This window comes from Mesorhizobium sp. YR577 (genome assembly GCF_900116595.1).
Taxonomy (GTDB): domain Bacteria; phylum Pseudomonadota; class Alphaproteobacteria; order Rhizobiales; family Rhizobiaceae; genus Mesorhizobium_M.
This window is the reverse complement of record NZ_FPBI01000011.1, coordinates 169,642-263,550: the sequence shown is the minus strand read 5'-3', so window position 1 is coordinate 263,550 and position 93,909 is coordinate 169,642. Positions and strand designations below refer to the sequence as shown.

Sequence of the window (93,909 nt, the reverse complement as noted above, 5' to 3'; positions counted from 1 at the left end):
TCGTTCTGCCACCCTCCAACAGCTCCACACCCCAATCCACAGCCCCATCCGCCCCCAACGCAACAGCCACACGATGAATGCGCCACCCTGTCGCCATTCCGGTTGCACAAATAAGCGGCATATTAAATCTTGGTAATCCGCGGGTTTCGCCTCGCTTGGACCGGTTTTCTCCCCTACATCTCGGCTGTCTGGACGCATGCCGCCTTGTTCGGCATGCAGTCCTTCGTCAAATTGTCGGGTCGTGATGCAACGTTTTGCGCCTCGTCGGGACATAAAGCGATGTTAGAGGTCGAGGCCGGTTATAGGAATGCGGTTTCATGCAGCGCCCGAAACCCGCATTTCGCGTCCTTAAGTCCCGAAGCAAAGCGTCATTGCTTTGGGCGGCTTCCAATCCATAGAATATCGTCAGGTTTCTGAAGGTCGAAGTTATGAAGGCTTCCCACTTCGTTGTCCTTGCCATTGCGGCGCTCGGCATAGCCGGCGTCTTGTTCTTCTTTCCGAGTCTGACCAGCACCGGCCAGCGCTATGTCACGGAGCTTATCTCGGGCAATCCGCCTGTTGATGCCGCGAAAAAGCCGGATGCGGCAACGTCGAATGCCAATACAGCCACGGCGCAATCGGCGGGTTCCTCCGGGAAGGGTAGATCGGGCGGGGGTGGGCCGATCGCCGTGATCGTCGCCACAGCGCAAAAGCAATCCTTTCCGGTCGTCACCCGCAGCTTCGCCACCGTTCAATCGCCGGCTGTGGTTACGGTCGGCGCGCGGATTTCCAGCCAGGTGACGGAAATTCACGTAAAAGACGGGCAGATGGTCAAGGCGGGCGATCTGCTGATCTCGCTGGACGACCGGGCGCTGCGGGCGCAATTGGCGCGGGACAAGGCCATTCTGGCCAAGGACAGTGCGCTTCTGGTCAGCACGACAGCCGATATGAACCGTGCCAAGGATCTCGCCACCAAGCAGGCGGGCACGCAACAGGCCTATGACGACGCGCTTGCCGCGCAGCAGTCGGCACAGGCGACGGTGGACAGCGATCAGGCAACCGTCGAAGCCGACCAGATACAGTTCGATTTCACCAGCATTACCGCCCCGATCGACGGACGGCTGGGTGCGGTGCAGGTTTCGGTCGGCGATCTGGTCGGCGGCTCCAGCACGTCGTCGAGCACGACTTCCGGCCTTGTCACGATCACGCAGGTCGATCCGATCCAGGTCAGTTTTCATCTCCCCGAGAACAATCTGCAGGTTTTCAAACCACTGCTGGATGCCGGCAAGGCGCCCGAGGTCAGGGTTCTCAAGAGCGGCAGCGCCGATCTGATCGCATCCGGAAGGATGGATTTCATCGATTCAGCGGTCGATACGGCGTCCGGGACGATCACCATGCGCGCGACCGTTGAGAACAGCAGCTTCGTGCTGTGGCCTGGGCAATTTGTCGATGTCGAGATCGATCAGGATGACCTGAACGACGCGACCGTCATTCCGACGGTTGCGCTGCAGCCCGGCCAGAACGGCCAGTTCGTTTATGTCGTCGGCTCGAACAACACCGTTGAGGTTCGCCCTGTCAAAGTGGCGCTGAGTGACGGTGACACCTCCGCGATCGCCTCGGGCCTCGAACCGGGGGACAAGATCGTCACCGAGGGGCAGTTGCGGCTGAAGCCGGGTGCTGCGGTCAAGCCGACTACGGCGACAGCTGACGCCGATGGCAGTTCGGCCGTCCAGCCTGCGGCTTACGAGAAGTCCCAAGCCACCGCGCAGGACGGCGTACAACAGTAGGGCGACGGCGATGACGATCTCCGAATTCTGCATCCGCCGGCCCGTCGCAACGCTTCTGATGTCGCTGTCGCTGGTGCTTGCCGGCCTCTTCGCCTACACGGCGCTGCCGGTTGCGGCACTGCCGCGGGCGGACTTTCCGGTCATCAATGTTTCGGCTTCCCTGCCGGGCGCTTCGCCCGATACGATGGCCACATCGGTCGCCACGCCGCTGATCAAGCAGTTCGCCACCATTGCCGGCATCGACAGCATCTCGACGACGAACTCGCTCGGCACGACCTCCATCGCCATTCAGTTCGACCTCGATCGCGACATCGACGCTGCTGCAGCCGATGTGCAGGCGGCGATCACCCGTACGCAGCGCGCTCTGCCGGACGAGATGCCGTCGCCGCCGAGTTACCGGAAGGTCAATCCTGCCGATGCGCCGATCCTGCTTCTCGCCCTGAAAAGCGATGTCGTGCCGCTGACCGACCTCGATGCCTTTGCCCAGCAGGTCATTTCGCCTTCGCTTTCCACGCTCAATGGCGTGGCCCAGGTCTCGATTTTCGGCAGCCAGGAATATGCCGTGCGTATCCAGATCGATGCCAATGCACTGGCTGCACGCGGCATTTCCGTCTCCCAGCTCCAGACGGCCATCGCTGCGGCCAACAGCAATGCACCGCTTGGCACCCTGCAAGGCAGCCAGCAGCAATTGACGATTGTCGCGAACACCCAGCTCGACAACGCGGCCGCCTTCTCCAACCTCATCATAGCAAGCAGCAACGGCAAGGCGGTTCGTCTCGGCGACGTGACACGGGTCATCGACTCTGTTGTGAACACGCAGACGGCGAGCTGGTATGATGGTTCGCGCGCCATCATCCTCGCCGTGCAGCGTCAGCCTGACGCCAATACGGTCGCGGTGGTCGACCGCGTGAAGGAGATGCTGCCGACATTCCAGAGCGAATTGCCGGCGGCGGCCTCGCTGGAAACGCTGAACGATCGCGCTGCCTCCATCCGCGCGTCGGTCAGTGACGTGCAGTTCACCCTGGCGCTCACGATCGCGCTGGTCGTTATGGTGATCTTCGTGTTCGTGCGCCGCGTGTGGGCAACGCTCATCCCCGCTCTGGCAGTTCCGATTTCGCTTATCGCCACCCTCGGCGTGATGTATCTGTTTGGCTTTTCCATCGACAACATTTCCCTCATGGCGCTGACGCTTTCCGTCGGCCTCGTCGTGGACGATGCGATCGTCATGCTTGAGAACATCGTCCGCCACATGGAGGAGAATGGCGACAGCGCGTTCGAGGCAGCACTCAAGGGCTCGCGAGAGATCGGCTTCACCATCATCGCGATATCGATTTCGCTGGTTGCCGTTTTCATACCCGTTCTGCTGATGGGCGGTGTGATCGGCAAAATCTTCAACGAATTTGCCGTGGTGGTGGTCGTTGCGATCCTCGCTTCCACGTTCGTTTCATTGACGCTGACGCCGATGCTTGCGTCGCGCATGCCCACAACATCCCTGTCCGACGGAGGCGACAAGCGCGGTATCGGCGCCTGGCTCGAGCGCGGGTTCGATGCGGTCGTTCGCGGTTACGACCGATTGCTGAAGGTGTGTTTCCGCTTTCATCTGGTCGTCTTCCTGGTCTTTCTCGGCACGATCGGGCTGACGTTCTATGAGCTGAACACAATTTCCAAGGGCTTCTTTCCGACGGAAGATATCGGCCAGCTTCAGGTGACGACGCAGGCGCGTCAGGACATTTCCTTTGACGCGATGAGTGCGCTTCAGGCGAAGGTCGCCGACGTCTTTGCCAAATCGCCCTATGTCACGCATGTCGGCAGTTCCGTCGGTGGGGGCGGGGCCGGCGGCGGATCGAATGCCATGAATTCGGGCCGGCTCTTTATAGAGCTGAAGCCCAAATCCGAGCGGCCGCCCTTGCAGACCGTTCTTTCGGACCTGCGTCATCAACTTGGCGAAATCCCCGGCATCAACACGTTCATGAATCCGGTGCAGAATCTTTCGGTCGGCGCGCGCTCTTCGGCCAGTCAATACCAGCTTGTCGTCCAGAGCCTGGACGAAACCCAGATGAACGAGTGGGCGCAGAAGCTGAACGATGCGATGAGCACCGACAGGCGCTTCTTCACCGATGTCAGCTCCGACCTTCAGAACAACGCCTTGCAGGCAAGGCTGGTCATCGACCGCGACAAGGCTGCCTCGCTCGGCATCACGGCGGATGTGTTGCGCTCTACGCTCTATAGCGGTTTCGGTGCCGAGCAGGTTTCGACCATCTATACGTCGAGCGACAGCTACGAGGTCATCCTGGAACTCGACCCGCAGATAAACTGGACGCCGGAGCGGCTGTCGCGGCTGCAGGTTTCCACGAGTACAGGGACGCTGGTGCCGCTCGGCGCCTTCTCGACAATCGAAAGAGTTGCAGGTGCGCTGACCGTCAACCAGCTTGGGCAGTTGCCGGCGGTCACCATCTCCTACAATTTGCCGAACGGCGTGGCGCTGGGCGACAGCATCGACGAGATCAATCGGCTCAAGACGCAGATCGACATGCCGCAGTCGGTGACGACCAGTTTCTATGGAACGGCCAAGACATTCGAGGATGCGGCAGCCAACCAAGGGCTGCTCATTCTCGGTGCGATCCTGACGATCTATATCGTGCTCGGCATCCTGTATGAGAGCTTCATTCACCCGATTACCATTCTTTCGGGCCTGCCGGCGGCAGCGGCGGGCGCGCTTCTTGCGATTGGCTGGTTCGGCTTCGACCTGTCGGTCATTGCCGTCATCGGATTGCTGATGCTGATCGGCATCGTCAAGAAGAACGCGATCATGATGATCGATGTAGCGCTGACGCTTCGGCGCGAAGGGGCCTCGCCGCAGGAAGCCATCCACAAGGCCTGCCTGATGCGGTTCCGGCCGATCATGATGACGACGCTGGCTGCCATGATGAGCACTTTGCCGATTGCGCTTGGCGCGGGCGCGAGCGCCGAATTGCGCCAGCCGCTGGGCGTTGCGGTCGTTGGCGGCCTGGTGGTGTCGCAGACGCTGACGCTTTTCGTCACGCCCGTCCTGTACCTCTACATGGAACAGTTGTCGGGTTGGCTCGGCCGGATTACCGGGCGCGGGGAGAAGAGCGCTGTGGTTGAAACGCTGCCCGTCGAGATCGCAGGTTCGAAGCAGGCTGCCGAGTAGCGTTCAGCGGCGGCGACGTTTCGTGCTGGCCGGCTCTTCTTCCGATCGAGCGTAAACGTCGAGCGTATAGCCGATGTGTTCGGTCATGAGCGCCTTGGCCCGCTCAACGTTGCGGTCGAGTGCGGCTTCCATCAGGTGCGTGTGATGTTCGATCGCGGTGGCGTCGCGCAGAGCGGCCAGCGCCTGTTCATGCCCGTGCTCCTGCCCGGCCGCTGCCCGCAGCATCGGGGCGAGGCTGAGGAAGCGATGGTGGCGGCGCAGTTGATCGGAGACCGTTTCCTGAAAACGCAAAAGCCAGCGTGACGTGGCCGCGCCCAGCAGGGCATCGTGAAATGCCTGATGTTTTTCATCCCAATCGTCGAGCGCTGTCTCCGAAGGATTCTCGACGGCAGGCGTGCAGCGGGACAGGCGATAATGGGCGGTGATGACGGACGCTTCCCATTCACTGCCGCCGTTCTGGATCGACTCCACGAACAACGGCACCTCGAGGAGCAGGCGCGCGCGAGTCAGGTCTTCCAGTTCCTCCCGCGACACCTCTGCTACGGCAAAGCCGCGATTACTGATCGCCGTCACAAGCCGCTCGGCCTCGAGCCGTGATAGAGCCTCTCGCAAGGGTGTCCAGCCAATGCCATAGGTGCCACGCAACGCGCCGAGTTTCAGCGGCGCGCCGGGGCCAAGCCGTGTCGACAAGATGTCCCGCCGCAAAGCGCGGTAGGCCGCTTCGGTCTTGCTGATGTGCTCGCCATCCATGGGCTGATCCGTCGGTTCTGATACGGCTTTATATATCATAGTTGGTGAATGCGGAAATTATATATAATATTGACAGGTGATGTTGGGCCCGTATGATCTCTTGCGCGGTGGCTGAGCCAGCATTCGCCCGCGAAAAAACGAGGTTTGCCGATCATGAGTGCAGTTCCAGATCTTGCCGCCATCGAAGCGCGTGATGCTGCCGATCCGCTGCGCGATATGCGCGACCGTTTCGTGCTGCCGCAGGGCGTCATCTATCTCGACGGCAACTCGCTGGGTGCTGCGCCAAAGAGCGCTTTCGCCGAACTCGACAAGGCAGCGCGCGAGGAATGGGCCGACGGCCTGATCCGAAGCTGGAACCGCGCCGGCTGGTTCGAACTTGCCGAACAGCTGGGCGACCGGGTTGGCCGCCTGATCGGTGCGGCCGCTGGCGAAACGGTGGTTTGCGATACGACCTCGGTCAATATCTACAAGGCGCTTCACGCCGCGCTCTGGCTGCGGCCGGAGCGCTCGGTGATCGTGGCCGAAGGCGGCAGCTTCCCGACCGATATCTACATGGCCGAAGGTGTTGCCGCGACCCGCCCAAGCGTCACCATCCGCCTCGAAGGCGTCGATGCACCGGCGATCGAGGATCTGATAGACGAGCAGGTCGCCGTGGTTCTGGTCAACCACGTGAACTACAAGAGCGGTGAGTTGCGCGATATGGCAGCGCTGACCCGCAAGGCGCATGAAGCAGGCGCGGTCATCATCTGGGATCTGTGCCACAGCGCCGGCGCGCTGCCGGTCGATCTTGATGGTGCGGATGCCGACTTTGCTGTTGGCTGCACATATAAATATCTCAATGGCGGCCCCGGCGCGCCGGCTTTCATCTATGCGGCCAAGCGTCATCATGAGCATATTCGCCAGCCGCTGACCGGTTGGTGGGGCCATGCCAAACCCTTTGCTTTCGAGCAGGGTTATCAGGCCGGCTCGGGCATTCGTCGCTTTCTGTGCGGCACGCAGCCAATCCTGTCTTTGCGAGCGCTGAAGGGCGCGCTCGACATGTGGGACGATGTCGACATGACGCTTCTGCGCCAGAAAAGCATTGCGCTGACCGACCTGTTCATTGAACTGGTCGAGGCGCGCTGTGGCGAATTTGACGTCACGCTGGTCGGGCCGCGAGAGGGTGCACGGCGCGGCAGCCAGGTGTCGTTCGCGCACCAAAATGCCTACGAGATCATGCAGGCGCTGATCGATCGTGGCGTCATCGGCGATTTCCGTGCGCCCAATGTCATGCGCTTTGGCTTCACGCCGCTCTATGTCGGCTATCGCGATGTTTGGGATGCAGTGGCGATCCTGCATGACATCCTGAAGACCGGCAGTTGGAAGGAAGAGCGCTTCGCGGTTCGCGCCGCCGTTACCTGATCTCAGGCATTCGCCGTTTTAGCGCGCCTGTCCCCAGAGGCTTCGATACCTTTTTCGAAGCCCTGGATGTGCTTCTCAAGTTCCGTGTTGTTCATGAAGGCGGTCAAGGTCGTGATGTCCTTGCCCCTATAAAGATCATGTACTTGCGCTGATTTCAGGCGAGCCAAAAGCTCGACGCGTTTCATTGCGAATCCTTTCTCTCATTGATTTGGGTGGATTCTCTGAAGGGGTAACTTCGTCCCTTTGTCAACCGTTCCGAAATAAACGGAATAGGCCTTGACCTTCCAGTTGCTGGAAGCCTTACGTTCAGTTCCTACATAAGAACGGCATGGGAATTGAAGTCATGGATCATCAACACGAACACGCAAATTGCTGCGGGGCGCATGGCGGCAACGCTGCCGCCGAGGTCGTTCGTGATCCGGTCTGCGGCATGACCGTCGATCCGGCTGCAGGCAAGCCGACGGCTCAATATGGCGGGCACGTCTATCATTTCTGCAGCGCATCCTGCCGCGAGAAATTCACCAAGACCCCGGACGCCTATCTCGAAGCCGTTGATCCTGTCTGCGGCATGAAGGTCAATCGTGCCAACGCCAAGCATTTTGCCCGCCATGAAGGGCAGGGCTTCTATTTCTGCTCGGCCGGTTGCAAGACGAAGTTCGAGGCCGAGCCGGCAAAATATCTCGGCGACCGCCCGGCGCCTCAGGCCATGCCGAAGGGCACGCAATACACCTGCCCGATGCATCCGGAGGTCATCCGCGACAAGCCCGGTTCTTGCCCGAAATGCGGCATGGCGCTGGAGCCGATGGGTGTTCCGACAGGCGATGAGGGGCCGAATCCCGAGCTCGTCGATTTCACGCGGCGTTTCTGGGTCAGTGCCGCGCTGTCCATCCCGCTTCTGATCCTGACGATGGGGCCGATGATCGGCCTGCCTGTGCGCGACTGGGTCGGCGAAAAGCTTGCCGTCTGGATCGAGCTCGCGCTGGCCACGCCCGTAGTGCTTTGGGCGGCGCTGCCGTTTTTTCATCGCGGCTGGGAGTCCATCATCAACCGCAGCCCCAACATGTGGACGCTGATCTCGCTCGGTGTCGGTGCGGCCTATCTCTACAGCGTCGTGGCGACGCTCTTTCCCGATGCATTCCCGCATACGTTCCGGGGGCACGGTGGCGCGGTGCCGGTCTATTTCGAGGCTGCTGCCGTCATCGTTGCGCTGGTGTTTCTCGGTCAGGTGCTGGAGCTGAAGGCGCGCGAGCGTACCGGTTCCGCAATCCGGGCGCTGCTCGACCTTGCGCCGAAGACCGCGCGCTTGATAAGCGCCGATGGTTCGGAAGCGGATGTGCCGCTGGAAGAGGTCAAGGCCGGCGACCGGCTCCGTGTCCGGCCGGGTGACAGCGTTCCTGTCGATGGATCGGTGGTCGAGGGCCGTTCTTCGATCGATGAATCGATGATCACCGGTGAGCCCGTGCCGCTCGAAAAGACTGCCGGCGACCGCGTCACCGGCGGCACGATCAACAAGAACGGGTCTCTGGTCATCAAGGCCGAAAAGGTCGGCGCGGATACGGTTCTGTCGCAGATCGTCGAGCTGGTCGCCAAGGCGCAGCGGTCGCGTGCGCCGATCCAGGGGCTCGCCGATCGCGTCGCCTATTATTTCGTGCCGGCCGTGGTGCTGGTGGCGATCGCCGCGTTTGTTGTCTGGGCGCTGTTCGGGCCGGAACCGAGCATGATCTTCGCCATCGTCTCGGCGGTGTCGGTGCTGATCATCGCCTGTCCCTGTGCGCTCGGACTTGCCACGCCGATGTCGATCATGACGGCGACGGGCAGGGGCGCGCATGCCGGCGTCCTGATCAAGGATGCGGAAGCGCTGGAGCGTTTCGCCGGCGTCGACACGCTGATCGTCGACAAGACCGGGACGCTGACCGAGGGCAGGCCGGTGCTGACCGATGTCGTCACTGTAAACGGCTTTGCCGAGGACGAGTTGCTGGGGCTGGCCGCGACACTGGAAAAGGGTTCCGAGCATCCGCTGGCTGACGCGATTGTCGAAGGCGCCAAGACGCGCGGCGTGAAGTTGCTTGATGTCAGGGATTTCGAGGCGGTTACGGGTAAGGGCGTCCGGGGCGTCGTCGGCGCAAAGCATGTCGTGCTCGGCAATGCCGCTATGCTGAAAGAGATTAAGGTCGATGCGACTTCATTGAGCGCCAAGGCGGATGCACTCCGGGCCGAAGGCAAGACGGCGATGTTTGTCACCATCGATGGCAAGCTTGCCGGCATCGTTGCCGTCGCCGATCCGATCAAGAAGACCACGGTCGAGGCGATCAAGGCGCTGCATGAAAGCGGGCTGAAGATCATCATGGCCACCGGCGACAATGAGCGCACCGCCAGGGCAGTCGCTGCCAAGCTTGGAATCGATGAGGTTCGGGCCGATGTCCTGCCCGAAGGCAAGAAGGCGCTGGTCGACGAGCTGCGCGCCAAGGGTGCCAAGATCGCCATGGCCGGCGATGGCGTCAACGACGCGCCGGCGCTTGCGGCTGCCGATGTTGGTATCGCCATGGGCACGGGTGCTGACGTTGCCGTGGAAAGTGCGGGCATCACGCTGGTGAAGGGCGATCTCAACGGCATCGTGCGGGCCCGCACACTGGCGCAGGCGACGATCCGCAACATCAAGCAAAACCTGTTCTTCGCCTTCATCTACAATCTGCTCGGCGTGCCGGTGGCGGCAGGCGTGCTCTATCCGATCTTCGGCATGCTGCTGTCGCCGATGCTGGCCGCCGCCGCGATGAGCCTGTCGTCGGTGTCGGTCATAGCCAACGCGCTGCGGCTTAGAACGCTGAAGCTCTGAATTTCTGGAGACGAGAACCATGAATATCGGTGACGCATCCGACCGCTCCGGCCTTCCGGCCAAGACGATCCGCTATTACGAGGATATCGGGCTGCTCAAGCCCGGTCGTGCGGAAAACGGCTACCGCGACTATTCACCGAGCGATGTCCATCGGCTGAAATTCCTGCAACGTTCGCGCAGCCTCGGCTTCTCGGTTGAGGAATGCCGCCAGCTTCTGTCGCTCTATGGCGATACGGCCCGCGAGAGCGCTGATGTGAAAGCGATGGCCGAGGTCAAGCTCGGCGAGATCGACCGCAAGATTGCGGAACTCGTCGAGCTTCGCGGCGTGTTGCAGCACCTTGTCCACAATTGCCATGGCGATGCGCGGCCGGATTGCCCGATCCTCGACGATCTTTCCGGCAAGGCGCCGCGCGATGTGGCGGAACATTCATCCCCTTCCAAGCACTGAAACAGGAGATTCCCATGACCTCACAACGCAAGCTCGTTGCGCTTTCGGCCGCCCTTTTGCTGGGTGCCGGCATAGCCGGGGCCGCACTCGCGCAGACCGACCACAGCACGCACGATATGAGCGGCATGGCCATGTCGAACGGGGCTGAGACGCCGGCAGCCAAGGGCTATATGAAGGCGATGGACACGATGCATCAGGCGATGGGCTCGATGGAATATACGGGCGATCCCGATATCGATTTCGCGCGCGGCATGATCCCGCATCACCAGGCTGCCATCGACATGGCCAAGGTCCAGCTCGAATACGGCAAGGACCCGGAAATCCGCAAGCTTTCCGAAGACATCATCAAGGCGCAGGAAGGCGAGATCAAGCAGCTCAACGAATGGCTGGCGGCGCATCCGGCGAAGTGAGCGGTCTTTAGAGCCTTTCCGGCTCAGGTGCGCCGCCCCTCATCCCCCTGCCGGGACCTTCTCCCCGTGAACGGGGAGAAGAAGCTGGCCGCAACGCTGACGACCCCCTCTCCCCGTCCTTTACGGGGAGAGGGTAAGGGTGAGGGGCAGTTTCCATCGCGACCTGAAACGATCTTAGACGAATGGCTTGCCGACCTGATATTTCCCCGGCACCAGCCGGTTCAGATAGGCAATGCCCTTGTCGGAAAGCTCGTTGATATCCGGCTTCAGGAAATCGTCGGGCATGTGGCGGGTCTTGCCCGCCACGGCCGAAAGCGGCACCAGCTTCATGACGGTCTTGTTGCCGTCGAACTGCAATGCCACTGAGCCGCCGCCCTGTGCCGCGGCTTCCACGGCGAAAGCGCCAGCGTTGAATGCTTCGTGGGAGTCGGTGTCATTGATCGCGCCGATATAGCCGCGCGGCATGTAGCCGAGCGCATCGACACGCGCCCGCGTTCCGGGCAGGCCGTCGCGCAGCGCATGCTCGAAGGCGAGGCCGAGATCGCCGCCTGACAGTTTCAGATTGCCATGGGCGTCGCGCTCGAGGCGATCTGGCGGCACAATGCTTTCCACCAGCGATTTGCCGTCCGCTGTGCTCACACCTTCGGAGACGGCAACGATGCAGCGTTTGTAGCGGCCGAGCGTGGCGCGGACATCGTCGATGAAGCGGGGCACTGAAAAGGCCCGCTCCGGCACGTAGATGAGATGCGGGCCGCTGTCCTCGTCGTCGCGCCAGGCAGCAGCAGCGGCAGTCAGGAAGCCGGCGTGACGGCCCATGACGATGCCGACATAGACGCCGGGCAAAGCGCGGAAATCCAGATCGACGCTCAGGAATGCACCGGCGACGAATTCGCCTGCAGAAATGAAGCCCGGCGTATGGTCGTTTTCGACCAGGTCGTTGTCGATCGTCTTGGGTGCATGGACGAAGGAAATTGAGCCGCCCGATGCGTCGGCCAGTATCTGCTGCGTTCCGGCGGTATCGTTGCCGCCGATATAGATAAAGGCGTCCGCGCCCACTTTCTTCAGGCCGGCAAGCACGAGCTCGCAATAGGCTGCGTCCGGCTTGTCTCGGGTGCTGCCGAGGGCTGCGCCCGGTGTCGTGCCGACGCGGCGCAGCTGTTCCTCCGGCACGTCGGAGAGCTCGACGTAGTCGCCGTCACGAATGCCGCGTACGCCATGGCGTGCGCCAAGAATACGTGCATCCGGGTGACGTTTCTGGATTTCGATGACCGCTCCCACCATCGTCTGGTTGATGACCGCCGTAGGTCCACCGCCTTGAGCGATCACGAATGTTGCAGCCATCTAGGCATTCCTCTCGAACTGTTTGCGGCATGATTGCGCGCTTGCCGGTTTGGCGCAACATGATTGGCGCAAAAGCGGATATTATCCGATCAAATGCGGATACTTCGCTGGAACCATGCAATCTTTGCGCTGGCAGCATAGTGCACCGTTGCCGCCGGCATGCTCCATCGAATAGATGGGGCGGAACGATTTTTGAACGAGGAATATCATGACAAGCAATGCTTCTCTCCAGTCCCGCCGGGTCGCGGCGATCCCGCGCGGCGTGGCGACTGCCTATCCGGTCTTCGCAAAGCGCGCGGAAGGCTCCGAGATATGGGATGTCGATGACAAGCGCTATGTCGATTTCGGCGGCGGCATCGCCGTGCTCAACACCGGCCATCGCCATCCAAAGGTCATTGCCGCGGTGCGCGAGCAGCTTGATGCCTTCACGCATACGGCCTTCCAGATCGTGCCTTACGAGCCCTACATCGAGCTCTGCGAGAAGCTGAATGCGCTGGCCCCGTTCAAGGGCGAGGCCAAGAGCATCCTGTTTTCGACCGGCGCGGAAGCCGTCGAGAACGCGGTCAAGATCGCGCGCGCCGCAACCGGGCGCACCAATGTGATTGCCTTCACCGGTGCCTTCCATGGCCGCACGCTGATGACCAGCGCGCTCACCGGCAAGGTCGCGCCCTACAAGAAGAAGTTCGGGCCCATGCCCGGCGGCATCTGGCATGTGCCGTTTCCCGTTGCGCAGCTTGGCACGACGGTTGCCGACACATTGAAGGCAATCGAGTATCTGTTCCGCGCAGATGTTGACCCGGTGAACGTCGCCGCCTTCATCATCGAGCCGGTTCAGGGCGAGGGCGGTTTCCATCCGGCTCCGACCGAGCTTCTGGAAGCGCTGCGCAAGCTCTGCGACCAGCATGGCATCCTGTTGATCGCCGACGAGGTTCAGACCGGCTTTGCCCGCACCGGCAAGATGTTCGGCATCGAAAACAGCGGCGTCGAGCCTGACCTGCTGACGATCGCAAAATCGCTCGCCGGCGGCTTCCCGCTTTCGGGCGTCATCGGCCGCGCCGAAATCATGGATGCGGCAGAGCCCGGCGGTCTTGGCGGCACCTATGCCGGCAGCCCCATTGCCTGCGCGGCAGCCCTTGCCGTGCTCGACGTGATTGCTGAGGAAAAGCTGATCGATCGCGCCAATTCTCTCGGTGACCGCATCAAGGGCGAACTGGCCCGTTTTGCCCAGCGCAACGACACGGTGGCGATGTCCGCCATTCGTGGACCGGGTGCGATGGTCGCGTTCGATATCGTGAAGAGCCGCGGAAGCGAGGAGCCCGACGCGGACGCCACGAAGCGCGTGACGACGGCAGCGCTCGCCGAAGGTCTGGTGCTTCTGTCCTGCGGCGTGAACGCCAACACGATCCGCATCCTCATGCCGCTGACGATCTCCGACGAGATCCTTGCCGAGGGTCTGGGCAAGCTGGAAAAGGCGCTGGTCGCAGCCAACGCCTGAGATCGGTTTACTTGAAGCAGAAACGCCGGCGGTCATCACCGCCGGCGTTTCTGTTTCTGAGTATCAGAGAAGGGATCAGACGACCACGATCGGCGTCTTGGTCGGCACGCGATTGTAAAGGTCGATAACGTCCTGATTGATCATGCGCACGCAGCCGGACGATACGGCCGTGCCGATCGACCACCATTCCGGCGAGCCGTGGACGCGAAACAGCGTGTCGTTGCCGTCCTTGAAGATGTAGAGCGCGCGCGCGCCGAGCGGGTTGGTCAGGCCGCCGGGCTGGCCGCCGCGGAATTTTTCCAGCTCCGGCCGCCTTCCGATCATCTCCGAAGGCGGTGTCCAGGTCGGCCATTCCTTCTTGTACTGGATGTTGGCGCGGCCATTCCAGACGAAGCCGTCCTTGCCGATGCCGACGCCATAACGGATGGCGTCGCCGCCCGGCTGTACGAGATAAAGGAAGCGCTCCTGCAGATGCACGACGATCGTGCCCGGCTGCTCGCCGGTCGGGTCGACCACGATCTGCCGGCGGAATTTCGGATTGATCTTGGCGAAGGGGATTTCCGGCAGCGTGTTGCCGCTGTCGGTGAAGGAGGCGTACATCAGCTCCGGGCGCGTCACCTGCTTGTCGACGCTGATGCGCGGCCGGATGGAGCCGGTGGTGACATTGTCGAGCTGGAGCGCGGACATATCCACGCTGCGTGAGCAGCCGGCGGTTCCAAGGAGCGCTGCCGAGCCAAGCCCGATCAGGGCTGCTCGCCGCGAAATAAGGCCGGGTTCGTCGGAAGGCACGGATTTCGGCAAGGCTGGATTTTGCGACACGGGCACGTTTCCACGGTTGAACACACACGCTCTGGGATTCGCGGAACCCTGCGATCAAAGCCGTTAGCATTTTCATCAATCGTGGTTGATAAATCGTGAATCGCATTTCCGCGTGACTTTGCAAGGACTTGCCGACGTGGACATCGAACGGGACCGCCAAAATGCCTCAATGGAGGGTTGCAAGACGCAACAACACCTTCGTTGCGTCACAATCTCGACCGGACCCGTTTCTAGGTTCCCCGCCTGTGCTGCGAGGGAATCATGAGCGTGACATTCAAGACGGATCTGGCGTTGTTTTTCGGGACTATTATCGCGACTGCGATGGTGCTTGGCGCCAATGTGAGCGCGGCTGAAATCATGGCTGCGATTGCGCGGGCGTTCTCATGAAAACCCGGCCCAAAGACGATCTTTTCGCCTCGAAAATTTCCCCCTTTACATCATCGCGGTGGCAGGGATTTATCATCTCCTTTGAGCAAAGGAGAGTTCCATGCCGCTTGAAACCTGGGCAGCCTTCGCGGCCGCGTCAGCAGTTCTTCTGATCATTCCCGGCCCCACCATTCTTCTGGTGGTGTCCTATGCGCTCGGCCAGGGCTGGCGCACCGCACTTCCGATGGCGGTTGGAGTAGCGCTCGGCGACTTCACCGCCATGACCCTTTCGATGCTCGGCATCGGCGCGCTGCTGGCGGCATCCGCCACGGTCTTCACCATCCTCAAATGGATCGGGGCGGCCTATCTCATATATCTCGGGGTAAAATTGTTTCGCGCCGGCGGAACGCTCAATGCAGAGCCGCGCACGGATACGGCGTCGGCTGCGAAGATGATGGGACATGCCTGGCTGGTCACGGCGCTGAACCCGAAAAGCATTACCTTCTTCGTGGCGTTCCTGCCGCAGTTCCTCGACCATAACGCCGATTTCCTGACGCAGATGCTGATCTTCGAGACGACCTTCCTGGCGCTCGCCTTCGCCAATGCGTTTGGCTATGCGCTGGTCGCCGCGCGGGCGCGCAATCTCGTCCGCAACCCGAAGGCGATCGGCATCTTCAACAAGACCGGCGGTACGCTGCTGGTCGGCGCCGGCATCGCCACTGTTGCGGTCAGATCCGGCAATTAGGATCTCATAGTCCGAGATAAAAAAGAGGCGGGCAATGCCCGCCTCTTTGCTTTCATCCGTTCAGCGTCACCATTTGACACTGACGCCGATATTGCCCTCGAAGACCCGCGTCTTCTCGCCGCCGAGATTGGTCGTGTAGTCGGCGGTGGCAAACAGGCTGACCGTGTCGGTGAGCTTGGCGACGACACCGCCGCCGAGTTCCAGCGAGGTTCCCTTGCGCTCAGTCGAAATCGCGTCCGAGCCGAAGGAGACGGTGTCGGTGCTCTTGAAGTCGTGCCAGAGATTGGCCTTGAGATAGGGCTGCAACTTCATGTCGCCGAAAGGCATTTCGCCCTGCAAGCGCACGCCGAGACGGCCGGTGGCACCGCTGCCGGGATCGAAGGAGACGGTGGAGAACCGGTCCTGCTGATCGTCGAATGACAGGTGCTGCCAGATGATCTGGGCCTGCGGCTCGATCGTCCAGGTGCCGGTCAGGGCGATCGGGTAGCCGCCCTCGAGGGAGACGGCAACGCCGCTTCCATCGATGTCGACGCCGACATTGCGGTCCGAGGTCGCATCGCCGCTGAACCATGTGCCCATCACGATACCGTCGAGATACCAGCCGGTCGGGCCGATATGCGTCCAGTAGGCACCGACACTGGTCCCGTCGAGATTGAGCTTGCCAACGGCAAGATCGTTCCAGCCGAGAGCCTGGCCGCGAATGTCGCCATCCATGCTCGAGTGAGCGACGAACAAGCCGGCACGGTCGCGATGGCCTGAAGAGCTTTCCCAGCCGAACAGGTCCGCGCCGGCCTGGAAGCCGAGCAGATGGCCGTCGAAGGTCGGGGAGACCGTTCCGGACCATTTCGTCTCGTTGTCCTGTCCGAAGACGCGGCCCCAGACCACCGGCAGGAAGTCCACGCCCTGCAACAGGGCCTGCTCGCCGCGGCGTTCGTGGAACGTGCCGAGATTGGCAAGGCCAAGCTCATAGGCCACCGGAGGCAGGACCGAATAGGTCGGCACCTCGATGCGATAGAGCGGGACCACTTCCGCCTCGACGCGCGTCGCGCCGGGTGTCGGCGGCGGCGTGGTGTTGTTGAGTGGCAGCGGCGGTGGTGTCACCGGCGGTGCCGGAGGCGTCGGTGGCGGATCTAGTGGAGGAGCCTCGGCTGGTGCCGGTGGGGCCACGGGCGCCGGATCGCTCGGCAGCACCGGCGGTGCCGGATCAACCGGGTCAGGATCCGAAGGTGTTGCCTCAGGCGGCACTGGCGGTGGCGGAGTAACTTGCGGCGGTGGTGCCGGCAATTCCGGTTCCGGCTCTATCGGCTGCGTTGCAGGATCCGGCGTTGTTGGCGTCGGTTCCAGCGGATCGGGGGCTGGTGCCGGCGTTGGCGGTTCCTCTGCTGGCGTCGGAGGATTGACCAGCGTCGAGCGCAGATACCAGTTTTCGCTCGTGCCGTCGGACACGCCGCCCTTGAACAGGAGATATTCGAAGGCTCCGGCCGCTACCGGGCCGTTGAGCGAGAACGATCCGCCTGCGGTGGTGGCGCCATTCACGGCCTCGACCACCTGAATGCCGTCCTGAGTCGTGGCGGCGCCTGCACCGCCTGCGTTGATGATGCTGATGCTGGTCGTGCCGGAAGCCGTTCCGCCGGAAATCACCAGCTTGTCGGAAGCGGATGAATCATCGTCAAGCACCGTGTCGAGCAGCAGCAATCCACCATTGCCGACATAGTTGCCGCCGACCGTGAATGTGTCGCTGGTACCGCCGCCATTGTTGGTCAGGTCGATGCGTCCAGCGTTGACGACGCTGGCAAGCTGGCCGGCGGTGAAGGCGCTGACGCCGCTGTCGAAGCCGCCGCCATAGAGCGTGCTCGTCGCATCGACGCTAAGCGTTCCAGTACCGGTTCCGCTGTCGCCGAGCTTGAGCTGTCCGTCGAAGGTGAGCTGCGTGTCGTTGGTAGCCGCAATGCTTTCCCAATTCTGGAAGCGGGCGACGCCAGGCGTCAGGACGTGATTGAGGGTCAGGCTGTCGGTGCCGAGGCCGCCGGTGATGGCCGTCGTTGCTCCGAGGTTGGCGTTGGTGAGATCTTTCAGCGTGGCGGTGTCGTTGTCTGCTCCCATATCCACGGTGCCGTAGATGATGCCGCCGCCGTCCCAGGTGAAGGTGTCGTTTCCGAAGCTCATCAGCACGTCGCCGCCGATGCTGCCGCCGGTGACGGTGACGCTGTCATTACCGCCGCTGACGCTGATATTGCCGCCAATCGTTCCACCGGAGATGATGACGGTGTCCTGATCGAAGCCGGTGACGAGATTGCGGTCGATCGTGCCGCCCGACATGTTGAAGTAATTCTTGTCGAGTTTCATGTTGACGCGGCCGATGCGGCCGCCGGTCATGATGGCGCGGTCGCCGTCGTCGAAGAAGTCGATGATGCGGCCATTGGACATGAAGAATGTGTCCAGTGCATCGCCCTGGTTGAGTGACTGGATGACGCCGCCGGTCATCTGGAAATCGTCGATGCCGCCGCCTTGCTGCACATTGCCTGTGACGGTGCCGCCGCTGATGATGAAACTGTCAGCGCCGCCGCCCTGGTCGACTGCACCTGTGATCGTTCCGGAATTCATCTCGATGCGGTCGGTGCCGTCGCCGAAGCTCACATTGCCGTTCAGCGTGCCTGTGCCCGCGTCCGGGAATTGCAGCGTGTTGTTGCCGAGAAGGTCCGTCAGACCCCCGGCAGATATGCCGCTGTCGCATACAAAAGTGTCATTGCCGGCCGTCGGTACGAACGTGCAGGCGGCCATGGCCGGCGCTGCCTGAAGGAATGCTATACCGATTGATGTAGAGGCCAGAAGCCCGAGGTGGCGCTTTCTGCCCCTCGTGCGAGAAACAGAATCCCATGCCGATATTCCCGGCATCGGGTCGTCCGAGGTGAAGTGCCGCATCACCGTCTCCAAATGCAATAATGTTATAGATCAGAAGAGCTCAATCAGAATCCCCATGCCTCAACCCCGCCGCATTAAAGCCATAATCCAGCAATGAAGGCAACCGTACCGTGTACGGCGAAATTACAGTTTGGTTTACAGGTGTTGCATTTTTGCTGACGCTACGTCACCGCAGGTCGGGTTCCCCGCCCCGGTGTTGCCAGGCTTGAAAACCTGGTCGGGAAGACCGATCCTGTCACGGCCACAGGTGTTTGCGTGGCAAGAGCAATCTCGGCGCCGGAGAACGACATGCAGGAGCGGGACACTCTCGGTCTCACCCTTTCCGGGGCAGATCACGAAAGCTTGAAGCATTATCAACGCGCCTTGCATGAGTTGCAGTGCTTCGTCGGCGATCCCGTCGGGTCGGTGAATGCGGCGATCGAAATTGATCCCGGCTTCGTCATGGCGCATGTGCTGAAGGGCTATCTTTATGGCCTCTCGACGGAACGCGAAGCCATGGCTGTTGCACGCAAATGCCATGAAGCCGCATCGCAACTTGGCGTGACGGCACGCGAGCAAGCGCATGTCACAGCACTCGGCCATCTCGCCAACGGGCGCTGGCACGATGCCGGGCGCGTGCTTGAATATCTGACGCGGGAGGTGCCGCGCGATGCGCTGGCGCTGCAGGCCGGTCACCAGATCGATTTCTTCACCGGCAACGCGCCGATGCTGCGGGACAGGCTTGCCCATGCCATGCCGTTCTGGAGTTCAGGCATGGACGGTTATCACGCCATCCTCGGCATGCAGGCTTTCGGCTTCGAGGAAATGGGCGACTACGCCCGCGCTGAAGCATTGGGCCGCGCGGCGATCGACCTCGAGCCGCGCGATGGCTGGGCGCAGCATGCAGTCGCCCATGTCATGGAAATGCAAAGCCGCCAGCACGACGGCATTTCATGGATGCGATCCAATACCGATGGGTGGACAAGAGAGAGCTTCTTGCAGGTGCACAATTGGTGGCACCTGGCGCTGTTTCACTATGATCTCGGTGAAACGGACGAAGTGCTGGCTCTCTACGATGGGCCGATCTACGGCGCGCGCTCGGAGCTTGCGCTCAACATGGTCGATGCCTCGGCGATCCTCTGGCGGTTGCATCTGGGCGGCGTCGACGTCGGTTCGCGCTGGGCCGATCTCGCCGCCAGCTGGGCGCCCAAGGCGAAAGCCGGCAATTACGCTTTCAACGACATCCACGCGATGATGGCCTTTGTCGGTGCGGGACTTTCCGAGCCAGCAAGGCAACTCCTCGAGACGCAACGGGAAGCGATGCAGGCCAGTGACGACAACGCTGCCTTCACCCGCGATGTGGGCCATCCCGTCGCCTTAGCGCTGAACGCATTCGGCGAGGCGCGTTACGACGAAGCGGTTCAATTGCTCCGGCCGATACCGTCGATCGCGCACACATTCGGCGGAAGCCATGCGCAGCGCGATGTCATCGATCTCACGCTCATCGAGGCGGCATTTCGTGCGGGCGATGCTTCGCTTGCAGGAAAGCTGTCGGCCAGTCGGGCGAATGCGCGACCAGCCAGCCCGTTGTCCCAGCTTTTCGTCAAACGAGCCGAAACGCTGAGAGCAGGGGCTGCTTGAATAGTCATTTTTTACGAGACTCGAAAAAATACTTCCCAGCGCGACAATATTTGCTATGAAACAGGAATACGGGAGGATTTGCGGCGCGAGGCCCGCTTCGCGGCGCTCTGACACAAGAAGCGAATACGTCTGAAGCGTGGCATCTGCCTGCGTTTGGCTTCAGTCGGGAGGAGAGCGATGTATCTCGGAATTGATCTCGGCACGTCCGGCGTCAAGGCGCTGTTGATGGACCATGCGCAGAAAATCGTGGCCTCCGGGCACGGCGCATTGGATGTCTCTCGCCCACACCACGGCTGGTCGGAACAGAATCCTGCCGACTGGATCAGCGCCACCGAAGAAGCGATCGGCGAGCTGAAGGCAAAGCATCCCAAGGAGCTTGGCGCGATCAAGGGCATCGGCCTTTCGGGCCAGATGCATGGCGCCACATTGCTGGACGATCGCGATCAGGTGCTGCGGCCCTGCATTCTCTGGAACGACACGCGCAGCTTCGCTGAAGCAGCCGCGCTCGACGCCGATCCGCGTTTCCGCAAGATTACCGGCAACATCGTGTTTCCCGGCTTCACCGCGCCGAAACTCGCCTGGGTCAAGAACAATGAGCCGGAGGTTTTCGCAAAGATCGCGAAGGTTCTCCTGCCCAAGGACTTCCTGCGCCTCTGGCTGACGGGCGAGCACATTTCCGAGATGTCGGATTCGGCCGGCACGTCATGGCTCGATGTCGCCAACCGCCGCTGGTCGCCGGATCTTCTGGCTGCCACCGACCTCGATGAACGGCATATGCCAAGCCTCGTCGAGGGCACCGAGCGGGCCGGCACGTTGCGCGCTGAACTCGCGGCCAAGTGGGGCATTAATGGCAGTGTCGTCGTTGCCGGCGGGGCAGGGGACAATGCGGCTTCCGCCTGCGGCATGGGCATCGTCAAGCCGGGCCACGCGTTTGTGTCGCTTGGGACATCCGGCGTGCTTTTTGCTTCCAACGGCTCCTACCTTCCGAACCCGGAAAGTGCGGTTCACACATTCTGCCATGCCTTGCCGGACACCTGGCATCAGATGGGCGTCATTTTGTCGGCGACGGATTCGCTCAACTGGCTTTCCGAGATCACCGGCAAAAGCGCTGCCGAACTGACGCAGGAACTCGGCGATGAACTGAAAGCACCGACCGGTGTTTCCTTCCTGCCCTACCTCTCCGGTGAACGCACACCGCATAACGATGCCTCGATACGCGGCGTCTTTGCTGGCCTCGGCCATGAATCGGACCGCGCGGCGCTCACGCAGGCCGTGCTTGAAGGCGTGTCGTTTGCCTTCCGCGACAGCCTTGAGGCTCTGAAAACAGCGGGCACCACACTTTCCCGGGTCACGGCGATCGGCGGCGGCTCGCGTTCGCGCTACTGGCTGAAATCGATCGCCACTGCGCTTGGCGTGCCGGTCGACATTCCGGCCGATGGCGACTTCGGTGCTGCTTTCGGCGCCGCCCGCCTTGGGCTGATCGCTGCGGAAAATGTCGATCCTTTCGCAGTCTGTGCTGCGCCGGAAACGGCCGAGACGATCGAGCCCGACGCCCGGCAAACAGACGCCTATTCAAATGCCTATCAGCGCTATCGAGCGCTCTACCCAGCCATCAGAGGAGTTTCATCGTGACCACCGGTTTTTTCGGCGACGCCAAGCCCGCCAAATATGAAGGCCCCGACAGCACCAACCCGCTGGCCTACCGCTTCTACAACAAGGACGAAGTGGTGCTGGGCAAGCGCATGGAGGACCACCTGCGCTTTGCGGTTGCCTACTGGCATTCCTTTGCCTGGCCGGGCGGCGATCCTTTCGGCGGCCAAACCTTCGAGCGTCCCTGGTTCGGCGACACGATGGAAAATGCCAAGCTGAAGGCCGATGTCGCCTTCGAGATGTTCTCGTTGCTGGGCGTGCCCTATTACTGCTTCCATGACGCCGATGTGCGCCCGGAAGCCGATACTTTCGCCGAAAGTGCAGCCCGTCTCGATGATATCGTCGACATTTTCGCCCAGAAGCAGAAACAGACGGGCGTCAAGCTGCTGTGGGGCACGGCCAATCTCTTTTCCAACCGCCGCTTCGTGGCCGGTGCTGCCACAAATCCCGATCCGGATGTCTTTGCCTATGCTGCTGCGACGGTGAAGAAGTGCCTCGACGTCACCAAGAAGCTCGGTGGCGAGAACTATGTGCTGTGGGGCGGGCGCGAAGGCTACGAGACCCTGCTCAACACCGACATGAAGCGCGAGCGCGAGCAGGCCGGGCGCTTCCTGTCGCTGGTCGTCGACTACAAGAAGAAGATCGGCTTCAAGGGCGCGATCCTGATCGAGCCGAAGCCGCAGGAGCCGACCAAGCACCAGTATGATTACGACGTCGCCACGGTCTACGGCTTCCTCAAGGATTTCGGGCTGGAGAAAGAGGTCAAGGTCAATATCGAGCAGGGCCATGCCATTCTCGCCGGCCACTCCTTCGAGCACGAACTGGCGCTGGCCAATGCGCTTGGCATCTTCGGTTCCATCGACATGAATCGCAACGATTATCAGTCCGGCTGGGACACAGACCAGTTCCCCAATAACGTGCCGGAGATGGCGCTGGCCTATTATCACGTGCTGGCCGGTGGCGGCTTCAAGACCGGCGGCACCAATTTCGACGCCAAGCTACGCCGCCAGTCGCTCGACCCGCAGGACCTGCTGATCGGCCATATCGGCGCGATGGATTGCTGCGCGCGCGGACTGAAGGCTGCTGCGAAAATGATCGAGGACAAGGCGCTGTTGGGTCCGCTCGAAGAGCGTTACGCCGGCTGGAAGTCGGCTGAGGCCAAGGCGATGCTCTCCGGCAAGCGTTCGCTGGAAGAAATCGCCGAGCGCGTCGTCAAGAAGAAGATCGAGCCGCAGCCGAAGTCGGGCCGGCAGGAGTATCTTGAGAACGTCGTCAACCGCTACGTCTGAGTCTGGCAGGGTGCCGGCGCGCTACGCTGCTGGCACCACGCTTGCCCCGATCTGACAAAAGCCACCGCTGCTGCCTGCTGCTAAGAAAGGCCGGCAAAGCGGAGGCTGAAGGCAGATGGGTGATAGCAGGATTAATGTGCGCCGTGCGCGGGCGGACGATACTGCTGCGTTGAAGGAAATCCTGCGCGATACCTTCGAAAACACCTGGCTGCCACAGATAACACCGGCTGCCGCGCAACGCTATGTCGAGACGGACATCGGCGGCCGCTATGTGGACGAGCATGGCCAGGACTTTGCCGTTGCCGAGATAGACGGAAAGCTTGCCGGGCTGGTGCATTGGCGCGACGACTTCATCGAGGCCTTGCATGTTTCCACGCAATATCAGGGCCGTGGCGTCGGCCGCAGCCTCCTCGACCACGCGGAGACGATGATCCGCAGTGCCGGTTTCCCGCAGGCACGGCTGGAGACGGACACGTTCAACGAACAGGCGCAGGCTGTCTACAGAGCGCGCGGATATGAGGAAAAAGGCCGCTATCCCGATGACGAATGGGACAGTGGCTTCACCACCATTCTCTTCGTCAAGCGGCTGGTATGAGCAGGCTTTTCGGTTCGTGATTTGGGCATACGGTCAATGCAACAAAGTGTGACCGAATTTGCCTCATGAAGACCTAGCTCCTGCCTTCAAGAAGCCGTCACCTGCTTCCTATATAGTGGCTTCAGAGTAGCCTTATAGGAGGACAGTCGAGATGAACTCCGAACCTGAAAACCAGATTGAAATACTGCTTTCGCGCCGCGATGGCGGCTCGATCGTCGACAGCCTGTTTGCCTTGCCCGCCCAGGTTTCCACCGGCGAGCAGACCAATGAATGGGACCGCGCCGTCAACAGCCGGCTGGAAGCGGTCCTGGCAAATCAGCTGCGTTCGCTCATCGGCAAGGACCAGCGCAACGCGGCCTGACAAAACATGGCCTAGCGCCGCCTGATCCTCACCGGCGCTTCCCCAAATGCATGCGAGAAACTTCTGGAAAAGGCTGCCGGCGATGAGAAGCCGGTGCGCGTGGCGATGTCCGCCATGGAAACCTGCGTGTCGGCGACCAGCCGGCGCGCCGCGGCGAGGCGCAGCCTGAGATAATAGGCGCCCGGCGTCTCGCCGATCGATTTGCGAAAAATGCTCTCCAGCGTGCGCGGCGTGACGCCGGCACGTCTGGCGATGGCGGCGACCGTCAATGGCTGGTCGATATGCGCTTCCATCAGGCGGATCGCCTGGGCGAGGCGCGGGTCATAGCCGTCGAGCCGGCCGAGCGAGACAAGCGGCTGCGCGTCCGTTGCGGCGCGCGCCTGGTCGTAAATGAAGACGCTGGCGACATCGAGCGCCACCGCCATGCCGAGGCGCGAGCGGATGAGATGCAGCATCAGGTCGAAAGTCGGCGATGCGCCACCGCTGGTGAAGACCGGGCCGTCGATGACATAGCGGTCCGGCCGCACGTCTACGCCGGGGAAGGCTTGCGCGAAATCCTCCATGTCTTCCCAGTGCGTGGTTGCGGCGCGGCCTTCCAGCAATCCCGCCCGCGCGACAAGCCATGTACCAGCCTCGATGCCGCCGATGGCCTGCGCCGAACGTGCGGTGCGTCGCAGGGCAGCCAGCAGGGCGGGCGTGCCTTGCGTCTTGGTACCGAAGCCGCCGACGATTGCCAGCACGTCGGTTTTTTCACTGGCGTCGAAACGGCCGCTCACCGCAATGGGCAGGCCGGATGTGGTGATAGGCGCTTCTCCGTCGGTGGAGACGATCTTCCAGTCGAACAGCGTCTCGCCCGATACGCGGTTTGCCGCGCGCAACGGGTCGATGGCCGAGGCCACGCACATGATGGACGAGCCGGAGAAAACCAGAAGCGTCACCTTGAGGGGTGAACGGTCCGGTAGAAAGATCGAAGGCTTTTCGCTTTTCATCAATCCTACTTCGTAAAGTGCAAAGCAGTTTCCGGCAAGTCAGGCATTGTTGGCTCAAGTTCGAAATGGGAGAGAGTTCTATGCCGCTTGCGATGAACCGTGAGGTCTTCATTACCTGTGCCGTGACCGGGTCCGGCAGTTCGCAGGATCGAAGCCCGCATGTGCCGCGCTCTCCCAAGCAGATCGCCGATTCGGCGATCGATGCGGCAAAGGCGGGGGCTGCGATCGTCCATTGCCATGTACGTGACCCCGAAACCGGCAAGCCGCGCCGCGACGTGCACCTCTACCGCGAAGTCACCGAGCGCATCCGCGATGCCAATGTGGATGTCGTGCTCAACCTCACCGCCGGCATGGGCGGCGACATGGTGTTCGGCTCGACGGAAAGCCCGTTGCCGCTGAAGGAACAGGGCACCGACATGGCCGGCGCCAGCGAGCGCGTCGAGCATGTGCGCCAGTGCCTGCCGGAAATCTGCACGCTCGATTGCGGCACGATGAATTTCGCCGAAGCCGACTATGTCATGACCAACACCCCGGGCATGCTGCGCGCCATGGGCAGCATGATGACCGCGCTGGGGGTCAAGCCGGAGATCGAAGCCTTCGACACCGGGCATCTCTGGCTTGCCAAGGAATTGGTCAAGGAAGGCGTTCTGAAGCCGGACGCACTCGTGCAGTTGTGCATGGGCGTGCCGTGGGGCGCGCCGGACGATCTCAACACCTTCATGGCCATGGTCAACAACGTGCCGTCGACCTGGAACTGGTCAGCCTTTTCCATTGGCCGGAACCAGATGGCCTATGCTGCCGCAGCCGTACTGGCGGGTGGCAATGTCCGCGTCGGGCTCGAGGACAATCTCTGGCTCGACAAGGGCGTGCTCGCAACCAACGCGCAGCTTGTCGAAAGGGCGGTCGGCATCGTCGAGAATATGGGCGCACGGGTCATCGGGCCGGAGGAAGTGCGCAAGAAACTGAACCTGACCAAGCGCGCACCGCTCGCTGCCGCGGCTTGAAGGAAGCGCTGACGAGGGAGGAAAGTCGGCGATGAAAACCGTAAAGTTCACGGCCATGAAGGACGGGGATCGGGAGGACTATGCCTTCCTGACCGAGTATGAGATCGAGTATGCCGCCAAGACCGGCGACAGGCTGCTCGACGCATTGGTCAAGCTCGATGAAGGTCTGTCCGGCTACAAGATCACCCGGCTCGGGCACTCGCTTCAGGCGGCCACGCGTGCTTATCGCGATGGCGCCGATACGGACTGGATCGCCTGCGCCTTGCTTCACGACATCGGCGATATCTACGCGCCCTACAATCACGACGAATATGCTGCTGCGATCGTAAAGCCCTTCGTGCGCGAGCAATGCACCTGGGTCGTGGAAAAGCACGGCGATTTCCAGCGGCTCTATTACGCACATCACCTGGGCGGAAACCGACATGCCCGCGAAAAATTCGCGGACCATCTCTATTTCAACGATTGCGACCAGTTCTGCGAGCGTTGGGACCAGTCGAGCTTCGATCCTGATTATGACACGCTGCCGATCGACTTCTTCCGGCCCTTCGTGGCGGAAGTCTTCACGCGCAATGCCTATGATCCCGCGGTCATTCGCGCCGGCGAGCGTGTCGCCCTCGTCAATCCCGAAATCGCCAGCCAAAGAGCCGGAGCATCCGCATGAGCATTGTCAGCAAGGCCGCCGCAATCGGTGGCGGGGTTATCGGCGCCGGCTGGGTCGCGCGCCTGCTTCTGAATGGCATCGACGTCGCCATCTACGATCCCGACCCGGAGGCTTCACGCAAGGTCAGCGAAGTGATGAAGGGCGCACGCCGCGCTTACAGGCAGATGTTGCCCGGCGGACTGCCCAAGGAAGGCAAGCTGACCTTCGCCAAGACCATCGCCGAAGCCGTCCACGACGTCGATTTCATCCAGGAAAGCGTGCCGGAACGGCTCGACCTCAAGCATCGCGTGCTGGCCGAGATCGACCTGCATGCGCCAGCCAATGCCATCGTTGGCTCTTCCACCTCCGGCATCAAGCCCACCGACATGCAGGTGGCGATGAAAAAGCACCCTGAGCGGCTGGTCGTCGGGCATCCGTTCAACCCGGTTTATCTGCTGCCGCTGGTCGAGATCGTCGGCGGCGAGCAGACCTTCCCGGAAGCCATCGAAGTTGCCAAGGAAATCTACGCCTCGATCGGCATGAAGCCGGTGGTGATCCGCAAGGAGATCGAGGCCTTCGTCGGCGACCGCCTGCTCGAAGCCGCATGGCGCGAAGCGCTGTGGCTGATCAAGGACGGCATCTGCACGGTCGAGGAACTCGACGACATCATGCGCTATTCCTTCGGCTTGCGCTGGGCGCAGATGGGCATGTTCCAGGTCTATCGCGTCGCCGGTGGCGAAGCAGGCATGCGCCACTTCATGGCCCAGTTCGGCCCTTGCCTGAAATGGCCGTGGACGAAATTGATGGACGTGCCGGAATTCAACGACGAACTGGTCGACCTCATTGCCACGCAGTCGGACGACCAATCCGACAAATGGTCGATCCGCGAGCTCGAAAAAATCCGCGACGACAATCTCGTCGCCATCATGGAAGCGCTGGGCAAGCAGAACAAAGGCAAGGGCTGGGGCGCTGGTGAACTGCACAACCACTACACGAAGCAGCTTGCCAAGCTCGCAGCCAAGAAGCCCAAGGCTTCCAAGTCTGCGGAAAAGGCCAAGGCAACCAAGCCGGTGAAAGCCAAGGCCGAGAAGCCGAAGAAAAAGAAGAAGGGCTGAGTCATGGATTTCGGCCTTTCCGAAGAGCAGCGCCTGATCGTCAATACGACGAGGGCCTTTGTCGAAAACGAGCTCTATCCGCATGAGGCGGAGGTGGAGCGCACCGGCCATCTGCGCCCCGACCTGATCGATGAATTGAAGGCCAAGGCGATCGAAGCCGGGCTTTATGCCGCCAACATGCCCGCCGATGTCGGCGGGGCAGGGCTCGATACCGTGACATGGCTGCTTTACGAGAAGGAGCTTGGCCGCGCCAATTACGCCCTGCACTGGACCTGCGTGGCGCGGCCTTCCAACATTCTGCTCGCCGGCACACCTGAGCAGCGCGAGAAATATCTGTTTCCCTGCATTCGCGGTGAAAAATCCGACTGCCTCGCCATGACCGAGCCGGGCGCAGGCTCCGACCTGCGCGGCATGAAGGCAACCGCCGTGCAGGACGGCGACGATTGGGTGCTCAACGGCACCAAGCATTTTATTTCCCACGCCGACATTGCCGATTTCGCCATCGTCTTCATGGCTTCCGGCGAGGAAGACAGCCCGCGCGGCAAGCGCAAGAAGATCACTGCCTTCTTCGTCGACAAGGGCACCAAAGGCTTCGCCGTGCGCGACGGCTATCGCAATGTCTCGCATCGCGGCTACACCAATTCGGTGCTGGAATTCGATGATTGCCGCCTGCCCAAGGAGCAGGTTTTGGGTGAAGTCCACAAAGGTTTCGAGGTCGCCAATTCCTGGCTCGGCGCAACCCGCCTGCAGGTCGGCGCGACCTGCCTCGGCCGGGCCGAACGGGCCTTGCAGCATGCCATCGAATACGCGGCCCAGCGCGAACAGTTCGGCCAGCAGATCGGCAAATTCCAGGGGGTATCGTTCAAGCTCGCCGACATGGCGACGGAGCTGAAGGCGGCGGACCTGATGGTGTTCGAGGCGGGCTGGAAATACGATCAGGGCACGGTCACCGATCAGGACATGGCAATGGCCAAGCTCAAGGCGACGGAAGTTCTCGCTTTCGTCGCCGACGAAGCGATCCAGATCCATGGCGGCATGGGCCTTATGGACGATCTGCCGCTGGAGCGCATCTGGCGCGACGCCCGCGTCGAGCGCATCTGGGAGGGGACGTCAGAGATACAGAGGCACATTATTTCGCGCGCGTTGTTGAGGGCTGTGGGGGGATGATGATGCAAGCGCTGATACCCCTCCCCCTTGAGGGGAGGGTGCCGAGCGAAGCGAGGTGGGTGGGGTCGGTTCATGTCGAGCGCTGCCGAAATGACCCCACCCGTCCAACCGCCTTCGGCGGTTGTCCCCCCTCCCCTCGAGGGGGAGGGAGGGGAGCCCGCCCATGAACCGCCTCGAACGCCTTCTTCGCCCAAAATCCATCGCTGTCATCGGCGGCGGCGCATTCGCTCCCAATGTCGTCAAGCAGTCGCTCAAGATGGGTTTCGCCGGTGATGTCTGGCCCGTCCATCCGAAGCGGGATGAGGTCGAGGGCGTCAAGGCCTATCGCTCCGTCAGCGACCTGCCGGGTGCGCCGGACGCGGTGTTCATCGGCGTCAACCGCTTCGCCACGATCGACATCGTTCGCGAGCTTGCACAGCTCGGCGCGGGCGGCGCGATCTGTTTTGCTGCCGGCTTTCTCGAGGCCGGCGCCGACGACGAGGATGGCGAGCGGCTTCAGGCCGAATTGATCGAGGCTGCGGGCACGATGCCGGTCATCGGGCCGAACTGCTATGGCCTGATCAACTATGCCGATGGCGCTCTTTTGTGGCCGGACCAGCATGGCGGCCAGCGCCTGGAGCCGGGCACACGGGGTGCTGCGATCATCACGCAGTCGTCCAACATCGCCTGCAACCTGACCATGCAGCAGCGCGGCCTGCCGGTCGCCTTCCTGATGACGGCGGGCAACCAGGCGCAGACGGGCCTGTCCGAAATGGCGCTCGGCCTGATCGAGGACGAACGCGTCTCCTGCCTCGGCCTTCACATTGAAGGCTTCGACAAGGTCGACGGCTTCGAGCGTCTCGCCGCAAGGGCGCGCGAGCTGAACAAGCCGATCGTCGCCATGAAAGTCGGGCGCTCCGAACAGGCGCGGGCAGCGACCATCTCGCATACGGCCTCACTGGCCGGTTCCGACGCGGCGTCCGACGCCTTCCTGAAACGCCTCGGCATCGCGCGTGTCAATTCGATCCCGTCTTTCCTGGAGACGCTGAAGCTGCTGCACGCATTCGGGCCGCTTGCGGGCGGCACGCTGTCCTCGATGAGCTGTTCGGGTGGCGAGGCGTCGGTGATGGCCGACAGCGCCGAAGGCCGCAAAGTGCGCTTCCCGGCATTGAGCGAAGAGCACTGGGCACGCGTAAAGTCGACGCTCGGCTCCTTCGTCGCGGTGGCTAACCCGCTCGACTATCACACCTTCATCTGGAACGATGAGCCGGCGATGACGGCGACCTTCACCGCCATGGTGTCGGGTGGTTTCGACCTCAACATGCTGGTGCTGGATTTCCCGCGAAACGACCGCTGTTCGGACGCCGACTGGTGGCCGACTGTGCGGGCGTTCGAGGCCGCGTTGAAGTCTAACAACTCGCGTGGCGCGGTCGTTGCTTCCATGCTCGAGAACCTGACCGAAGCGCATGCCGCAGAGCTCTTCCGGCGGGGTATCGTGCCTTTGCAGGGCATCGTCGAGGCCATGGATGCGGCTGAGGCGGCTGCGTTTATTGGAGAGGCTTGGCGGTGGCCGGTTTCATCGCCCATTGCCGCAGGTCGACCCCCACTCCGTCACGCTTCGCGTGACACCTCTCCCCCGCTCGACGGGGGAGAGGAAGGGCGCGGCGGCAACGGAGGCATTTCCTCTCCCCCGTCGAACGGGGGAGAGGTGTCGCGGGCGAAGCCCGAGACGGAGTGGGGGTCGACTTCGCCCAACGAGGCCGAAGCCAAGGCACTCCTGCGTTCCGCCGGTCTCGCCGTCCCGCAAGGCGTGCGTGCTGCCAGCGTTGCCGAGGCAGAATCCGCGGCCGAAAAACTCGGCTTCCCGGTCGCCCTGAAGGCACTGGGCGTTGCCCACAAGAGCGAGCTCGGCGCAGTCAGGCTCAACCTTAGATCCACCGACGATGTCCGCAGCGTCGCCGAGGCGCTGCTTCCGCTTGGCTCAGGTCTCTATGTCGAGCGTATGGTCGAGGGCGGTGTCGCCGAATTGATCGTCGGCGTTACCCGCGATGAACTCTTCGGCCCGGTCATGACGGTCGGTACCGGTGGTGTTCTGGTCGAGCTTTTGAAGGACAGCGCGACGCTGCTGCTGCCTGCTTCGCGCGCCGAGGTTGAGGCAGCATTGCGCGGGCTGAAGATGTTCCCGCTGCTCGACGGTTATCGCGGCCGGCCCAAGGCCGATGTAGCAGCGGCTATCGATGCGATCCTCGCAATCTCGGATTTCGTTCTCGAACAGTCCGGTGCGATCGAGGAACTCGATATCAACCCGCTGATCGTCTGCGGCGAGGGCAAGGGCGCATGGATCGCCGATGCATTGCTCGTTACATCCTCCTCACTTGCGGCGGAGGTGGCCGCGCCGCGGGCGGAGGGGGTTGCCGCAGAAGGCACGCCGTCGCGCATTGCCGCAGCGACCCCACCCGACCGGACTTCGTCCGGCCACCCTCCCCTCAAGGGGGAGGGGATCGTCAGCGCAGGAGAGTAATCATGTCCGACGTCGTAAAAACCCGCCGCGAGGGCGGTGTGTTCGAAGTCACGCTCGACCGGCCCAAGGCCAATGCGATCGACCTGGCCACCTCGCGCCTGCTTGGCGAGACTTTTCGTGTGTTCCGCGACGACCCCGAATTGCGCGTCGCCATCGTCAAGACCGCTGGAGAAAAGTTCTTTTCGGCCGGCTGGGACCTCAAGGCTGCCGCCGGCGGTGATGCGGTCGATGGCGACTACGGCGTCGGCGGTTTCGGTGGCCTGCAGGAGCTGCGCGACATGAACAAGCCGGTGATCGCCTGCGTCAACGGCATGGCGGTGGGCGGCGGCTTCGAGCTGGCGCTGTCCTGCGACCTCATCTACGCCTCCGACCATTCCTCGTTCGCCCTGCCCGAGATCAAGGCCGGCACGCTGGCCGATGCCGCGACGATCAAGCTGCCCAAGCGCATTCCCTATCATGTCGCCATGGATCTTCTGCTGACCGGCCGCTGGATGGACGTGCAGGAGGCGCATCGCTGGGGGCTGGTCAACGAGGTGCTGCCGGCCGACAAGCTCGAGGATCGCGTCTGGGAAGTCGCACGGCTGCTCGCCGGCGGGCCGCCGCTGGTCTTCGCCTCGATCAAGGAGGTCGCGCGCCGGGCCGAAGCGATGGAGTTCCAGGACGCCATGAACTGGATCACCAAGCGCAAGTTCCGCACGGTCGATGAGCTTTACGCCTCGGAAGACAATATGGAAGGCTTCAAGGCCTTTGCCGAAAAGCGAGACCCAGTCTGGAAGGGCAAGTAACACGTGACCGACTATGCAAAACTGATCGACGCCGAGACCTGGGCCTTCATCGAGCGCACCAATTCCTATTATCCGCCCGACACGATCGACTACACGATCGAGCAGCAGCGCGGGATCTACGACCGCATGTGCCGCGAGTTCTTTGCCGGCTATCCAGAAGGCGTGAAGGCTGAGGACAGGACGGTTGTCGCGCCGTCGCATGAAATCCCGGTCCGCATCTATCGCGCGTCGGCCGATCCGAAGGCCGTCGTGGTCTATTATCACGGCGGCGGTTTTATCCTTGGCGGGCTCGACAGCCATGACGATGTCTGCGCCGAGCTTTGTGCGCGCACCGGCTACGAAGTCGTGTCGGTCGACTATCGCCTCGCGCCGGAGCACCTGCATCCGGCGGCTTTCGACGATGCTCTTGCCGCGTTCGAATGGGTCACTAAGACCTATCCCCAGCCGATCCTGCTTTGCGGCGATTCTGCCGGCGGCAATCTCGCTGCCGCCGTCAGCCACGCCACGCGCGGCCATGAGAGACGGCCGGTCGGTCAGGTGCTGATCTATCCGGGCCTGGGTGGCGACCAGTCGAAGGGTTCCTATGTGACCCATGCCGAAGCGCCGATGCTGACGATGCGCGACATGGCCTTCTACAAGGACATCCGCACCGGCGGCGCCGACGTTTCGGGCGACGTTACCTACATGCCGCTGGCCGATGCCGATTTCTCCAACCTGCCGCCGACGGTGATCGTCACTGCCGAATGCGACCCACTTTCGAGCGACGGTCAGGCTTACACCGCGCGGGTGATAGCGGCAGGCGGCAAGGCCTTCTCGCATGAAGAGCCGGGGCTGGTGCACGGCTATCTGCGCGCACGCCATACGGTCGGTCGCGCCCGCGCCAGCTTCACGCGGATCGTCGATGCTGTGGCGGCGCTGGGAAAAGGCGAGTGGGGGTATTGAGGGTGCCTTTCCTTCTCCCACAAGGGAAAAGGGGAGGTGCGTCCTTCGTGGCTCGCTAGCGCTCGCACCTCAGGATGAGGGAGGTCGGCGCCTTACGTCCCTGATCTTGAAGTGTGGGCGCGTTTCAGAATGAAGGGCTTCTACCGGCACACCCTCCCTCATCCTGAGGTGCGAGCGTAGCGAGCCTCGAAGGACGCACCTATTCATCGCCACGCCTGCTTTCGCATCTGGCTATTGTCAAAGAACCGGGAATGCGGGGCGCAAAGGCCTTGCCTTCCTATGTGTAAATTCGTGGCGCAGCCTATGCGCCCCGCCAGCGCTCTTGTCCCGCTCAGTCGCCTCCACATTCGCGTGGCCAGCCGTAGCCAAGGACCCGGGCTTAGGGGTTCATCACCCAGCAGTGCTACCGCAGCACCACCAGCCCGGACGCCGACGCCTCCCCCTGATACCCGGTGCGCACCAGGGATCCCGTTGGAAGCGGATTTGCGAGGGCAAGTATACGCGAGGCTGGAAAGAGGGGGATAAATTGGGGGTAAAAAAGTTCACGGCATAAGCAAAAACAACCGCTTGAGTGAAAATAGGCTGAAATTCTTTCCACACCTTCAAAGCCTTTAGTGATGCAAAAACCTCTCCGTCGTCATCCCGGAAACCGGAGCGAAGCGCAGGTTATCCGGGACCCATTGACCAGCACGGCCGGGTACTGAGTTCGCACAGCGGTCTTAACCGGCACCAAGGCAAGGACCGGGCCGTGCTTGACGATGCTGCGGCCAATAGATCCCGGGTCTCCGCATTCGCTCCACCCGGGATGACGAACGGCATGTTTGGCCTTCGCTAATCGTCAGCACTGGCGCGCGGCAATTGCGTCTCCGGTCTTAAAGAACGTTTGCGATGAGCGGCAACACCCCTCTCTTCGTCATCCCGGGTGGCGCGAATGCGGGGGGCGCTCTTGCGACGGATCCATGCCGGAATGCAAAAAGAGCTTCGGCGGTGCAGAACGCGCGTCAATATCAGGACGGGACCGTGCCTGACGATGCTCGGAATGGGTCCCGGATAAGCTGCGCTTCGCTCCGGTTTCCGGGATCGCCGATTCAAGGCTTGTATGACCGCTGCCTGCGTATCCAGGATCAATCGTCAATTCAAACTTGAGCGTCGTCTCTAACTTTTCATTAATCCAGTTTAGCACAACGTTAACGATGGCCGGTCGCGCCGTCATGGTTCGGATGCTAGCCTGACTTCGGGAGGATAAATCCAGGAAGCAGGAAGCGACGATGAACACTGTATTGAACGCCAAGGGCGTCCCCCTCCCTTACAGCGGCTCCTCGGTCAACCATTTCTCGGCAACGAATTCCGGCCCGCAGCTTGCTGGCAGTGCGCTCAACGATTCGATGTGGGGCGACAGTTCGGTCAATGTCGTCATGCAGGGCGGAACCGGCGACGATATCTATTATCTCTATTCGGCCCGCAACAGCGCCTTCGAAAAGGCCGGTGAAGGTGTCGACACCATCAACACCTGGATGAGCTACCGGCTTCCCGAGAACATCGAGAATCTGACCGTGACCGGCAATGGCCGCTCGGCGATCGGCAATGATGGCGACAACATCCTCAGTGGTGCATCCGGCAGCCAGACCATCGATGGTGGTGCCGGCGACGATGTGCTCATCGGCGGCGGCGGCGCCGATATCTTCGTCATTTCGGAGGGTAATGGCAGCGACCTGATCCTGGATTTCAGCGTGGACGATCAGGTGCGTCTCGACGGTTACGGATTTATCTCGTTCGATGCGATCCAGTCGAACATGACCCAGACGGGCGCCAATGTGACGCTCGATCTCGGCAATGACGAGATCCTCGTCTTCGCCAACACCACTGTCGACCAGTTCGATGCGGGTCAGTTCAAGCTCAGCCTCGACAAGTCCGAGATGAGCCTGTCGTTTTCCGACGACTTCAATTCGCTCAGCCTGTGGAATGGCGAGAGCGGCACGTGGGATTCGAATTTCTGGTGGGGAGCCGAGAACGGCAGCACCCATGAGGGCAATGGCGAGAAGCAGTGGTATATCGACACCGACTATGCGCCGACGAAGTCGGTCAATCCGTTCAGCGTCGATAATGGCGTTCTGACCATCACCGCCGCGCCGACGCCAGATGCGATCAAGCCGGAAGTCAACAATTACGACTATACGTCGGGCCTGCTGACGACCTACGAGTCGTTTTCGCAGACCTATGGCTATTTCGAGATGCGCGCCGACATGCCGGAGAATCAGGGCGTCTGGCCGGCCTTCTGGCTGCTGCCGGCGGACGGCTCCTGGCCGCCGGAGCTGGACGTGGTGGAAATGCGCGGGCAGGAGCCGGGTGTGGTTCATGTCACGTCGCACACCAACGAAACCGGAAGCCACACCTCGGTGTCATCAGCAGTGAATGTGCCGGATACGTCGGGTTTCCACACCTATGGCGTACTGTGGACCGAGGAAGAGATCGTCTGGTATTTCGACGATGTCGAGATCGCCCGCACCGACACGCCGAGCGACATGCACGGCCCGATGTACATGCTGGTCAATCTGGCGGTCGGCGGGGTGGCGGGGACGCCTGCGGATGGCTTGGCGACGCCGGCCGAGATGCAGATCGACTATATCAAGGCGTATGAGCTGGATGGCGTGACGCAGGCCGCGGCGAAGGCGGGGAGTGGGGATTTTCTGGTTTAATCGTCAGGCGTTGCGGAGCCTTTGGGTCGCTACCCCTTCTCCGGTTTGCTTCGCAAACCACCTCTCCCCCATTTCATGGGGGCGAGGAACAGCGGCGGCACGTTTGGCACCTTCCTCGCCCCGCAAAGCGGGGAGAGGTGCCGAGCGCGGCGAGGCGGAGAGGGGTTCTTGAACGTTGATAAGTTCGACATTCAAGATTGCAACATAGGCTCTCAGTTCCCCGCACTCTCCATGCGGCGGCCCTTGATCGCCTTTTCGAGCCAGCCGATTTCCATTTCGGGAACCGAGGATAGCAGCAGCTCGGTATAGGCGTCGAAGGGCGGCTTCAGCACTTGGCTTTTCGAGCCGTAGCGAACGACTTCGCCGCGATACATGACGGCGATGGAATCGGCGATCGACTTCACCGTCGCGAGATCGTGGGTGATGAAGAGATAGGCGACTTCCTCTTCCTTCTGGAGTTCGAGAAGCAGCTCGAGGATGCCATGGGCGACCAGAGGATCGAGCGCCGAAGTCACCTCGTCGCAGATGATGAGCTTGGGCTTGGCGGCCAGCGCGCGGGCAATGCAGACGCGCTGTTTCTGCCCACCCGAAAGCTCGGCGGGATAGCGGTCGATGAAGCCCTTGCCCATCTCGATCTTGTCGAGCAGTTCGGCCACGCGGGCGTCGCGTTGCTTGCCGCGCATGCCGAAATAGAACTCCAGCGGCCGGCCGATGATGGTGCCGACGGTCTGGCGCGGGTTCATCGCCACGTCGGCCATCTGGTAGATCATCTGCAACTGGCGCAGATCGTCCTTGGTGCGGTCGGCGAGGCGGTTGGCCAGCGGTCGACCGGCGAAGGTGATGTTGCCTTCCATGGGCGGCAGAAGGCCGGTGATGGCGCGGGCCAGCGTCGACTTGCCGGAGCCGGATTCGCCGACGACGGCGAGCGTCTGTCCGGGATAGATGTCGACGGAGACGTTCTTCAACACCTTCACCGCGCCGCCGCCATAGGCGGCCGTGACGTTCTTGACCGACAGGAACGGCGTGGTGCCGGGCTTCTGCTCCTCATGGGTGATCTCGTGAACCGAGACGAGCTGGTTGGTGTACTCCTGGCGCGGCTCCTTGATGATCTGGCGGGTGCCGCCCCATTCGACCAGCCGGCCATGGCGCAATACCATGATCTCGTCCGACACCTGCGCCACCACGGCAAGGTCGTGGGTGATGTAGAGCGCGGCAACGCCGGTGTCGCGGATGGCGTCCTTGATGGCTGCCAGAACATCGATCTGCGTGGTCACGTCGAGCGCGGTCGTCGGTTCGTCGAAGACGATCAGGTCGGGCTCGGAGCAGAGCGCCATTGCCGTCATGACGCGCTGGAGCTGGCCGCCGGAAACCTGATGCGGGAATCGCTTGCCGATGTTTTCGGGGTCCGGCAGGCTGAGCTTCTTGAACAGCGCCACGGCGCGCTTTTCCGCCTGGGCGCGGGTGCCCGTGCCATGCAGGAGGGATGCCTCGACGACCTGGTCCATCAGCCGGTGGGCCGGGTTGAAGGCGGCAGCGGCAGACTGCGCGACATAGCAGACCTCGCGGCCGCGCAGCTTGCGGATGCCGCTCTTTCCGCTGGTGAGAATGTCGCGGCCGTTGATGAAGACCTGCCCGCCGGTGATCCTGACGCCGCCGCGGCCATAGCCGAGCGACGACAGGCCGATGGTCGACTTGCCGGCGCCGGATTCGCCGATGAGGCCGAGCACCTTGCCTTTCTTGAGCGTCAGCGAGACGTCGTGGACGAGGGTAATGTTCCTCGGCTCCTCGCCGGGCGGGTAGACCTTGGCCTCGATGCGCAGGTTGCGGATGTCGAGCAGATTGTCGCTCGGGGTCGCCAGATTAGCCATTGCCGCGGCCTCCCTTGAGATCGGTGGTGCGGTTGAGCACCCAGTCGGCGACGAGATTGACGGAGATGGCAAGCGCTGCGATCGCGGCGGCGGGGATGAGCGCTGCCGGAATGCCGAAGACGATGCCGTCCTTGTTTTCCTTGACCATGCCGCCCCAGTCGGCTGCCGGCGGTTGCACGCCGAGGCCGAGGAAGGACAGCGCCGACAGGAGCAGCACCGAGTAGATGAAGCGCAGGCCGAGTTCCGATACCAGCGGCGACAGCGCGTTGGGCAGGATCTCGCGGAAGATGATCCAGCGGCGGCCTTCGCCGCGCAGCTTTGCCGCCTCGACGAAATCCATGACGTTGATGTCGACGGCCACGGCGCGCGACAGGCGGTAGACGCGGGTCGAGTCGAGGATGCCCATGACCATGATCAGCACGAAGATGTTCGTGGGCAGGACGGAGAGCACGACGAGCGCGAAGATCAGCGTCGGGATCGCCATCAGGAGATCGACGAAGCGCGACATGAGCATGTCGAACCAGCCGCCGACGACAGCGGCGGTGAAGCCGAGGATCGAGCCGAGCGAGAAGGACAGCGCGGTTGCTAGAACCGCGATGAAGATGGTGGTTCTCGCGCCGTAGATCATGCGCGAGAGCAGGTCACGGCCGAGATTGTCGGTGCCGAGCAGGAAGTTCGCCGACGACGGCTCCCAGACCTGGCCGACGATCTCGCCGAGGCCATAAGGGGCGATGAGCGGCGCGAAGATGGCTGTGAGGAGGAAGAGCGTCGTGAAGATCAGGCCGATCACGGCGCCGAGGGGGATTCTTGTCAGACTAAGCATAGCCGCGCCCTCACTTCGGATGCCGGAGGCGCGGATTGGCGATGATCGCCGCTATGTCCGCGATGATGTTGAGGCCGATATAGACGGCGGCGAAGATCAGCCCAACCGCCTGCACCACCGGCACGTCGCGCTTGGCGACATGGTCGACGAGATACTGGCCCATGCCGGGATAGACGAAGATGACCTCGACCACGACCACGCCGACGATGAGGAAGGCGAGGTTGAGCATGACGACGTTGATGATGGGCGCAATCGCATTGGGGAATGCGTGCTTGCGGATGACGTTGAAGGCCGAAAGCCCTTTCAGTTCAGCCGTCTCGACATAGGCCGACTGCATGACGTTGAGTATGGCGGCGCGCGTCATGCGCATCATATGCGCCAGCACCACCAGCGTCAGAGCGGTCGCAGGAAGCGCGATCGCCTGCATGCGCTGGCCGAAGGGCATGCCTTCATAAACGGTCGAGATGCCGGGGAACCATTGCAGCTTCACGGCGAAGAAGAAGACCAGCACATAGCCGATGAGGAATTCCGGCAGCGAGGTCGAGGCGAGCGCAAGGCCGGAGATCAGTTTGTCGACGAAGCCGTTGCGGTAGCGCACGGCGAGCAAGCCGAGAATGATCGCCAGCGGCACCGAGATGATGGCTGCCCAGAAAGCCAGGAACAGCGTGTTCCACAGCCTGCCCTTGATGGACGTCGCGATGTCCTGACCGCTCGACAGAGCGGTGCCGAGATCGCCGGTCAGCACGCCGCCGAGCCACTTGAAATAGCGGACATAGGCGGGATCGTTGAGGCCCATGGCCTCGCGCAGATTGGCGAGCGCCTGCGGCGTCGCCGACTGACCAAGAATGGATTGTGCAACGTCGCCGGGCAGGATTTGCGTGCCGGCGAAGATCAGGACCGAAACGGCCAGAAGCAGGAGCACGCCCAGCGCCAAGCGCTGGGCTATCAGTTTCAGGATGGGAGACATCTGGGCAAGGCCGAACTCAGGCCTGAACCCAGCACTTGGACAGCGCGTAGCCGCCCATCATTTCCTGGTTGCCGTCAGGCGACCACCCTCCGACCTTGGCGCTGGTGGCGTCGATGAAGTCGTTGAACATCGGCGTGATGACACCACCCTCGTCGCGCACCATCTCGCCCATCGACTTGTAGATGGCGGTGCGCTTTTCCTTGTCGAGTTCCGAACGCGCCTGGAAGAGCAGCTTGTCGAAATCCTCGCGCATGAAGCGCGTGTCGTTCCAGTCGGCCTTGGAATAATAGGCGGTGGTGTACATCTGGTCCTGCGTCGGGCGGCCGCCCCAGTAGGAAGCCGAGAAGGGCTGCTTGTTCCAGACTTCCGACCAGTAGCCGTCGCCCGGTTCGCGCTTGACCTCGATGGTGATGCCGGCCTTGGCAGCGCTCTGCTGGTAGAGCTGGGCTGCGTCCACGGCGCCCGGGAAGGCGACGTCGGAGGTGCGCAGCAGCACCGAGCCGGAGTGGCCGGACTTCTTGTAGTGGAAGGCCGCCTTTTCCGGGTCGAACTTGCGCTGCTCGATTTCGGCGAACAGCGGATAGGCCTTGTTGATCGGCGTATCGTTGCCGACCGAGCCGTAGCCCATCAGGATCTTCTGCAGCATCTCTTCGCGGTCGAGCGCGAATTTCAGCGCCAGCCTGAGATCGTTGTTGTCGAAGGGCGCGGTGTTGCAGTGGGCGATGAAGACATAGTGGCCACGCCCGGCGACGTTCTGGATGGTGACGCCGGGAACGCGCTTGATGAGTTCGACGATCTTGGGCTCGACGCGATTGATCATGTCGACCTGGCCGCCCTGAAGGGCGGAGGTGCGGGCGGTGGCGTCATTGATGATGATGATCTCGATCTGGTCGGCAAAGCCGCGATCGTCACGCCAGTAATTGGCGAATTTCTCGCCGCCGAGACGCACGCCGGCTTCGTTGACGGTGATCTTGTAGGGTCCGGTGCCGATGCCTTCGTCGGGCTTGTCCTTGCCGCCATTGGGCTGGATCATCAGATGGTAGTCGTCGAGCAGATAGGGCAGGTCGGCGTTGGGTTCCTTGAGCGTGAAGACGACGTTCTGGCCGTCGACCTTGACGGTGTCGATACCGCCCATGATGCCGAGCGCGCCGGACTTCGACTTCTCGTCGGAATGGCGCTCCATCGTGGCCAGCACGTCGGCCGGGGTCATTTCCTTGCCGTTGTGGAACTGCACGCCCTTGCGGATCTTGAAGGTCCAGATCTTGGCGTCGTCGGAAGCACCCCATTCCTCAGCCAGCGCCGGCTTGACTTCGCCGTCGGCCGAAAGCTGGACGAGCTGCTCGCTCCACTGGCGGCCGAAGAAGTAAGGCACCTGGCTCGACCATGAAGCGGGGTCGAGGCTGTCGGTGGCCGCACCGCCGACCATGCCGGCCTTGAGGACGCCGCCCTTTTGCGGACCAGCGGCGAAGGCGGCCGTGCCGAGCAGCGAATTGGCGAAAGTGGCGGTAACACCGAGGGCCGCGGCGCGGCCAAGAAAATCACGCCGGCTCATCTTGCCGACGACTACGCGATGACTCAGGAATTCCAGTTCATTCGACATTATAGAGGTTCCTCACTCTGTTAGGTGACCGTTATCGGTCTTGATTTCTTGTTGAAGGAATATTGCTCGCAACATCGCGCCGGGCGCAAGGCAGTTTGCGACATGACGTGGCGTAAATGATGTTTGACGCTGGACCAACGCGCGTCACGTCGAAAATCGGGATCGCGCTCCTGCGTTCTTTGCGCGCCCGGATTGGCGCATTCAGATCAAGGGTGCCGGGACAGCCCGGCACCCCTTCGACACGCCGCCGGTTCTGTCTCAGGCGACAAGCCAGCATTTCGACAAGGCCAATCCGCCCATCAGCTCGCCGGACGGATATGGCTTGAAGCCGGCGACCTTGTCGGACACGGCGTCGATCCAGTCATTGAACATGGGAATGATGGCGCCGCCATCGTCGCGGACGATCATGGCCATGTCGCGATACATCGCCTTGCGTTTCGCTTCGTCCAGCTCGGCGCGCGCGGCAATCACGAGCTTGTCGAAGTCCGGGCGGAAGAAGCGGGTCTCGTTCCAGTCGGCGGTGGAGAGGTAGGCCGTGGAATATTGCTGGTCCTGTGTCGGCCGGCCGACCCAGTAGGATGCGGAGAACGGCTTCTTGTTCCAGACCTCGGCCCAATAGCCGTCGCCCGGTGCGCGCTGAATGTCGAGCACGATACCGGCCTTGGCCGCGCTTTGCTGGAAGAGCTGGGCTGCATCGACCGCGCCCGGAAAGGCGACATCCGAGGTGATCAGCGGTACCGGGCCGTCATGACCGGACTTCTTGAAGTGGAACGCGGCTTTGTCCGGGTCGAATACGCGCTGCTCGATGTCGTTGGAAAACAGCGGGTAGGATATGTTGACCGGGATGTCGTTGCCGACGGTGCCGTAACCGCGGACGATCTTGTCGACCAGGTCCTGACGGTCGATGGCATATTTCAGGGCCAGGCGCAGGTCGTTGTTGTCGAACGGAGCAGTGTTGCACTGCATGGCGAAAACATAGTGCGCGCCACCGGCGATGTTGTGGATGGTGACGCCGGGAAGCCGCTTGATCAGGTCGACGATCTTCGGTTCGACGCGGTTCATCATGTGGATCTGGCCACCCTGCAATGCAGCCGTGCGCGCCGTGGAATCGTTGATGACGATGATTTCGACCTGATCGGCAAAGCCGCTATTGGTGGCATTCCAGTAGCCTTCATGACGCGCCCCGATCTCGCGCACACCGGGTTCGTGGGAGGCGATCTTGTAGGGGCCGGTTCCAATGCCGGCCTGCGGATTGTCCTTGCCGCCACCCGGCTGGATGATGAGGTGGTAATCCGACATCAGGAACGGCAGATCGGCGTTGGCTTCCTTGAGCGTGACGACGAAGTCTGTGCCGTCCACCTTCAGCGTATCGATGCCGCGCAGGACGCCAAGCGCGCCTGACTTCGTTTCCGGTCCGGCATGGCGCTCGATCGTGGCGAGCACGTCGTTGGCGTCGAGTTCCTTGCCATTGTGGAAGGTCACGCCCTTGCGGATCTTGAACGTCCAGGTCTTGGCGTCGGCGGATGCGCCGACTTCCTCGGCAAGCTGGTAGACCATGCCGCCTTCGGCATCGATGTCGATGAGCTTTTCGCCCCAGGTGCGCGCGAAGGCGCCGGTGACCTGGTTGTTGATGGCGGCGGGGTCGAGCCCGTCGGTGGATTCACCGCCCTGTATGCCAGCTTTCAGACTGCCGCCCCTGACGGGCCCTTCGGCGCGGACAGCACCGGCAAGCACCGTATTGGCAAAGGTTGCCGCGACACCGAGTGCTGCGGCCCGGCCGAGAAAATCGCGCCGGCTAAGCTTTCCGGCGGCGACGCGTCGGCTCAGATATTCCAGTTCGCTGGACATAAAGGAAAGTTCCCCCAATTGCTGCTTTGCAGGCTCTGTGGTTGCGTATTGCGACGGGAATAGTGGCTGCAAACCTGCCCTTGGGTAAGGCCGGCCGCGACATCAAATGGCGCAAATGGAGTGTCGCATTTAGACCAGAGAGACGTATTCGTCAAATATGATCTCGTGGAATTTCTTCCTTGAAATCGCGCTCGAACACCAAAACATTACCTTCGTAGGCCTCAATTCGGCCACTCAGATAGAAATTTTTGGCATCCGAGTGCATTTTTGTGAAAGTCTCGGTGCGCAGCGACCATTCATTTCGCGACAAGGTCGACGTCCAGTGCGTCTTGCCGAAAGCCGAGAGGGGATCGGCCGGGTCGATGTTCCACCATTCGCGCGCGACACCGCCATTGACGAGGCCGTGGTCCTTGTCGCGGATTTCACCGAAATCGTCGACGATGACCAGCGAGACCTTGCCGGTCGCAGGATCGCGCTCGACCTTGCGGCTGTTGGCGCTTTTGCGCAGTGTCTCCACCTGCCAGGGCGTGGCGCCCTCGGGTTCGGCGAAAGTGACCTCGTCGCCGCTGCCCGAGGGGCGGACGGGGAGGTCGATCGCGCCTTGTTCAAGCGTCAGCGTGACGGGCCGGGGCGATGGCCAGACCAGCGGCCAGTAGGTCGAGGACACCGCGACACGCAGCCGGTGGCCCCTGGCGACGCTGTAGGCGATGTCGTCAAGCTTAAGCGTGATCTCCACCGCCTCACCGGGTGGCATGGCTTTGGGGAACTCGTGACTGTCGCGGTGGGTGAGGTTCAGGACGCCGTATGTGATGCGGGTGGACGAGCCGTCCGGCTGAACGTCGCAGAGCCGCACCGCAACCATCGCCCGCTCGTGGTCGGCCGCGAGCCTGAGCCGGATGACCGGGGCGCCGACGATATCCAGCGAGGCTTCAAGCGGTGGCCCATCGAAGCAGACCGATTTCTCGTCATCCTCGCGCTGGTCGCCGGGCAGTTCCGGACCAAGCCAGATCGCGCAGTATTCGCCGCCGGCCATGCCGCAATCCTGCGGTGTCGCGACTTTGATGCTGCTGAGTATTTCGGCGGTGTCGGTCAGGCTGTTGTCGGCTGCGAGATGCAGGCGTTTCGGTGCGATGGTCTTCGACGGCCAGTTCTTTTCGGCGATCCAGTGACCGGGACGTTCCTCATACCAGTCGCGCGGCGGCACCGAGTCCATGACATAGAGCCGCATCGCCGGGTCGTTCTCGACGCCGGTGTCGATGCCTTTCAGCCAGCGATCCCACCAGCGCAGCGCTTCCTGCAGGAAGCCGATCGCCGGCTTCGGCACGGCGAAATGCGGATACTTGTGGATCCACGGGCCGATCAATCCCTTGGCCGGCGCCTGGACGCCTTCGACGATGCGGGCGACGGCGTTCTTGTAGGCGTCGCCCCAGCCGCCGACGGCCAGTGTCGCCGCCTTGATCTTCGAAAAATCCTCGCAGACAGAGCCGCGTTTCCAATAGGCATCGCGGCGCTGGTGCCGCAGCCAATCGGCGGGCAGGAAGGGCTCGTTCTCGAGGCGCGCCAGCCACATGTCCCGCCATTTGTCGCCGACCAGCGCCGGGTCGGGCGCACGCGAGGAATAGGACAGCATGGTCGAGCCCCAGCCGAGGTTCTCGTTGAGCAGCAGGCCGCCCTTGTAGTGGATATCGTCGGCATAGCGGTCGTCGGTGGAGCAGAGCGTGATGATCGCCTTCAGCGCTTCCGGCTGCTTGGCCGCGACCTGCAGCGAATTGAACCCGCCCCAGGAAATGCCCATCATGCCGACATTGCCGTTGCACCAGGGCTGGCTCGCCGCCCAGGCAATGACATTCACCGCATCCTGCAATTCCTGCTCGGAATATTCGTCGTCCATCAATCCTTCGGAATCGCCGTTGCCGCGCATGTCGACGCGGATGCAGGCATAGCCGTGACCGGCGAAATAGGGATGGGTGAGGGCGTCCCGCGCCGTGGTGCCGTCGCGCTTGCGATAGGGCAGGTGCTCGAGGATCACCGGCACCGGCTCCTGATCGGCATCGTCCGGCATCCACACCCGCGCCGACAACCGGCAGCCATCGGGCATGACGATGCCCATGTCGGGGAATTCGAGAACGGTGCGGGGGAAGTCGGTGATGGTTTTCATGCCTATGCTCCTGATGACTACAGGAGGCATCGGACAGGGGCCAAAAGCAAGTCGGAGAAACGCCGCCCGGATTGCTTTTTGCGGCGAACGGCTCAATTTCGAAATCTGAATCCCGTTGGACGGACCAATTGAAAAGACCTGTTATGAGTGCTATTTAAAGTACCAATAAAAGATGGAGTTCTTCGTGCCTCACACCATTCTTGCCGAAGTCACGGCGAGTGTCTCGGAACTGAAAAAGAACCCGATGGGAACGGTTGCTGCCGGCGAAGGCTTTCCGGTTGCGATCCTGAACCGCAACGAGCCAGCCTTCTACTGCGTGCCGGCCAAGGCATTCGAGGCGATGATGGACCGGATCGAGGATTTCGAACTCAATGCGATTGCCGATGCCCGCAAGGGCGAGGAACGCATCCGGGTCGATCTCGATGAGATATGAGGTCCAGTTCCTCACATCCGCACCCAAGGAATGGAAGAAACTCGACGCCAATACGCGCGAGCAGTTTCGAAAGAAGCTGAAAGAACGCTGCGAAAATCCGCTGCTGCCATCGGCCAAACTTCGCGACGCAAAGGATCGCTACAAGATAAAGCTCCGCAGCTCGGGCTACCGGCTGGTCTATGAAGTCATCGACGGTGAACTGGTGGTGCTGGTGATAGCCGTCGGCAGGCGGGACCGCTCGGCAATCTATGAGGTCGCAAGCAAGCGCTAAGAGCCGCGCCTCAATTCAGCGGAATATCGTTCTCGGCCTTGCCGTCCTGATATTCTCCCGAGAGCCGGTCGTATCTGGCCGAGATTTTTTCAACCCGCGCTTCCAGCTTCTGGCGTTCGGCTTCGGGCAGGTCGCGCAGCAGCTTGCGCAGGGAGAAGCTCTTCCAATAGGCGTTCTCGGCGTTGTAGCCGCCGGGGTCGAGGGTAAAGACCTCTTTCAGGATCTTCAGGTCGTGCGGGATGGCGAAGCTGTCGCGCGAATCTTCGTGGCTGAAGAGATAGTAGAAATTGTCGAAGCCGGTCCAGGTGATGGCCGACAGGCAGAGCGAGCAGGGCTCGTGGGTGGCGATGAAGATGCAGTCCTTCGTCTCCGGGCGGTCGGCCTTGGGCATCTCGTAGAAGCGCTTCAGGCAATGGACCTCGCCATGCCAGAGCGGGTTTTCCGTCTCGTTGTTGGTTTCTGCGATCACCAGCGACAGGTCGGATTTGCGCAGGATCGCCGCGCCGAACAGCTTGTTGCCATGGGCCACGCCTTCCGCCGTCTTCGGCACGATGTCGTCCTCGATGACGTCGAACAGGCGGTTGATCAGCGAGGTTTTGGTCATCGGGCTTCCGGCAGATGGATTTCATAAGGGTGGGAGAAGTGGAATTCTTCCAGGTTCGAGCCATCGCCGCCACGGTCGACGATCAGAAAATCCTGCTTCTTGCCGATGGGCGTGAGCACGCCGTGCCACAGATTGCGCGGATAGTTCACGCCTTGGCCGGGCTGAGTCAGGAAGGCGTGCGGCGTTTCCGGCCCGTCCTCGCCATCATGGCAGACGACGACGAGAAAGGGGCGCGGCGACAACGGGATGAAGGCCTGGCTGCCGAAGGGATGGCGCTCGACCATGGAGAGTTTCAACGGAAATTTGTAAGGCGTGCCGGCGCCTATGCTGACCAGAACGCGCGCGTTCGGTCCCGCCGCATCGACCTTGGCCAGATCGTGATAGCGCTCGGTCTTGCCGTTGTTGATCGGATAGTGGTTGTCGCCGCCCTTGTCGATGACATCGCCGAACTCGGCGAAGTTCTCGCGGGTGAGCAGCTTTGCCGTGACTGTCCGATCCATGGCGGCGTCCTTTCGGTTCAGGGCCGGCGCACAGCAGCGCTGCCGAGCTTCATATGCCGGTTGACGTCCTTGTAGAGCAGGTAGCGGAAGTTCCCCGGGCCGCCGGCATAGCAGGCCTGCGGGCAGAAGGCGCGCAGCCACATGTAATCGCCGGCTTCGACCTCCACCCAGTCCTGGTTGAGGCGGTAGACGGCCTTGCCTTCGAGCACATAGAGGCCGTGCTCCATCACATGGGTTTCGGCGAAGGGGATCACCGCTCCCGGCTCGAGGGTCACCACGGTCAGGTGCATGTCGTGGCGCAGGTCGGCCGGATCGACGAAGCGGGTGGTTGCCCATTTGCCTTCGGTGCCCGGCATGGGAGATGGCGCGATGTCCTTCTCGTTGGCGAAGAAGGCTTCCGGCACGTCGATGCCGTCGACATAGTCATAGGCCTTGCGGACCCAGTGGAAACGGACGGGTTCAGCACTCTCGTTGCGGGCGGTCCATTTGCTGGCCGGCGGCAGGAAAGCAAAGCCGCCCGGCTGCACAACGTGCTTCTTGCCATCCAAAGCGATGGTCAGTTCGCCCTCGACCACGAAGATCGCGCCTTCCGCGCCGGCGTCCGGCTCCGGCCTGTCGCTGCCGCCGCCGGGAGCGATTTCCATGATGTATTGCGAGAACGTCTCGGCAAAACCCGACAGCGGGCGCGACAGCACCCAGGCGCGGGTGTTGTCCCAGAAAGGCAGCAGGCTGGCGACGATGTCGCTCATCACGCCCTTGGGGATGACGGCATAGGCCTCGGTGAAGACGGCCCGGCCCGTCAAAAGCTGCGTCTGCGGCGGCAGGCCTCCGGTAGGGGCGTAATAGGTGCGGTCGGCCATTCTGGGTCCTTAATAGTATAGTTGATCGTGCCCTTTTTCAGTCGGGCTTTCACGATCTAGGCGGGCAAAAGGTCTTTCAGGCGCAGCAGCGCGATGCGCTCCACCTGCTTGCAGGCCGTCTCGAATTCCTCAGCGCGGCTGTTGCCGATGCGGGCTTCGAAAGCGGCAAGAATTTCGTCCTTGGTCTTTCCCTTCACGGCGATGATGAAAGGAAAGCCGAAGGTGGTGACATAGGCGGCATTGAGCTTGGAGAAGAGCTCGCGCTCAGCATCTGTCAGCGCATCAAGTCCGGCAGAAGCCTGTTCCTGGGTGGATTCCGGCGTCAGGCGTTTTGCGGCTGCCAGCTTGCCGGCGAGGTCGGGATGGGCGGTCAGCACGGTGAGACGTTCCTTTTCGCTTGCCGACCTGAAGGCGCGGCACAGCGCATTGTGCAGGCCGCCGGCGCTGTCATGGGCTGGGCCAAGTTCCAGCCCGTAGGCGCGCTCGGCGATCCATGGCGAATGCTCGAAAATGCCGCCGAATTTCTCGACGAATTCGCCAAGCGCCATCTTCGACGGGCGCAGGGCTTGCCGATGGTAGGGGTGATGCTCCTGCCAATGGCGGGCGATGTCGATGCGACGCGCGAGCCAGACCTTGTCGTGGCTTTTGACGTAGTCGATGAAGCGCTTGAGCGCGGCCGCGCGGCCGGGGCGGCCGACGAGACGGCAATGCAGGCCGATATTCATCATGCGCGGCCGGCCGGCCTTGCCTTCGGCGTAGAGCGTGTCGAAGGAATCCTTCAGATAGGCGTAGAACTGGTCGCCGGAATTGAAGCCCTGCGGCGTCGCGAAACGCATGTCGTTGGCGTCGAGCGTGTAGGGGATGATGAGGTGAGCATGGTTCTCATGCTCAAGCCAGTAGGGCAGTTCGTCGTCATAGGTGTCGGAGATGTAGTCGAGGCCGCCGGCCTCGCAGGCAAGTCGCACCGTGTTGATCGATGTGCGGCCCGTATACCAGCCGCGCGGGCGCTCGCCGGTGACTTCGGTGTGAAGCCTTATCGCCTCGACGATGTCGGCGCGCTCGGCTTCCGCCGAATGCTCGCGGTAGTCGATCCATTTCAGCCCATGCGAGGCGATTTCCCAGCCAGCTTCCTGCATGGCGGTCACCTGGTCGGGCGAGCGGGCAAGCGCGGTGGCGACGCCGTAGACGGTGACCGGAACCTCGGCCTCGGTGAACATGCGGTGCAGCCGCCAGAAGCCGGCGCGGGCACCATATTCGTAGATCGATTCCATGTTCCAGTGGCGCATGCCGACCCAAGGCGCTGCGCCGACGATCTCCGACAGGAAGGCTTCGGAAGCGGCATCGCCATGCAGAACGCAGTTTTCGCCGCCTTCCTCGTAGTTGACGACGAACTGCACGGCGACATGCGCGCCTCCCGGCCATTTCGGGTCGGGCGGGTTGGCGCCATAGCCGCGCATGTCTCTTTCGTAACGCATGAAATTCCTCGGGTTTCCGGCGAAAGCCGAACTTGCAGATTGAGAATAATCGAAAGACTGGCCGGGGCATTCCCCTTATTATTTTTGAAAGTCTTTTTGTGGCCTTCGGCTTCTCCGGGACTTATGCATGGCATTTATTTGCCGCACAATCGATCGTTCGTGTTCACAAGCAGGGAGGCAGTATGTCGACGACGGATGGCGGGCGCCTGACGACCCATGTTCTCGATACGGCTTCCGGCAAGCCGGCCGCAGGCCTGTCGATTTCGCTGTATAAGGTCAGCGGCAATTCGCACCGCAAGGTGAAGACGGTGGTGACGAATTCCGACGGGCGCTGCGACGAGCCGCTGCTGGCGGGGCGCGCCTTTCAGGCCGGACAGTATGAACTGGTGTTTTCGGCCGGCGCCTATTTTCGCGCTGCCGGATTGGCGCTGCCAGAGCCGATGTTCCTGGACGAGGTGCCGATCCGTTTCGGCATGTCGGAAGAAAAGCATTATCATGTGCCGCTGCTGATCTCGCCCTATGGTTATTCGACGTATCGGGGGAGTTGATGATGGGTTTTGCAGGGTTGTGCCGCCCCTCACCCTTACCCTCTCCCCGTAAACGGGGAGAGGGGGACGTCGGCGTTGAAGCTTCCTTCTTCTCCCCGTTTACGGGGAGAAGGTGCCGGCAGGCGGATGAGGGGCAGCGCGGCGGTTGGAGAGATTGAAAATGACCAAAACCCGCAACGAAATCCGCTTCCTGCTCAATGGCGAGGATGTGGCGCTGTCGCAGGTCGCGCCTGATGAGACGCTGCTCGACTATCTGCGCCTGCGCCGTTCGCTGCGCGGCAGCAAGGAAGGCTGCGCGGAAGGCGATTGCGGTGCCTGCACGGTGCTGGTCGGCAGGATGACGGACGGCAAGCTGGTCTATGAAAGCGTCAATGCCTGCATCCGCTTCCTCGGCTCGCTCGACGGCTGCCACGTCGTGACCATCGAGCATCTGCGCGGCGAGGCCGGCAAACTTCATCCCGTCCAGCAGGCGATGGTCGATTTCCATGGCTCGCAATGCGGCTTCTGCACGCCGGGCTTCGTCATGTCGCTCTATGGCTTGTGGATGAAGGAGCCGGAACCGGCGGATGCTGCGATCGAAAAGGCGCTGCAGGGCAATCTCTGCCGCTGCACCGGCTATGAGGCAATCATGCGTGCGGCGCGCGCCATTTCGAGCTACGGCAAGGTGGCGAAGGACCCGCTGGCGGTCGAGCGCGCGGCTGTGATGAAGAAACTCGTCGCGCTGCGCGATGGTTTGCGCGTCGAGATCGGCACGGAAAAGCATCGGCTGATCGTGCCGGCTGATGTCGACGATTTTGCCTCCATTCTCGAAAGCGAGCAGAAGCCAACCATCGTGGCAGGGTCTACCGATGTCGGCCTGTGGGTGACCAAGCATATGCGCGATATTTCGCCGGTGGTGTTTATCGGCCATCTCGACGGGTTGCGGAAGATTTCGGAAAAGGACGGCGTGGTCAGTATCGGCGCGGGCGTGACCTATACGGAAGTGTTCTCGACGCTTTCCAAGCGCATTCCCGCTCTTGGACCGCTCATCGACCGCATCGGCGGCGAGCAGGTGCGCAACATGGGCACGATCGGCGGCAACATAGCCAACGGTTCGCCGATCGGCGACACGCCGCCGCCCTTCATCGCGCTCGGTGCATCGCTGACGCTGCGCAAGGGCAAGGCGCGCCGGACGATCCCGCTGGAGGAATTCTTCATCGCCTACGGCAAGCAGGACAGGCAGCCGGGCGAGTTCGTCGAGGCCGTGCATGTGCCTGTGCCGGCGCAAGGCAGTCATTTCGCCGTCTACAAGATCACCAAGCGCCGGGACGAGGACATCACGGCCGCCTTGGGCGCGTTTCTTCTGACGCTTGCCAGGGATGGCACGGTTGCCTCGATCCGCATCGCCTATGGCGGCATGGCGGCGACGCCGAAGCGGGCCAGCGCGGTGGAGGCGGCATTGACCGGTAAGCCATGGACCGAAGCAGCCGTGGAAGCGGCGATGACAAAATACGCCGAGGACTTCACCCCGCTGACCGACATGCGCGCGACGGCGGAATATCGTATGCTGGCGGCGCGCAACCTGCTGATGCGGTTCTTTGCGGAGACCCAAGGCGGAAAAGCGCCGATCCAGGTCTCGCGGCACCGGGCAGCGTGAGGTGACGGTCATGAACAAGCACTCGTCAAACCTGAAAGCCGCCAAGATCGCCGGTGGCGTGCACACCGACCAGCGCCACGATTCCGCGCACAAGCATGTCGCCGGCACCGCAGTCTATATCGACGACATGCCGGAGCCGGCGGGCACGCTGCATGTCGGCATCGGCCTGTCGAGCGTTGCGCATGGCAAGCTGAAGACCGTCGATCTGTCGGCTGTGCGTGCAGCGCCCGGCGTTGTAGACGTGCTGACCTATGCCGACGTTCCCGGTGAAAACGACGTCTCGCCGAGCGGCTTGCATGACGATCCGGTGTTTGCGCAGGACAAAGTGCAGTTCCACGGCCAGCCGATCTTTGCCGTCATTGCCGAAACGCGCGAGCAGGCCCGCGCCGCCGCTCGCCTCGGGAAGATCGAATACGAGGAACTGCCGGGGATATTCGACATCTGGAACCTCGATCCCGAAAAAGGAAAGCAGGTAACGACGCCGCTGACGCTGACGCGCGGCGATGCCGCTGCTGCCATTGCGAGCGCCCCGCACCGGATCAAGAACCGCATGAAACTCGGCGGGCAGGATCATTTCTATCTCGAGGGCCAGGTGTCGCTGGCGATACCGGGCGAGGACGACGAGGTCATCGTCTATTGCTCGACGCAGGGGCCGAGCGAGACGCAGCATCTGGTCGCCCATGTGCTTGGCGTGCCGAGCCATGCCGTGACGGTGGAAGTGCGGCGCATGGGCGGTGGCTTCGGCGGCAAGGAAACGCAGGCCAACCAATGCGCGGCCATCGCGGCGATCGCTGCCAAGAAGCACGGCAGAGCCGTCAAGATCAGGCTCGACCGCGACGAGGACATGACCGCCACCGGCAAGCGCCACGACTTCGCCATCGACTACGAGGTTGGCTTCGATGATGAGGGCAATATTCTCGGCGTCGACTTCATGTTTGCGCTGAATGCCGGCTTTTCCGCCGATCTCTCGGGGCCGGTGGGCGACCGCGCGCTGTTCCATTGCGACAACGCCTATTTCTATCCGCATGTGCACGCCAAGTCGGCGCCGCTCTACACCAATACGGTTTCCAACACCGCGTTTCGCGGCTTCGGCGGCCCGCAAGGCATGGTCGGGGCCGAGCGCGTCATCGACGAGGTGGCCTTCGCAGTCGGCAAGGACCCGCTCGAAATCCGCAAGCTGAATTTTTACGACCCGATGGGCGCTGCGGGCGAGCGCAACGTCACGCCCTATCACCAGAAGGTCGAGGACAACATCATCCACCGCATCGTCGCGGAACTGGAGGAAAGTGCCGACTATGCCGGCCGCCGCCGCACGATTGATGCGTTCAATGCCAACAGCCGCTTCATCAAGCGCGGCATGGCGCTGACGCCGGTCAAGTTCGGCATATCCTTCACCAAGACGGAGTCCAACCAGGCCGGCGCGCTGGTGCATGTCTACAATGACGGCTCCGTGCATATGAACCATGGCGGTACCGAGATGGGGCAGGGGCTGCATCTGAAGGTGGCGCAGGTTGTGGCCGAGGAATTCCAGATCGATCTCGACCGCGTCAAGATTACCGCCACCACCACGGCCAAGGTTCCCAACACCGCGCCGACGGCGGCGTCTTCGGGAGCCGACCTCAACGGCATGGCGGCGCAGGATGCAGCGCGGCAGATCCGCAAGCGGCTCACCGATTTCGCGGCAGAAAAGTACCAGGTGCCCCTCGATCAGGTGGTGTTCCTGCCCAACCGGGTGCGCGTCGGCAATCAGGAGATAAGCTTCAACGAACTGGTCAAGCAGGCCTATCTCAACCGCATCCAGCTTTCGGCCGCCGGCCATTACAAGACGCCGAAAATCCACTGGGACCGAGCGAAGGGCCGTGGCCATGCCTTCTACTACTACGCCTATGGCGCGGCCTGTTCGGAGGTTTCCATCGACACGCTGACCGGCGAATATGTGGTCGAGCGCACGGACATCCTGCACGACACAGGACGCTCGCTGAACCGGGCGATCGATATCGGCCAGGTCGAAGGCGGTTTCATCCAGGGCATGGGCTGGCTCACCACCGAGGAACTGGTGTGGGACGACAAGGGCCGCCTGCGCACCCATGCGCCCTCGACCTACAAGATCCCGCTCGCCTCGGATCGGCCCAAGATTTTCAACGTCGCGCTGACCGACTGGTCGCAGGCCTATGAGCCGACCATCCATCGCTCGAAGGCCGTCGGCGAGCCGCCGCTGCCGCACGGCATGTCGGTGCTGCACGCGCTGTCGGACGCGGTGGCGAGCGTTGCCGACCACAAGATTTGCCCGCGCCTCGACGCGCCCGCCACGCCGGAACGCGTGCTGATGGCGGTCGAGCGGCTGAAAAAGGAAGCGGCCGGCAAAGCCTGAAAGGGCACGGGGCAGGAAATCTGCCGCAAGAACTGCTATATTCCCGAAATGGGCACGCAAACCATGACCTCGAACGTGCAGGACCTGAAAGACTTCCTCCGCTCCGCGGGGCAGGCGGCTTTTGTCGAGGTCGCCGGCACCAGGGGGTCCACGCCGCGTGAAAAGGGCGCCTACATGCTCGTGTCGCAGCAAGCGATCCACGGCACGATCGGTGGCGGCCAGCTCGAATATATGGCGATCGACAAGGCGCGGCAGCTGTTGCGCAGGCAGGCAGCATCGGACCGCATCGATGTTCACGAGGTCTGCGCCACGCTCGACGTTCCACTCGGGCCCGAGATCGGGCAGTGCTGTGGCGGGCGGGTCGAGGTTCTGATCCGCCCGGTCGATCCCGTCCTTGCCGATGAACTGGTCGATGCCGCCGAGCGCCAGGAAGAGCGCCTGCCGCATTTCTACATTTTCGGCGGTGGCCACGTCGGCAAGGCGCTTGCCGCGTCCGCCGCCTTGCTTCCCTTGCACACCGTTGTCGTGGAAACGCGAGCCGAAGAGCTGGAAGGCATTTCGGATGCAGTCGAAACGCATTTGACGGCCATGCCCGAGGCCTTGGTTCGCGATGCCCCTTCAGGCTCGGCCTTCGCCGTGCTGACCCATGACCATGCGCTGGATTTTCTCATCGCTGCCGAGGCTCTGAAACGAAATGACACCGCCTATGTCGGCATGATCGGCTCGAAGACGAAGAAAGCGACGTTCCGGAGCTGGTTTCTCAAGGTGGGTGGTGGAAGCGAGGCCGAGTTCGAGCGGCTGGTTTCCCCGATCGGCGGCGATGCCGTGAAGGACAAGCGGCCAACGGTGATAGCCGCACTCGCCGCTGCCGAGATCATGACTGCGCTGGCGATGCATGCGTCGTCGCAAGCGGTTTCGATGGAAGAACGCGCCGTAAAAAGCGCCTGACCCCTACTACTTCCCTGCCAGAATGTCCTTGATCAGCCGCTGGCAGCGCTCGGCCATGAAGTCGAGCAGCAGGCGCACTTTCGGGTCCTGCAGGTTCTTGTGCGGATAGACGGCGGCGAGCTGGATCGGGGTTGGTGGGGTTTCGGGCAGGATCACCTTCAGGCGCCAGTCGCGGATGAAGGGCTCGACCTCGAAGCGCGGCTTGTTGACGATGCCGCGCCCGGACAGCGCCCAGCCGGTCAGCACGTCGCCATCGTCGGAATCGAAGGGGCCATGGACCTCGAACTTTGCCGGGCCGGATGGCGTGTTCAGCGTCCAGTAGAATTCGCGCATGCCGGGAAAGCGCAGCATCAGGCAATCATGCTTCTTGTCGACGAGCTCCTGCGGCGTCTGCGGCTCGCCGCGCTGTTCGAGATAGGAGGGGGCCGCGACCAGCACGCGCTCGCACTCCATGATGCCGCGCATCCTGAGGCTGGAATCCTCCAGCAGGCCGAGCCGGAAGGCGACGTCGATGCCCTCCTTCATGATATCGACATTGTGGTCCGACAGCCGGAGCCGCACTTCGATATCGGAATATTTGTCGTGGAAATCGGGAATGCCGGAGGCAATCAGCCGCCGGCCCATGCCGAGCGGGGCGGTGACCCTGATCGTGCCGCGCGGCTGGCCGGAAAGCGCGCTGACGGCGGCCTCGGCTTCTGTGATCGCCTCCAGCACCTGCTTGGCCCCGGCATAGAACACGGTGCCTTGTTCGGTCGGCATCAACTGCCGTGTCGTGCGGTTGAACAGGCGCACGCCGAGATGTTTTTCAAGCTCCTTGATGCGGTTCGACGCGACAGCAGGCGATATCCGCATGTCGCGCCCGGCCGCCGACAGGTTGCCGAGTTCGACGACGCGGACGAAGACGGCGATGTTGTCGAGATAGGCCATGCGTACCCGCTGTTCCGTTGGCGAACGATATAATCATCCTAGTATTTTACATTTTTTTTTGAAAGTCATCGTGTACCTCGCCCCTTTCGGTTTGGCCGGGACGACGTAAAGTCGTGGTGGTAGAGAGGGCCGACATGAACGATTTCGCGATACTATGGGACTGGTTGAGCTTCGCCGTGCGCTGGCTGCACGTGATAACGGGCATCGCCTGGATCGGCTCGTCCTTCTATTTCGTCGCGCTCGACCTCGGCCTGCGCCAGCGCCCCGGCCTGCCGCAAGGCGCTTTCGGCGAGGAATGGCAGGTGCATGGCGGCGGCTTCTACCATATCCAGAAATATCTGGTGGCGCCTGCCGAGATGCCCGAGCATCTCACCTGGTTCAAATGGGAATCCTACGCCACCTGGATGTCCGGCTTTGCCATGCTGGCAATCGTCTATTATGCCGGCGCGGACCTGTTCCTGATCGACCGCAATGTTCTCGACGTCTCGGTGCCGGTCGGTATCCTGATTTCGCTGGCATGCCTGGCGGGCGGCTGGATCGTCTATGATCTTCTGTGCCGCTGGCTGATCGGCAAGGCCGATACCGCGCTGATGCTGATCCTTTATGTGATCCTGGTTTTCATGGCCTGGGGGCTGACGCATCTGTTCACCGGGCGCGCTGCCTTCCTGCATCTCGGCGCAATCACCGCCACGATCATGTCGGCCAATGTCTTTATGGTGATTATTCCGAACCAGAAGATCGTGGTTGCCGACCTGATCGCAGGCCGCAAGCCCGACCCGAAATACGGCAAGATCGCCAAGCAGCGCTCGCTTCACAACAATTACCTGACGCTGCCGGTGCTGTTCCTGATGCTGTCGAACCACTACCCGCTGGCGTTCGGCACGCAGTTCAGCTGGGTGATCGCATCGCTGGTGTTCATCATCGGCGTGCTGATCCGGCACTATTTCAACAGCCTGCACGCCCGCAAGGGCAACCCGACCTGGACGTGGCTGGCAGCCGTCATCCTGTTCATCATCATCATCTGGCTTTCGACGGTGCCGAAGATCCTCACCGGCGAGCCGAAGACCGCGGCAGCCGGCGAGGAGGTCTACATCGCCTCGTCGCATTTTCCGGCGGTGCGCGACACGGTGCTCGGCCGTTGCTCCATGTGCCATGCGGCGGAGCCGGTCTATGAGGGCGTCTATCAGGCGCCCAAGGGCGTGATCCTCGAAACGGACGAGGCGATTGCCGCCCACGCCCGCGAAATCTATCTCCAGGCCGGGCGCAGCCACGCCATGCCGCCCGGCAACGTCACCGCGATCACCCCGCAGGAGCGGGCGCTGCTGGTGAGCTGGTTCGAAGAAGCGAAGAAGAAATAATATGACGGAAACACTCCTTCGCGGTCGCACGCTTTCCTTCCTGCGCTGGCCCGACAGCGTCGACGATCACGCCGCCTATCGCTACGAGGAGGACGGCGGCCTGCTGCTGCGCGACGGCACGATCGTTGCCGCCGGCGCCTATGCCGATATCGCAGCGCGAGCGGGCTCGTGCGTGCAGGTCATCGACCATCGGCCGCATCTGCTGCTACCGGGCTTCATCGACGCGCATGTGCATGTGCCGCAGATGCAGATCATCGCGTCTTATGGCGCCGAGCTGCTCGATTGGCTGAACACCTACACCTTCCCCGAGGAATCGCATTTTCGCGATGCGCAGCATGGCCGCCGCATCGCCCGCCTGTTCCTGGACGAGATGGTGCGCCAGGGCACGACGACGGTCGCGGCCTATTGCTCGGTGCACAGGCAGTCGGCTGAAGCCTTCTTTGCCGAAGCGCATGACCGCAACATGCTGACCATCGCCGGCAAGGTGATGATGGACCGCAATGCGCCCGACGGTGTGCTCGACACGCCGCAATCGAGCTATGACGACACCAAGGCGCTGATCGGCGAGTGGCATGGGCGCGGCAGGCAGCACTATGCCGTGACGCCTCGCTTCGCCATCACCTCGACGCCCGAGCAGATGGAGATGGCGGGGGCGTTGATGCGCGAGCATCCCGACCTGCACATGCAGACGCATCTTTCGGAAAACCATGCCGAGATCGCCTTCACGCAGCAGCTCTATCCGTGGTCGAAGGACTATACGGACGTCTACGAGCATTACGGGCTGCTCGGCAAGAAGAGCCTGTTCGGCCACTGCATCCACCTCTCCGAGCGCGAGTCCGACGCGATGTCGGAAACCGGTTCGGTGGCGGTGTTCTGCCCCACTTCCAACCTGTTCCTCGGCTCGGGCCTGTTCGACTACCAGCGTTACCGGCAGCGCGAGAAACCGATCCGCATCGCGGCGGCGACCGATGTCGGCGGCGGCACCAGCTATTCGATGCTGCGCACCATGGATGAGGGCTACAAGGTGATCGCGCAGAACGGCGAGAAGCTCACCCCCTTCGCCTCCTTCTGGCAGATGACGCTTGGCAACGCGCAGGCGCTGTCGCTGGACGACAAGGTCGGCACGCTGGACGCCGGCACCGATGCCGACATCGTCGTGCTGGACTCGCGTGCCACGCCGGGCATGCGGCTGAGGATGGAGCGGGTGGAAACGCTCGCCGAGGAGCTGTTTCTGCTCCAGACCATGGGCGACGACCGCGCCATCCGCGAGGTCTACGTCGCCGGCAGGCCGGCAAAGAGCACGATGGAAATGGCCGCCGCCTGATCCGGGCTTGACCCGCGGTCATCATGCCATAAAACCACGGCACCGGTCATCGGCGCGACCGGGTTGCGGAGGGAATATGAGCACGGCGGACGATATCCAGACGATCATTCGGCAGGAAACGGAACTGGTGTTTCCTGCCTTCGACGAGGCGATTGCCTTTGCCGTGGGTTCGCGCATACGCGACCGCGCGCTGAAGGACGGTCTTGGCATCATCGTCGATATCAGGACCTGGGACCGCCCGCTGTTTTATGCCGCCATGCTCGGCTCGAACGCATCCAATCCCGACTGGGCGCGCCGCAAGATCAATGTGGTGAAACGCTTCCTGAAAAGCACCTACCGCATGGTGCTGGAGCAGGATCGCCCCGACCGCAGCTTCAAGGCGGGCGAGGGGCTGGACATAGCCGACTATGTGCTGGCCGGCGGTGGCTTTCCGGTGACCGTGAACGGCGCCGGCGTCATAGGCTGCATCACCGTTTCGGGGCTGCCGGAAAGGCAGGATCACGAGGTGGTGGTTGCCGCGCTTTGCGAGCATCTGGGTCTGGATTATGTGGCGCTGGCGTTGCCGGTTGAGGCAAAGGCTTGAAAGGTTCGTGCTGCCCCTCACCCTTACCCTCTCCCCGTAAAAGACGGGGAGAGGGGGGCGTGAACGTTGCGGCCAGCCTTCTTCTCCCCGTCACTATACGGGGAGAAGGTGCCGGCAGGCGGATGAGGGGCAGCACTGCGTTTGCTAACAATACCGGCATGGATGATCGAGCGTGGCTGACCTGAAAAACATCGACCCCAAGACCTTCCTCATCTCCATTTTCAATGCTGCTGTTGCAGCCGCCGATCCCGAACTGACCATCCGCAGCCACCTGCCGGAAAAGCCCAGGGGCCGCACCATCGTGATAGGTGCGGGCAAGGGCGCGGCGCAGATGGCGGCGGCGCTGGAGAAGGCGTGGGATGGCCCGCTCGAGGGCGTCGTCGTGACGCGCTACGGTTATGCCGCGCCTTGCGAGCGCATCCGCGTCCTGGAGGCGTCGCACCCGGTGCCGGATGCGGCGGGGCTTGAAGCGTCGAAGGCGCTGCTCGATGCCGTAAGCGGATTGAGTGCAGACGATCTCGTCATCGCGCTGGTCTGCGGCGGAGGGTCGGCCTTGCTGCCGTCGCCGCCCGAAGGCCTGACACTGGCCGACGAAATCGCAGTCAACGAGGCACTGCTTGCCTCCGGTGCGCCGATCTCGGCGATGAATGCGGTGCGCAAGCATGTCTCGACGATCAAGGGCGGGCGGCTCGCAGCTGCTGCGCATCCGGCGCGTGTCGTGTCGCTCGTGGTTTCCGACATTCCCGGCGACAATCCTGCGCTGGTGGCGTCCGGCCCGACCGTGCCGGACGAGGCATCACGCGCGGATGCGCTGAAGATCGTTTCGACCTACGGCATGAAATTGCCCGACGCCGTGATGGCGCATCTGAACACGCCCCAAGCAGACGCGCCGCGCCCGGATGACAGCCGTTTCGCCAAGCACGAGGTGCGGGTGATCGCATCGGCTGCCGTGTCGTTGGAGGCGGCGGCTGCGGAAGCGAAGAAGCAGGGCGTCGAAGCGGTGATCCTCTCGGATTCGATCGAGGGCGAGGCCCGCGACGTGGGATCGGTCCATGCGGCCATCGCGCGCGAAGTGGCGACGAAAGACCGGCCGTTCAAAAAGCCGGCGCTGATCCTGTCGGGCGGCGAAACCACGGTGACGCTGCGTGCCAAGGGCAAGGGCGGCCGCAACAGCGAGTTCCTGCTCGCCTTCGCGCTCGGCATCGACGGTGTGTCGGCTATTCATGCGCTGGCGGCGGATACGGACGGCATTGACGGCTCCGAGGACAATGCCGGTGCCTTTGCCGACGGCACGAGCGTCGCGCGCATGCGTGCAGCCGGCGTCGATGCCAAGGCGATGCTTGCCGCCAACAATGCCTGGACGGCGTTCAATTCAGTTGGCGATTTGTTCGTGCCGGGGCCGACGGGTACGAATGTGAATGATCTCAGGGCGATATTGGTGGGGTGATTATCCACCTCTTGCGGAGGCTGTTGTGTTTGAAGCACCCCCACCCCTAACCCCTCCCCACAAGGGGGAGGGGAACGATCTCGTCGCTCCTGCAACCAAGAACGTTGAAGATTGGGGAGGGTGTACATGCAGCGAGATTCCCCTCCCCCTTGTGGGGAGGGGTTAGGGGTGGGGGTTAACGCCGGTTGCACCAACCTCCCTCATCCTGAGGTGCGAGCGAAGCGAGCCTCGAAGGACGCACCTCTCTCCCTCACACCTCGTGCAGATAAAGATGATAATCCAGCTCGCTCACCGTGCGGGCGACGCGGAACAGTTCGGCTTCCTTGATCGCAACGAAGGTGCGGTGCAAATCCTCGCCCAATGCCTGCTTGAGGAAGGAAGAACCCTTCGCCGCCTCGATAGCCGAGCGCCAGTCGGCGGGCATGGAGCTGCTTGAGGCGCCTTGCTCATAGCCGTTGCCGGTGGTTTCCGGGCCGGGATCGAGCTTCTCGTCGAGGCCTTTCGCAATACCGGCAAGGACGGTCGCTGCGACCAGATAGGGATTGGCATCGACGCCAGACGGACGATGCTCGATGCGGCGGTTCCTGGCGTCGCCGGCCGGCACGCGCAACGCCACCGAGCGGTTGTTGACGCCCCATGTCGGCGCGACCGGTGCATAGGACTGCGAGACGAAGCGCCGCCAGGAATTGGCGTGCGGGGCGAAGACCAGCATGGATTCGGCCATGGTTTCAGCCAGCCCGCCCAACGCATGCAGCAGCGCCGGCGACCATGCGCCTTCTTTAGCTTCGGTGAAGACGTTCTTGCCGGCATCGTCCTGCAGCGAGACATGAAGATGCATGCCGGAGCCGGCATATTTCTCGATCGGCTTGGCCATGAAGCAGGCGGTGACGCCGTGGCGGCGCGCCTGCATGCGCACCAGCCGCTTCAGCATCAGCAGGTCGTCTGCTGCCTGCAGGATGTCCTTGCGGTAGTGCAGCGTCAGCTCGTATTGGCCGGGCGCATATTCGGAAATGACGGTCTCGGCCGGAATGCCTTGCGCCTTGGCGGCGGCGTAGATGTCGGAAAACAGCGGCTCCATGCCATGGAGATGATCGACCGAATAGACCTCGGTCTTGCCGCTTTTGCGCCCGTCGAGCACTGCACCCGCCGGCTGGACGCGGCCTTCGGCATCGCGTTCGTTTGCCAGCAGAAAAAACTCGAGCTCGAATGCGCCGGCCGGATGCAGGCCCTTGACTGCCAGCGCCTCGACCTGCCGCACCAGCGCCAGGCGCGGGTCGGAGGTCATCGGCGCGCCGTCGAGATGGAACATCGACATCAGCAACTGGCCGCGCGGCGGGTTGGTTGCGTGCAGCGGCTTCAGCGTGCCGGGGATCGGCCATGCGCGCAGGTCGCCGTCGCCGGAATCCCAGATCAGCCCGGTTTCGTGCACGTCCTCGCCGGTGATGTCGAGGCCGAGGATGGAGATGGGCAGGTGCCTTCCGCTCTCATAGATGCCCATCAGCTCATGCCGGCGGATGATTTTTCCGCGGCCGATGCCGTTGGCGTCGGTCAGCACGATGTCGAAGGCTTCGATCTCGGGATGCGCTTCGAGAAACGCCTTGGCCTCGTCGGCGGTCGAACCGGTGGGTGAAGTCATCAGGGATACTCTGTTGTGAAAGGCGCTTGTCTCACGCCGCGAGTTGCGCGGCAATGTCGCCGAAAGCCGAGACCAGGCGGTCGACCTGCGCCTTGGTGGTGGCCGGCGAAATCAGCATCATGTTGTGGAACGGCGCAATCAGGATGCCGCGATTGACCAGCGCGACGTGAATTGCGGCTTCGAGCTCGGAAGCGTGGGCGGCGTCCGCCTCGCTGCCGTTCTTCAGCGGTCCGGGTGCGCAAATGAATTCGACGCGCGCGCCGACGCGCCGCACATGCCAGGTCAGCTTGTTCCTGGCAATCGCTGCCTCCAGCCCGGCGGCGAGCCTGCCGGCGAGCTTTTCCATATGGGCGTAGTTTTCCTCCGTCATCACCTCTTCGAGGGCGGCGCGCATGGCGGCGAACTGAAGCGGGTTGGCCGACAGGGTCGTGCCCATGCCGGAATAGCCGGGCTGCTTGGAACGGTTATAGGCTTCGTAGCGTGCCGCAACCTCGGCGCTCATGCCCCACACGCTGGCGGGAACGCCGCCGGCGACCGGCTTGCCGAGCACGAAGAGGTCCGGTTCCAGCCCGTAGCGCTGGGTATAGCCGCCGGGGCCGGTGGAGATGGTGTGCGTCTCGTCGATCAGCAGCAGCGTGCCGGTGGCGCGGGTGGCCTTGCGCAGGCCGTCGAGGAAGCCGGGCTCTGGCAGAACCATGCAGCAATTTGTCAGCACCGGCTCGGTGATGACGCAGGCAACATCCTGGTCGGCAAGGGCAGCTTCGAGCGCCGGCAGGTCGTTGAACTCGACGATTTTCGTGCCTTGGGTCAGGTCGCGGAATTCGCCGGCAAGACCCGGCTTGTTGGCTGGCTTGCCATTGTCCAGCCGCACGAAGGTTTCATCGACCGAGCCATGGTAGCAGCCGTTGAAGACGAGGATCTTCGGCCGGTTGGTGACCGCGCGGGCGACGCGCAGCGCGAAACGGTTGGCGTCGGTGGCGGTGGTGGCGATCTGCCAGTGCGGCAGGCCGAAGCGCTCGGAAAGCAGCTTGCCGAGCACGAGCGCGTCTTCCGAAGGCAGCATATAGGTCAGGCCGCGCCGGCTCTGGCGGCGGATCGCCTTGGCAACGGGTGCGGGTGAGTGGCCGAACATCGAGCCGGTGTCGCCGAGGCAGAAATCGGCAAGCTTGTTGCCGTCGACATCGGTGATGGTCGCGCCCTTGGCCTTTTCGACGAGGATCGGGAAAGGGGTCGGCCAGTCGTTCATCCAGTGCATTGGCACGCCGCCGAAAAAGCCCTTCACGCCCTTGCCGACCGCAGCTTCCGATTTCGGCCGCGCCTTGCGGAAGATCTTTGCCTCGGCCGCGCGGATGGAGTCTATCCGCGAGGAAGAAATGCCGCCCTGCGTGGCGGTGGCGCCTGTCGATGATTGCAAGATTACCTGCCTGTTTGCCCCTGAAGGCCGGATTTGTAGCGTCCGGCGTGAAGTCAGGCAATGGCGGGCGGTTAGGGCAGGGTGATGGTGAGTCATATAGAACGTTGGCGCTGCCCCTCACCTGCCTGCCGGCACCCTCTCCCCGTATAGTGACGGGGAGAGGGTAAGGGTGAGGGGCAGCGTTGCGTCTGAAGTTTATTGCGAAGTCAGCTTAGCCCGTAATATCCACCACACCACAATCGCCGGTCTCCGACCCGAAGGCGATGCGCTGCTCATCATTGTCCCAGGCCATCGCGGTGATCGCGCCCTTGCCGGGGCGGCGCAGCAGCACTTCCTTGGCGTCGGCGAAGCGGGCGGCGATGATCATGCCGTCATTATAGCCGATGGCGACGATGTCCTCGCTGGGATGGCAGGCGACGCAGGTGACGGCGGCATTGCCGCGCGTGCCGAGTTCCAGCGGCGCCTTGCCCATGGGGCCGTCCTTAGCGGAGAAGGGCCAGACGATTGCTGCCGGCGCGCCGGAGCTTGCCAGCCACTTGCCCTTGGCGCTCCACGACATGCTTTTGACCTTCAGCGGATAGCCGGTCATGCGCATGTGCTTGCCGTCGGCAAGCTTCCAGCCATGCAGGGCATTTTCCTGCATCGAGGTGACGAGGAAATTGCCGTCGGGCGAAAAGGTGATGCCGGTGTGGGCGCCGGCCCATTCGAGATCCACCGGCTTGCCTTCGGTGGCGGGGAAATGCAGCGTCGCGCCATTGTAGCGGGCAACGCCGAAACGCATGCCCTTGGGTGCGAAGGCCAAGCCCTCGACCGAGCGCGGATGGGTGAAATCCCTGGTCTTGCCGTCGGCAAAGCGCACCGTGGCGGTCTTGCCGGTGGCAAAGGCGATGGCGCCTTGCGGGCCGCTGGCTACGCTGGTGATCCATTTCCTGCCGGCCTCGGCCAGCGTCTCAACGGCGTCGTTTGCGCCGATCGCGCGCACCTTGCCGTCCTCGCCGCCGGTGACCAGCCGCGAGCGGGCGGCATCGTAGGCGGTCGAAAGAAGCCCGTCGTGAAGCTCGGTCCATTTGTGGCCGTGGTCGAGCCGATGGACGACGCCATCGGCCAGCGCGAAATGCGGCACGCCGCCGAGGAAGACGGCGGCGATGCAGTGACCTTCGAGATCGAGCGGGGCGATTGTGGGCATGGGCGAGCTCGTATTGCTATAATCAAGTGAAGCTTGACATTTCTTCGCACCCCCCTCTGCCCTGCTGGGCAGAGGGGGGCAACGTCGGGCGCCAAGATATCCGGCAGGAGCTCAAGCCGCCTGGCAGGCGTCGAAGCTGCGTTTCAGGCGTTCGGCGTCCAGCTCGCGGCCGATGAAGACGAGGCGGCTTTCGTGCTTTTCGTCGTCCTTCCAGGCGCGCTGATGGTCGCCCTCGACGATCATGTGGACGCCCTGGATGACGTAGCGGTCCGGGTCGTCCTTGATGGCGATGATGCCTTTCAGGCGCAGGATGTTCGGACCTTCCATCTGGGTGATCTTCTCGATCCAGGGGAAGAATTTTTTCTGGTCCATCTCGCCGCCGCGCAGCGAGACCGACTGCACCGTCACGTCATGGATCGAGGAGGCCTCGCCGTGGTGATGATGGTGGTGATCATGGTCATGATCGTGGTGGTGATGATCGTGATCGCAATCCGGGCCGCATTCATGATCGTGGTCGTGATCATGCGCTTCGAGGAAATGCGGATCGCTTTCCAGCGCGCGCTTCAGGTCGAAAGCGCCGCGGTCGAGCACGGTGTCCAGCGGCACGCCGGCGCGGGTGGTGCGATGGATGGCGGCGGCGGGGTTGATGGCGCGGATGGTGGCTTCCACGTCGCGCAGCTCTTCCGGGGTGACGAGATCGGTCTTGTTGAGCACGATCACGTCGGCAAAGGCGATCTGGTCTTCGGCTTCGCGCGAATCCTTCAGGCGCAGCGGCAGGTGCTTGGCGTCGACCAGCGCCACGACGGCGTCGAGCTTGGTCTTGGAGCGGACGTCGTCGTCCATGAAGAAGGTCTGCGCCACCGGAACAGGATCGGCCAGGCCGGTGGTTTCCACGACGATGGCATCGAAACGGCCGGGACGGCGCATCAGGCCCTCGACGACGCGGATCAGGTCGCCGCGCACCGTGCAGCAGACGCAGCCATTGTTCATCTCGTAGATTTCCTCGTCGGATTCCACGATCAGGTCGTTGTCGATGCCGATTTCGCCGAATTCATTGACGATGACGGCGTAGCGCTTGCCGTGGTTTTCGGAGAGAATGCGGTTAAGCAGCGTCGTCTTGCCGGAGCCGAGATAGCCGGTCAGGACGGTCACCGGGATCTGCGTCTGTGCTTCGCTCATGATGGTCCTCGGATAGATTGTTGCCTCCATATAGGATGCTGAAAGCGGATTTGCACGTGCCAATCCACGCAGTTCCACCGGTCAGCCGGCATTACCGAAATGTCATTGGGATGTGCGCGCGCAAGCGCCTAGATAGAAGGCCCGGGGCTTCAGCATTGCAAAGGAAGTTTCAATGACGGGCAGGCAATATGCGACCAGGATGAACCGCCGCCAGGCACTCGGGCTGATCGCCGTGACGGCAACCGGCGGCGTCTTCGTGACGCCGGCCGCGCGTGCGGCGGTGGGGTCGCCATTCGCCGAGGCGTCGCTGCTGATGCCCGGAGCAGGGGTCTGTACGATCACGCCGGAAGTAACCGAGGGACCATTCTATTTCGATCCCGAACTCGAGCGGCAGGACATCACGGAAGGCCGGCAGGGCGTGCCGCTGACGGTGCGCCTGCAAGCGGTCGACAGCCAGTGCCGGCCACTGGCGAAGGCGCGGGTCGATATCTGGCATTGCGACGCCAAGGGCCTCTATTCCGGCTATCCCCGGCAGGGCGATGGTCGCGACATCGACACGAGCGGCGAGAAATTCCTGCGCGGCATCCAGCACACCGACGAGCAGGGCATAGCCTCGTTCCAGACGATCTATCCCGGCTGGTATCGTGGCCGCACCACGCATATCCATTTCAAGGTCTTTACCGACGCCAACTCGGCGATGACCGGGCAGCTGTTTTTCCCCGACGATCTCAGCGAGCACCTTTTCACGACCGCTGCGCCATACACGGACCGGCCCGAAAAGCGCGATATGTTCAACGCGCAGGATGGTATCGCGCGTCAGGCCGGGCCGATGTCGCAAGCTGCCCTGCGCGAGACAAAGGCTGCCTACGAGGCGCTGCTGGTCGTCGCCGTGAAAGCGGATGCCTGAACCGTCGGCAAAAAATCTGTGTTTGCGAGAAAGCATTTTTAGTTTGTCATCTAAATGAAATATGCGTCTGGCATTAGCGCTGCGGGCATAATCGTCGATTGCCGGCAAAGCTTCGCCTCGAATGCCGGCAATATATCTGTTTGCCGGTTGCCATTGTGACGACCGGGACTATTCTGCGCTGAAGGCGACGGCGCGGCCAGGAAAGGTGAAAAATGGCCAAGGCAGATAAGAGCGCGACCATGAGCCGGCTGCATTCGGCAGCAAGACTGGCGCGGACAGCACTGGCGTCGCGGCTTCTCGCGCACGGCTTCTATGCCGGCCAGGACCAGATCATGCTGTCGCTGGACCATGAGGACGGGCAGACGCCCGGCCAGTTGGCGACGCGGCTCGGCGTGCGCCCGCCGACCATCACCAAGACGATAAACCGGCTTCAGGCGCAGGGCTTTCTGGAAAAGCGCGCCTCGGAAGCCGACGCGCGCCAGGCGCATATCTTCCTGACCGAGACGGGCCGCGACACCATCCGCGCCATCGAGAAATCGGTGCGCAAGACCGAGAAGCAGGCGTTTCGCGGTCTCGAAAAGAAGGACCAGAAGGCACTCGCCAAACTGCTTTCGCGGATCGAAGCCAATCTCTCCGATGCCGCCACGATCGAGGCCGACGACGAGATCGAACTGGTGGAAGATTAAAGCGCGTCCGCGACGGGCGTTAGCCGGCGTCAAGCCGACTCACGACGCTGAAACATTCCCTCGTTGATACGGGACGGGTCAAAGCAGACCAACGGCCCGGCGTCAGGCCGTAAGCCTTCTTGAACTGTCGATTGAAATGGCTCTGGTCGCTGAAGCCGGCGGCCACTGCGATCTCTGCAAGCGATTCACCCGTTTCGATCATCCGGCGTGCGCGCTGAAGCCGGCGCATCAACAGGAAACGATGCGGGCTTGTCGAAAACACCGCCCGGAAATGCCGCGACAGCGCATAGCGATCGAGACCGGTCACGGCTTCCAGCTCCTCCGAGCACACTAGACGCGTGGCATTTGCCTCCAGAAAATCCCGGGCGAGGCTGGCTGCCCGCAGCGCCGGCTTGCCGACCGGTTGCGCCGGCCGGCCCGCATGCCGCGACAGGCTGCGCGCCAGCTGCGTTACGAAATCGTCGATAAACAGTTCGTCCAGCGCCTGATCGAGCGGGCTGAGCGCCGAAAGCAGCGTCGCGCCAAGGGCGCGATCGTCAAGCACCGGGTCGGCAACGAAAGGCAGCGACGCGCCATCATGGCCCAGGCATTCGAGAAGCAGCGACGGCTCCAGATAAAGCATGCGGTAACGCAGGCCGTCCTCGGTGCCGGCGCCGCCGTCGTGCAGTTCGTCCGGGTGCAGCACGATGATCTGCCCCGGTGCACTGTGGCGCGTCCGGCCGCGATAGCGAAAAGTCTGGATGCCGTGCAACGTCACGCCGATCGCATAGGTGTCATGACGATGCATGTCGAAGGCATTGCCCGAGAATCTGGCTTCGATGCGCTCGATGCCGGCCAGCGCGGGTGCCGAGATGATCCGGTTGTGATCCCCGTTTGCGCACAAACGTCCAAGACCCTGGGCAGGCGCGGTGCTTAGATCGTCGGGCATAATCTCATCCGCATAAAATCAAGGCGTTCCATGTTCGATACAAAATTTGCAATCGTGCTGCGAGACGATCTCGCCACCTGGCAGGAACTCAATGTCACGGCCTTCCTCGCCAGCGGCATCGTCGCCCAGTTTCCGGCCATCATAGGCGATGCCTACCGCGATGCCGCCGGCAATCTCTACAATCCGATGTCGATCCAGCCCGTCATCGTGCTCTCCGCCGATGGCGCAACGATGGCGAAGATCCATCAGCGTTCGCTGGAGCGCGGCGTGAAGACCTCGCTCTATGTCGAGGAGATGTTCTCTACCGGTCACGATGTGGCCAACCGGGAGGTGTTCGGCAAGTTCGGGCCGGACGATGCGAAGGTGGTGGGGATCGCGCTTCGTGCCGAAAAGAAGCTGGTCGACAAGATCGTCAAGGGCGCGCGCATGCACGCCTGATCGGGTCAATCCTGCTACAGCAGCAGACAATTGCGCCTTGCCGTGTTTTTCAACTTGCACCGGCTTGCCTGGTGGCCGACAAGCGGGGGATAACGATCACCGAATCGACTGCTTCCCGTGAGTTCACCTCCCGCCACCTCCGAACAGGCCACACCGGCATCCGCGATCCTGTTCGTATTCTGCGCCGGCCTCCTGTTTTCGTGCCTCGACACCAGTGCGAAATATCTCGTGCTGTCGGGCATGGACCCGGCCTTCGTTTCGTGGGTGCGTTTTGCGACCCATCTGGTGCTGGTGTTTCTGTTGTTTCGAGGCTGGCGCAATCCGGCGATGTTCCGGGTCAAGAACCTGCCGTTGCAGGTGTTGCGCGGCATCTTCCTGTTCGGCTCGACCATCTTCAATTTCGCCGCCCTGCGCTCGCTGCAGCTTGCCGAAACCATGTCGATCGCTTTCTTCGCGCCGATGTTGATAACCGCACTTGCCGGCCCGCTGCTCGGCGAGTGGGCAGGCTGGCGGCGCTGGATGGCGATCCTTGCGGGACTGGTCGGGGTGATCGTCATCACGCGGCCCGGCTTCGTCGCGTTCCAGACCGGCCATCTCTATGCGCTCGGCTCGGTGCTGAGCTACTGCTTCTACGTCATCATGACGCGGTCGATGTCGGCGAAGGAGAGTCCGGAGAGCCTGATCTTCTATTCGGCGTTGACGCCCGTATTGCTGATGGCCCCTGCCGTCCCCTATGCAGCTTCGATGCCGCCGGATCTGTTCCACTGGGCGATCCTGCTCGCGCTCGGCTTCTTCGGCGGCTTCGGCCACTGGCTGCTGATAAAAGCCTACAAGCAGGCGACGACGACGGCGCTTGCCCCTTATCCCTACCTCCAGATGGTCTGGATGATCAGCGCCGGCTATCTGGTTTTCGACCAGTTCCCGGATAAATGGACGCTGGTCGGTGCGGGCATCATCGTCGCCAGCGGCCTCTATATCGTCCACCGCGAGCACCGGCTGCGCCTCAAGAACCGCACCGTTCCCAATGCCGAAGACGAGGATCTGGCAAAAAAGCTTTGATTTGCCGGTGTTCGATGGCATAAGCCGATTTAAACAGTTTAAATCGTCGCTCGGGGGAGGACGTTCTGGCACAGAAGATCAAGCTTTCGACCATCGCGGATGCGCTCGGCGTTTCCACGGCAACCGTTTCGCTGGCCTTGCGCGACAGCGCGCTCGTGGCCGACACGACGCGGGACCGCATCAAGGAACATGCGCGCGCCATCGGCTATATCTACAACCGGCGCGCAGCCAGCCTGCGCACGTCGCGGTCGGGCATCGTCGGGGTGGTCGTCCATGACATCATGAACCCCTTCTTTGCCGAAATCCTGCGCTCCATCGAGAGCGAACTAGACCGCAGCCGGCAGACCTTCATCCTGTCCAACCATTACGACGATCTCGAAAAGCAGCGCACTTTCATAGACACGCTGCTGCAGCTCGGCGCGGACGGCGTGATCATGTCGCCGGCGATCGGTACGCCGCCCGAAGATATCATCATGGCAGAGGAAAACGGCCTGCCGGCGGTGCTGATCGCGCGGACGGTGGAAGGGGCGGAAGTGCCGGTTTTCCGCGGTGACGATTCCTACGGCACCGGTCTTGCCACCAATCACCTGATCTCGCTCGGGCACAAGCGCATCGCCATGATCGGCGGCACCGACCAGACTTCCACGGGCCGCGATCGCTATCAAGGCTACCTGAATGCGATGGAGGCTGCCGGGCTGGAGGTCAGGCCAAGCTGGCGCATTCCCGGCCCGCGCACCAAGCAGGCGGGCTTCGAGGCCGCCGGCCAGTTCCTGGCGTTGAAAGACAAGCCTACCGCGGCATGCTGCTGGAACGATCTCGTCGCCATCGGCCTGATGAACGGTATTGCCCGCGCGGGCCTGGTGCCCGGCATCGATATCTCCGTCACCGGCTATGACGATCTGGAGGAGGCGGCAATCGCCACGCCGGCGCTGACCACCGTGTGGAACGGCCAGCGCGAAGTGGGACGGCGGGCGGCCAGCGCGCTGCTCGACAAGCTCAACGGCCAATCGGTTCGGCCGTCGCAGGAACTCATCAGGCCGGAGCTTCATGTCCGGCAGTCGACAGGCAAGCCGGTAGAGCGCGGCTGAAACACCCCATACTCATCGAAAGAAGCAGGCATGACCGATCTCAGCGCCATCACGATCCTTGTTCCCGGCAAACTGCACCCGCGATCGGTCTCGCGCATCGGCGAGGCGTTCCGGCTGGTGCGCCTCGACAAGATCGATCCGGTGCTGATAACGGACGAACTCAAGCAGACGGTGCGCGGCGTCGCCGCCTCGCCGTCGCTCGGCGACAATTCGGTGAGTGCCGCCTTCATGCAGGCTTTGCCGAAGCTGGAGATCGTCGCCAATTTCGGCGTCGGCTATGACGGCGTCGATGCTGCGCACGCCGGCAAGCACGGCGTCATGGTCACCAACACGCCGGATGTGCTGACCGAGGAGGTCGCCGACACCGCAATCGGCCTGCTCATCAACACCGTTCGCGAACTGCCGCGCGCCGAGGCGTGGCTGCGCGGCGGGCGTTGGGTGAAGGACGGCAACTATCCGCTGAGCCGGCTCACCCTGCGCGGTCGCAAGGCCGGCATTTTCGGCATGGGCCGCATCGGGCTCGCCATTGCGAAGCGTCTGGAAGCATTCGGTATGACCGTCGCCTACCACAACCGCAGGCACGTGGACGGCCTGGCTTATGAATATCACGAGACGCTGGTGGGGCTTGCAGGCGCGGTCGATACGCTGATTTCGGTGGCGCCGGGAACGGCGTCGACGCAGAAGGCGGTGAACGCGGCGGTGCTGAAGGCGCTCGGGCCTGACGGCGTTTTCGTCAATATCGGCCGTGGCTCGACGGTGGACGAGGAGGCGCTTGCCGCCGCCCTCGGCAACGGCACCATCGCGGCGGCTGGGCTCGACGTATTCGCCGACGAGCCAAATGTGCCACAGGCGCTGCTGGACCTGTCCAATGCGACGCTGCTGCCTCATGTCGGCTCAGCCTCGGTCCACACGCGCGACGGGATGGCCGACCTCGTGGTCGACAATCTCATTGCGTGGTTCGGAAAGGGTGCTGCGCTGACGCCGGTGCCCGAGACGGCGAATGTGAAGGTGAAGGGCTGAGACGTATTTGGGGCTGGCAGGCGGATGAGGGGCAGCGTTGCGCTCCAAGGTTTCGCCCTCGGAGCGCTTCCACCGTCAAAGATTGCTCTATTCCGCCGCGCTTCTTGCGCTCTGCTTTGCCACGGCATGCTGGCGCACGGCGTCGCCGAAGGCCTTGAAGATGCGGGCCGAGACGCTGTCGGACTGCACCCAGTATTCCGGATGCCACTGCACGCCGACAGCGAAGGCGCGCGCGTCCTTGGCCGACACGGCTTCCACCGTGCCGTCTTCCGCCACCGCCTCGAGCTGAAGCCGTGAGCCGAGCCGGTCGACCCCCTGACGGTGGACCGAATTGACCATGATGTCGCCGGGCCCGAAGATGCCGGCAAGGCAGCTTCCCGGCTTGATCGTCACGTTCTGGCGGATGGCGAAGCGCTCGTCCTGGATATCGCTCACCGGCGCGCGGTGATCGAGCGAGCCTTCGCGCTCCTGGAGCTCGGTCGCCAGCGTGCCGCCAAGGGCTACGTTCATTTCCTGGATGCCGCGGCAGATCGCCAGCAGCGGCACGCCGTAGTCGATCGCCTTGCGGATCAGCGGCAGCGTGGTGGCGTCGCGATCGGGATCGTAGGGGCCGTTGGCCTCGCTGGCGTCGCCGCCGTAAAGCGAAGGGTGCACGTTCGACTTCGAGCCGGTGATCATGACGCCGTCGACGGAGGCCAGAAGCTGGTCGAGATCGAGCCGGTCGCCGAAATTGGGAACGAGCACCGGGAACACGCCGGCCCCGGAAACCGCGGCCTCGAGATATTGCTTCGGCGCGGCATGCCACGTGTAGTTGTCGAACTGGCGTACATCGGTCGATATGGCGACGAGCGGCTGGTGCATTTTGTCTGTTGCTTCCGATTCAGGACGAGACGGTATTCTGCCTTTAAAATAGGCGATATTCCGGCAGCTTTCCATGGCTGTTTCGCGAGAAGAAAATACCTTCTTAGACTATAGTTTTAGGCGCGCGGCGCCAACTCAGAATTCTTACACCATGCGCGTGCCGTTTGTCCCGTCGGTGCTGGACTTGGACCAAGTGCTGTGTATTGTTCGGGCGGTGCTCACGCCGGAAAAGCTGATATTTCAAAGGTATCCGGCCTCTGTCTTGGTCCAATAGGGAGGAACTTCATGGATCGCCGTTCATTCATCAGCAAGGCCGGGCTGGCCAGTGCCGGGGCCGTCGCCGCGACGACGCTGGCCGCTCCCGCGATTGCCCAGTCCAATCCCAAGGTCACCTGGCGCCTTGCTTCTTCGTTCCCGAAATCGCTCGACACGATCTATGGCGGCGCCGAAGTGCTGTCGAAATACCTGTCCGAAGCGACCGATGGCAACTTCACCATCCAGCCCTTCGCTGCAGGTGAACTCGTGCCCGGCCTGCAGGCTGCGGATGCAACCTCTGCCGGTACGGTCGAAGCCTGTCATACGGTGGCATATTATTACTGGGGCAAGGACCCCACATGGGCGCTGGGTGCGGCCGTGCCGTTCTCGCTCAATGCGCGCGGCATGAACGCCTGGCACTATCATGGCGGCGGCATCGACCTGTTCAACGAATTCCTCGGCACGCAGGGCCTGTTCGGCCTGCCGGGCGGCAACACCGGCGTGCAGATGGGTGGCTGGTTCCGCAAGGAGATCAATTCGGTCGACGACCTCAAGGGCCTGAAGTTCCGCGTCGGCGGCTTTGCCGGCAAGGTGCTTGAAAAGCTCGGCGTGGTGCCGCAGCAGCTCGCCGGCGGCGATATCTACCCAGCGCTGGAAAAGGGCACGATCGACGCGGCCGAATGGGTCGGGCCTTACGACGACGAGAAGCTCGGCTTCCAGAAAGTAGCGCCTTATTACTATTATCCCGGCTGGTGGGAAGGCGGCCCGACGGTCCACTTCCTCTACAACAAGGCCAAGTATGAAGAGCTTACGCCGGCCTACAAGTCGCTGTTGCACACCGCTTCGCAGGCTGCGGACGCGAACATGCTGCAGAAATACGACTTCGTGAACCCGCCGGCCGTCAAGCGGCTGGTCGCCGGCGGCGCGCAGCTTCGCCCGTTCAGCCCGGAAATCCTCGAAGCCTGCTTCAACGCGTCCAACGAGGTCTATGCCGAAATGGAAGCCAGCAACCCGGCCTTCAAGAAGATCTGGGATTCGATCAAGGACTTCCGCAAGGAGCACTATCTCTGGGCGCAGATCGCCGAGTACAACTACGATACGTTCATGATGATCCAGCAGCGTAACGGCAAGCTCTGATCGCAGGAACCTGCTCTCAATGAAAAACCCCGGAACGATCGTTCCGGGGTTTTTTGTTGCCTGCATCTTCAAAGAAAGAGCCCGGCGCATTGCCCGGGCTCTTTTGCCGATCAGTTGAAGCTCGGCGGCTTCGACAGGTCGTTTGCCGGCAGAGTCGGGTTTGCCGGTGCGGTGCCTCCGCCCGCAGGCGGCGGTGAGCCGAGCGGTGGCAGGCCGAGGCCGCCTCCGCCGAGACCCGGCATATCCGGCATCTTTATCTGGATGGAGTTGGGATCGACCACGGGTCCCTTGTAATGCATGACCATCTGCGGGAAGGCGATAACCAGTCCGACCATGACGACCTGGATGCAGACGAACGGCACCGCGCCCCAGTAGATCTGGCCGGTGGTGACGGGCTGCATCCGCTTGCCGGTGACCTTGTCGAGATAGGGCACCTTGGCCGCCACCGACCGCAGGTAGAACAGCGCGAAACCGAATGGCGGATGCATGAAGCTGGTCTGCATGTTGACGCCCAAAAGAACGCCGAACCAGATCAGGTCGATGCCGAGCTTGTCGGCAGCGGGCGCCAGCAACGGCACGATGATGAAGGCCAGCTCGAAGAAATCGAGGAAGAAGGCCAGGAAGAACACCAGCACGTTGACGACGATGAGGAAGCCGAGTTCGCCGCCGGGCAGCGAGGTCAGCAGGTGCTCGACCCAGAGATGGCCGTTGACGCCGTAGAAGGTGAGCGAGAAGACGCGCGCGCCGATCAGGATGAACAGCACGAAGGACGACAGCCGCGTCGTTGCCGCCAGTGCCTGCTTGACGACTTCCATGGACAGGCGGCCCTTGGCCGCCGCCATGATCAGCGCGCCGACGGCACCCATGGCGCCGCCTTCGGTCGGCGTGGCGATGCCGAGGAAGATCGTGCCCAGCACCAGGAAGATCAGCGCCAGCGGCGGGATCAGCACGATGATGACCTGCTGCGCCAGCCTCGACATGATGTTGAGGCCCATCGCCCGGTCGACGATGGCGAAGATGTAGATGAGAATGATGCCGACCACCGCGCCCCAGATGTCTGCATCCACGCCGAAAGTCGGGGTGAGAAGCACATGGGCGACGTAAGCGACCGCGAAGGCTGCTGCCAGCGCCACGAAAAGCGAGGTAACGCCATGGCCGAGCGTGCGCGCCTCGAGCGGCAGGGCCGGCATGGATTTCGGCCGGACGATCGACATGACCAGGATGTAGAGGATGTAGAGCCCGGTCAGCACCAGGCCGGGGATCAGCGCGCCCTTGTACATGTCGCCGACCGAGCGGCCGAGCTGGTCGGCCAGGACGATCAGCACCAGCGACGGCGGGATGATCTGCGCCAGCGTTCCCGAGGCGGCGATGACGCCCGACGCGACGCGGCGGTCATAGCCATAGCGCAGCATGATCGGCAGCGAGATCAGGCCCATGGCGATGACAGATGCCGCCACCACGCCGGTGGTTGCCGCCAGCAGCGCGCCGACGAAGATCACCGCATAGGCGAGGCCGCCACGGATCGGGCCGAAAAGCTGGCCGATCGTATCGAGCAAATCCTCGGCCATGCCGGAGCGCTCGAGCACGATGCCCATGAAGGTGAAGAAGGGGATGGCGAGCAATGTGTCGTTCGACATCACCCCCCATAATCGTTCGGGCATGGCATAGAGCAAAGGCCATGACAGGTTGATCGAGCCGCTGGAGAAAGGCGCGAGTTCCACGCCTATGAAGAAGAAGAGCAGGCCGTTGGCGGCGAGCGAGAAGGCGACGGGATACCCCAGCAGCAGGAAGATGATGAGGCAGAAGAACATGATCGGCGCCATGTTCTCGGCGATGAAGTGGATCACTTTTGCACCTCTTTCGCCAATGCTTCGCCTTCGGCAACAGCTGCCTCATGAGCCGATATGAACGGTGTTGGATCATCCATGTCGCCGCGCATGATTGCGATCTTCTTGATGATCTCGGAAATGCCCTGGAAGCCGAGCAGCAGGAAGCCGATCAACAGCATCGCCTTGGCGGGCCAGATGATCAGGCCGCCGGCGCTGGACGACATTTCGCCGTTGCGGACGGACAGGCTGACATAGGGTACGAAATAGAAGATCATCAGGAGGACGAAGGGCATCAGGAAGAAGACGTGCCCGAACAGGTCGATCCAGTGCTGCTTGCGGCGTGAGAACATGCCGTAGATGATGTCGATGCGGATATGCTCGTTCTGCTTCAGCGTGTAGGCGGCGGCGAGCAGGAATGCGGCGCCGAAAAGATACCATTGCAATTCCAGCCAGGCATTCGAGGACATGTTGAATGTCTTGCGAATGACGGCGTTGCCCGCGCTGACCAGTACCGCAAGCAGAATGAGCCACGAGACCCATCTGCCGACGACTTCGTTCATGCGGTCGATGGCTCTGGATAGAGCAAGCAGCCCTGCCATGCGATCTCCTCCCTCAATAAGCTTCCGGCCAATCGCTCGTTTCCCGAGCTTGATGGCGCATCCGGCTTTCATCGGTAGGCTGACAGGCGGGGCGGCGTCAACAAGGGATGGTACACGACTCGGTACGGATTATGCCAAGCGTTGCGGAAATCCCGCGCTGAGCGCAGCCGGATGCAACGAAAGTTGTAGAACTTCCGCTGGGTCAGGGCTGGGCGGTTTTCTGCGTTTCCTGGCCGGCCATGCGCAGCACCAGCACTGCGGCCAGTAGCGCGAACATCCACGCATCGCGCCATTCGATCGGGAAATAGCCGGACCACAGCGATTCGGCGATGCCGAAGGCGAACGCACCAAGTGCTGCGCGCGTCGGGGCGTGATAGCCGCCGATGGCGGTGACGAAGAGGATCTTCAGGCCGAAGACCAGACCGCTGCCGAAACCGATATTGCCGAAGTAAAGCGCGGCGAGAATGCCGGCGAGTGCTGCCGTGACGGCGCCGACCAGCACCGTGGCACGGAATACGCGCGTCGCATCGACGCCGCACAGAGCGGCAGCGGCAGGATCGTCGGAAACGGCGCGCCATTCGCGCCCGAAATGTGAGCGGGCAAGGATGAGGCCGGCGACGGCGAGCGTGGCGAGGATTAGCAGGCAGTTCAGAAGCTGCATGACGGTGAGCGTCACCTGATAGCCGCCGCCTTGGGTGAAGACGATCGGCGTGGACAGGAGCGGCGGCAGCCAGAAGTCATGCGTGTCGGCGGCGATGCGCGAAAGCTCCATCAGCACGATCGAGACGCCGAGTGTGGCGGCAACGATGGTGTTGGGCGACCGGCCGGCCAGGGGTTCGAACACGTTGCGCGATAGAACCATGCCGATCAGCGCCGCATAGGCGAGGGCAGCAATGATCGCCACCGCGATGGTCGCCGGCAAGGTCAGCCACAGCATCTGCCAGCCATAGACGGCGACGAGGATCATGGTCTGGCCAGAGAAGGCGAAGATCGCGCCATGGGCGAGGTTCGTGCGATGGAGCACGCCGTTGATCAGCGCATAGCCGAAGGCGAGCAGCGCGTAGATCGCGCCGATATGCAGGCCGTTCAGCACTTGCTGGAAGAAGTAGAGCATGCGTCATCCAGTGGCCGCGACCAGGCGGGCCAAACAAAAACTGCGCCTGAAAATCTAACTTGTCAAAGGTGATTTAACAGTTAGATTTGTTGCATGACAGTTTCCTGGACCCAGCATCGATTTTCCGGCGGCGTGCTGGCGCTCGACGTCACCAACACGGTCGTTCACCGTGGCGATGCGGCGCGCAGTTTCGACCGTTTCGAGGATGCGGCGGAGCTGCCGCGGTTTGCCGCCGCCGCTTCAGGCTTCCGCGCGGCTGAGCTTAGCGCGCGGCCGCTGATCGCGCCAAGACCATCGGCGATCCTGCCGGCCGTGCTCGCCATCCGTGAAACGACCGACCGGCTGTTTCGCGATGCGGCGGTGCAGGGCGAGGTTTCGACCGGACATCTGCCCGGTTTCCTGCGCGCCTGCGCCGACGGGCTGGCCGGTCATGACGAAAAAATCGGCGGGCAGGCAAGGCCGTTCGGCGATGCCGCTGCGCCGCTGGCCTTCGAGGCCGCACTTGCCGTTTCCGCGCTGTCGCTGCTGTCGAACGAAAGCGTCAGGCGGCTGAGGGTCTGCCCGAACTGCAACTGGCTGTTTCTCGACAGGAGCCGCAACGGCAGCCGCATGTGGTGCGACATGGCGGTCTGCGGCAACCGCCAGAAAGCAAAGCGCCACTATCACCGCCGCAAGGGCGGTTCGGAGGAGATTTCCCATGTCTGAGCGACTGCGTCTCGCTTTCGCGCTTTTGCTGTTGCCGGCCGCCCTTGCAGCCTGCCGCGACAGTGGCAAGGACGCGCTTTTCGAGCTTTCCGGGCGGCTCGTCGTTTTTAATTATCGCGAGGCGAAGGTGACCTATCTGGTCAATCTCGTGCCTTTGCAGCCGATTGCCGAAGGCGAGACCGCGGTGATGACGCTGGACAATCCCGCCGGTGGCGAGCCTATCGTGGTCACCCAAAAGCTCTTCCCCAACCACCAGAAGGTGACGCTCGAAAGCCCGCCGCTGGAATGCCTCGTCAAGGACAAGCCCTACAAAGTGGCGATCCGCATCGAGGGCGCGGGCGGCGCGCTGCTGCAGGGGATCGAAACAACGATGGTCTCGTCTCAGGACCAGAGCATGCTGCCCGACAAGCCGCTGGTGGTGGGGCCGGGCTACCAGCCAAACCCGGAACTGGCTGGCCATCCCGATGGCAGGTTGCCCGGCGGGCGTGGCGTGTCTTGTCCAGCCGCGAGCTGAGCGGCGTCCCGATCACGAAATTTTCATGCGTTCCGAGGGATGGCCGAGCAATCTTTTATCAAGGATTGCCAGACATTTATCGCTGCTGTTGTTGTTTTTGGACCGCGGCGGTTTTTGTTTGACCTCGCCTCCAAGGGAGGAAACAGTTAGTCATCTGTCCCGACGTTAGCGGCCCCGAATCGCGGCTGCTTCCGCAGAGGAACTGCCCGATGACGCTTCACGACGTTGCCCTCGACGACAAGTTCGATCTTGGCAAGGAACGTATCTTCCTGTCGGGTGCGCAGGCCGTCATCCGCATGCTTCTGATGCAGCGCGAGCGCGACCGCCGCGCCGGACTGAACACCGCCGGCTTCGTTTCGGGTTATCGCGGCTCGCCGCTCGGCGGTCTCGATCTCCAGCTCTGGAAAGCCAAAGACCAGCTCAAGCAGGCCGATGTCGTCTTCCAGCCCGGTTTGAACGAGGAACTGGCGGCAACCGCCGTGTGGGGCACGCAGCAGGCGGAACTGCTCGGCGAAGGCAGATATGACGGCGTGTTTTCGCTCTGGTACGGCAAGGGGCCGGGCGTCGACCGTTCCGGCGATGTCTTCCGCCACGCCAATCTCGCCGGCTCGTCCAGGCATGGCGGCGTGCTGGCGCTCATGGGCGACGACCACAACGCCGAATCCTCGACCAATGCGCATGCCACCGAGTTCCTCTTCGTCGACACGATGATGCCGATCCTCAATCCGGCCGGCGTGCAGGAGCTGATCGACTACGGACTCTACGGCTATGCGATGTCGCGCTTTGCCGGAACCTGGGCGGCGATCAAATGTGTCAAGGACAACATCGAATCGACTGCCTCGGTCGATGCGTCGCTGGACCGGCTGAACATCGTCATCCCCGAATTCGACATGCCGCCGGGCGGGCTCAACATCCGCAACGAGCTCGACCAGCTCGGGCAGGAAGCGCGGCTGCATGAATACAAGCGCGCGGCGGCCTCCGCCTTCATCCTTGCCAACAAGCTGAACCACACCGTCTATTCCGGCGGGCGCAATGCGAAGATCGGCATCATCACCGTCGGCAAGAGCTATCTCGACGTGCGCCAGGCGCTGGATGACATCGGCATTGACGAGAAGCGCGCCAACGAGATCGGGGTACGGTTGTTCAAGGTCGGCTGCCCGTGGCCGCTCGACCTCGAGCATATCGCCGATTTCGTGCGCGGGCTGGAAACGGTCATCGTGGTCGAGGAAAAGCGCTCGCTGATCGAAGTGCAGGTGCGCGAGAACCTCTACAACACCGCCATGCACCCGACCGTCATCGGCAAGAAGGACGAGCGCGGCGACTGGCTGTTCCCGGCCAAGGGCGCGCTCGACCCCAACGATATCGCCATCGCGCTCGGCGAGCGCATCCTGAAGGCCATCGGCCCTTCGGAAGAGATCGCCGCCAAGGTCAGCCGGCTGAAGCAGTTTCAGGCGATGCTTGCCGACACGCAGGATGTCGGCTCGCGCACGCCGTTCTTCTGCTCGGGCTGCCCGCACAATTCCTCGACCAAGGTGCCGGACGGTTCGATCGCGGCCGCCGGTATCGGTTGTCATTTCATGGCGTTGTGGATGGACCGCTCGACTGTCGGCTTCACCGCCATGGGCGGGGAGGGCGCGCAGTGGGTCGGCCAGGCGCCGTTCTCCAAGCGCGACCACATCTTCCAGAACCTCGGCGACGGCACCTACAATCACTCCGGCACCCTGGCGCTGCGCTTCGCCTTGGCGTCGAGCGCCAACATCACCTACAAGATCCTCTACAACGATGCCGTCGCCATGACCGGCGGCCAGCCGCACGAGGGCAATCTCACGGTCGACATGATCGCCCGGCAGGTGCGCGCCGAAGGCGTCGATCGCATCGCAGTCGTCACCGACGAGCCAGGCAAATATGCCGGCCATGTCGAGTTTCCGGCCGGCGCGACGATCCATCACCGCGACGACCTCGATCTGGTCCAGCGCGAGCTGCGCGACGTCAAGGGCGTCTCCGTGCTGCTCTACGACCAGACCTGTGCCGCCGAGAAGCGCCGCCGCCGCAAGCGCGGCACGTTTCCCGATCCGGACAAGCGCGTCATCATCAACGAACTGGTCTGCGAGGGTTGCGGCGATTGCGGTGTGCAGTCCAACTGCGTCTCGATCCAGCCGGTGGAGACCGAGTTCGGCCGCAAGCGCCGGATCGACCAGTCGAGCTGCAACAAGGATTTTTCCTGCGTCAACGGCTTCTGCCCGTCCTTCGTGACGGTGCATGGCGCCAAGATCCGCAAGGCCGAAGGCATCGCTGGCAGGTCGAACCCGCTCGATGGCGTGCCCGAGCCAAAACAGTTCCCGATCGATCAGGGCTGGTCGTCGATCATCGACGGCGTCGGCGGCACCGGCGTCGTAACGGTCGGCGCGATCCTCGGCATGGCAGCCCATCTCGAAGGCAAAGGCTGCGGCATGATCGACATGGCCGGCCTTGCGCAGAAGGGCGGCTCGGTCTTCACCCATGTGCGCATCGCCAAGACGCCGGAGGACATCAACGCCATCCGCGTTTCGGCCGGCAAGGCCGATCTCATCCTCGGCTGCGACCTCGTCGTTTCCGGCGCCAAGAAGGTGCTGGCCGCCGTGCGCGAGGGGCACACGATCTTCGTTGCCAACACGGCTGAAATCATGCCCGGCGAGTTCGCGCGCTCGGCCGATTTTTCGCTTCCGACCGAACGGCTGAAGAAGGTGATCCGCGAGGCGGCAGGCGATAATCACGCGCATTTCTTCGATGCCACCCGCACGGCAACCGCGCTGTTCGGCAATTCGCTCGGCGCCAACATGTTCATGCTTGGCTTCGGCTTTCAGCATGGCGGCTTGCCGCTGTCGGCGGAGGCTGTCGAGAAGGCGATAGAACTCAACGGCGAGGCGGTCGCGATGAACATCGCGGCCTTCCGCTGGGGCCGCCGCGCAGCACACGAGCCGGAATTCGTGCGCGGATTGGTCAGCCAGCCCGGTGAGGCCGGCGGAAAGCGCGAAATCGCCGAGACGCTCGACGACATCATCGCGCGGCGCGTCGAATTCCTTACCGCCTACCAGAACGCGGCCTATGCACGCCGCTATAGCGATCGTATCGCGGCGCTCAGGGCGGCTGAAGCCAAGGCGTCCCAGGGCTCGACCGTGGTGACGGAAGCGGCGGCGAGAAACCTGTTCAAGCTGATGGCGATCAAGGACGAATACGAGGTCGCCCGGCTCTACACCGACGGCTCGTTCCTGCGGCAATTGACCAAGCAGTTCCAGGACTACGACCGGCTCGAATTCCATCTGGCGCCGCCGATCATGGGACGGCGCACGACCGACGGAAAACCGCGCAAGTCGAGCTTTGGCCCCTGGATGATGAAGGGGTTCCGCATCCTCGCCGGGCTGAAGGGATTGCGCGGCTCGCCGCTGGATGTTTTCAGCTACACCACTGAGCGACGCATGGAGCGCGCGCTACTCGCGCGGTACGAGAAGGATCTCGACCTGATCCGGACCTCGCTGGTTGCAGAGAAGATCGAAGCTGCGACTGCACTTGCTTCCGTGCCGGCACTCATCCGTGGCTACGGTCACGTGAAAGCCGCCAGTGCAACGAAGGCTGCAGGTGAGCGGGAAAGACTTGTAGAGCGTTTCACGGGAGCGCGGATAGACACTGTTCTACAGGCGGCGGAATGATTTTTTCTTTCTGGTCCAGCGTCTTTTCGTACCCTGTACTAAAGGCCATTTTCCCTATTGTTTCCAGTGTTCCGATGCTTTCCAATAAGTCTTTCTTAAGGCGAATATGCCATTGCTAAGCTCCCGAAAAACGGGTGCAGGCGTGGCTATAAAAAGAAAAAATGAGATTCCGGTCGACGTCTACATTCCGTTTGTAGAGACGCTGTTCCGTGACGGCCTGACGCTTACGATCGGTCTGGTGGCCCAGACATTGCTGATCGTTCTGGTCTATTGGAAGACCGAGGACGTAAGCTACATCGTTCTTGCCGCATGTATGGTCGTGGTCGGGGTAGTGCGCCTCGCTAATATCCGCAAATATCGCAATGCGCCGCCGCCAAAATCCCGTGACGAGGCACGTAGGCGTGAGAACGACTATATCCTCTATGGATCGTTGCACGGTTTTATGCTTGGGGTGTTTTGTTTCCTCGGCATCTATTTCGCACACGACAGTTTCGCCGAAATCGCATCGGTTTGCGTAACGCTTGCCTCCGCCACCTCGATCGCCGGGCGAAACTACGGTTCACCGCGGATGGTCATGATGTTCATCATGACGATGACCTGGCCGATATCACTGGGCTTCATCCTGCGCGGCGATCCGTATCACATCCTCCTGGGCCTGCTGTCGGTGCCGTTCCTCTTTGCGATCAGGCGTTTTGCCGACATGGTGCGCGAAGTCCTGCTCACAGCGCTGTCGGAAGAGAAGAAGGCGAACCGTCTGGCCCAGCGCTTCAACCGCGCGCTGAATACCATGTCGCATGGCCTTGTGATGCTCGGGCCGAACGGCAAGGTTGTGGTCGCCAACGCCGAAGCCGCACACCTGATGTCGCTTCAGTCGCCGGATGCGCTTCTTGGCCGCTCGATTCATTCACTGCTTCAGCGTGGCGTGGCTGGGGGCATGCTCGCTCCAAAGGACTGCCGCTACATCGAGGCGCAGTTGACGCGGGCGCTGCGTGAAGGCCGGGACCGCAAGGTCCTCGTTTCGTTTTCGAACGGGCAGCACTATGAGTTTTCCGCACGCGAGGGCAATCAGGATCTCGGTGTCATCACCTTCGAAGACGTATCGCAGCGCGTCGAGGCGGAAGAGAAGATCCGCTCGATGGCCCGTTACGACAGCCTGACCGGCCTGCCGAATCGCGCCTATTTCCATGAGCTGGTCGGCGAGTTCATGGCCGCCGGCGACCGCGAAAGGCTGTGTGGTCTTGCGGTTCTCGATCTCGACGATTTCAAGAGCGTCAACGACACGCTCGGCCATCCCATCGGCGACGGACTGATCTATGCGGTGGCCGAAAAGCTGTCGGCCGTAGCAGCGGAGGGCGTGAAGGTCAGCCGCTTCGGCGGTGACGAATTCATGGTGTTCTTCGACCGGGTCGAGGATGAGAGCCATCTTGCCGGCATGCTGGACGATCTGTTTGCAGGCCTGCAGGGTGATGTCGACGTGGCCGGCCATGTCCTGCGCATCCAGGCAAGCGGCGGCGCGGTTCTGGCGAAGGTAAAGGACAGCGATGTCGACACGATGATCGTCAAGGCCGACCTTGCCATGTACAAGGCGAAGGAACTCGGCAAGAACGACTGGCGGTTGTTCGAATCTGCGATGGATGCGGCCTTCCGTGACAAGCAGATGATGAAAGCCGATCTGCGCAGCGCCGTGGAAGCCAGGGAGCTGCGCGTCGTTTTCCAGCCCATCGTGTCGATGGATACGATGCGGATCGCAAGCTGCGAGGCGCTGTGCCGCTGGAACCATCCCGATCTCGGTCCCGTCTCGCCGTCAGTTTTCATTCCGCTGGCCGAGGAGATGGGTATCATCTCCGACATCAGCACGTTCGTGCTGAATACGGCTTGCGGCGAGTGCGCCAAATGGCCGAAACAACTCCGCGTGTCGGTGAACCTCTCGGCGAAGGACTTCCGCAACCGTGATGTCGTCGAGAAGGTGCGCGCCGCACTTGCTTCTTCCGGGCTTGCCGCTCAGCGGCTGGAGATCGAGGTCACGGAGACGGCCCTGCTGGACGACAAATCCCAGACCCGTCAATACATCGAGGAGATCAAGCAACTCGGTGTGCGGATCGCGCTGGACGATTTCGGCACAGGCTATTCGAGCCTCAGCTACCTGCACAAGCTGCCGCTGGACAAGGTCAAAATCGATCGCAGCTTCCTGATGGACGTGACGCAAAGCAAGCGCTCGCTGGAGTTGCTGAAGGGCATCGTCAACCTGTCGCGTCCGCTCGGCCTGGCCGTGACGGTAGAGGGGGTGGAAACCTTCGAGCAGTTGAAGATCCTGGCGCATTCGGTCAAGCCCGACCTCGTGCAGGGCTTCCTGTTCGGCTCTGCGCTGACCGCTTCCGGCATCGAGACGATGTCCAACACGGTCTGGCCGTTTGCCAGCGAAATCAAGGCGGCCAATCGCGGCTCTAAGGCCTGATCGCCCTGTTTTTCCGGCGTTTTTTTGGCACCCGCAGCGTTAACCTTAACAAGCGGTAAACGACTTCGATCCGATTTTCACCTTTACATATGAAATCCTCCGAGTACGCTTGTTTCCGGCGGCGGAAAGTACAGGGAAATTCATGACAACGCAGCAGACGACGGCTGGCGAAGACGCCAGTGCCGAGGCATCCGGCGTATCGGAAATGTCGACATTTGCGCGTCATGTCTCGGCACTGCTTGAGCGCACCGAGTATCGTCGCTGCGACAAGGGTGAAGATCTCGAAGACATCTATCGGTTGCGCTACAAGTCCTATCGGCTCAGCGACATGGTTCCGGAGAACCCGGATCACATTATCCATGACGAACTGGATGAAGCCCCGAACTGCTACAAGTTCGGCGTCTATGTCGATGGCGAACTGGTCAGCACGCTGCGTATTCATCATGTTTGCGAGGCGACGCCGCAATCACCGTCAAACACCGTCTACGGCGACATTCTGCGGCCGATGCTGGCGTCGGGTGCGAGCTTCATCGATCCGAGCCGTTTTGCCGCCGATCCCGATTGGTCACGTGTATTTCCGCAGATTCCCTACCTGACGCTTCGGCTTGCCGGCATGGCCTGCTTTCATTTCAAGGCGCCCTACTGCCTTTCAACCATCCGCGAAGAGCATGCCGGTTTCTACAAGCGCATTTACCGCTCGGAGCAGATTGGCGAGACCAGGAACTATCCGGGCCTTAACTATCAGGTGGTGCTGTACCGGGCCGATGTGGCTGCGATCCGTGAGCGTTCGTTCACGCGCTACCCATTCTTCAAATCCACCGCGATGGAACAGCGGATGCTGTTCGCCAAGCCGCTGCACGGCGAGCTTGGCCCGCTGACCATTCTGCCGACGGCGAAGTATTTCCGCGACGCGGCCTGAGGGGCGGGGCCCCACCTTGCCTTGCCTTCGCCGGAACGCCCGTTCATAACTTTGCCGAGGCCGAGCATTCGCCAGCCAAGGGAATCGATGAACAGCAGAAGCGACCTTGTCCGTGCCACTGTCTGGGCGCGCGAACTTGCCGGCGACGAGGTGGAGCGGGCACTGCGCGGGGTTTCCGAGCGGCATTTTTCCAAGGGCAATTATCTGTGCCATCGCGGCGACCGATGGGATTACTGGACCGGCGCCGTCAACGGCCTGGTGAAGATGAGTTCGATAGCGCGCAGCGGCAAGGCGATCACCTTCGCCGGCATCGGCGCGGGTGGCTGGTTCGGCGAAGGCTCGGTGCTGAAGGACGAGCCGCGCAAATATGATCTGGTGGCGATCCGCGATACGCATCTCCTGATGATGAACCGCGCCACCTTCTTCTGGCTCTATGAAAACAGCGTCGGCTTCAACCGTTTCCTGGTGCGGCTGCTGAACGAGCGCTTGGCCCAGTTCATCGCCTCGACCGAATATGAGCGCCTCCTCGATCCGAAGGCGCGCGTGGCCCGCCATCTGTCGTGGCTGTGCAACCCCGTGCTCTGCCCGGATGTGAAGGGTGTCGTCGAGATCACGCAGGAAGAACTGGCGCTTCTTGCCGGCGTCTCTCGACCGGTCGCAAATCGCAGCTTGCAGGTGCTGGCCGACGAAGGGCTCGTAACCGTGGAGCATAGCCGGGTGATCGTTGCCGACGCCGAAAGGCTCGGCGATTACGGCGCTTGAAAGCGCTGCCTGAAGACTTTCTGGATTGTCGGGAAGAGGGGCAGGCACACAGGCCGCGCATTCAAGAGACAATCTGCCGGCCTGTCTGTCAAGGGGCGCGTTGATCGGCGAGACGATTCGGGAATACGCTGACCACAATGAAAAAGAAGCCGCGCCATCTTCGGGCGGAGGTTTTAGAGCAGCGGGAACATACCCGCGCTCCTGGGAGGAGAAGCGTTTGATCAAGCCTTGGCCGTCAGCCGGGAAGACCATTCAGCCGCAATCGGGCGCATCCGGTTTCTCTGAGTCTAATTGGGGATTTGCCGCAGCACTGCTTGGTGCCATGATGCGCTCCACAACCGCGGGTAACGCGGAACTGGGAGGAGCTTGATCATGGTTGCGACGGTTTCCGCCGCCGACATGGTTCTTGATACATTCCCGAAATACCTTCTGCGCAATGCGGAACGGTTCGGTGCCCGCCCTGCCATGCGCCACAAGGACTACGGCATCTGGCAAAGCTGGAGCTGGGCCGAGCAACTTGCCGAAATCCGCGCCTTCGCGCTCGGTCTCCAGGCGCTTGGCCTGAAACATGGCGAACGGATCGCGGTGATTGGCACCAACCGTCCGCGCCTTTACTGGACATTCGCCGCTGCGCAATCGCTGGGTGCCGTGCCGGTACCGGTCTATGCCGACGCGGTCGCCGAAGAGATGGCCTATGTGCTCGACCATGCCGGGGTGCGCTTCGCCGTCGTGCAGGATCAGGAGCAGGTCGACAAGATCCAGTCCTTTGCCGACAAGATCCCACAACTCGCCGAGATCATCTATGACGAGCCGCGCGGCCTGCGCGACTACAGCCCGGCCGGCCTACACGCCTTCTCCGCCATTCAGGAGAAAGGCGAGGCGCTGATGAAGGCCGATGCCGGCCTCGCCGGGCGCTGGGAACAAACCATCGTTACTGCGAGCGGCGATGACATCTCGATCATGCTCTACACTTCAGGCACGACGGGGCGCTCCAAGGGCGTGATGATCAAGGCGATAAACGCGGTCAATGCAGCGCGCGACACTGCCGAATTCGACCGGCTTTCGGAGCGGGACAGCGTGCTCGCCTATCTGCCACTGGCCTGGGTCGGCGATCACTATCTGAACTATGCGCAGGGCTATACGTCCGGTTTCTGCATGTGCTGCCCGGAAAGTGCCGAGACCGTGGCGCAGGATTTGCGCGAGATCGGCCCGACCTTCTATTTCGCGCCGCCGCGCATTTTCGAGAGCCTGCTCACCAGCGTGACGATCCGCATGGAGGATGCCGGCTGGCTCAAGCGCAAGCTGTTCTCCCACTATATCGGCGTGGCCAAGAAATATGGCGAGGCCATCCTTGAAAACCGCCCGGTACCGCTTGCGGGCCGGCTGTCCTATGCGCTCGGAAAATTCTTCATCTATGGCCCCCTGCGCAATGTGCTCGGCCTTTCCAACATCCGCGTCGCCTATACGGCGGGCGAGGCGATCGGGCAGGATCTGTTTTCCTTCTTCCGCTCGCTCGGAATCAACCTGAAACAGCTCTACGGCCAGACCGAAGCCTTCCTCTATGTCACCGTGCAGAAGGATGGCCAGGTGCGCGCCGATACGGTCGGGCCTGCCGCGCCTCATGTCGATCTCCGCATCTCGGACGCCGGCGAGGTGCAGTTCCGCTCGCCCGGCATGTTCTCCGGTTATTTCAAGCAGGACGAGACGACAGCCGAGACGCTGACCGAGGACGGCTACGTCAAGACGGGCGATGCCGGTTTCTTCGACACGGACGGACAGCTCAAGATCATCGACCGCGCCAAGGATGTCGGCAAGCTCACCTCGGGCGCGCTGTTTGCGCCGAAATACATCGAGAACACGCTGAAATTCTTCCCCAACATCAAGGAAGCCGTCGCCTTCGGGCATGGGCAGGATTTCACCGCCGCGTTTTTGAACATAGACCTTCAGGCCGTCGGCAACTGGGCCGAGCGCAACAATATCGCCTATGCCTCCTATCAGGAGCTCGCGGGCCATCCGCAAGTCTATGAGATAATCGCCAAGCACGTCGACGAGACCAATCTGCGGCTTTCGAAAGAGCCGATGATGGCGGGCGCGCAGATCAGGCGGTTCCTCGTGCTGCACAAGGAACTCGACGCCGACGACGGCGAACTGACCCGCACGCTGAAGGTGCGCCGCGCCTTCGTCTCCGAGCGCTACGCGCCGTTGATTGCCGCGCTCTATGACGGTTCGACGGAGAAATTCATCGAGACGGACATGACCTATGAGGACGGCCGCAAGGGCATCGTGCGCGCCACCGTCCGCATCATGGACGCCAGGGTCTATCCGGCTGCGCAACCAGTCAGGGAGGCCGCGGAATGAACTCACGCGCCGAACCGCTGATCATTGTCGCCCCGGACGACGGCATTCCCGCCGGCGACCTGTTGATGGACGTGAAGAACGTCTCGCTGTCCTTCGGTGGCGTGAAGGCGATCACCGATATTTCCTTCAATGTCCGCAAGGGCGAAATCCGCGCCATCATCGGCCCCAACGGTGCCGGCAAGACCTCGATGCTCAATGTCATCAACGGCTTCTACACGCCGCAGAAAGGCACCATCGTCTTTCGCGGTGAGGAGCGGCGGGCGATGAAACCGCATCATGCGGTGCGGCAGGGCATTGCGCGCACCTTCCAGAACGTTGCCCTGTTCAAGGGCATGTCGACGCTCGACAACATCATGGCCGGCCGCTCGGTGATGATGAAGCGCAACCTGTTTTGGCAGATGTTCTGGCATGGCCCGGCGCTGCGCGAGGAGATCGAGCATCGCGAAAAGGTCGAGGAAATCATCGACTTCCTCGAAATCCAGCATATCCGCCGTACGCCGGTCGGCAAGCTGCCCTATGGCCTGCAGAAGCGCGTCGAGCTCGGCCGGGCGCTGGCAATGGAGCCGTCGCTGCTTCTGCTCGACGAGCCGATGGCCGGCATGAACCTTGAAGAGAAGGAGGACATGAGCCGCTTCATCATCGATGTGAACCGGCAGCGCGGCACCACGATTGCGCTGATCGAGCACGATATGGGCGTCGTCATGGACCTTTCTGACCGCGTCGTCGTTTTGGATTACGGCAAGAAGATTGCCGACGGCACTCCCGATGCCGTGAAGTCCAACCAGAACGTTATCGACGCCTATCTCGGTGTCGCGCATTGAAAGGAAATCGAAATGACCATCTCGACGCTTGCCATCACCCCGCTGGTTTCGCTGATCGCCGGCGTGCTCATCCTCGTGATGCCGCGCCTGCTCAATTACATCGTCGCGTTTTACCTCATCGTCATCGGCCTTCTCGGCCTGTTCCCGCATTTGGCGGGGTAATTTGCATCAACGGCGCGCCGGCTACCGGGCAAAGGAAAAACTGACACCATGGATTTCCTGAATTCCATTCTCGTCAAACCATTTGCCGACATGGCCGGCGCGCCGGATTTTCTGCTGCAGGTACTTTGGGAAGGCCTCGTAGCCGGCGTGCTTTATGCGCTGATCGCGCTCGGTTTCGTGCTGATCTACAAATCGTCGCGCATCTTCAATTTCGCGCAAGGCATCATGGTGGTGTTTGCCGCACTCACGCTGGTCGGCCTGCATGAAAAGGGCGTGCCGGCGCTGCTTGCCGTGCCGCTGACGCTGCTCGTCATGTTCATACTGGCAGTGGTCATCGAGCGGGTGGTGCTGCGGCCGCTGGTCAACCAGCCCGACATGATCCTGTTCATGGCCACCATCGGCATCACGCTGTTCCTCGTCGGCTTCGGCGAGATCATCTTCGGCGGCGAAAACAAGGTGATGATCACCGAGCAGCTTTATATCCCGACCGGCAGCATCGAGTTCGAGCCCTTCGGCGGGTTCGTTTCCATCGAGCAAAAAGATGTGACGGCGGTGGTCGGCGCGATCCTGCTGGTGGCAGGCCTGATCCTGTTCCTCAACCGCTCCAAGATGGGCCGCGCCATCCGCGCACTCGGCGACGACCATCAGGCCGCTCTTTCGGTCGGCATCTCGCTTTCCACCATCTGGGTGCTGGTCTGGTTCATCGCCGGCGTGATCGCGCTGGTCACCGGCATCGTCTGGGGCGCGCGGGCCGGCGTGTCCTTCGCGCTGGAAGTCATCGCCTTCAAGGCGCTGCCGGTGCTGATGCTGGGCGGTCTGGAATCGGTTCTCGGCGCCATCGTCGGCGGCCTTGCCATCGGCATCCTCGAAAAGCTTTTCGAGATCTACTGGGGCCAGCCGCTGCTCGGCGGCAACACCGAAACCTGGTTCGCCTTCGTCTTCGCACTCATCGTCTTGCTGTTCCGGCCACAGGGCCTGTTCGGCGAACGCATTATCGAGCGGGTGTGAGATGGGGGTTCTTCTTATGAACGCTGGTGCGAGGCGCGACGTTTCCCTCCCCCTTGAGGGGAGGGTGGCCGCGAAGCGGTCGGGTGGGGTCCTCTCGGCAGTGCGCCAACGTTTCCTCTTCGACAAGGAAGGGCGCTTGTAATGCCTCGAACCAAAGTTCCGCATGAAATGCGACAGAAGGCCCGGGCGTTGCGCCATCTCGCGACCAAAGCCGAAACCTTGCTATGGTACGAATTGCGCGATCTGAAGTTGGTTGGGCTCAAATTCCGGCGGCAATCTCCGATTGGGCCTTACATTGTCGATTTCGTCTGTCTTGCCGCAAAGCTGGTCGTTGAGGTGGATGGTGATTTTCATGAAACGGAAAATGGCAAGCGTCATGACGCCAATCGCGATGCTTATCTGAGATCTCTTGGTTTCGAGGTTCTACGCGTGGACGAGCCCGAAGTGATCGCCAATGCCTGGCATATTGCGCAGGTGGTCAAGGAAAAGGCCGAGCTCGTATTAGGCGACCCCACCCGACCGCTTCGCGGCCACCCTCCCCTCAAGGGGGAGGGGGACGCCGGCGCCAGAGGGGAGCGCTTCTGACATGCTCTACCGCACCGTTGGCCAGTTCAAAACCTCCTATCACGCAGACCATGCCCTGTTTCCGGTCAAGCAGGATGCGTGGCTGCTGGGCTTTATCCTGCTCATCGCCTTCGTCATTCTGCCGGCGACGGCCAATGAGTTCGTCTTCAACGCTCTGCTGATCCCGGTGTTGGTCTATGCGCTGGCAGCACTCGGCCTCAACATCCTCACCGGCTATGCCGGCCAGTTGTCGCTCGGCACCGGCGCTTTCATGGGGGTGGGGGCCTATGCCTGCTACAAGCTTGTCACGATCTTTCCGGAACTGAACATCGTCGTGGCGATCGCGCTGTCGGGTTTCTTCTCGGCTGCAGTCGGTGTTGCCTTCGGCCTGCCGTCGCTGCGCATCAAGGGTTTTTACCTGGCCATCGCAACACTTGCCGCCCAGTTCTTCCTCGTCTGGCTGTTCGAGAAATGGGCCTGGCTCTACAACTACAATTCCTCGGGCGCGATCCAGGTGCCGAATATCGACATGTTCGGCGTGACGGTGGCCGGGCCGAACGCCAGGGCGATCGTGCAATATTACTTCGTGCTGTGCGTGGTCTGCCTGATCACATGGTTTGCCATCAATATCACGCGCGGGCGCATCGGCCGTATCTGGAAATCGGTGCGTGACATGGATATTGCCGCCGAACTCGTCGGCATCAACCTGATGAAGGCCAAGCTCTCGGCCTTCGCCGTCTCGTCCTACATCGTCGGTATCGCGGGGGCGCTGTTCGTGTTCCTGTGGCGGGGTGCGGCCGAGCCGGTGCTGTTCGATATTCCTTTGTCTTTCCGGGTGCTGTTCATCGTCATCATCGGCGGTATGGGCTCGATCCTCGGCAATTATCTTGGCGCCGTGCTGATCGTGGCGCTGCCGGTGATCATCTCCTTCGTGCCGGGCGCGCTTGGCCTGCCGGTCAGTTCGGCGATGGTAGAGCATCTCAACACCATGATCGTGGGTGCGGCCATCATCGGCTTCCTCATCCTCGAGCCGCATGGCCTAGCAAGGCTGTGGGCGATCATAAGGGAGAAGCTGGTCATCTGGCCCTTCCCGCATTGAGGTCAGGGAGGGGCATACAGAATAGCGGCCGCGGGGGCGGCCGTTGAAACCGGGGGTGGTTTCCCCGATCCGTTAGGGAAAAACGACCACGTGGAGGAAACGGCAATGAAGACACTTATGAGGAAATCCGCCTTGCTTCCGGCGGTCTTCGCTCTTGCGGCGGCGCTTGGTGCGTCTTCCGCATTGGCCGAGGACGCCCTGAACGTCACCAATCTGTCCTACCGCACAGGCCCGTTCGCGGCCACCGGCACCCCGGTGATGAACGGCCAGCGCGACTACATGATGATGCTCAACGAGCGCGACGGTGGCGTCAACGGCGTCAAGATCGCCTATGACGAATGCGAGACCGGCTACAACACCGAAAAGGGCGCCGAGTGCTACGAGAAGACCAAGGCGTCCAGCATCGTGACGCAGCCTTGGTCGACCGGCATCACGCTTCAGGTGCTGCCGAAGTCCAATGTCGACAAGATCCCGATCCTGGCGCCGGGCTACGGCTTCTCGCCGATGGCCGAGGGCAAGACCTTCAAATGGGCCTTCAATCCGCCGACTTCCTATTGGGACGGCGCTTCGATGATCCTGAAGAACATTTCCGACGGCAAGCTCGATAGCCTCAAGGGCAAGAAGATCGTGCTGCTGCATCTCGATGCGCCCTATGGCAAGGAGCCGATCCCGCTGCTGCAGGCCTATGCCGAAAAATACGGCTTCACGCTGCTGCCCATTCCAGTGGGCTTGAAGGAGATGCAGAACCAGTCGGCGCAGTGGCTGCAAATCCGCCGCGAGCGTCCGGATTTCGTCGTCATGTGGGGCTGGGGCGCGATGAATGCCGGCGCCATGACCGAAGCGGCCAAGACCAAGTTTCCGATGGACAAGTTTGTAGGCATCTGGTGGTCGGGCAGCGATGCTGACCTTCGCACCATCGGCGAGGCGGGCAAGGGCTATCGCTCGCTGTCATGGAGCTTCCCGGAATCCAATTCCAAGGTGATGAAGGACATCAAGCAGCTCGTCGTCGATGCCGGCCATTCGCTGAGTGCGCCGGGCGAGAGCGAAACGGTGTTCTACCAGCGCGGCATCGTCATTTCGATGTTCGTGGTCGAGGCTATCAAGGCCGCCCAGGCGCATTTCGACACCAAGATGGTGACGCCCGAACAGC

General features: G+C 62.3%; 78 protein-coding genes (1 of these 78 only partly in view). 52 read left to right on the top strand and 26 right to left on the bottom strand.

Annotated elements, in window-relative coordinates; genetic code table 11:
• Positions 1-428 precede the first annotated feature (428 nt).
• Positions 429-1,766 carry an efflux RND transporter periplasmic adaptor subunit gene (locus tag BM413_RS18115; RefSeq protein WP_091915523.1) on the top strand — a complete coding sequence of 446 codons (1,338 nt, stop codon included), beginning with the start codon at positions 429-431 and terminating at the stop codon, positions 1,764-1,766.
• 10 nt (positions 1,767-1,776) lie between these two features.
• Positions 1,777-4,938, top strand: coding sequence for an efflux RND transporter permease subunit (locus BM413_RS18110; protein ID WP_091915521.1), 3,162 nt, complete (start codon positions 1,777-1,779; stop codon positions 4,936-4,938).
• A gap of 3 nt (positions 4,939-4,941) precedes the next feature.
• On the opposite strand, the gene BM413_RS18105 is transcribed toward BM413_RS18110, so the two are convergent.
• Positions 4,942-5,688, bottom strand: a complete 747-nt coding sequence (locus BM413_RS18105) for a GntR family transcriptional regulator (RefSeq protein ID WP_244537908.1) — start codon at positions 5,686-5,688, stop codon at positions 4,942-4,944.
• 153 nt (positions 5,689-5,841) lie between these two features.
• On the opposite strand from BM413_RS18105, the gene kynU reads away from it, so the two are divergent.
• On the top strand, positions 5,842-7,089 hold the full coding sequence (gene kynU / locus BM413_RS18100; protein ID WP_091915578.1) for a kynureninase: 1,248 nt from the start codon (positions 5,842-5,844) through the stop codon (positions 7,087-7,089).
• Between the two features lie 2 nt (positions 7,090-7,091).
• Here the strand turns inward: kynU and BM413_RS18095 are convergent, their stop codons facing one another.
• The gene (locus BM413_RS18095) at positions 7,092-7,274 is read right to left on the bottom strand and encodes a hypothetical protein (protein WP_091915516.1); all 183 of its coding nucleotides are present in this window, start codon (positions 7,272-7,274) and stop codon (positions 7,092-7,094) included.
• Between the two features lie 158 nt (positions 7,275-7,432).
• Between BM413_RS18095 and BM413_RS18090 the strand changes: the two genes are divergently transcribed.
• Genes BM413_RS18090 through BM413_RS18080 form a run of 3 tightly spaced genes read left to right on the top strand, consistent with a single transcriptional unit; the run spans position 7,433 to position 10,780 of the window.
• Positions 7,433-9,922, top strand: a complete 2,490-nt coding sequence (locus BM413_RS18090; protein ID WP_175544353.1) for a heavy metal translocating P-type ATPase — start codon at positions 7,433-7,435, stop codon at positions 9,920-9,922.
• A gap of 19 nt (positions 9,923-9,941) precedes the next feature.
• Positions 9,942-10,370, top strand: coding sequence for a Cu(I)-responsive transcriptional regulator (gene cueR / locus BM413_RS18085; RefSeq protein ID WP_091915511.1), 429 nt, complete (start codon positions 9,942-9,944; stop codon positions 10,368-10,370).
• 14 nt (positions 10,371-10,384) lie between these two features.
• Entirely contained in the window at positions 10,385-10,780 is a 396-nt protein-coding gene (locus BM413_RS18080; RefSeq protein WP_091915509.1) for a CopM family metallochaperone, read from the top strand.
• Positions 10,781-10,954: 174 nt separating this feature from the next.
• Here the strand turns inward: BM413_RS18080 and BM413_RS18075 are convergent, their stop codons facing one another.
• Positions 10,955-12,121, bottom strand: coding sequence for a diphosphate--fructose-6-phosphate 1-phosphotransferase (locus tag BM413_RS18075; RefSeq protein ID WP_091915507.1), 1,167 nt, complete (start codon positions 12,119-12,121; stop codon positions 10,955-10,957).
• Positions 12,122-12,329: 208 nt separating this feature from the next.
• On the opposite strand from BM413_RS18075, the gene gabT reads away from it, so the two are divergent.
• On the top strand, positions 12,330-13,616 hold the full coding sequence (gene gabT / locus BM413_RS18070) for a 4-aminobutyrate--2-oxoglutarate transaminase (protein WP_091915505.1): 1,287 nt from the start codon (positions 12,330-12,332) through the stop codon (positions 13,614-13,616).
• Positions 13,617-13,691: 75 nt separating this feature from the next.
• Here gabT and BM413_RS18065 read toward each other — a convergent pair whose 3' ends face one another.
• The gene (locus BM413_RS18065; protein WP_091915503.1) at positions 13,692-14,435 is read right to left on the bottom strand and encodes a L,D-transpeptidase; all 744 of its coding nucleotides are present in this window, start codon (positions 14,433-14,435) and stop codon (positions 13,692-13,694) included.
• 261 nt (positions 14,436-14,696) lie between these two features.
• Between BM413_RS18065 and BM413_RS34000 the strand changes: the two genes are divergently transcribed.
• On the top strand, positions 14,697-14,822 hold the full coding sequence (locus BM413_RS34000) for a hypothetical protein (protein WP_280141841.1): 126 nt from the start codon (positions 14,697-14,699) through the stop codon (positions 14,820-14,822).
• Between the two features lie 100 nt (positions 14,823-14,922).
• Positions 14,923-15,546 carry a LysE family translocator gene (locus tag BM413_RS18060; RefSeq protein ID WP_091915501.1) on the top strand — a complete coding sequence of 208 codons (624 nt, stop codon included), beginning with the start codon at positions 14,923-14,925 and terminating at the stop codon, positions 15,544-15,546.
• A gap of 66 nt (positions 15,547-15,612) precedes the next feature.
• On the opposite strand, the gene BM413_RS18055 is transcribed toward BM413_RS18060, so the two are convergent.
• Positions 15,613-18,327 carry an autotransporter family protein gene (locus BM413_RS18055; RefSeq protein ID WP_244537907.1) on the bottom strand — a complete coding sequence of 905 codons (2,715 nt, stop codon included), beginning with the start codon at positions 18,325-18,327 and terminating at the stop codon, positions 15,613-15,615.
• Between the two features lie 429 nt (positions 18,328-18,756).
• Here BM413_RS18055 and BM413_RS18050 point away from each other — a divergent pair, with 429 nt between their 5' ends.
• The 5 genes from BM413_RS18050 to BM413_RS18030 all read left to right on the top strand — a co-directional run bounded on the left by BM413_RS18050 (position 18,757) and on the right by BM413_RS18030 (position 23,983).
• On the top strand, positions 18,757-20,088 hold the full coding sequence (locus BM413_RS18050; RefSeq protein ID WP_091915499.1) for a tetratricopeptide repeat protein: 1,332 nt from the start codon (positions 18,757-18,759) through the stop codon (positions 20,086-20,088).
• A gap of 177 nt (positions 20,089-20,265) precedes the next feature.
• Entirely contained in the window at positions 20,266-21,720 is a 1,455-nt protein-coding gene (gene xylB / locus BM413_RS18045) for a xylulokinase (RefSeq protein WP_091915497.1), read from the top strand.
• A complete protein-coding gene (xylA, locus tag BM413_RS18040) occupies positions 21,717-23,027 on the top strand; it encodes a xylose isomerase (protein ID WP_091915495.1) in 1,311 nt (436 codons plus the stop codon). The genes xylB and xylA overlap by 4 nt, the downstream gene beginning before the upstream one ends.
• A 115-nt stretch (positions 23,028-23,142) precedes the next feature.
• Positions 23,143-23,622 (top strand): GNAT family N-acetyltransferase, encoded by a 480-nt coding sequence (locus BM413_RS18035; RefSeq protein ID WP_091915493.1) that lies wholly within the window; start codon positions 23,143-23,145, stop codon positions 23,620-23,622.
• 151 nt (positions 23,623-23,773) lie between these two features.
• Positions 23,774-23,983, top strand: coding sequence for a hypothetical protein (locus tag BM413_RS18030; protein ID WP_091915491.1), 210 nt, complete (start codon positions 23,774-23,776; stop codon positions 23,981-23,983).
• A gap of 11 nt (positions 23,984-23,994) precedes the next feature.
• On the opposite strand, the gene BM413_RS18025 is transcribed toward BM413_RS18030, so the two are convergent.
• Entirely contained in the window at positions 23,995-24,975 is a 981-nt protein-coding gene (locus tag BM413_RS18025) for a GlxA family transcriptional regulator (protein WP_091915489.1), read from the bottom strand.
• Positions 24,976-25,052: 77 nt separating this feature from the next.
• Here BM413_RS18025 and BM413_RS18020 point away from each other — a divergent pair, with 77 nt between their 5' ends.
• The 8 genes from BM413_RS18020 to BM413_RS17985 all read left to right on the top strand — a co-directional run bounded on the left by BM413_RS18020 (position 25,053) and on the right by BM413_RS17985 (position 35,821).
• Positions 25,053-25,976, top strand: a complete 924-nt coding sequence (locus BM413_RS18020) for a 3-dehydrocarnitine:acetyl-CoA trimethylamine transferase BcoG (protein ID WP_091915487.1) — start codon at positions 25,053-25,055, stop codon at positions 25,974-25,976.
• Between the two features lie 31 nt (positions 25,977-26,007).
• Entirely contained in the window at positions 26,008-26,637 is a 630-nt protein-coding gene (locus tag BM413_RS18015; RefSeq protein ID WP_091915484.1) for an HD domain-containing protein, read from the top strand.
• Positions 26,634-27,731, top strand: coding sequence for a 3-hydroxyacyl-CoA dehydrogenase NAD-binding domain-containing protein (locus BM413_RS18010; protein WP_091915482.1), 1,098 nt, complete (start codon positions 26,634-26,636; stop codon positions 27,729-27,731). The genes BM413_RS18015 and BM413_RS18010 overlap by 4 nt, the downstream gene beginning before the upstream one ends.
• A 3-nt stretch (positions 27,732-27,734) precedes the next feature.
• Positions 27,735-28,898, top strand: coding sequence for an acyl-CoA dehydrogenase family protein (locus BM413_RS18005; RefSeq protein ID WP_091915480.1), 1,164 nt, complete (start codon positions 27,735-27,737; stop codon positions 28,896-28,898).
• A 163-nt stretch (positions 28,899-29,061) separates the two neighbouring features.
• Entirely contained in the window at positions 29,062-31,398 is a 2,337-nt protein-coding gene (locus BM413_RS18000) for an acetate--CoA ligase family protein (RefSeq protein ID WP_244537906.1), read from the top strand.
• Positions 31,399-31,400: 2 nt separating this feature from the next.
• Entirely contained in the window at positions 31,401-32,183 is a 783-nt protein-coding gene (locus BM413_RS17995; protein WP_091915478.1) for a carnitinyl-CoA dehydratase, read from the top strand.
• A 3-nt stretch (positions 32,184-32,186) separates the two neighbouring features.
• Positions 32,187-33,125, top strand: coding sequence for an alpha/beta hydrolase (locus BM413_RS17990; RefSeq protein WP_091915476.1), 939 nt, complete (start codon positions 32,187-32,189; stop codon positions 33,123-33,125).
• Between the two features lie 1,268 nt (positions 33,126-34,393).
• Positions 34,394-35,821 (top strand): endo-1,3-1,4-beta-glycanase EglC, encoded by a 1,428-nt coding sequence (locus BM413_RS17985; protein WP_091915474.1) that lies wholly within the window; start codon positions 34,394-34,396, stop codon positions 35,819-35,821.
• 212 nt (positions 35,822-36,033) lie between these two features.
• Here BM413_RS17985 and BM413_RS17980 read toward each other — a convergent pair whose 3' ends face one another.
• The 6 genes from BM413_RS17980 to BM413_RS17955 all read right to left on the bottom strand — a co-directional run bounded on the left by BM413_RS17980 (position 36,034) and on the right by BM413_RS17955 (position 45,085).
• Positions 36,034-37,689 (bottom strand): ABC transporter ATP-binding protein, encoded by a 1,656-nt coding sequence (locus tag BM413_RS17980; protein WP_091915472.1) that lies wholly within the window; start codon positions 37,687-37,689, stop codon positions 36,034-36,036.
• On the bottom strand, positions 37,682-38,512 hold the full coding sequence (locus BM413_RS17975; protein WP_091915470.1) for an ABC transporter permease: 831 nt from the start codon (positions 38,510-38,512) through the stop codon (positions 37,682-37,684). Before BM413_RS17975 ends, BM413_RS17980 begins: the two co-directional genes overlap by 8 nt.
• Positions 38,513-38,522: 10 nt before the next feature.
• Positions 38,523-39,479: an ABC transporter permease gene (locus BM413_RS17970; RefSeq protein ID WP_091915468.1), complete on the bottom strand. Its 957-nt coding sequence runs from the start codon at positions 39,477-39,479 to the stop codon at positions 38,523-38,525.
• A gap of 16 nt (positions 39,480-39,495) precedes the next feature.
• Positions 39,496-41,079 carry an ABC transporter substrate-binding protein gene (locus BM413_RS17965; protein WP_091915467.1) on the bottom strand — a complete coding sequence of 528 codons (1,584 nt, stop codon included), beginning with the start codon at positions 41,077-41,079 and terminating at the stop codon, positions 39,496-39,498.
• Between the two features lie 258 nt (positions 41,080-41,337).
• On the bottom strand, positions 41,338-42,927 hold the full coding sequence (locus tag BM413_RS17960) for an ABC transporter substrate-binding protein (protein ID WP_091915465.1): 1,590 nt from the start codon (positions 42,925-42,927) through the stop codon (positions 41,338-41,340).
• 151 nt (positions 42,928-43,078) lie between these two features.
• Positions 43,079-45,085: a CocE/NonD family hydrolase gene (locus BM413_RS17955; protein ID WP_091915463.1), complete on the bottom strand. Its 2,007-nt coding sequence runs from the start codon at positions 45,083-45,085 to the stop codon at positions 43,079-43,081.
• A gap of 184 nt (positions 45,086-45,269) precedes the next feature.
• Between BM413_RS17955 and BM413_RS17950 the strand changes: the two genes are divergently transcribed.
• Together BM413_RS17950 and BM413_RS17945 are read left to right on the top strand one after the other, a co-directional pair.
• The gene (locus BM413_RS17950; RefSeq protein WP_091915574.1) at positions 45,270-45,518 is read left to right on the top strand and encodes a type II toxin-antitoxin system Phd/YefM family antitoxin; all 249 of its coding nucleotides are present in this window, start codon (positions 45,270-45,272) and stop codon (positions 45,516-45,518) included.
• Positions 45,508-45,789 (top strand): type II toxin-antitoxin system RelE family toxin, encoded by a 282-nt coding sequence (locus BM413_RS17945; RefSeq protein WP_091915461.1) that lies wholly within the window; start codon positions 45,508-45,510, stop codon positions 45,787-45,789. The genes BM413_RS17950 and BM413_RS17945 overlap by 11 nt, the downstream gene beginning before the upstream one ends.
• Before the next feature lie 10 nt (positions 45,790-45,799).
• Here BM413_RS17945 and BM413_RS17940 read toward each other — a convergent pair whose 3' ends face one another.
• Genes BM413_RS17940 through puuE form a run of 4 tightly spaced genes read right to left on the bottom strand, consistent with a single transcriptional unit; the run spans position 45,800 to position 49,228 of the window.
• On the bottom strand, positions 45,800-46,393 hold the full coding sequence (locus BM413_RS17940; RefSeq protein ID WP_091915459.1) for a nucleoside deaminase: 594 nt from the start codon (positions 46,391-46,393) through the stop codon (positions 45,800-45,802).
• Positions 46,390-46,893 carry an ureidoglycolate lyase gene (locus tag BM413_RS17935; RefSeq protein WP_091915457.1) on the bottom strand — a complete coding sequence of 168 codons (504 nt, stop codon included), beginning with the start codon at positions 46,891-46,893 and terminating at the stop codon, positions 46,390-46,392. The genes BM413_RS17940 and BM413_RS17935 overlap by 4 nt, the downstream gene beginning before the upstream one ends.
• A 17-nt stretch (positions 46,894-46,910) precedes the next feature.
• Entirely contained in the window at positions 46,911-47,753 is an 843-nt protein-coding gene (locus BM413_RS17930; RefSeq protein ID WP_091915455.1) for a bifunctional allantoicase/(S)-ureidoglycine aminohydrolase, read from the bottom strand.
• A 56-nt stretch (positions 47,754-47,809) separates the two neighbouring features.
• Entirely contained in the window at positions 47,810-49,228 is a 1,419-nt protein-coding gene (gene puuE, locus BM413_RS17925; RefSeq protein ID WP_091915453.1) for an allantoinase PuuE, read from the bottom strand.
• A gap of 182 nt (positions 49,229-49,410) precedes the next feature.
• On the opposite strand from puuE, the gene uraH reads away from it, so the two are divergent.
• The 4 genes from uraH (at position 49,411) to xdhC (ending at position 54,731) form a co-directional block, all read left to right on the top strand.
• Entirely contained in the window at positions 49,411-49,776 is a 366-nt protein-coding gene (gene uraH, locus BM413_RS17920; RefSeq protein ID WP_091915451.1) for a hydroxyisourate hydrolase, read from the top strand.
• 160 nt (positions 49,777-49,936) lie between these two features.
• Positions 49,937-51,412, top strand: a complete 1,476-nt coding sequence (gene xdhA, locus BM413_RS17915; RefSeq protein WP_091915449.1) for a xanthine dehydrogenase small subunit — start codon at positions 49,937-49,939, stop codon at positions 51,410-51,412.
• Between the two features lie 10 nt (positions 51,413-51,422).
• Entirely contained in the window at positions 51,423-53,783 is a 2,361-nt protein-coding gene (xdhB, locus tag BM413_RS17910) for a xanthine dehydrogenase molybdopterin binding subunit (RefSeq protein WP_091915447.1), read from the top strand.
• Positions 53,784-53,846: 63 nt separating this feature from the next.
• Entirely contained in the window at positions 53,847-54,731 is an 885-nt protein-coding gene (gene xdhC / locus BM413_RS17905; protein WP_091915572.1) for a xanthine dehydrogenase accessory protein XdhC, read from the top strand.
• Between the two features lie 6 nt (positions 54,732-54,737).
• Here xdhC and BM413_RS17900 read toward each other — a convergent pair whose 3' ends face one another.
• Entirely contained in the window at positions 54,738-55,658 is a 921-nt protein-coding gene (locus BM413_RS17900) for a LysR family transcriptional regulator (RefSeq protein WP_091915445.1), read from the bottom strand.
• Positions 55,659-55,792: 134 nt separating this feature from the next.
• Between BM413_RS17900 and BM413_RS17895 the strand changes: the two genes are divergently transcribed.
• The 4 genes from BM413_RS17895 (at position 55,793) to BM413_RS17880 (ending at position 60,370) form a co-directional block, all read left to right on the top strand.
• Entirely contained in the window at positions 55,793-57,016 is a 1,224-nt protein-coding gene (locus tag BM413_RS17895) for a urate hydroxylase PuuD (RefSeq protein ID WP_091915443.1), read from the top strand.
• A 1-nt stretch (position 57,017) separates the two neighbouring features.
• A complete protein-coding gene (gene guaD, locus BM413_RS17890) occupies positions 57,018-58,340 on the top strand; it encodes a guanine deaminase (protein ID WP_091915441.1) in 1,323 nt (440 codons plus the stop codon).
• 76 nt (positions 58,341-58,416) lie between these two features.
• Complete coding sequence (locus tag BM413_RS17885; RefSeq protein ID WP_091915439.1) at positions 58,417-58,923, top strand: heme-degrading domain-containing protein; 507 nt, start codon at positions 58,417-58,419, stop codon at positions 58,921-58,923.
• Between the two features lie 181 nt (positions 58,924-59,104).
• Positions 59,105-60,370 carry a glycerate kinase type-2 family protein gene (locus BM413_RS17880; protein WP_091915570.1) on the top strand — a complete coding sequence of 422 codons (1,266 nt, stop codon included), beginning with the start codon at positions 59,105-59,107 and terminating at the stop codon, positions 60,368-60,370.
• 250 nt (positions 60,371-60,620) lie between these two features.
• Here BM413_RS17880 and BM413_RS17875 read toward each other — a convergent pair whose 3' ends face one another.
• The 4 genes from BM413_RS17875 to BM413_RS17860 all read right to left on the bottom strand — a co-directional run bounded on the left by BM413_RS17875 (position 60,621) and on the right by BM413_RS17860 (position 65,785).
• The gene (locus BM413_RS17875) at positions 60,621-62,006 is read right to left on the bottom strand and encodes a glutamine synthetase family protein (protein ID WP_091915438.1); all 1,386 of its coding nucleotides are present in this window, start codon (positions 62,004-62,006) and stop codon (positions 60,621-60,623) included.
• 31 nt (positions 62,007-62,037) lie between these two features.
• Positions 62,038-63,420 carry an aspartate aminotransferase family protein gene (locus tag BM413_RS17870; RefSeq protein ID WP_244537905.1) on the bottom strand — a complete coding sequence of 461 codons (1,383 nt, stop codon included), beginning with the start codon at positions 63,418-63,420 and terminating at the stop codon, positions 62,038-62,040.
• 211 nt (positions 63,421-63,631) lie between these two features.
• Complete coding sequence (locus BM413_RS17865) at positions 63,632-64,606, bottom strand: WD40 repeat domain-containing protein (RefSeq protein ID WP_091915436.1); 975 nt, start codon at positions 64,604-64,606, stop codon at positions 63,632-63,634.
• A gap of 111 nt (positions 64,607-64,717) precedes the next feature.
• Positions 64,718-65,785 carry a CobW family GTP-binding protein gene (locus BM413_RS17860; RefSeq protein ID WP_091915566.1) on the bottom strand — a complete coding sequence of 356 codons (1,068 nt, stop codon included), beginning with the start codon at positions 65,783-65,785 and terminating at the stop codon, positions 64,718-64,720.
• Between the two features lie 172 nt (positions 65,786-65,957).
• Between BM413_RS17860 and BM413_RS17855 the strand changes: the two genes are divergently transcribed.
• The gene (locus BM413_RS17855; RefSeq protein ID WP_091915433.1) at positions 65,958-66,692 is read left to right on the top strand and encodes an intradiol ring-cleavage dioxygenase; all 735 of its coding nucleotides are present in this window, start codon (positions 65,958-65,960) and stop codon (positions 66,690-66,692) included.
• A gap of 212 nt (positions 66,693-66,904) precedes the next feature.
• Positions 66,905-67,378, top strand: a complete 474-nt coding sequence (locus tag BM413_RS17850; protein WP_091915431.1) for a MarR family winged helix-turn-helix transcriptional regulator — start codon at positions 66,905-66,907, stop codon at positions 67,376-67,378.
• 19 nt (positions 67,379-67,397) lie between these two features.
• On the opposite strand, the gene BM413_RS17845 is transcribed toward BM413_RS17850, so the two are convergent.
• Positions 67,398-68,306, bottom strand: a complete 909-nt coding sequence (locus BM413_RS17845; RefSeq protein WP_091915429.1) for an AraC family transcriptional regulator — start codon at positions 68,304-68,306, stop codon at positions 67,398-67,400.
• A 30-nt stretch (positions 68,307-68,336) separates the two neighbouring features.
• On the opposite strand from BM413_RS17845, the gene BM413_RS17840 reads away from it, so the two are divergent.
• The 4 genes from BM413_RS17840 to BM413_RS17825 all read left to right on the top strand — a co-directional run bounded on the left by BM413_RS17840 (position 68,337) and on the right by BM413_RS17825 (position 71,911).
• Positions 68,337-68,744 (top strand): DUF2000 family protein, encoded by a 408-nt coding sequence (locus tag BM413_RS17840; RefSeq protein ID WP_091915427.1) that lies wholly within the window; start codon positions 68,337-68,339, stop codon positions 68,742-68,744.
• Between the two features lie 117 nt (positions 68,745-68,861).
• Positions 68,862-69,803 (top strand): DMT family transporter, encoded by a 942-nt coding sequence (locus BM413_RS17835; protein ID WP_091915425.1) that lies wholly within the window; start codon positions 68,862-68,864, stop codon positions 69,801-69,803.
• Positions 69,804-69,868: 65 nt separating this feature from the next.
• Positions 69,869-70,891, top strand: coding sequence for a LacI family DNA-binding transcriptional regulator (locus BM413_RS17830; protein ID WP_091915423.1), 1,023 nt, complete (start codon positions 69,869-69,871; stop codon positions 70,889-70,891).
• Between the two features lie 30 nt (positions 70,892-70,921).
• Complete coding sequence (locus BM413_RS17825; RefSeq protein ID WP_091915421.1) at positions 70,922-71,911, top strand: 2-hydroxyacid dehydrogenase; 990 nt, start codon at positions 70,922-70,924, stop codon at positions 71,909-71,911.
• Positions 71,912-71,998: 87 nt separating this feature from the next.
• On the opposite strand, the gene BM413_RS17820 is transcribed toward BM413_RS17825, so the two are convergent.
• A complete protein-coding gene (locus BM413_RS17820; RefSeq protein WP_091915419.1) occupies positions 71,999-72,772 on the bottom strand; it encodes a gamma-glutamyl-gamma-aminobutyrate hydrolase family protein in 774 nt (257 codons plus the stop codon).
• A gap of 285 nt (positions 72,773-73,057) precedes the next feature.
• On the opposite strand from BM413_RS17820, the gene BM413_RS17815 reads away from it, so the two are divergent.
• Positions 73,058-74,164, top strand: a complete 1,107-nt coding sequence (locus BM413_RS17815) for a TRAP transporter substrate-binding protein (protein WP_091915416.1) — start codon at positions 73,058-73,060, stop codon at positions 74,162-74,164.
• Between the two features lie 110 nt (positions 74,165-74,274).
• Here the strand turns inward: BM413_RS17815 and BM413_RS17810 are convergent, their stop codons facing one another.
• From BM413_RS17810 to BM413_RS17800, 3 genes are all read right to left on the bottom strand, one after another.
• Positions 74,275-76,011: a TRAP transporter large permease gene (locus tag BM413_RS17810; RefSeq protein WP_091915414.1), complete on the bottom strand. Its 1,737-nt coding sequence runs from the start codon at positions 76,009-76,011 to the stop codon at positions 74,275-74,277.
• Positions 76,008-76,592: a TRAP transporter small permease subunit gene (locus BM413_RS17805; RefSeq protein WP_091915412.1), complete on the bottom strand. Its 585-nt coding sequence runs from the start codon at positions 76,590-76,592 to the stop codon at positions 76,008-76,010. The genes BM413_RS17810 and BM413_RS17805 overlap by 4 nt, the downstream gene beginning before the upstream one ends.
• Before the next feature lie 202 nt (positions 76,593-76,794).
• Positions 76,795-77,706 (bottom strand): branched-chain amino acid ABC transporter permease, encoded by a 912-nt coding sequence (locus BM413_RS17800; RefSeq protein ID WP_091915410.1) that lies wholly within the window; start codon positions 77,704-77,706, stop codon positions 76,795-76,797.
• A 93-nt stretch (positions 77,707-77,799) separates the two neighbouring features.
• Here BM413_RS17800 and BM413_RS17795 point away from each other — a divergent pair, with 93 nt between their 5' ends.
• The 13 genes from BM413_RS17795 to BM413_RS17735 form a co-directional block, all read left to right on the top strand.
• Positions 77,800-78,411, top strand: coding sequence for a CGNR zinc finger domain-containing protein (locus BM413_RS17795; protein ID WP_091915408.1), 612 nt, complete (start codon positions 77,800-77,802; stop codon positions 78,409-78,411).
• Positions 78,404-78,925: a hypothetical protein gene (locus BM413_RS17790; protein ID WP_091915406.1), complete on the top strand. Its 522-nt coding sequence runs from the start codon at positions 78,404-78,406 to the stop codon at positions 78,923-78,925. Before BM413_RS17795 ends, BM413_RS17790 begins: the two co-directional genes overlap by 8 nt.
• Before the next feature lie 209 nt (positions 78,926-79,134).
• Positions 79,135-82,611 (top strand): indolepyruvate ferredoxin oxidoreductase family protein, encoded by a 3,477-nt coding sequence (locus BM413_RS17785; protein WP_091915404.1) that lies wholly within the window; start codon positions 79,135-79,137, stop codon positions 82,609-82,611.
• Positions 82,612-82,753: 142 nt separating this feature from the next.
• Positions 82,754-85,066 (top strand): putative bifunctional diguanylate cyclase/phosphodiesterase, encoded by a 2,313-nt coding sequence (locus BM413_RS17780; RefSeq protein WP_091915402.1) that lies wholly within the window; start codon positions 82,754-82,756, stop codon positions 85,064-85,066.
• Positions 85,067-85,208: 142 nt separating this feature from the next.
• The gene (locus tag BM413_RS17775; protein ID WP_175544350.1) at positions 85,209-85,985 is read left to right on the top strand and encodes an N-acyl amino acid synthase FeeM domain-containing protein; all 777 of its coding nucleotides are present in this window, start codon (positions 85,209-85,211) and stop codon (positions 85,983-85,985) included.
• Positions 85,986-86,072: 87 nt separating this feature from the next.
• Positions 86,073-86,747, top strand: coding sequence for a Crp/Fnr family transcriptional regulator (locus tag BM413_RS17770; protein ID WP_091915400.1), 675 nt, complete (start codon positions 86,073-86,075; stop codon positions 86,745-86,747).
• Between the two features lie 372 nt (positions 86,748-87,119).
• Entirely contained in the window at positions 87,120-89,105 is a 1,986-nt protein-coding gene (locus BM413_RS17765; RefSeq protein WP_091915398.1) for an AMP-binding protein, read from the top strand.
• The gene (locus tag BM413_RS17760) at positions 89,102-89,926 is read left to right on the top strand and encodes an ABC transporter ATP-binding protein (protein WP_091915396.1); all 825 of its coding nucleotides are present in this window, start codon (positions 89,102-89,104) and stop codon (positions 89,924-89,926) included. The genes BM413_RS17765 and BM413_RS17760 overlap by 4 nt, the downstream gene beginning before the upstream one ends.
• 12 nt (positions 89,927-89,938) lie before the next feature.
• Complete coding sequence (locus tag BM413_RS17755) at positions 89,939-90,088, top strand: DUF3096 domain-containing protein (protein WP_091915394.1); 150 nt, start codon at positions 89,939-89,941, stop codon at positions 90,086-90,088.
• A 48-nt stretch (positions 90,089-90,136) separates the two neighbouring features.
• Positions 90,137-91,096 carry a branched-chain amino acid ABC transporter permease gene (locus BM413_RS17750; protein ID WP_091915392.1) on the top strand — a complete coding sequence of 320 codons (960 nt, stop codon included), beginning with the start codon at positions 90,137-90,139 and terminating at the stop codon, positions 91,094-91,096.
• A gap of 141 nt (positions 91,097-91,237) precedes the next feature.
• The gene (locus tag BM413_RS17745; RefSeq protein ID WP_091915390.1) at positions 91,238-91,681 is read left to right on the top strand and encodes an endonuclease domain-containing protein; all 444 of its coding nucleotides are present in this window, start codon (positions 91,238-91,240) and stop codon (positions 91,679-91,681) included.
• A gap of 1 nt (position 91,682) precedes the next feature.
• Positions 91,683-92,759, top strand: a complete 1,077-nt coding sequence (locus tag BM413_RS17740) for a branched-chain amino acid ABC transporter permease (RefSeq protein WP_091915388.1) — start codon at positions 91,683-91,685, stop codon at positions 92,757-92,759.
• A gap of 105 nt (positions 92,760-92,864) precedes the next feature.
• Positions 92,865-93,909: the 5' portion of an ABC transporter substrate-binding protein gene (locus BM413_RS17735; RefSeq protein WP_091915386.1), read on the top strand. It continues 272 nt past the right edge of the window; only the first 1,045 of its 1,317 coding nucleotides appear in the window; the start codon lies at positions 92,865-92,867; its stop codon lies beyond the right edge, outside the window.

Coding starts and splice junctions, on each gene's coding strand:
- BM413_RS17805 (WP_091915412.1), bottom strand. CDS start 76,592: ATGGCAGGGCTGCTTGCTCTATCCAGAGCCATCGACCGCATGAACGAA.
- BM413_RS17800 (WP_091915410.1), bottom strand. CDS start 77,706: ATGCTCTACTTCTTCCAGCAAGTGCTGAACGGCCTGCATATCGGCGCG.
- BM413_RS18115 (WP_091915523.1), top strand. CDS start 429: ATGAAGGCTTCCCACTTCGTTGTCCTTGCCATTGCGGCGCTCGGCATA.
- BM413_RS17750 (WP_091915392.1), top strand. CDS start 90,137: ATGGATTTCCTGAATTCCATTCTCGTCAAACCATTTGCCGACATGGCC.
- BM413_RS17930 (WP_091915455.1), bottom strand. CDS start 47,753: ATGGCCGACCGCACCTATTACGCCCCTACCGGAGGCCTGCCGCCGCAG.
- BM413_RS34000 (WP_280141841.1), top strand. CDS start 14,697: ATGAGCGTGACATTCAAGACGGATCTGGCGTTGTTTTTCGGGACTATT.
- BM413_RS17855 (WP_091915433.1), top strand. CDS start 65,958: ATGACGGGCAGGCAATATGCGACCAGGATGAACCGCCGCCAGGCACTC.
- BM413_RS17825 (WP_091915421.1), top strand. CDS start 70,922: ATGACCGATCTCAGCGCCATCACGATCCTTGTTCCCGGCAAACTGCAC.
- BM413_RS18000 (WP_244537906.1), top strand. CDS start 29,062: ATGAACCGCCTCGAACGCCTTCTTCGCCCAAAATCCATCGCTGTCATC.
- BM413_RS18010 (WP_091915482.1), top strand. CDS start 26,634: ATGAGCATTGTCAGCAAGGCCGCCGCAATCGGTGGCGGGGTTATCGGC.
- BM413_RS17900 (WP_091915445.1), bottom strand. CDS start 55,658: ATGGCCTATCTCGACAACATCGCCGTCTTCGTCCGCGTCGTCGAACTC.
- BM413_RS18090 (WP_175544353.1), top strand. CDS start 7,433: ATGGATCATCAACACGAACACGCAAATTGCTGCGGGGCGCATGGCGGC.
- BM413_RS17985 (WP_091915474.1), top strand. CDS start 34,394: ATGAACACTGTATTGAACGCCAAGGGCGTCCCCCTCCCTTACAGCGGC.
- BM413_RS17820 (WP_091915419.1), bottom strand. CDS start 72,772: ATGCACCAGCCGCTCGTCGCCATATCGACCGATGTACGCCAGTTCGAC.
- kynU (WP_091915578.1), top strand. CDS start 5,842: ATGAGTGCAGTTCCAGATCTTGCCGCCATCGAAGCGCGTGATGCTGCC.
- BM413_RS18030 (WP_091915491.1), top strand. CDS start 23,774: ATGAACTCCGAACCTGAAAACCAGATTGAAATACTGCTTTCGCGCCGC.
- guaD (WP_091915441.1), top strand. CDS start 57,018: ATGACGGAAACACTCCTTCGCGGTCGCACGCTTTCCTTCCTGCGCTGG.
- BM413_RS17955 (WP_091915463.1), bottom strand. CDS start 45,085: ATGAAAACCATCACCGACTTCCCCCGCACCGTTCTCGAATTCCCCGAC.
- BM413_RS17960 (WP_091915465.1), bottom strand. CDS start 42,927: ATGTCCAGCGAACTGGAATATCTGAGCCGACGCGTCGCCGCCGGAAAG.
- BM413_RS17840 (WP_091915427.1), top strand. CDS start 68,337: ATGTTCGATACAAAATTTGCAATCGTGCTGCGAGACGATCTCGCCACC.
- BM413_RS18005 (WP_091915480.1), top strand. CDS start 27,735: ATGGATTTCGGCCTTTCCGAAGAGCAGCGCCTGATCGTCAATACGACG.
- cueR (WP_091915511.1), top strand. CDS start 9,942: ATGAATATCGGTGACGCATCCGACCGCTCCGGCCTTCCGGCCAAGACG.
- BM413_RS18055 (WP_244537907.1), bottom strand. CDS start 18,327: ATGGCCGCCTGCACGTTCGTACCGACGGCCGGCAATGACACTTTTGTA.
- uraH (WP_091915451.1), top strand. CDS start 49,411: ATGTCGACGACGGATGGCGGGCGCCTGACGACCCATGTTCTCGATACG.
- BM413_RS17755 (WP_091915394.1), top strand. CDS start 89,939: ATGACCATCTCGACGCTTGCCATCACCCCGCTGGTTTCGCTGATCGCC.
- puuE (WP_091915453.1), bottom strand. CDS start 49,228: ATGCGTTACGAAAGAGACATGCGCGGCTATGGCGCCAACCCGCCCGAC.
- BM413_RS17740 (WP_091915388.1), top strand. CDS start 91,683: ATGCTCTACCGCACCGTTGGCCAGTTCAAAACCTCCTATCACGCAGAC.
- BM413_RS17845 (WP_091915429.1), bottom strand. CDS start 68,306: ATGCCCGACGATCTAAGCACCGCGCCTGCCCAGGGTCTTGGACGTTTG.
- xdhA (WP_091915449.1), top strand. CDS start 49,937: ATGACCAAAACCCGCAACGAAATCCGCTTCCTGCTCAATGGCGAGGAT.
- BM413_RS17975 (WP_091915470.1), bottom strand. CDS start 38,512: ATGCTTAGTCTGACAAGAATCCCCCTCGGCGCCGTGATCGGCCTGATC.
- BM413_RS17895 (WP_091915443.1), top strand. CDS start 55,793: ATGAACGATTTCGCGATACTATGGGACTGGTTGAGCTTCGCCGTGCGC.
- BM413_RS18080 (WP_091915509.1), top strand. CDS start 10,385: ATGACCTCACAACGCAAGCTCGTTGCGCTTTCGGCCGCCCTTTTGCTG.
- xylB (WP_091915497.1), top strand. CDS start 20,266: ATGTATCTCGGAATTGATCTCGGCACGTCCGGCGTCAAGGCGCTGTTG.
- BM413_RS17865 (WP_091915436.1), bottom strand. CDS start 64,606: ATGCCCACAATCGCCCCGCTCGATCTCGAAGGTCACTGCATCGCCGCC.
- BM413_RS17760 (WP_091915396.1), top strand. CDS start 89,102: ATGAACTCACGCGCCGAACCGCTGATCATTGTCGCCCCGGACGACGGC.
- BM413_RS17770 (WP_091915400.1), top strand. CDS start 86,073: ATGAACAGCAGAAGCGACCTTGTCCGTGCCACTGTCTGGGCGCGCGAA.
- BM413_RS18060 (WP_091915501.1), top strand. CDS start 14,923: ATGCCGCTTGAAACCTGGGCAGCCTTCGCGGCCGCGTCAGCAGTTCTT.
- BM413_RS17885 (WP_091915439.1), top strand. CDS start 58,417: ATGAGCACGGCGGACGATATCCAGACGATCATTCGGCAGGAAACGGAA.
- BM413_RS18015 (WP_091915484.1), top strand. CDS start 26,008: ATGAAAACCGTAAAGTTCACGGCCATGAAGGACGGGGATCGGGAGGAC.
- xdhC (WP_091915572.1), top strand. CDS start 53,847: ATGACCTCGAACGTGCAGGACCTGAAAGACTTCCTCCGCTCCGCGGGG.
- BM413_RS17745 (WP_091915390.1), top strand. CDS start 91,238: ATGCCTCGAACCAAAGTTCCGCATGAAATGCGACAGAAGGCCCGGGCG.
- BM413_RS18075 (WP_091915507.1), bottom strand. CDS start 12,121: ATGGCTGCAACATTCGTGATCGCTCAAGGCGGTGGACCTACGGCGGTC.
- BM413_RS17995 (WP_091915478.1), top strand. CDS start 31,401: ATGTCCGACGTCGTAAAAACCCGCCGCGAGGGCGGTGTGTTCGAAGTC.
- BM413_RS17935 (WP_091915457.1), bottom strand. CDS start 46,893: ATGGATCGGACAGTCACGGCAAAGCTGCTCACCCGCGAGAACTTCGCC.
- BM413_RS17980 (WP_091915472.1), bottom strand. CDS start 37,689: ATGGCTAATCTGGCGACCCCGAGCGACAATCTGCTCGACATCCGCAAC.
- BM413_RS17875 (WP_091915438.1), bottom strand. CDS start 62,006: ATGACTTCACCCACCGGTTCGACCGCCGACGAGGCCAAGGCGTTTCTC.
- BM413_RS18105 (WP_244537908.1), bottom strand. CDS start 5,688: ATGGATGGCGAGCACATCAGCAAGACCGAAGCGGCCTACCGCGCTTTG.
- BM413_RS17965 (WP_091915467.1), bottom strand. CDS start 41,079: ATGTCGAATGAACTGGAATTCCTGAGTCATCGCGTAGTCGTCGGCAAG.
- BM413_RS17795 (WP_091915408.1), top strand. CDS start 77,800: ATGACAGTTTCCTGGACCCAGCATCGATTTTCCGGCGGCGTGCTGGCG.
- BM413_RS17945 (WP_091915461.1), top strand. CDS start 45,508: ATGAGATATGAGGTCCAGTTCCTCACATCCGCACCCAAGGAATGGAAG.
- BM413_RS18110 (WP_091915521.1), top strand. CDS start 1,777: ATGACGATCTCCGAATTCTGCATCCGCCGGCCCGTCGCAACGCTTCTG.
- BM413_RS18035 (WP_091915493.1), top strand. CDS start 23,143: ATGGGTGATAGCAGGATTAATGTGCGCCGTGCGCGGGCGGACGATACT.
- BM413_RS17815 (WP_091915416.1), top strand. CDS start 73,058: ATGGATCGCCGTTCATTCATCAGCAAGGCCGGGCTGGCCAGTGCCGGG.
- BM413_RS17785 (WP_091915404.1), top strand. CDS start 79,135: ATGACGCTTCACGACGTTGCCCTCGACGACAAGTTCGATCTTGGCAAG.
- BM413_RS17790 (WP_091915406.1), top strand. CDS start 78,404: ATGTCTGAGCGACTGCGTCTCGCTTTCGCGCTTTTGCTGTTGCCGGCC.
- BM413_RS17970 (WP_091915468.1), bottom strand. CDS start 39,479: ATGTCTCCCATCCTGAAACTGATAGCCCAGCGCTTGGCGCTGGGCGTG.
- BM413_RS18020 (WP_091915487.1), top strand. CDS start 25,053: ATGCCGCTTGCGATGAACCGTGAGGTCTTCATTACCTGTGCCGTGACC.
- BM413_RS17775 (WP_175544350.1), top strand. CDS start 85,209: ATGACAACGCAGCAGACGACGGCTGGCGAAGACGCCAGTGCCGAGGCA.
- xdhB (WP_091915447.1), top strand. CDS start 51,423: ATGAACAAGCACTCGTCAAACCTGAAAGCCGCCAAGATCGCCGGTGGC.
- BM413_RS18095 (WP_091915516.1), bottom strand. CDS start 7,274: ATGAAACGCGTCGAGCTTTTGGCTCGCCTGAAATCAGCGCAAGTACAT.
- BM413_RS17765 (WP_091915398.1), top strand. CDS start 87,120: ATGGTTGCGACGGTTTCCGCCGCCGACATGGTTCTTGATACATTCCCG.
- BM413_RS18050 (WP_091915499.1), top strand. CDS start 18,757: ATGCAGGAGCGGGACACTCTCGGTCTCACCCTTTCCGGGGCAGATCAC.
- gabT (WP_091915505.1), top strand. CDS start 12,330: ATGACAAGCAATGCTTCTCTCCAGTCCCGCCGGGTCGCGGCGATCCCG.
- BM413_RS17940 (WP_091915459.1), bottom strand. CDS start 46,393: ATGACCAAAACCTCGCTGATCAACCGCCTGTTCGACGTCATCGAGGAC.
- BM413_RS17860 (WP_091915566.1), bottom strand. CDS start 65,785: ATGAGCGAAGCACAGACGCAGATCCCGGTGACCGTCCTGACCGGCTAT.
- BM413_RS17850 (WP_091915431.1), top strand. CDS start 66,905: ATGGCCAAGGCAGATAAGAGCGCGACCATGAGCCGGCTGCATTCGGCA.